General features: G+C 64.8%; 104 protein-coding genes and 1 pseudogene (2 of these 105 only partly in view). 51 read left to right on the top strand and 54 right to left on the bottom strand.

From position 1 onward, the window contains the following. Positions 1–602: the 5' portion of an SDR family NAD(P)-dependent oxidoreductase gene (locus tag N2603_RS03150; protein ID WP_018644135.1), read on the bottom strand. 184 nt of this gene lie to the left of the window's left edge; 602 of the gene's 786 nt are visible here — the first part of the coding sequence; it begins with the start codon at positions 600–602; its stop codon lies off the left edge, out of view. Between the two features lie 245 nt (positions 603–847). Here N2603_RS03150 and N2603_RS03145 point away from each other — a divergent pair, with 245 nt between their 5' ends. Genes N2603_RS03145 through N2603_RS03135 form a run of 3 tightly spaced genes read left to right on the top strand, consistent with a single transcriptional unit; the run spans position 848 to position 3,948 of the window. Next, complete coding sequence (locus tag N2603_RS03145) at positions 848–1,912, top strand: acyl-CoA dehydrogenase family protein (RefSeq protein ID WP_260387655.1); 1,065 nt, start codon at positions 848–850, stop codon at positions 1,910–1,912. 15 nt (positions 1,913–1,927) lie between these two features. After that, positions 1,928–3,088 carry an acyl-CoA dehydrogenase family protein gene (locus N2603_RS03140; protein WP_260387654.1) on the top strand — a complete coding sequence of 387 codons (1,161 nt, stop codon included), beginning with the start codon at positions 1,928–1,930 and terminating at the stop codon, positions 3,086–3,088. A gap of 41 nt (positions 3,089–3,129) precedes the next feature. Beyond that, positions 3,130–3,948, top strand: a complete 819-nt coding sequence (locus N2603_RS03135; protein WP_260387653.1) for an enoyl-CoA hydratase/isomerase family protein — start codon at positions 3,130–3,132, stop codon at positions 3,946–3,948. 201 nt (positions 3,949–4,149) lie between these two features. On the opposite strand, the gene N2603_RS03130 is transcribed toward N2603_RS03135, so the two are convergent. The 3 genes from N2603_RS03130 to N2603_RS03120 form a co-directional block, all read right to left on the bottom strand. Continuing rightward, positions 4,150–4,899 carry a VOC family protein gene (locus N2603_RS03130; RefSeq protein WP_260387652.1) on the bottom strand — a complete coding sequence of 250 codons (750 nt, stop codon included), beginning with the start codon at positions 4,897–4,899 and terminating at the stop codon, positions 4,150–4,152. 2 nt (positions 4,900–4,901) lie between these two features. Further along, a complete protein-coding gene (locus N2603_RS03125) occupies positions 4,902–5,693 on the bottom strand; it encodes an enoyl-CoA hydratase (protein WP_260387651.1) in 792 nt (263 codons plus the stop codon). Positions 5,694–5,829: 136 nt separating this feature from the next. Then, positions 5,830–7,035 (bottom strand): ABC transporter substrate-binding protein, encoded by a 1,206-nt coding sequence (locus N2603_RS03120; protein ID WP_260387650.1) that lies wholly within the window; start codon positions 7,033–7,035, stop codon positions 5,830–5,832. A 328-nt stretch (positions 7,036–7,363) separates the two neighbouring features. On the opposite strand from N2603_RS03120, the gene N2603_RS03115 reads away from it, so the two are divergent. Together N2603_RS03115 and N2603_RS03110 are read left to right on the top strand one after the other, a co-directional pair. After that, on the top strand, positions 7,364–8,134 hold the full coding sequence (locus N2603_RS03115; RefSeq protein WP_311741100.1) for a thermonuclease family protein: 771 nt from the start codon (positions 7,364–7,366) through the stop codon (positions 8,132–8,134). A 32-nt stretch (positions 8,135–8,166) separates the two neighbouring features. Continuing rightward, the gene (locus N2603_RS03110; RefSeq protein WP_482151233.1) at positions 8,167–9,657 is read left to right on the top strand and encodes a M48 family metalloprotease; all 1,491 of its coding nucleotides are present in this window, start codon (positions 8,167–8,169) and stop codon (positions 9,655–9,657) included. A 183-nt stretch (positions 9,658–9,840) separates the two neighbouring features. Here N2603_RS03110 and N2603_RS03105 read toward each other — a convergent pair whose 3' ends face one another. Next, positions 9,841–11,169: an MFS transporter gene (locus tag N2603_RS03105; RefSeq protein WP_260387649.1), complete on the bottom strand. Its 1,329-nt coding sequence runs from the start codon at positions 11,167–11,169 to the stop codon at positions 9,841–9,843. Between the two features lie 181 nt (positions 11,170–11,350). On the opposite strand from N2603_RS03105, the gene cyoA reads away from it, so the two are divergent. From cyoA to N2603_RS03070, 7 genes are read left to right on the top strand one after another with little or no spacing between them, the layout of a single operon-like run. Next, entirely contained in the window at positions 11,351–12,511 is a 1,161-nt protein-coding gene (cyoA, locus tag N2603_RS03100; protein WP_260387648.1) for a ubiquinol oxidase subunit II, read from the top strand. An 11-nt stretch (positions 12,512–12,522) separates the two neighbouring features. Further along, a complete protein-coding gene (gene cyoB, locus N2603_RS03095) occupies positions 12,523–14,520 on the top strand; it encodes a cytochrome o ubiquinol oxidase subunit I (protein ID WP_018644145.1) in 1,998 nt (665 codons plus the stop codon). After that, a complete protein-coding gene (gene cyoC, locus N2603_RS03090) occupies positions 14,521–15,150 on the top strand; it encodes a cytochrome o ubiquinol oxidase subunit III (RefSeq protein ID WP_260387647.1) in 630 nt (209 codons plus the stop codon). Continuing rightward, positions 15,147–15,527 carry a cytochrome o ubiquinol oxidase subunit IV gene (gene cyoD / locus N2603_RS03085; protein ID WP_260387646.1) on the top strand — a complete coding sequence of 127 codons (381 nt, stop codon included), beginning with the start codon at positions 15,147–15,149 and terminating at the stop codon, positions 15,525–15,527. Before cyoC ends, cyoD begins: the two co-directional genes overlap by 4 nt. A gap of 13 nt (positions 15,528–15,540) precedes the next feature. After that, complete coding sequence (locus N2603_RS03080) at positions 15,541–16,389, top strand: SURF1 family protein (RefSeq protein WP_260387645.1); 849 nt, start codon at positions 15,541–15,543, stop codon at positions 16,387–16,389. Beyond that, positions 16,361–17,761 (top strand): ATP-binding protein, encoded by a 1,401-nt coding sequence (locus N2603_RS03075; protein WP_260387644.1) that lies wholly within the window; start codon positions 16,361–16,363, stop codon positions 17,759–17,761. Before N2603_RS03080 ends, N2603_RS03075 begins: the two co-directional genes overlap by 29 nt. Continuing rightward, the gene (locus N2603_RS03070) at positions 17,751–18,284 is read left to right on the top strand and encodes a response regulator transcription factor (protein ID WP_018644151.1); all 534 of its coding nucleotides are present in this window, start codon (positions 17,751–17,753) and stop codon (positions 18,282–18,284) included. Before N2603_RS03075 ends, N2603_RS03070 begins: the two co-directional genes overlap by 11 nt. 298 nt (positions 18,285–18,582) lie before the next feature. Here the strand turns inward: N2603_RS03070 and N2603_RS03065 are convergent, their stop codons facing one another. The 4 genes from N2603_RS03065 to N2603_RS03050 form a co-directional block, all read right to left on the bottom strand. Further along, the gene (locus N2603_RS03065; RefSeq protein ID WP_080648072.1) at positions 18,583–19,368 is read right to left on the bottom strand and encodes a CarD family transcriptional regulator; all 786 of its coding nucleotides are present in this window, start codon (positions 19,366–19,368) and stop codon (positions 18,583–18,585) included. A gap of 344 nt (positions 19,369–19,712) precedes the next feature. Further along, positions 19,713–20,051 carry a ferredoxin FdxA gene (gene fdxA / locus N2603_RS03060; RefSeq protein ID WP_018643465.1) on the bottom strand — a complete coding sequence of 113 codons (339 nt, stop codon included), beginning with the start codon at positions 20,049–20,051 and terminating at the stop codon, positions 19,713–19,715. Between the two features lie 132 nt (positions 20,052–20,183). Further along, positions 20,184–20,414 (bottom strand): S4 domain-containing protein, encoded by a 231-nt coding sequence (locus N2603_RS03055; protein WP_260387643.1) that lies wholly within the window; start codon positions 20,412–20,414, stop codon positions 20,184–20,186. Positions 20,415–20,466: 52 nt separating this feature from the next. Beyond that, positions 20,467–23,844 carry a helicase-related protein gene (locus N2603_RS03050; protein ID WP_260387642.1) on the bottom strand — a complete coding sequence of 1,126 codons (3,378 nt, stop codon included), beginning with the start codon at positions 23,842–23,844 and terminating at the stop codon, positions 20,467–20,469. A gap of 261 nt (positions 23,845–24,105) precedes the next feature. Between N2603_RS03050 and N2603_RS03045 the strand changes: the two genes are divergently transcribed. After that, entirely contained in the window at positions 24,106–25,038 is a 933-nt protein-coding gene (locus N2603_RS03045; protein ID WP_260384990.1) for an IS110 family RNA-guided transposase, read from the top strand. A 724-nt stretch (positions 25,039–25,762) separates the two neighbouring features. Here the strand turns inward: N2603_RS03045 and N2603_RS03040 are convergent. Next, on the bottom strand, positions 25,763–26,578 hold the full coding sequence (locus tag N2603_RS03040) for a DUF3108 domain-containing protein (RefSeq protein WP_035666594.1): 816 nt from the start codon (positions 26,576–26,578) through the stop codon (positions 25,763–25,765). 539 nt (positions 26,579–27,117) lie between these two features. Here N2603_RS03040 and rpmB point away from each other — a divergent pair. Together rpmB and N2603_RS03030 are read left to right on the top strand one after the other, a co-directional pair. Next, positions 27,118–27,426 carry a 50S ribosomal protein L28 gene (gene rpmB, locus N2603_RS03035; protein ID WP_018643470.1) on the top strand — a complete coding sequence of 103 codons (309 nt, stop codon included), beginning with the start codon at positions 27,118–27,120 and terminating at the stop codon, positions 27,424–27,426. A gap of 154 nt (positions 27,427–27,580) precedes the next feature. Continuing rightward, positions 27,581–28,582 (top strand): DUF4917 family protein, encoded by a 1,002-nt coding sequence (locus tag N2603_RS03030; RefSeq protein WP_260387641.1) that lies wholly within the window; start codon positions 27,581–27,583, stop codon positions 28,580–28,582. 21 nt (positions 28,583–28,603) lie between these two features. On the opposite strand, the gene N2603_RS03025 is transcribed toward N2603_RS03030, so the two are convergent. Genes N2603_RS03025 through N2603_RS03010 form a run of 4 tightly spaced genes read right to left on the bottom strand, consistent with a single transcriptional unit; the run spans position 28,604 to position 32,319 of the window. Further along, positions 28,604–29,227: a PIN domain-containing protein gene (locus tag N2603_RS03025; protein WP_482151228.1), complete on the bottom strand. Its 624-nt coding sequence runs from the start codon at positions 29,225–29,227 to the stop codon at positions 28,604–28,606. Continuing rightward, complete coding sequence (locus N2603_RS03020; RefSeq protein ID WP_260387639.1) at positions 29,202–30,386, bottom strand: XRE family transcriptional regulator; 1,185 nt, start codon at positions 30,384–30,386, stop codon at positions 29,202–29,204. The genes N2603_RS03025 and N2603_RS03020 overlap by 26 nt, the downstream gene beginning before the upstream one ends. After that, positions 30,383–31,756: a 7-cyano-7-deazaguanine synthase gene (locus N2603_RS03015; RefSeq protein WP_260387638.1), complete on the bottom strand. Its 1,374-nt coding sequence runs from the start codon at positions 31,754–31,756 to the stop codon at positions 30,383–30,385. Before N2603_RS03015 ends, N2603_RS03020 begins: the two co-directional genes overlap by 4 nt. Further along, positions 31,753–32,319: a hypothetical protein gene (locus N2603_RS03010; protein WP_260387636.1), complete on the bottom strand. Its 567-nt coding sequence runs from the start codon at positions 32,317–32,319 to the stop codon at positions 31,753–31,755. Before N2603_RS03010 ends, N2603_RS03015 begins: the two co-directional genes overlap by 4 nt. Before the next feature lie 231 nt (positions 32,320–32,550). On the opposite strand from N2603_RS03010, the pseudogene N2603_RS03005 reads away from it, so the two are divergent. From N2603_RS03005 to ftsZ, 3 genes and pseudogenes are all read left to right on the top strand, one after another. Continuing rightward, positions 32,551–32,649 (top strand): annotated as a pseudogene (locus N2603_RS03005) (phospholipase effector Tle1 domain-containing protein); the annotation flags it as partial. 182 nt (positions 32,650–32,831) lie between these two features. After that, positions 32,832–33,347: a hypothetical protein gene (locus N2603_RS03000; protein ID WP_260387635.1), complete on the top strand. Its 516-nt coding sequence runs from the start codon at positions 32,832–32,834 to the stop codon at positions 33,345–33,347. 95 nt (positions 33,348–33,442) lie between these two features. Further along, on the top strand, positions 33,443–34,699 hold the full coding sequence (ftsZ, locus tag N2603_RS02995) for a cell division protein FtsZ (protein ID WP_260387634.1): 1,257 nt from the start codon (positions 33,443–33,445) through the stop codon (positions 34,697–34,699). A gap of 263 nt (positions 34,700–34,962) precedes the next feature. Here the strand turns inward: ftsZ and N2603_RS02990 are convergent, their stop codons facing one another. Together N2603_RS02990 and N2603_RS02985 are read right to left on the bottom strand one after the other, a co-directional pair. After that, the gene (locus N2603_RS02990) at positions 34,963–35,613 is read right to left on the bottom strand and encodes a hypothetical protein (protein ID WP_260387633.1); all 651 of its coding nucleotides are present in this window, start codon (positions 35,611–35,613) and stop codon (positions 34,963–34,965) included. Positions 35,614–35,765: 152 nt separating this feature from the next. Then, positions 35,766–36,044 (bottom strand): DUF1488 family protein, encoded by a 279-nt coding sequence (locus N2603_RS02985; protein ID WP_212347505.1) that lies wholly within the window; start codon positions 36,042–36,044, stop codon positions 35,766–35,768. Between the two features lie 300 nt (positions 36,045–36,344). On the opposite strand from N2603_RS02985, the gene N2603_RS02980 reads away from it, so the two are divergent. The 3 genes from N2603_RS02980 (at position 36,345) to N2603_RS02970 (ending at position 38,634) form a co-directional block, all read left to right on the top strand. Beyond that, the gene (locus N2603_RS02980) at positions 36,345–36,479 is read left to right on the top strand and encodes a hypothetical protein (protein ID WP_260387632.1); all 135 of its coding nucleotides are present in this window, start codon (positions 36,345–36,347) and stop codon (positions 36,477–36,479) included. 253 nt (positions 36,480–36,732) lie between these two features. Beyond that, on the top strand, positions 36,733–38,076 hold the full coding sequence (locus tag N2603_RS02975; protein WP_260387631.1) for a T6SS phospholipase effector Tle1-like catalytic domain-containing protein: 1,344 nt from the start codon (positions 36,733–36,735) through the stop codon (positions 38,074–38,076). Positions 38,077–38,388: 312 nt separating this feature from the next. After that, complete coding sequence (locus N2603_RS02970) at positions 38,389–38,634, top strand: PilZ domain-containing protein (protein ID WP_026312067.1); 246 nt, start codon at positions 38,389–38,391, stop codon at positions 38,632–38,634. 83 nt (positions 38,635–38,717) lie between these two features. Here N2603_RS02970 and N2603_RS02965 read toward each other — a convergent pair whose 3' ends face one another. The 6 genes from N2603_RS02965 to cobS form a co-directional block, all read right to left on the bottom strand. After that, positions 38,718–39,125 (bottom strand): hypothetical protein, encoded by a 408-nt coding sequence (locus N2603_RS02965; RefSeq protein WP_260387630.1) that lies wholly within the window; start codon positions 39,123–39,125, stop codon positions 38,718–38,720. 294 nt (positions 39,126–39,419) lie between these two features. Then, positions 39,420–40,532 carry an NADH:flavin oxidoreductase/NADH oxidase gene (locus tag N2603_RS02960; protein ID WP_260387629.1) on the bottom strand — a complete coding sequence of 371 codons (1,113 nt, stop codon included), beginning with the start codon at positions 40,530–40,532 and terminating at the stop codon, positions 39,420–39,422. Between the two features lie 313 nt (positions 40,533–40,845). Then, entirely contained in the window at positions 40,846–41,541 is a 696-nt protein-coding gene (locus N2603_RS02955) for a hypothetical protein (protein ID WP_260387628.1), read from the bottom strand. 185 nt (positions 41,542–41,726) lie between these two features. Beyond that, positions 41,727–42,797, bottom strand: a complete 1,071-nt coding sequence (locus N2603_RS02950) for an esterase-like activity of phytase family protein (RefSeq protein WP_260387627.1) — start codon at positions 42,795–42,797, stop codon at positions 41,727–41,729. Continuing rightward, positions 42,794–44,701, bottom strand: coding sequence for a cobaltochelatase subunit CobT (gene cobT / locus N2603_RS02945; RefSeq protein WP_026312068.1), 1,908 nt, complete (start codon positions 44,699–44,701; stop codon positions 42,794–42,796). The genes N2603_RS02950 and cobT overlap by 4 nt, the downstream gene beginning before the upstream one ends. A 163-nt stretch (positions 44,702–44,864) precedes the next feature. After that, positions 44,865–45,863 carry a cobaltochelatase subunit CobS gene (gene cobS, locus N2603_RS02940; RefSeq protein ID WP_018643488.1) on the bottom strand — a complete coding sequence of 333 codons (999 nt, stop codon included), beginning with the start codon at positions 45,861–45,863 and terminating at the stop codon, positions 44,865–44,867. 295 nt (positions 45,864–46,158) lie between these two features. On the opposite strand from cobS, the gene N2603_RS02935 reads away from it, so the two are divergent. Then, a complete protein-coding gene (locus N2603_RS02935) occupies positions 46,159–46,815 on the top strand; it encodes a DedA family protein (protein ID WP_260387626.1) in 657 nt (218 codons plus the stop codon). Between the two features lie 151 nt (positions 46,816–46,966). Here N2603_RS02935 and N2603_RS02930 read toward each other — a convergent pair whose 3' ends face one another. Further along, a complete protein-coding gene (locus tag N2603_RS02930; protein WP_260387625.1) occupies positions 46,967–48,184 on the bottom strand; it encodes a citrate synthase family protein in 1,218 nt (405 codons plus the stop codon). A gap of 82 nt (positions 48,185–48,266) precedes the next feature. Between N2603_RS02930 and N2603_RS02925 the strand changes: the two genes are divergently transcribed. Next, entirely contained in the window at positions 48,267–49,397 is a 1,131-nt protein-coding gene (locus N2603_RS02925) for a citrate synthase/methylcitrate synthase (protein WP_260387624.1), read from the top strand. A gap of 217 nt (positions 49,398–49,614) precedes the next feature. On the opposite strand, the gene N2603_RS02920 is transcribed toward N2603_RS02925, so the two are convergent. Then, positions 49,615–50,247 carry a J domain-containing protein gene (locus tag N2603_RS02920; protein WP_018643492.1) on the bottom strand — a complete coding sequence of 211 codons (633 nt, stop codon included), beginning with the start codon at positions 50,245–50,247 and terminating at the stop codon, positions 49,615–49,617. A gap of 105 nt (positions 50,248–50,352) precedes the next feature. On the opposite strand from N2603_RS02920, the gene N2603_RS02915 reads away from it, so the two are divergent. Then, the gene (locus tag N2603_RS02915) at positions 50,353–50,622 is read left to right on the top strand and encodes a BolA family protein (protein WP_026312069.1); all 270 of its coding nucleotides are present in this window, start codon (positions 50,353–50,355) and stop codon (positions 50,620–50,622) included. 35 nt (positions 50,623–50,657) lie between these two features. Here N2603_RS02915 and N2603_RS02910 read toward each other — a convergent pair whose 3' ends face one another. The 3 genes from N2603_RS02910 to N2603_RS02900 form a co-directional block, all read right to left on the bottom strand. Next, positions 50,658–51,962 (bottom strand): HlyC/CorC family transporter, encoded by a 1,305-nt coding sequence (locus tag N2603_RS02910; RefSeq protein ID WP_018643494.1) that lies wholly within the window; start codon positions 51,960–51,962, stop codon positions 50,658–50,660. A 90-nt stretch (positions 51,963–52,052) separates the two neighbouring features. Further along, positions 52,053–53,201 (bottom strand): 3-dehydroquinate synthase, encoded by a 1,149-nt coding sequence (gene aroB / locus N2603_RS02905; protein WP_260387623.1) that lies wholly within the window; start codon positions 53,199–53,201, stop codon positions 52,053–52,055. Continuing rightward, entirely contained in the window at positions 53,198–53,821 is a 624-nt protein-coding gene (locus tag N2603_RS02900; RefSeq protein ID WP_260387622.1) for a shikimate kinase, read from the bottom strand. Before N2603_RS02900 ends, aroB begins: the two co-directional genes overlap by 4 nt. Before the next feature lie 183 nt (positions 53,822–54,004). On the opposite strand from N2603_RS02900, the gene N2603_RS02895 reads away from it, so the two are divergent. The 4 genes from N2603_RS02895 (at position 54,005) to N2603_RS02880 (ending at position 58,397) form a co-directional block, all read left to right on the top strand. After that, entirely contained in the window at positions 54,005–54,151 is a 147-nt protein-coding gene (locus tag N2603_RS02895; protein WP_018643497.1) for a hypothetical protein, read from the top strand. A gap of 17 nt (positions 54,152–54,168) precedes the next feature. Continuing rightward, a complete protein-coding gene (gene xerD, locus N2603_RS02890; RefSeq protein ID WP_260387621.1) occupies positions 54,169–55,128 on the top strand; it encodes a site-specific tyrosine recombinase XerD in 960 nt (319 codons plus the stop codon). Positions 55,129–55,418: 290 nt separating this feature from the next. Next, positions 55,419–56,381: an acetyl-CoA carboxylase carboxyltransferase subunit alpha gene (locus tag N2603_RS02885; RefSeq protein WP_018643499.1), complete on the top strand. Its 963-nt coding sequence runs from the start codon at positions 55,419–55,421 to the stop codon at positions 56,379–56,381. Between the two features lie 501 nt (positions 56,382–56,882). Further along, positions 56,883–58,397 carry a L,D-transpeptidase family protein gene (locus tag N2603_RS02880; RefSeq protein ID WP_260387620.1) on the top strand — a complete coding sequence of 505 codons (1,515 nt, stop codon included), beginning with the start codon at positions 56,883–56,885 and terminating at the stop codon, positions 58,395–58,397. 294 nt (positions 58,398–58,691) lie between these two features. Here the strand turns inward: N2603_RS02880 and N2603_RS02875 are convergent, their stop codons facing one another. The 7 genes from N2603_RS02875 to N2603_RS02845 all read right to left on the bottom strand — a co-directional run bounded on the left by N2603_RS02875 (position 58,692) and on the right by N2603_RS02845 (position 66,173). Continuing rightward, the gene (locus N2603_RS02875; protein WP_018643501.1) at positions 58,692–59,387 is read right to left on the bottom strand and encodes a branched-chain amino acid ABC transporter ATP-binding protein; all 696 of its coding nucleotides are present in this window, start codon (positions 59,385–59,387) and stop codon (positions 58,692–58,694) included. Then, positions 59,380–60,111, bottom strand: a complete 732-nt coding sequence (locus N2603_RS02870) for an ABC transporter ATP-binding protein (RefSeq protein ID WP_026312070.1) — start codon at positions 60,109–60,111, stop codon at positions 59,380–59,382. The genes N2603_RS02875 and N2603_RS02870 overlap by 8 nt, the downstream gene beginning before the upstream one ends. After that, on the bottom strand, positions 60,101–61,192 hold the full coding sequence (locus tag N2603_RS02865; RefSeq protein WP_260387619.1) for a branched-chain amino acid ABC transporter permease: 1,092 nt from the start codon (positions 61,190–61,192) through the stop codon (positions 60,101–60,103). Before N2603_RS02865 ends, N2603_RS02870 begins: the two co-directional genes overlap by 11 nt. A 6-nt stretch (positions 61,193–61,198) precedes the next feature. Further along, on the bottom strand, positions 61,199–62,416 hold the full coding sequence (locus N2603_RS02860) for a substrate-binding protein (RefSeq protein ID WP_260387618.1): 1,218 nt from the start codon (positions 62,414–62,416) through the stop codon (positions 61,199–61,201). Positions 62,417–62,420: 4 nt separating this feature from the next. Then, on the bottom strand, positions 62,421–63,278 hold the full coding sequence (locus N2603_RS02855) for a branched-chain amino acid ABC transporter permease (RefSeq protein ID WP_018643505.1): 858 nt from the start codon (positions 63,276–63,278) through the stop codon (positions 62,421–62,423). A gap of 30 nt (positions 63,279–63,308) precedes the next feature. Further along, a complete protein-coding gene (locus N2603_RS02850) occupies positions 63,309–64,823 on the bottom strand; it encodes an amidase (protein ID WP_018643506.1) in 1,515 nt (504 codons plus the stop codon). A gap of 165 nt (positions 64,824–64,988) precedes the next feature. Continuing rightward, positions 64,989–66,173, bottom strand: coding sequence for a substrate-binding domain-containing protein (locus N2603_RS02845; protein ID WP_260387617.1), 1,185 nt, complete (start codon positions 66,171–66,173; stop codon positions 64,989–64,991). Positions 66,174–66,352: 179 nt separating this feature from the next. Here N2603_RS02845 and N2603_RS02840 point away from each other — a divergent pair, with 179 nt between their 5' ends. Further along, complete coding sequence (locus tag N2603_RS02840) at positions 66,353–66,796, top strand: MarR family winged helix-turn-helix transcriptional regulator (protein WP_018643508.1); 444 nt, start codon at positions 66,353–66,355, stop codon at positions 66,794–66,796. A 358-nt stretch (positions 66,797–67,154) separates the two neighbouring features. On the opposite strand, the gene secA is transcribed toward N2603_RS02840, so the two are convergent. After that, positions 67,155–69,995, bottom strand: coding sequence for a preprotein translocase subunit SecA (secA, locus tag N2603_RS02835; protein ID WP_260387616.1), 2,841 nt, complete (start codon positions 69,993–69,995; stop codon positions 67,155–67,157). A 352-nt stretch (positions 69,996–70,347) separates the two neighbouring features. On the opposite strand from secA, the gene N2603_RS02830 reads away from it, so the two are divergent. Beyond that, a complete protein-coding gene (locus N2603_RS02830) occupies positions 70,348–71,256 on the top strand; it encodes a peptidylprolyl isomerase (RefSeq protein WP_260387615.1) in 909 nt (302 codons plus the stop codon). A gap of 285 nt (positions 71,257–71,541) precedes the next feature. After that, entirely contained in the window at positions 71,542–72,783 is a 1,242-nt protein-coding gene (gene argJ / locus N2603_RS02825; protein ID WP_260387614.1) for a bifunctional glutamate N-acetyltransferase/amino-acid acetyltransferase ArgJ, read from the top strand. A gap of 210 nt (positions 72,784–72,993) precedes the next feature. Here argJ and N2603_RS02820 read toward each other — a convergent pair whose 3' ends face one another. Then, the gene (locus N2603_RS02820) at positions 72,994–74,325 is read right to left on the bottom strand and encodes a TadE/TadG family type IV pilus assembly protein (protein ID WP_260387613.1); all 1,332 of its coding nucleotides are present in this window, start codon (positions 74,323–74,325) and stop codon (positions 72,994–72,996) included. A gap of 139 nt (positions 74,326–74,464) precedes the next feature. On the opposite strand from N2603_RS02820, the gene N2603_RS02815 reads away from it, so the two are divergent. Beyond that, positions 74,465–74,875 carry a (deoxy)nucleoside triphosphate pyrophosphohydrolase gene (locus tag N2603_RS02815; RefSeq protein WP_260387612.1) on the top strand — a complete coding sequence of 137 codons (411 nt, stop codon included), beginning with the start codon at positions 74,465–74,467 and terminating at the stop codon, positions 74,873–74,875. A 130-nt stretch (positions 74,876–75,005) separates the two neighbouring features. Here the strand turns inward: N2603_RS02815 and N2603_RS02810 are convergent, their stop codons facing one another. Next, complete coding sequence (locus N2603_RS02810; RefSeq protein WP_026312073.1) at positions 75,006–75,875, bottom strand: methyltransferase domain-containing protein; 870 nt, start codon at positions 75,873–75,875, stop codon at positions 75,006–75,008. 228 nt (positions 75,876–76,103) lie between these two features. Here N2603_RS02810 and N2603_RS02805 point away from each other — a divergent pair, with 228 nt between their 5' ends. The 4 genes from N2603_RS02805 to N2603_RS02790 are packed head-to-tail and all read left to right on the top strand — an operon-like array spanning position 76,104 to position 78,578. Then, complete coding sequence (locus N2603_RS02805) at positions 76,104–76,901, top strand: ComF family protein (RefSeq protein ID WP_260387611.1); 798 nt, start codon at positions 76,104–76,106, stop codon at positions 76,899–76,901. A 47-nt stretch (positions 76,902–76,948) separates the two neighbouring features. Then, the gene (gene grxC, locus N2603_RS02800; RefSeq protein WP_026312074.1) at positions 76,949–77,224 is read left to right on the top strand and encodes a glutaredoxin 3; all 276 of its coding nucleotides are present in this window, start codon (positions 76,949–76,951) and stop codon (positions 77,222–77,224) included. Then, positions 77,221–78,099 carry a carbon-nitrogen hydrolase family protein gene (locus N2603_RS02795; protein ID WP_260387610.1) on the top strand — a complete coding sequence of 293 codons (879 nt, stop codon included), beginning with the start codon at positions 77,221–77,223 and terminating at the stop codon, positions 78,097–78,099. Before grxC ends, N2603_RS02795 begins: the two co-directional genes overlap by 4 nt. Continuing rightward, entirely contained in the window at positions 78,096–78,578 is a 483-nt protein-coding gene (locus N2603_RS02790) for a DUF1178 family protein (protein WP_018643519.1), read from the top strand. The genes N2603_RS02795 and N2603_RS02790 overlap by 4 nt, the downstream gene beginning before the upstream one ends. Here the strand turns inward: N2603_RS02790 and N2603_RS02785 are convergent. From N2603_RS02785 to N2603_RS02775, 3 genes are all read right to left on the bottom strand, one after another. Beyond that, positions 78,575–79,474: an EamA family transporter gene (locus tag N2603_RS02785; RefSeq protein WP_260387609.1), complete on the bottom strand. Its 900-nt coding sequence runs from the start codon at positions 79,472–79,474 to the stop codon at positions 78,575–78,577. The two genes, N2603_RS02790 and N2603_RS02785, sit on opposite strands and share 4 nt — an antisense overlap. A 259-nt stretch (positions 79,475–79,733) precedes the next feature. Next, entirely contained in the window at positions 79,734–80,507 is a 774-nt protein-coding gene (ubiG, locus tag N2603_RS02780; protein ID WP_260387608.1) for a bifunctional 2-polyprenyl-6-hydroxyphenol methylase/3-demethylubiquinol 3-O-methyltransferase UbiG, read from the bottom strand. Positions 80,508–80,521: 14 nt separating this feature from the next. Further along, complete coding sequence (locus N2603_RS02775; RefSeq protein ID WP_260387607.1) at positions 80,522–80,989, bottom strand: PH domain-containing protein; 468 nt, start codon at positions 80,987–80,989, stop codon at positions 80,522–80,524. 150 nt (positions 80,990–81,139) lie between these two features. Between N2603_RS02775 and N2603_RS02770 the strand changes: the two genes are divergently transcribed. The 5 genes from N2603_RS02770 to N2603_RS02750 all read left to right on the top strand — a co-directional run bounded on the left by N2603_RS02770 (position 81,140) and on the right by N2603_RS02750 (position 88,289). Beyond that, positions 81,140–82,396, top strand: coding sequence for an aspartate kinase (locus N2603_RS02770; RefSeq protein WP_018643524.1), 1,257 nt, complete (start codon positions 81,140–81,142; stop codon positions 82,394–82,396). A 353-nt stretch (positions 82,397–82,749) separates the two neighbouring features. Beyond that, positions 82,750–85,017: a phosphoenolpyruvate--protein phosphotransferase gene (gene ptsP, locus N2603_RS02765; protein WP_018643525.1), complete on the top strand. Its 2,268-nt coding sequence runs from the start codon at positions 82,750–82,752 to the stop codon at positions 85,015–85,017. Positions 85,018–85,076: 59 nt separating this feature from the next. Beyond that, positions 85,077–86,162: a peptide chain release factor 1 gene (prfA, locus tag N2603_RS02760; protein WP_260387606.1), complete on the top strand. Its 1,086-nt coding sequence runs from the start codon at positions 85,077–85,079 to the stop codon at positions 86,160–86,162. Further along, entirely contained in the window at positions 86,159–87,049 is an 891-nt protein-coding gene (gene prmC, locus N2603_RS02755) for a peptide chain release factor N(5)-glutamine methyltransferase (protein WP_260387605.1), read from the top strand. The genes prfA and prmC overlap by 4 nt, the downstream gene beginning before the upstream one ends. 457 nt (positions 87,050–87,506) lie before the next feature. Next, positions 87,507–88,289 carry a DUF4167 domain-containing protein gene (locus N2603_RS02750; RefSeq protein ID WP_145831661.1) on the top strand — a complete coding sequence of 261 codons (783 nt, stop codon included), beginning with the start codon at positions 87,507–87,509 and terminating at the stop codon, positions 88,287–88,289. A 240-nt stretch (positions 88,290–88,529) separates the two neighbouring features. Here the strand turns inward: N2603_RS02750 and N2603_RS02745 are convergent, their stop codons facing one another. Then, positions 88,530–89,276, bottom strand: coding sequence for a class I SAM-dependent methyltransferase (locus tag N2603_RS02745; RefSeq protein WP_260387604.1), 747 nt, complete (start codon positions 89,274–89,276; stop codon positions 88,530–88,532). Positions 89,277–89,384: 108 nt separating this feature from the next. Here N2603_RS02745 and gloB point away from each other — a divergent pair, with 108 nt between their 5' ends. Then, the gene (gene gloB / locus N2603_RS02740; protein WP_260387603.1) at positions 89,385–90,152 is read left to right on the top strand and encodes a hydroxyacylglutathione hydrolase; all 768 of its coding nucleotides are present in this window, start codon (positions 89,385–89,387) and stop codon (positions 90,150–90,152) included. A 23-nt stretch (positions 90,153–90,175) separates the two neighbouring features. Next, positions 90,176–90,598: a cupin domain-containing protein gene (locus tag N2603_RS02735; RefSeq protein ID WP_018643531.1), complete on the top strand. Its 423-nt coding sequence runs from the start codon at positions 90,176–90,178 to the stop codon at positions 90,596–90,598. Between the two features lie 157 nt (positions 90,599–90,755). Here N2603_RS02735 and yddG read toward each other — a convergent pair whose 3' ends face one another. The 3 genes from yddG to N2603_RS02720 form a co-directional block, all read right to left on the bottom strand. After that, positions 90,756–91,625 carry an aromatic amino acid exporter YddG gene (gene yddG, locus N2603_RS02730; RefSeq protein WP_260387602.1) on the bottom strand — a complete coding sequence of 290 codons (870 nt, stop codon included), beginning with the start codon at positions 91,623–91,625 and terminating at the stop codon, positions 90,756–90,758. 167 nt (positions 91,626–91,792) lie between these two features. After that, positions 91,793–92,518, bottom strand: a complete 726-nt coding sequence (gene phbB / locus N2603_RS02725) for an acetoacetyl-CoA reductase (protein WP_018643533.1) — start codon at positions 92,516–92,518, stop codon at positions 91,793–91,795. A gap of 250 nt (positions 92,519–92,768) precedes the next feature. Next, a complete protein-coding gene (locus N2603_RS02720; protein ID WP_145669344.1) occupies positions 92,769–93,947 on the bottom strand; it encodes an acetyl-CoA C-acetyltransferase in 1,179 nt (392 codons plus the stop codon). A 315-nt stretch (positions 93,948–94,262) separates the two neighbouring features. Here N2603_RS02720 and phaR point away from each other — a divergent pair, with 315 nt between their 5' ends. Further along, entirely contained in the window at positions 94,263–94,853 is a 591-nt protein-coding gene (gene phaR, locus N2603_RS02715; RefSeq protein ID WP_260387601.1) for a polyhydroxyalkanoate synthesis repressor PhaR, read from the top strand. Positions 94,854–94,963: 110 nt separating this feature from the next. Continuing rightward, positions 94,964–95,584 carry a class I SAM-dependent methyltransferase gene (locus tag N2603_RS02710; RefSeq protein ID WP_260387600.1) on the top strand — a complete coding sequence of 207 codons (621 nt, stop codon included), beginning with the start codon at positions 94,964–94,966 and terminating at the stop codon, positions 95,582–95,584. Between the two features lie 150 nt (positions 95,585–95,734). Here the strand turns inward: N2603_RS02710 and N2603_RS02705 are convergent, their stop codons facing one another. Continuing rightward, the gene (locus tag N2603_RS02705) at positions 95,735–96,622 is read right to left on the bottom strand and encodes a branched-chain amino acid aminotransferase (RefSeq protein WP_260387599.1); all 888 of its coding nucleotides are present in this window, start codon (positions 96,620–96,622) and stop codon (positions 95,735–95,737) included. 138 nt (positions 96,623–96,760) lie between these two features. On the opposite strand from N2603_RS02705, the gene N2603_RS02700 reads away from it, so the two are divergent. Continuing rightward, positions 96,761–97,696, top strand: a complete 936-nt coding sequence (locus tag N2603_RS02700; protein WP_260387598.1) for an alpha/beta hydrolase — start codon at positions 96,761–96,763, stop codon at positions 97,694–97,696. Between the two features lie 9 nt (positions 97,697–97,705). On the opposite strand, the gene N2603_RS02695 is transcribed toward N2603_RS02700, so the two are convergent. Continuing rightward, a complete protein-coding gene (locus N2603_RS02695; RefSeq protein WP_311741588.1) occupies positions 97,706–97,954 on the bottom strand; it encodes a hypothetical protein in 249 nt (82 codons plus the stop codon). Between the two features lie 214 nt (positions 97,955–98,168). Between N2603_RS02695 and N2603_RS02690 the strand changes: the two genes are divergently transcribed. Both N2603_RS02690 and N2603_RS02685 read left to right on the top strand, forming a co-directional pair. Then, entirely contained in the window at positions 98,169–99,041 is an 873-nt protein-coding gene (locus tag N2603_RS02690) for a hypothetical protein (RefSeq protein ID WP_260424440.1), read from the top strand. A 184-nt stretch (positions 99,042–99,225) separates the two neighbouring features. Continuing rightward, positions 99,226–100,806: a sensor domain-containing diguanylate cyclase gene (locus N2603_RS02685; protein WP_260387596.1), complete on the top strand. Its 1,581-nt coding sequence runs from the start codon at positions 99,226–99,228 to the stop codon at positions 100,804–100,806. 16 nt (positions 100,807–100,822) lie between these two features. Here the strand turns inward: N2603_RS02685 and N2603_RS02680 are convergent, their stop codons facing one another. The 3 genes from N2603_RS02680 to N2603_RS02670 form a co-directional block, all read right to left on the bottom strand. Beyond that, positions 100,823–101,383 carry a carboxymuconolactone decarboxylase family protein gene (locus N2603_RS02680; RefSeq protein ID WP_045001271.1) on the bottom strand — a complete coding sequence of 187 codons (561 nt, stop codon included), beginning with the start codon at positions 101,381–101,383 and terminating at the stop codon, positions 100,823–100,825. 110 nt (positions 101,384–101,493) lie between these two features. Further along, the gene (locus N2603_RS02675) at positions 101,494–102,657 is read right to left on the bottom strand and encodes a PLP-dependent cysteine synthase family protein (protein ID WP_260387595.1); all 1,164 of its coding nucleotides are present in this window, start codon (positions 102,655–102,657) and stop codon (positions 101,494–101,496) included. A 106-nt stretch (positions 102,658–102,763) separates the two neighbouring features. Continuing rightward, positions 102,764–103,228: an Lrp/AsnC family transcriptional regulator gene (locus tag N2603_RS02670; protein WP_018643544.1), complete on the bottom strand. Its 465-nt coding sequence runs from the start codon at positions 103,226–103,228 to the stop codon at positions 102,764–102,766. Between the two features lie 161 nt (positions 103,229–103,389). Between N2603_RS02670 and N2603_RS02665 the strand changes: the two genes are divergently transcribed. Next, positions 103,390–104,403 (top strand): 1-aminocyclopropane-1-carboxylate deaminase, encoded by a 1,014-nt coding sequence (locus N2603_RS02665; protein ID WP_260387594.1) that lies wholly within the window; start codon positions 103,390–103,392, stop codon positions 104,401–104,403. 179 nt (positions 104,404–104,582) lie between these two features. Here N2603_RS02665 and recQ read toward each other — a convergent pair whose 3' ends face one another. The 4 genes from recQ to N2603_RS02645 all read right to left on the bottom strand — a co-directional run bounded on the left by recQ (position 104,583) and on the right by N2603_RS02645 (position 109,854). Next, a complete protein-coding gene (gene recQ, locus N2603_RS02660; RefSeq protein WP_260387593.1) occupies positions 104,583–106,448 on the bottom strand; it encodes a DNA helicase RecQ in 1,866 nt (621 codons plus the stop codon). A gap of 240 nt (positions 106,449–106,688) precedes the next feature. Beyond that, a complete protein-coding gene (locus N2603_RS02655; protein WP_260387592.1) occupies positions 106,689–107,432 on the bottom strand; it encodes a polysaccharide deacetylase family protein in 744 nt (247 codons plus the stop codon). Between the two features lie 106 nt (positions 107,433–107,538). Then, a complete protein-coding gene (gene metA / locus N2603_RS02650; protein WP_260387591.1) occupies positions 107,539–108,540 on the bottom strand; it encodes a homoserine O-succinyltransferase MetA in 1,002 nt (333 codons plus the stop codon). A gap of 12 nt (positions 108,541–108,552) precedes the next feature. Continuing rightward, the gene (locus N2603_RS02645) at positions 108,553–109,854 is read right to left on the bottom strand and encodes an O-acetylhomoserine aminocarboxypropyltransferase/cysteine synthase family protein (RefSeq protein WP_260387590.1); all 1,302 of its coding nucleotides are present in this window, start codon (positions 109,852–109,854) and stop codon (positions 108,553–108,555) included. A 397-nt stretch (positions 109,855–110,251) separates the two neighbouring features. Between N2603_RS02645 and N2603_RS02640 the strand changes: the two genes are divergently transcribed. After that, complete coding sequence (locus N2603_RS02640; protein WP_018643550.1) at positions 110,252–111,550, top strand: TadE/TadG family type IV pilus assembly protein; 1,299 nt, start codon at positions 110,252–110,254, stop codon at positions 111,548–111,550. Positions 111,551–111,598: 48 nt separating this feature from the next. Here N2603_RS02640 and N2603_RS02635 read toward each other — a convergent pair whose 3' ends face one another. After that, positions 111,599–113,173: an amidase family protein gene (locus N2603_RS02635; protein WP_260387589.1), complete on the bottom strand. Its 1,575-nt coding sequence runs from the start codon at positions 113,171–113,173 to the stop codon at positions 111,599–111,601. Between the two features lie 238 nt (positions 113,174–113,411). Between N2603_RS02635 and N2603_RS02630 the strand changes: the two genes are divergently transcribed. After that, positions 113,412–113,432, top strand: partial view of a uracil-DNA glycosylase family protein gene (locus tag N2603_RS02630; RefSeq protein ID WP_018643552.1) — the 5' end (the start) only. The gene runs 798 nt beyond the window's last position; only the first 21 of its 819 coding nucleotides appear in the window; its start codon is at positions 113,412–113,414; the stop codon falls past the right edge of the window.

Here is a 113,432-nt window from a genome sequence, read left to right as displayed (position 1 = left end):
GTGAACCAGGGCGTGTCGATATAGCCGGGGCACACCGTGTTGACGCGGATCAGCGGCGCCAGCGCGCGCGACAGCGACAAGGTCATGGTGTTGAGCGCGCCCTTGCTCGCGGCATAGGCGATCGACGAGCCGACGCCGCTGATGCCGGCGACCGACGACACGTTGACGACCGCCGACGGGCGGCCCGATGCCTTCGCACCGGCCTCCAGCAGGCTGCGCGCGGCGCGCACCATCTGGAACGGGCCGATGGTGTTGACGCCATAGAGCCGCTGGAAATCCTCAGCCGACAAGCCGTCGAGATCGGCATGGGCGACATGCTTGGTGATGCCGGCATTGTTGACGAGCACGTCGAGGCGGCCCCAGCCGCTCGCTGCCGCGACGATCTTGCGGCAATCCTCATCCTTCGAGACGTCGCCCTGCGCAACCAGCACCTCCGCAGCGCCCGCCTTGCGGCAGACTTCCGCAGTGGCCTCGGCCTCCTTCTGGCTCGACGAATAGTTGATGACGAGCCGCGCCCCGCTCCGTGCGAGAATTTCCGCGGTCGCAGCTCCGAGGCCGGATGCGGACCCCGTCACGATTGCGCACAAGCCGTCCTTTGCCATCCGGTATTTCCTTCCTTTTGTAAGTTGCTGGCGCCCTGTTTAGCGAGTTTGCCGCGCCCTGCAAATCGAGCAAACTCCGCTAAGCGGAATTAGTCCAGGCCACTCTCGCCCCCATGTCCGCGCCGCAGATGGACCTGCGATCAACGCTTGTCAGGGCCATGGCTTTTTCCGATCATCGGGCGCAAGAAGAGACTGCACGCCAGCTCATCAGGCAGGCGCGCCAATGGCAAAACACGGGGAACGCTGTGGCGGAGAGTGACAATATCGTCGTCGAGACCGCGGAAAAAATCTTCGCCGATCTCGCCGATCCGCAGACCATCAACAACGACAAGAACAATTCGTGGCAGGCGCCGCTGTGGCAGGCGCTGAGCGAAGCCGGCTTGCCGCTGGCGTGGGTGCCTGACGATCTCGGCGGCTCCGGCGCGAGCCTTGCCGACGGTTTTGCCTTGCTGAACGCCGCCGGCCGCTTCGCCGTCGCGGTTCCCCTGGCCGAGACCATGCTGGCGGGCTGGCTGCTCGCACAGGCAAAGATCGCCTCGCCCGAGGGCGAGATGACGGTCGTGCCGGCGGGCCCGAAGGATCGCATCACCCTTGATGCCGATGGCGCGCTCTCCGGCCGTGCCCGCGGCGTGCCCTTCGCCAAGGCAGCGAAATATTTTGCGGTGCTGGCGCACGGCAAGGATGGCGCGGTCGTCGCGCTGGTCGATGCCAGCAAGGGGCGGATCGAATCCGGGCTCAATGTCGGCTACGACCACAGCGACACCGTGACGCTCGACAAGGCCCAGCCGATCACGATCAAGCCAGCACCAAAGGGGCTCGACCAGACGACCCTGATGCTGATGGGCGGCGTTGCGCGCAGCCTGCAGATCGCCGGCGCGCTGGAAGCGATGCTCGACATTTCCGTGCGCTACTCCAACGAGCGCGTCGCCTTCGAGAAGAAGATCTCGAAATTCCAGGCCGTGCAGCACAACCTCGCGCGCCTCGCCGGCGAGTCCGCTGCGGCGCTTGCGGCCGCAACATCTGCGGCCGACGCCATCGCGAATGCAAAATCGTTCAACGACGAGGTCTATCTCGAAGCCGCCTCGGCAAAGATCCGCTGCGCGGAAGCCGCCGAAAAGGGCGGCGGCATCGCGCATCAGGTCCACGGGGCGATCGGCTTCACCATGGAGCACATCCTGCACCGCTATTCGCTGCGGGCACTGGCCTGGCGTGACGATTTTGGTTCGGAAAGCCATTGGGCGGTCGAGCTCGGCAAGCTGGTCGCCACCAGAGGCGCCGATGAATTGTGGCCGCTCGTGGCGTCGCGCTGATCGGAGAGAGAACACATGACCGCAGCCCTCCGTTTCGATCCGATCCGCTTGCCCGAAAAATGCGAGCAACTGCGCAAGGAAGTACGCGCCTTCCTTGCCGAGGAAATCGCAGCCGGCACCTTCGATCCGAACAAGCCCAACCGCGAGGACACCGACGCGCCGGAATTCTCCCGCCGGGTCGGCGCCAAGGGCTGGCTGGGGATGACCTGGCCGAAAAAATATGGCGGCCAGGAGCGCTCATTCCTCGAACGCTATGTCGTGACCGAGGAGATGCGCGTCGCCAATGCGCCGACGCGGCGCTTCTTCGTCGCCGACCGCCAGAGCGGGCCGGTGCTGCTGAAATATGCGCCCGAGCACATCAAGATGGAGATCCTGCCGCGGATCTGCCGCGGCGAGATCTGCTTTGCCATCGGCATGAGCGAGCCGAACTCCGGCTCCGACCTGTTCGCCGCGAATACGCGCGCGACCAAGACCGACGGCGGCTATCTCATCAACGGCACAAAAATCTGGACCTCGTCGGCGCACATCGCCGACTACATGATCGCGATCTTCCGCACCTCGCCGCCGACCAAGGAAAACCGCCGTCACGGCCTGACCCAATTCCTGGTCAAGATGAAGCAGCCCGGCATCAAGGTGAACCCGATCGGCCAGATCACCGGACAGTACGAGTTCAACGAGGTCGTCTTCACCGATCACTTCATCCCCGACGATCACGTGCTCGGCGAAGTCGACGGCGCCTGGAAGCAGGCGACGAGCGAGCTCGCCTATGAGCGTTCGGGTCCCGAGCGTTTCCTCGAAACCTACTACGTGCTGACCGAGCTGGTCCGCGCGGTCGGTCCCAACCCGGACACGCGCAGCGCCGAAGGCATCGGCCGCCTCGTCGCGCAGCTCCACACCATGCGGCGCATGTCGGTTTCCGTTGCCGGCATGCTGCAGGCCGGCAAGGAGCCGGTGGTCGAGGCGTCCATCGTCAAGGACATCGGCACGGTCTGGGAGCAGCAGCTCCCGCACCGCGTGCGCGATCTCGCCGCCTTCGTCGAGGAGACCGCGACCAATCGCGAGACCTTGGAGCGCCAGCTCGACTTCGCGATCAAGACCGCACCGAAACTCACCATCCAGGGCGGCACCACCGAGGTGCTGCGCGGCATCATCGCCCGCGGGCTTGGCTTGCGCTAGTCGCGCGGACTTGGCTTACGCTCATTCAATCGAGGATCATCATGAGCACGTATAAAGACATCGGCGTCGAGAAGGTTGGGCACGTCGGCACCATCGAGATTCGCAAGCCCCCGCTCAACTTCTTCGACATCTCGCTGATCAACCAGATCGCGGATGCGCTCGACGAGTTCGACCGCGACATCGAAATCCGCGCTTCGGTCCTGTCGGCGCAGGGCAAGGCGTTCTGCGCCGGCGCCAATTTCGGCGACCCGGCCCGACAGGCGCAGGAAGTGCGCGAGGCCGAGCAGGCCAAGAAAGGCGATCCGGCCGACAATCTCGGCCAGATCAGCCATCTCTACATCCAGGCCGTGCGCATCTTCCGCGCCAAGAAGCCGATTGTTGCGGCCGTGCAAGGAGCAGCCATCGGCGGCGGCCTGGGCCTCGCAGTGTCCGCCGACTTCCGGGTCACCTGCCCGGAAGCGCGCTTCTCCGCGAATTTCACAAAGCTCGGTTTCCATCCCGGCTTCGGCCTCACGGTGACGCTGCCGGAGCTGATCGGCACGAACAACGCCGAGCTGATGTTCTACACCAGCCGCCGCGTCACCGGCGAAGAGGCCTACAAATGGGGCCTCGCCAACGAGCTGGTGCCGCAGGACCAGGTGAAGTCGACCGCGATGAAGCTCGCCGGCGAAATCGCCGAATGCTCCCCGCTCGGCCTGCTCTCGACCCGCGCCACGTTGCGCAACGGCCTCGCCGACCGCGTCATGGCCGCGACCAATCACGAACTCGCCGAGCAGACGCGCCTGCGCGCGACGGAGGATTTCAAGGAAGGTGTGAAAGCCACGGAAGAGCGCCGCGCGGCGAATTTCAGGGGAAGGTGATTGCGGCAGGGTCTCGCCGTGTCCCTCTAGCGCTTCCACAAACTCCCTGTCGTCCCCGCGAAAGCGGGGACCCATAACCACAGGGAGTGGTTGTAACGCGCGTTGACAACTCCGAGTCTTCGCCAAACCACTCCCTGTGGTTATGGATCCCGGATCTGCGCTTCGCTTGTCCGGGACGACAGCGGTGCGTGTGGCAACCGCTCAAGCACCAAGCCGGAACGTCACACCGCCGAGCAGAAACTCGTTCCCCGCGACCGCAAGGCCCCTCGCCTTGGCGGCATGCAGCACCTGGGCCACGTCAGCCACCCGAAACTCCAGCGCGCTCATGATCTCGCTGGCGCCCTTGACGAAGCGGAAAGTGGCATTGGGCAGCTCCAATTCGGCATCGCGTGGCGCAACGCCGATGATCTTGCCCCAATGCTCCGCCAGCCCCTGCGGATCCGGACTCTGCAACTCCACACTCGTCAGCGCCTGCGTCACGTCCTTGCGGATGAATTTTTGCCAGTCCGGCCCAGCGGGCGGATAAGCGCCCAGAATGTCATCGCTGCCTTCGGTATGGTTGAACTCGATGAAGGCGGCGCGGCAGTCGCGCGGGTGAAGCTGCACGCCGTGATAGGGCGCGTGATCGATCACGTTGGCGGTACGAACACCGATCGCATTTGCATTGCGGCCGCGCTCGTCGGGATCATCGCAGCAGAAGATCGCCATGTAGCCGCCGCGGCCGCCGGTCTTCTCGATGAAACGGCCCGCCGTGGTGCCGTCCTTGAACGGCGCGACCACTTCCAGCAGGATCGTATCCACCGGGAGCAGTGCGTTCTCCAGGCCGTATTTGGCGACGTTGCCGTCGCGATAGCAGACGGCGAGACCCATGATCCGGGCGATGTCGGTGATCACGGGCTCGAGATGCGGCGCGACCAGGCAGATCTGCCGCAAGCGCATATAGGACGCCATCGTCACTCGCCCCTGAAGGCGGGCTTGCGCTTCTCGACGAAGGCTTTTGCCGCCTCCTTGTGATCGGCGGTGTCGCCGCAGCGGGTGTGGTGGATGGCCTCGCCGTCGAAGCAATCCTCCAGCGCCAGATGCTCGGCATTGTTGATGTTGCGCTTGATGTAGCCGAGCGCGATCGAGGGCCCTTGCGCCAGCGACAACGCCAGCTCATGCGCGGCCGCATCGATCTCGGCGTCGGGCACGACCTTCGTCACCATGCCGATCGCGTACGCTTCCTTCGCGGTCAGCACCGGCGACATCAGATAGAGCTCGCGCGCCCGCGCGCTGCCGAGCAGCTGGGTCAGGAAATAGGTGCCGCCGTAATCGCCGGAGAAGCCGACTTTCGCGAAGGCGGTGGTGATCTTGCAGGATTCAGAGGCGATGCGCAGGTCGCAGGACAGCGCCATCGAGAGGCCCGCGCCGGCCGCCGCGCCGTCGAGCTGCGCCACCACGGGCTTCGGCATCTGGTGCAGGATGCGCGAGACCTCCATGCCCCGGCGCAAATTCGCAAGCTTCTGCTCGAACGGCAGCGGCGCCCGGCCCTCCGCCATCGACTTGACGTCACCGCCGACGCAGAACGAGCCGCCGGCGCCCTTGAACAGCACCGCGCGCACCTCCGGATCATCAGCGGCGCGGCGCGCCGCCTCGACCAGCCCGCGCACCATGTCGGGGTTGAGCGCGTTCTTCCGCTCCGGACGGTTCATCGTGATGGTGAGCAGCCCGCCTTCGAGCTTCTGCAGGACCATGTCGTTGCTCACAGGACGTCTCCCTTGTTGTTGTTTGACCGAGCTATCACCCCACCCGTCATTGCGAGCGAAGCGAAGCAATCCAGAGACGTTTCCGCGGAGACAGTCTGGATTGCTTCGTCGCAAGAGCTCCTCGCAATGACGAGGCTTATTTCTTCACCAGCGGGCAACGCGACTGCTCCAGCGACTGGAACGCTTCGCTGCCGGGCACGGTGGCGAGCAGCTTGTAGTCGTCCCAGCGGCCCTTGGACTCCGACGGCTTCTTCACCTCGAACAGGTACATGTCGTGGATCATGCGGCCGTCCTCGCGGATCTTGCCACCCTTGGCGAAGAAGTCGTTGATCGGCGTCTCCTTCATCACCTTCATGACCGCGGCGGCATCGGTCGTGCCGGCCGCCTTCACGGCCTTGAGGTAATGGGTCACGGACGAATAGACGCCGGCCTGCGCCGAGGTCGGCGGCCGCTTGACCCGCTCCATGAAGCGCTTCGAGAACGCGCGCGTCTCGTCGTTCATGTCCCAATAGAAGGCCTCGGCCAGCAGCAGGCCCTGCGCGGTCTCCAGCCCGATCGAGTCGATGTCGGTGACGAAGGCGAGCAGCGGCGAGACCTTCTGGCCGCCCTTGGTGATGCCGAACTCGGCCGCCTGCTTGATGGCGTTGACGGTATCGCCGCCGGCGTTGGCGAGGCCGATCACCTTGGCCTTGGACGCCTGGGCCTGGAGCAGGAACGACGAAAAGTCCGACGTGTTGAGCGGATGGCGGACGCTGCCGAGCACCTTGCCGCCGGTCTTGGTCACGACGTTGCTGGTGTCCTTCTCCAGATCCTGGCCGAAAGCATAGTCCGCGGTCAGGAAGAACCAGGTGTCGAGGCCCGACTTCACGGCGGCAAGGCCTGTCACGTTGGCCTGTCCGAACGTGTCGAACACGTAGTGGACGGTGTAGGGACCGCAGGCCTCGTTGGAGAGACGGATCGAGCCCGGTCCGTTGAACATGATGATCTTGTTGCGCGCTTTCGCGATCTCGCCGGCGGCGAGCGCAGTCGCGGACGCCGCGACGTCGTAGATCATCTCGACGCCCTGATTGTCGAGCATGTCGCGGGCGATGTTGCCGGAGAGATCGGCCTTGTTGAGATGGTCGGCCGCCAGCACCTGGATCTTGCGTCCCAGCACCTCGCCGCCGAAATCCTCAACGGCCATCTTCGCCGCGGTCTCGCTGCCGGGACCGGTGATGTCGGCATAGAGGCTCGACATGTCGAGGATGCCGCCGATCTTGAGTGGCGGCTTGTCCTGGGCCTGCGCGGCGCTCGCACTCAGGGCAAACGCGGCGGCAAAAATGCCGGACAGAATATTCTTCATCGAAAAAGACCTCCCTTATCGCGCCGTGCTCTGATGGCGGCTTGGTTATTGCTGTTGCCGCAATCATGCCGCATGCGCGAGAGCGCAGCAAGCACGGGGGTGCTGCAAGCGCACGATTGCCGCGCATGTTTTCCGCAAAACGGAATGGTGGCGTGCGGAAAGATGCTTCCACATCGTCATTGCGAGCGCAGCGAAGCAATCCAGAGTCTTTCCGCAGAGACAGTCTGGATTGCTTCGCTGCGCTCGCAATGACGGCGTTCGAGGAAGCCCCTTCGCGCCCCGCCACGCTTGAGTTAAGCTAACGCGCAACACAACCTCTCCGGGTCACGTGACGCGACTGCTTCTTCCCATCATCGCATTTTTCATTTTCGCGGGTCACACCGCGTTCGCGGCACCGTGCCAGTTCGAATCGCAAGGCGAAGGCCGCGTCGCCGCCATCGTCGATGCGCGCAGCGTGCGGCTCGACGACGGTCGCGAGATCCGTCTCGCCGGAATCGAGCCCACGGCGACGACGAAGCAGGCGCTGACATCCCTGCTCGCCGGCCGCGACGTGACGCTGCGAAGCGCCGACGACACGCCCGACCGCTACGGCCGCCAGGGCGCACTGGTCTTCCTCGATGGAAGCGACACGTCCGTCCAAGCCATGCTCCTGGCCCAGGGCGAGGCGATTGCCTCCGCCGAAATCACCGACAAGGACTGCGCGGCCACCCTGATGGCGTCGGAGGCGCAGGCAAGGCGCCAAAAAATGGGCAGCTGGGCTGACCCATCGGCCATAAAAAACCCGGAAAGTCCGGACGATATTTTGGCGGGGATCGGGCGCTTTATGGTGGTCGAGGGCAAAGTCCTGTCGGTCCGGCAAGCTGGGGCAACCACCTACCTCAACTTCGGACGGAACTGGACACGCGGCTTTGCCGTGACTATTTCAAAGCGCGCACTACCGGCGTTCGAAAGTGCCGGGATTTCCCCTAAGTCATTGGAGAACCGACGTATTCGGGTCCGGGGCTGGATTGAGGGGACGACGGGGCCGCGTATCGATGTGCGTCTCTTGGGACAGGTTGAATTGCTGGGCGCAACTGAGCCTACTGGGGTAAGGCCTTAACGGCCAGGCACGGGTTAAGCGACGTGAATGGGGTGCTAGAACGGCACGGACTGGGTGATTGCCGCCGCCTGCGGGCTGCGCCGGCCGCGCTTTGCCTTGCGCTGGGCGGGCTTCTCGCCGGCTGCGGCGACATGAACCGGTTCCAGACCGCCGCCGCCCCGCCCACCGTGGCGATGCCCAAGCCGAAGCCTGCGGTCGCGCAGACCCCGGCCACCGAGAAGGAGCACGAGCGCATCCTGGCGAGCTATGGCGGCGCCTATGACGACCCCAGGCTCGAATCGCTCGTCAGCAAGACCGTCGACCGGCTGGTCGCCGCGTCCGAGCGCCCCGACCAGGGCTACAAGGTCACCATTCTCAATTCCGGCGCGGTGAACGCCTTCGCGCTGCCGAACGGCCAGCTCTATGTGACGCGCGGCCTTCTTGCGCTGGCGAGCGACACCTCGGAATTGTCCTCCGTGCTCAGCCACGAGATGGCGCATGTGCTGTCCAAGCACGCCGCGATGCGCGAGGACCAGGCGCGCCAGGCCGCGATCGTCACCCGTGTAGTCACCGACATGAGCAACGACCCCGACCTCACTGCGCTCGCGCTCGCCAAGACCAAGCTCACCATGGCGAGCTTTTCGCGCAACCAGGAGTTCGAGGCAGACGGCATCGGCGTCGGCATCTCCGCGAAAGCGCATTTCGACCCTTATGGAGCCGCACGCTTCCTTTCGGCGATGGAGCGCAATGCCGAGCTCAAGGCCGGCAAGAGCTCGCTCGATCCGCGCGCGCAGGATTTCACCTCGTCGCATCCGGCAACGCCCGAGCGCGTGCAGAATGCGCAGAACATCGCGCGGCAATATGCGGCGCCTGAGGGCGCCGAGCGCGACCGCGAGAGCTACCTCGCCGCGATCGACAACCTCGTCTATGGCGAAGACCCCAGCGAAGGCTTCGTTCGCGGCCGCCGTTTCCTGCATCCGAAACTCGGCTTCACCTTCCAGGCGCCTGATAATTTCACGCTCGACAACACCGCGCAGGCGGTGATCGGCGTGCGCGATGGCGGTTCGCAGGCGATGCGCTTCGACGTCGTGCGCGTCCCGGCCGAGCAGTCGCTCGGCGACTACCTCAACTCGGGCTGGATGGAAGGCGTCGAGAAGGCCTCGACCGAGGATATCACCATCAACGGTTTCCCGGCCGCGTCCGCCACCGCCAAGGGCGACCAGTGGCAGTTCAAGGTCTATGCGCTGCGCTTCGGCAGCGACGTCTACCGCTTCATCTTCGCGGCCCGGCAGAAATCGACCGAGAGCGAGCGCAACGCGCGCGAGACCGTCAACTCATTTCGCCGCCTGACGCTCGACGAGATCCAGGCCGCGCGCCCGCTGCGCATCAAGGTCATCACCGTGCAGCCCGGCGACACCGTGGAATCGCTCTCCCATCGCATGGCCGGCGTCGACCACCCCGCCGAGCGCTTCCGCGTGCTCAACGGCCTCGACCGCACCGCGCAGGTAAAGGTGCGGGATCGCGTGAAGGTCGTCGCGGATTGAGGTTGCGCTAAGCGCACGTCATCCCGGGGCGCGCTTGAGCAGCGAACCCGGGATCTGGGGCTACAAATTCGCTGCCGTAGGGTGGGCAAAGCGAAGCGTGCCCACCATTCCCCACCACAATCGCTGAAAGGTGGTGGGCACGGCGCTATGCGCCTTTGCCCACCCTAGAGGCTCCGCGCTTGATTAACCGCCCGCGTCCATATCCCCGGCCTCGCGCTGGCCGCTGAGCCAGAGCGCGAGCAGGGTCCAGAACGCGCCGGAGAGCAGATAGGCGCCCGAGGCGATGACGCCGAGATTGGTCGCAAGCAGCAGCGCGACCAGCGGCGCGAAGCCGGCGCCGAAGAGCCAGGCCATGTCGGAGGTCAGCGCCGAGGCCGTGTAGCGATACGCCTGCTTGAAGTTCGAGGCGATCGCGCCCGAGGACTGGCCGAACGAGAGGCCGAGCAGGATGAAGCCGATCACCATGTAGATGGTCTCGCCGAACGCGCCGGCGTCGAGCAGCTGCGGGGCAAAGCCGCTGTAGATCGCGATCGCGATCGCCGAACCCATCAAGAGCGACTTGCGGCCGACGCGGTCGGCGATGACGCCGGAGGCCACGATCGCGGCGACGCCGAACACGGCGGCGACGATCTCGATGATCAGGAAGCGCACCGGGCTCTCGCGGGTGAACAGGAACACCCAGGACAGCGGAAACACCGTGACCATGTGGAACAGGGCGAAGCTCGCCAGCGGCGCGAACGCGCCGAGCATGATGTTGTGGCCTTCGCGCGCGACGGTGTCGGAGATGCGCGAGGGCTGCAGTTCGCGGGTCTCGAACAGCGAGGCGTATTCTTCCGTCGTCACCATGCGCAGGCGGGCGAACAGCGCCACGACGTTGATGGCGAAAGCAACGAAGAACGGATAGCGCCAGCCCCAATCGAAGAAGTCGTCGGCCGAGAGGTTGCCGGCGAAATAGGCGAACAGCGCGCTCGCCACGATCAGCCCGAGCGGAGCCCCGAGCTGCGGCACCATCGCGTACCAGCCGCGCTGGGAGGCCGGCGCATTCAGCGCCAGCAGCGAGGCCATGCCGTCCCAGGCGCCGCCCCAGGCCAGACCCTGCGCGATGCGCGCCAGCGCCAGCAGCCAGATCGCGGCAACACCGATCTCGTGATAGCCGGGCAGGAAGGCCAGCGCGACGGTGGCGGTGCCGAGCAGGAACAGCGCCGAGACCAGCTTGGCCGTCTTGCCGTACTCCCGGTCCACCGTCATGAAAATGACGGTGCCGATCGGCCGCGCCAGAAACGCCAGCGCGAAGATCATGAAGGAATAGAGCGTGCCGGTCAGTTCGCTGGTGAACGGGAACACCAGGCGCGGGAACACGATCACCGAGGCGATCGCGAACACGAAGAAGTCGAAGAATTCCGAGGTGCGCCCGATGATGACGCCGATGGCGATCTCGCCGGGACTGGCCTGGTCGTGGCCGTGCTCGCCCGAGTGGAGGTCTGCCATTGCGGGGGTCTGTGCCGTCGCCATTCGTGCGCCCTTAACGTCCTGAAAACCAAAGCCGACCGCCCGGCGGGGAGCCAGGCAATCCGGCCCTGTCTGGCCCAACATTCCGCAGTGCAACATTGGACAAATTGTCCAATGTCCGGATTGCTGCGTCGCAGCTACCCGTTGGCCCCGCAAAGGAAACTCATTCTCAAAGGCTCGGCCCGTGTCTCGTCTCAAGATCCTGGCGCTACTACCTCTGGCTGCCGCACTCAGCGGCTGCGACTACGTCGTGCTGGCGCCAGCCGGCGACATCGCTGCCCAGCAGCGCGACCTCGTCATCATCTCCACCGTCCTGATGCTCCTGATCGTCGTCCCCGTGATGGCGCTGACGGTGCTGTTCGCCTGGCGCTACCGCCAGTCCAACACCTCGGCCCGCTACGAGCCGGAATGGGACCACTCGACCAAGCTCGAGCTGGTGATCTGGTCGGCGCCGCTGCTGATCATCGTCTGCCTGGGCGCGCTGACCTGGATGGGCACGCATCTGCTCGACCCCTATCGCACCCTCGGCCGCATCAAGGCGGAGCAGGCCGTGGACCAGTCCAGGGCCCCCCTCGAAGTGGACGTCGTCGCGCTCGACTGGAAATGGCTCTTCATCTACCCGGACTACGGCATCGCCACCGTCAACGATCTCGCAGCTCCCGTCGATCGTCCGATCAAGTTCCGCATCACCGCCTCCTCGGTGATGAACTCGTTCTACATCCCCGCGCTCGCCGGCCAGATCTATGCGATGCCGGGCATGGAGACCAAGCTCCACGCCGTCGTGAACCACGCCGGCACCTACAAGGGTTTCTCGGCCAACTACAGCGGCGCCGGATTCTCCGGCATGCGCTTCAACTTCCAGGGCCTCGACGACAAGGGCTTTGACGCCTGGGTCGCGCAGGCCAAATCCGCCGGTGGCTCGCTCGGCCGCGCCGAATATCTCCAGCTCGAGAAGCCCAGCGAGAACGAGCCGGTGCGCCGCTACGGCACGGTCGATTCCGATCTCTACCGCCTGATCCTCAACATGTGCGTCGAGACCGGCAAGATGTGCCAGAGCGAGATGATGGCGATCGACGCCAAGGGCGGCCGCGGCCACGAGGGCCTGAACAACACCCTGCCGCTCACCTACGACAAGCACGCCCGCCGCGGCACCCCGCTCGGGCCGGAGCCGACCTTCGTCGCCGGCACCTGCACGCCGGATGCGCCGCAGGGTCAGACCACCGCGTCGATCAAGGCCCCCACCGACATTGCGCCGCTCACCGGCGCCGGCCTGAAGCGGCCGACCTTCGCGCCACTGAAGTCCTCGTCCTTCTTCCTCGGACAGCGTCCGAAGTCAGACTCCTAAAGAGAACGCGCATGTCTCCTGATCTTCTCAAGCTCATCTTCGGCCGGCTCGGCCTCGAATCGCTGCCGCTGCACGAGCCGATCGTCGTCGGCACCTTCGCGGTGGTCGCGCTCGGCGGCGCCACGCTGCTCGCCGGCCTCACCTATTTCCGCCTCTGGGGCTACCTCTGGCGCGAATGGTTCACCACGGTGGACCACAAGCGCATCGGCATCATGTACATGATCCTCGGCATCGTCATGCTGCTGCGCGGCTTTGCCGACGCGCTGATGATGCGCGGCCAGCAGATGCTGGCCTTTGGCGGCTCCGAAGGCTATCTCAACGCCCATCACTATGACCAGGTCTTCACCGCCCACGGCGTGATCATGATCTTCTTCGTGGCGATGCCGCTGGTCACGGGCCTGATGAACTACGTCGTGCCGCTGCAGATCGGCGCGCGCGACGTGTCGTTCCCGTTCCTGAACAATTTCAGCTTCTGGATGACCGTCGGCGGCGCGGTGCTGGTGATGGCCTCGCTGTTCATCGGCGAGTTCGCCCGCACCGGCTGGCTGGCTTATCCGCCGCTGTCGAACATCGGCTACAGTCCTGACGTCGGCGTCGACTATTACATCTGGGCGCTGCAGGTCGCCGGCGTCGGAACGACGTTATCCGGCATCAACCTGATCTGCACCATCGTCAAGCTGCGCTGCCCCGGCATGACCATGATGAAGATGCCGGTGTTCACCTGGACCTCGCTCTGCACCAACATCCTGATCGTCGCCTCCTTCCCCGTCCTGACCGTCGTGCTCGCGCTGCTTTCGCTCGATCGCTACGTCGGCACCAACTTCTTCACGAACGATTTCGGCGGCAGCCCGATGATGTACGTGAACCTGATCTGGATCTGGGGTCACCCCGAGGTCTACATCCTGGTTCTCCCGGCCTTCGGCATCTTCTCGGAAGTCACCTCGACCTTCTCCGGCAAGCGGCTGTTCGGCTACACCTCGATGGTCTACGCCACGGTGGTCATCACCATCCTGTCGTACCTGGTGTGGCTGCACCACTTCTTCACGATGGGCTCGGGCGCCAGCGTCAACTCGTTCTTCGGCATCACCACGATGATCATCTCGATCCCGACGGGCGCGAAGATGTTCAACTGGCTGTTCACGATGTATCGCGGCCGCATCCGCTACGAGCTGCCGATGATGTGGACGATCGCCTTCATGCTGACCTTCGTGCTCGGCGGCATGACCGGCGTGCTGCTGGCGGTGCCGCCGGCCGACTTCGTGCTGCACAACAGCCTGTTCCTGATCGCGCATTTCCACAACGTGATCATCGGCGGCGTGGTGTTCGGCGCGTTCGCCGGCATCAATTACTGGTTCCCCAAGGCGTTCGGCTTCAAGCTCGATGTGTTCTGGGGCAAGCTGTCGTTCTGGTTCTGGGTCGTCGGCTTCTACCTCGCCTTCATGCCGCTCTATGTGCTCGGCCTGATGGGCGTGACCCGCCGCCTGCGCGTGTTCGACGATCCGTCCCTGCAGATCTGGTTCGTCATCGCCGCGATCGGTGCCTTCCTGGTCTTCCTCGGCATCCTCTCGATGCTGATGCAGTTCGCAGTCAGCCTCCTCAAGCGCGAGCAGCTCAAGGACGTCACCGGCGATCCCTGGGATGCGCGCACGCTGGAATGGGCGACCTCCTCGCCCCCGCCGGACTACAACTTCGCCTTCACCCCCGTCGTTCACGACAATGACGCGTGGTGGGACATGAAGAAGCGCGGCTACCAGCGTCCCCTCACCGGGTTCAAGCCGATCCACATGCCCAGCAGCACCGGCACCGGCGTCATCCTCGCCGGCCTCGCCACCGCGATGGGATTCGGCCTGATCTGGTACATCTGGTGGCTGGCGGCTGCGAGCTTCCTCGCGATGCTCGTCGTCGGGATCGGCCACACCTTCAACTATCACCGCGACTTCGACATTCCGGCTGAAGACGTCATCCGGACCGAGGACGCGCGCACCAAACTGCTCGCCGGAGCCAAGTAAATGACTGTCGCTGTCAATCCCACGCAAACCGGCGAGCCGCTGTTCTATCTCGCCGACGAACACCCGCATCCGGAAGGCTACAGCACCTCGCTCGGCTTCTGGATCTACCTGATGAGCGATTGTCTCATCTTCGCGATGCTGTTCGCCACCTTCGGCGTGCTCGGCGCCAACTACGCCGCCGGCCCCGCGCCGAAGGACCTGTTCGACCTCGACCTGGTCGCGGTGAACACCTCGATGCTGCTGCTGTCGTCGATCACGTATGGTTTTGCCATGCTGACGATGCAGCAGAACAAGGTCGCCCAGACGCAAATGTGGCTGGCGATCACCGGCCTGTTCGGTCTCGCCTTCATCGGCATCGAGCTCACCGAGTTCGCCCACATGATCCATGAAGGCGCCACGCCCCAGCGCAGCGCCTTCCTGTCCGCCTTCTTCACCCTGGTCGGCACCCACGGTCTGCACGTCTCCTGCGGCATCATCTGGCTGGTGACGCTGATGGTGCAGGTGGGGAAATTCGGCCTGATCGAGGCCAACCGCCGCCGCCTGATGTGCCTGTCGATGTTCTGGCACTTCCTCGACGTGGTCTGGATCGGCGTCTTCACCTTCGTCTATCTCCTGGGAGTTCTGCGATGAACACCGATACTCACGCAGCCGGCGCGCACGACCATCACCACGACGACGGCCACGCCCACAGCACGTTCTCGGGCTACATGCTCGGCTTCGTGCTCTCGGTCGTGCTCACCGCGATCCCGTTCTGGCTGGTGATGAGCGGCGTGCTGCCGAGCAAGCAGATCACCGCGCTGGTCATCATGGCCTTCGCGGTCGTGCAGATCGTCGTGCACATGGTTTACTTCCTGCACATGAACGCCAAGTCCGAGAATGGCTGGACCATGATGGCGCTGATCTTCACCATCGTCATGGTGGTGATCGCGCTGTCCGGTTCGCTGTGGGTGATGAGCCACCTCAACAGCAACATGATGCCCATCCATCAGATGAGCGGAATGAAGTGAGCGATACCCTGACGTGAGCAAGACTCGGACCGTGACGAGCAAGGCAGACCGGACGGGCGGCAAGGCTGCGCGTCCGCGCCTGTGGCTCACGGTCCTCTCGCTCACGGCCTTTGCACTTCTGGTCGCCCTCGGCGTCTGGCAGATCGAGCGCCGCGCCTGGAAGCTGGCGCTGATCGACCGCGTCGAGCAGCGCGTCCATGCCCCGGCCCAGCCGATCCCCGCGCCGGCGGCCTGGTCCTCAGTCACCGCCGCAAGCGACGAATACAGGCATGTCAGCGCCACCGGCCGCTTCCTGCACGACCGCGAGACGCTGGTTCAGGCGGTGACCGAGGAAGGCCCCGGCTATTGGGTGCTGACGCCGCTTCAGCGCGCCGACGGCACGCTGGTTCTGGTCAACCGCGGCTTCGTGCCGACCGAGCGGCGCGACGCATCGACGCGCCAGGCCGGTAATCCCGAGGGCAAGGTCGAGATCACCGGCCTGTTGCGGATCACCGAGCCGAAGGGCGGCTTCCTCCGCAACAACGTTCCCCAGCACAACCGCTGGTACTCGCGGGACGTCGCCGCGATCGCGGCGGCGCGCGGCCTCCACGAGGTCGCCCCGTTTTTCGTCGATGCCGACGCCGGATCACAAAGCGCCGGCGGGCCCATCGGCGGATTGACCGTGATCCGCTTTCCCAATAACCACCTGGTCTATGCGCTGACGTGGTTTGCCCTGGCTTTCATGCTGGCCGGTAAACTTCTCGTCACATTCGGCGGCGGGCTGTTCCGCCGCAGGCGCTTCGTCCACGAACCGGCCGGCGGCCCTGATGCCGCTGCCCGCAGGACGGGATCAGATGCTGGAACGATCGTCGAACAGGCCTGACGACGGAAGAACGCAGACGCTCGCCCAAAGCGGGGGACTGGCCGTCACGCTGCAATCGCAGGCGGATACGCGCAGCGAGCTGATCGGCGCTGCGCCCACCGACGACGAGACCAACCGCAAGAACATGGCGCTGCTGATCCAGCTGCGCTGGACCGCGGTGGTCGGCCAGATCGTGACCATCGGCGGCGTGCATTTCTGGCTCGGAATCCCGCTGCCGCTGGAGCGGATGGGTGCGGTGATCGGCGCGCTGGTGCTGCTCAACGTCTCCAGTCTGGTCTGGGTCCGCCATCGCGCAGCGATCTCCAGCAACGAGCTGCTGGTTGCCTTGATGCTCGATGTCGCGGCGCTGACTGCGCAGCTTTACCTCAGCGGCGGCGCGACCAATCCCTTCACGTCACTCTTCCTGCTCCAGGTGACGCTGGCCGCCGTGCTGCTCGACGCGCGATCGACCTGGTCGCTGGTGGCGCTGACCTGCGCGTGCTTCGTCTGGCTGACGATGGCGTATCGACCGCTCGAGCTGCCGCCGAACCCGATCAGCGAGACCTACAGCCTCACCGTCACAGGCATGCTGCTGGGCTTCGCCCTCAATGCCGTGCTGCTGGTCGTGTTTGTGACCCGCATCAACAGGAACCTGCGCGAGCGCGACGCGCATCTGGCGGCGCTGCGCCAGCATGCAGCCGAGCAGGATCACATCGTCCGCATGGGTCTGCTTGCCTCCGGCGCCGCGCATGAGCTCGGTACGCCGCTGGCTTCGCTCTCGGTCATCCTCAGCGACTGGCGCCGCATGCCGGATCTTGCCGCCAAGCAGGAGCTCGCCGAGGACCTCGCGGAGATGGAGACTTCGCTGCAGCGCTGCAAGTCGATCGTGACAGGGATCCTGGTGTCGGCCGGCGAAGCCCGCGGCGAAGGCTCCTCGCCGACGACGGTGACGGCGTTCGTCACCGCTCTGGTCGACGAATGGCGCAACGCCCGTTCGGCGCGCACGCTCTATTTCGTCAACACGTTCGGCGAGGACGTCGCCATCGTCTCCGACGTCGCGCTGAAGCAGGTCATTTTCAACGTGCTCGACAACGCCTACGAGGTCTCGCGCGACTGGGTCGAGCTTGTGGCCGAGCGCGAGGGCGACAATCTCGTGCTGTCGATCTCCGATCGCGGCCCGGGCTTCGCGCCGGAGATGCTGGCGCAGCTCGGAAAGCCCTACCACTCGAGCAAGGGCCGCACCGGCGGCGGGCTCGGCCTGTTCCTGGTGGTGAACGTGGTGCGCAAGCTGGGCGGCAGCGTGACTGCCGAGAACCACAGGAAGCGCGGCGCCACGGTGCGCCTGACGCTGCCGCTCGCAACGCTCGCGATCGGAGGCAGCTTTGACGCCTGACCGTTCGCTCATCGTCGTCGAGGACGATTCCGGCTTTGCGCGCACGCTGAAGCGCTCGTTCGAGCGCCGCGGCTACGAGGTCGTGATCGCCGCCTCGATCGAGGAGGTGCGCAAGGTGCTGGAGGAACGCTCCTTCGGCCATGCCGTGGTCGACCTCAAGCTGGGCGGCGCCTCCGGGCTCGCCTGCGTCGAGCTGCTGCATACGCATGACGAGGACATGCTGATCGTGGTGCTGACCGGCTTTGCCAGCATCTCGACCGCCGTCGAAGCGATCAAGTTAGGGGCCTGCCATTACCTCGCAAAGCCGTCGAACACCGACGACATCGAGGCCGCCTTCCACAAGGCCGAAGGCAACGCCGAGGTCGCACTCGACAGCCGGCCGACCTCGATCAAGACGCTGGAATGGGAGCGCATCCACCAGACCCTGATCGAGACGGATTTCAATATCTCGGAAGCGGCGCGGAGGCTCGGGATGCACCGGCGCACATTGGCGAGAAAGCTCGAGAAGCGACCGGTGAAGTGAGACAAGGCGCGTCTCTCTCCTCTCGTCGTCCCCGGCCTAGTGCGCAATTGCGCACGGGGGGCCGGGACCCACCGCGGAATCTATCGTTGCGACCGGTAGAAGTACCGAACGACTAATCTTCGTCAAACTTCTCCCTGGGGGTATGGGTCCCGGCCCCCCGTGCGCAATTGCGCACTAGGCCGGGACGACACTGAGCTTGTTGAACCGTTATCGCGGACGACGCGTCATCACCCTGCCCCCCAAAACAAAAAGCCCGGCCGAGCGGCCGGGCTTTTGATCTCTTGCGGTCGACTTCGGCTTACGCAGCCTCGTCGGCGACCGTGGTGTCGTCGCCATCGGTATCGTCGGCATCGCCCTCGGCATCCGCCTCGCCCTCGGCGGCCTCAGCCTTGGCGTTGCGGCGCGGGCTCTTGGCGAGCTGGGCCTCGATCTCCTTGACCGCTTCGGTCTCGGTCGAGTGCTGCACCACCGCGATCTCGCGGGACAGACGGTCGAGCGCCGCTTCATAGAGCTGGCGTTCGGAGTAGGACTGCTCCGGCTGCGATTCCGAGCGGTAGAGGTCGCGCACGACTTCCGCGATCGCGACGATGTCGCCCGAATTGATCTTCGCTTCGTATTCCTGGGCGCGGCGCGACCACATGGTACGCTTGACGCGGGCGCGGCCCTTGAGGGTCTCCAGCGCCTTCTTGACCAGCGCCGGCTCGGACAGCTTGCGCATGCCGACATTGGCGACCTTGGCGGTCGGAACGCGCAGCGTCATCTTGTCCTTGATGAAGTTGATGACGAACAGCTCGAGCTTCGCGCCGGCGATCTCCTGCTCCTCGATGGCCAGGATCTGGCCGACGCCGTGGGCGGGATAGACGACGAATTCGTTGGCCTTGAAGCCCTGACGCTGGGTCACGACCTTCTTTTCCTCGACCTTCGGCGCAGCGGCGGGCTTGGCCGCCGGCTTGGCAGCAACGGGAGCCTTGGCAGGAGCAGCAGCAACAGGGGCCTTCGGCGCGGGCTTGGCAGCGGGAGCCTTGGCAGCAACAGGCTTGGAAACGGTCGCTTTCGCGGCCGGCTTGGCAGTCTTGTTAGGCATTGCGCTTCTTTTGTTCTTCGAGGACTTTGCAGCCGGCGCCTTCGTCGCGGTCCGACCTTTGGATGCGCTACGGCTGGCCGCGGCGACTTTTTTGGCCTCCTTATGGGAAGCCCTCGCTGAAGTACTCTTTTTACGCGTTTTCTGTGACACAGCCTGCGCGCGGAAACTGCCACGCCCCTGTTCGACATTTGGTTTCACGGGAACCCAGAGGGGCCAACGGGGCTGACGGGGTTCGGCTTAATGTGCCCAATATAGCACATTTCCCGCAAAAATCAATGATTTAGGGGTCTTGAGGGCTGGTTTTCGGCCGCAACGAAGGTATTAGGGTTAAGTTTGGGCCCGAATTAGTCTCCGGAACCCGGGTTCGGAGAAAAATATTTCTCGAACTTGCCTTCCATGCCGTCGAATTCCTTCGCGTCGGCGGGTGATTCTTTCTTCTGGGTGATGTTCGGCCAGCTTTTGGCGTAATCGGCGTTGACCTGGAGCCATTTTTCCAGCCCCGGTTCCGTGTCCGGCTTGATGGCGTCGGCGGGGCATTCCGGCTCGCACACGCCGCAATCGATGCACTCGTCGGGATGGATGACGAGCATGTTGTCACCCTCGTAGAAGCAGTCGACCGGGCAGACCTCGACGCAGTCGGTGTACTTGCACTTGATGCAGTTTTCAGTGACGACGTAAGTCATCCAACGCTCCGAAAAGCTCTTTTAGAAGTCGCGGCTTGCGTAGCGCGGATGGCCCGGCGCCGCAAGGTCGGGAAGGCCCGATCATGACGGCTTTGTGTGTTTGATCGACCAAGAAATGAATTTGAAGCGCAATTAATTGCGTTTCGCTTCACTCAGCTCCTCGTAGAGCGCGCGCGCCGAGGCAGCATCGCCGCGGCGCTCGTTGAAGCCGGTGACCTTCAACACGCGCACGGTACGGTCGAGGGCCACCGTGATCACGTCACCGATCTTGATCGCATGGCCGGGCGATTTCTCACGGCTGCCGTTGACGCGGACATGGCCGCTCTCGACGAGCTCAGCGGCCGAGGTGCGCGCCTTCACCACCCGCGCGTGCCACAGCCATTTGTCGAGACGCTGCCGCTCGGTGGTCGTGGGCTTACTCCTTCCGACCGGACAGCTGCTCTTTCAGCGCCGCGAGCTTGGCGAAGGGCGAGTTGGGATCGATCGGGCGATCGCGCTCGCGCGGGTTCGCGCTCGAGGCGTAGGGACGCAGCGAGGGACCGCCCTGGCGGTCGCGGCCCTTGTCGCGGTCGCGGCCACGATTGTCGCGATCTCCGCCGAACTTCTTGTCGCGGTTGCGATCGCGATCCTTGTCGCGGTCCTTGCCCTGGAAGCTGCGATTGCGATCGTCGCGGCGCTCACCGCCCTCGCCGCCTTCACGCGGCTTGCGGAAGTCTTTGCCTCCATCGCGACGATGACCGCCGCCATGACGATGACGCTCGCCGCGCTTCTCGCCATCGGCTGATTGCGCAGCCTCGCCCTCCGCGGGCGCGCTGCCGGCTTCAGCACCGGCCTGCGGGCGCGGCTGATGATGGTGACGCTGGTGGCGATGGCGCTCGTGGCGCGGCTTGCGATCCTCGTGACGGCCACCGGGACGCCAGACCTCGACCAGCTCGGGCTCGGCGGGCGTCGCCGCGGCCTCAACCGGCGCGGCAGCATCGGGCGATGCGGCGGCTTCCGTGGCCGCAATCTCGGCCGGAGCCGCGTCAACAGGCGCAGCGGCCTCATCGGCCGGCGGCGCGATGCCAGGCGCATCTTCCGGCGTGACGGGCGCTTCAGAAGCTTCGAGCGCCGGCTCCTCGGGAGCGGGCTCGTCGTGCTGCTCCATGCCGGGCGCGTCTTCGACGGTGACGGCTTCGGCGGACACAGCCGCCTCCTCCGGCAGACCGGCGACCGCTTCAGCGGCGGTCTCGATTGACGTCTCCGCGCTGCCCTCAGCGGGCGGCGTCTCGGGCGCGACCGTCTCGGCAACGGGCGCTGCGGGCTTCACCGGCAGCGGCGGACGCTTCTCCATGCGATAGCCGAGCGCGCGCAGTACGGAGGCAAAGTCCTCACCGGCCGAACCTGTGAGCGAGGTCATCGCCTGCGTCACCACAAAGCTGCGGCCGTCGAACGCGCCAGCGGGCTTTTCACCGGGCGAGTTCTCGCGCCAGGCCAGCGCCGGGCGGATCAGATCGGCAAGACGCTCCAGGATGTCGACGCGCACGGCGCGCTCGCCGGCCTGCTTGTAGCCGAGCACGCGATAGGCATCGCGCGGCAGCGCCTTGTCGACCGGGAACGAGGTGCGGCCCGACGAGGCCAGATGCTGCGCGCCAGACAGCGACGACAGATCGACATTGTCCTGCTTCAGCGCCCACAGCAGCGCTGCGAGCGCACGCGCGGCGGGCTTGAGCAGGCCGGGGAAATAGATGTGGTAGGCGCCGAAGCGGACGCCGTACTTGCGCAGCGTCGCACGCGAAGGCTGGTCGAGATCCTTCAGCTCGTTCGCGATTCTAGGACGCTCGAGCACACCGAGCGCCTCGACCAGCTGATAGGCGATGCCGCGGGCAATGCCGGTGACGTCCTCGGCCTTCGACAGCTCGAACATCGGCCCGAGCAGCTTCTCGATATGCGTCTTGACCCAGAGATCGAGCCGCGCCTGCACCTTCTCGCGGGGGCCACCGGTGAGGCGTTCATCGGAGATGATGCGAATGCGCGGATGCAGCGCGTCCTCTGCGGCGGACAGCCGCGCCACGGCGTCGCCGGTCCAGCGGATGATGCCTTCCGAGGTCAGCACGAACTGGTCGTCCGGCGCGTTGCCCAGTTTTTCGGCGCGCGTGTTGATCTCGCCGGCGAGCACCGCTTGCGCTGCAGCCTGCAAGGCTTTCGCATCGGAGCCGGCCTCCGCCGCATCCGGTGCAAAGGTGAAGCCGTCGAGGCGGCCGATGACATGGCCTTCGACGATGACTTCGCCGGTCTTGCCGATTTCAGTATTCAAGCTCGTGTTCTCCCGCAGGCGGCGCATCAATACACTGGTCCGGCGATCAACGAAACGCTCAGTCAAGCGTTCATGGAGCGCATCCGATAATTTATTTTCGACCTCCCGCGTAACCCCCTGCCAGCGTTCGGGGTCTTTCAGCCAGTCCGGGCGGTTGGCGACGAAGGTCCAGGTGCGGATCTGCGCGATCCGGGCCGACAGCGTGTCGATGTCGCCGTCGATGCGGTCGGCTTGCTCGACCTGGGCGGCGAACCAGGCGTCGGGAATGCATCCCTTGCGCATCAGGAAGCCGTACAGCGTGGTCACCAGCTCGGCATGGGCGGCCGGCGACAGCTTTCGGTAATCGGGGACCTGGCAGGCCTCCCAGAGGCGCTCCACGGCGGCCTTGCCATGCGCGATATCGCGCACCTCGACGTCGCGGGCGGCATGATCCAGCACGCGCATGTCCTCGGCGATCGGGGCGCGCGTCAGCGCCTCGTGCCCCGGAGGTAAATTCAAGGACACCTGGAGCGCGCCGAGCGAGGAGAAATCCAGCTTCGAATTGCGCCATTGCAGCATCTTCACGGCGTCGAAGGTGTGGTTCTGCAGCGCGTTGACGAGCTCGGGCTCGAACGGCGCGCAGCGGCCCGTGGTGCCGAAGGTGCCGTTGCGCGTGGCGCGGCCGGCGCGCCCGGCGATCTGCGCGAATTCGGACGGCGTCAGGCGGCGGAACTGGTAGCCGTCGAACTTGCGATCGGAGGCGAAGGCGACGTGGTCGACATCGAGATTGAGGCCCATGCCGACGGCGTCGGTGGCGACGAGATAATCGACATCGCCGTTCTGGAACATCGCCACCTGCGCATTGCGCGTGCGCGGCGAGAGCGAGCCCAGCACGACAGCGGCGCCGCCATGCTGGCGGCGGATCAGCTCGGCGATGGCGTAGACCTCGTCGGCCGAGAACGCGACGATGGCGGTGCGGCGCGGCTGGCGCGTGATCTTGCGGTCGCCGGCGAATTCGAGGGTGGACAGGCGCGGCCGCGTGATCATGGAGACGCCGGGCAACAGGCGCTCGATGATCGGGCGCATGGTGGCAGCGCCCAGCAGCAGCGTCTCGTCGCGGCCGCGGCGGTTGAGGATGCGGTCGGTGAAGACGTGGCCGCGCTCGAGATCGGAGGCGATCTGGACCTCGTCGACGGCGAGGAAGGAAACGTCGAGGTCGCGCGGCATCGCCTCGACGGTGGAGACCCAATAGCGCGGGTTCTTCGGCTTGATCTTCTCTTCGCCCGTGACCAGCGCGACGCTCTCCACACCCGCGCGATCGGCGATCTTGTTGTAGACCTCGCGCGCGAGCAGGCGCAGCGGCAGCCCGATCACGCCCGAGGGATGCGCCAGCATCCGCTCGATGGCGAGATGGGTCTTGCCGGTGTTGGTCGGCCCGAGCACCGCAGTGACGCCCGCGCCAGGAACTCGGTCGGCAAGCGCGCGCTCGGAGGCGAAGGGGGAGGGAGAGAAGGCCATGTCTGGGGGATTAGGTAGTGCCGATTTGGGCGAATGTCAGTGCCAGATGGGGCGTGTTGGAGGCTACCGCTGATCCGTCATCCTTGTAAGTCACGACTCACTGGATCGGATAGAGTGTCCGATGCGGTAACGGACGGGAGACCGCTTCATCCAAGGGCCTTGAAGCCCGTTCCTCAGCGCGGCGCCCCGTCCGTTGTTCCATTGAACCCGAACAGTCGCGGGGGCCGCCTGGCGAGCCCGGTTGCGCAAGGATGGGTGCAGATGGACGCGATCTATGTTGGCATTGATGTGTCGAAGGACCGGCTGGACGTGCATGTCCGTCCGATCGGAGAAGTGTTTGCCGTAGCGCGCGATGGCAAGGGCCTGGAAGAACTTGTTGCGCGCCTTCTGAGCTGTTCGCCGACGCTGGTTGGGGTGGAGGCGACGGGAGGCTTCGAGACCGTCGTCGCCGCGGCACTGGCCGGCGCCCAGCTGCCGCTGGTGGTGATCAATCCGGCCCAGATCCGGCATTTCGCACAGGCCATCGGTCAGCGCGCCAAATCGGATCCGATCGATGCGGCAGTGATCGCAAGGTTCGTCGAGGCGGTGAAGCCGGCCTTGCGCCCCGTCCCGGATCAGCAGGCGCGGCTGCTGGCCGAGTTGGTCGCTCGCCGACGGCAGATCATTGAGATGATCGTCGCCGAACGCCAGCGCGAGCAACGGGTTGAGAACGTCCGCATCCGCAAGGGCCTTGCTCGCCACATCAAGCTGCTCGAGAAGGAACTGCCGGATATCGACAACGACATCGACACACTGGTGCGCGGTTCGCCGGTCTGGCGGGACAAGGAGGATTTGCTGATCAGCTTTCCCGGTGTTGGCAACACACTCGCGCGCACCCTCCTTGCCGAAGTCCCCGAGCTTGGCGCGCTCAATCGGCGCCAGATCGCAAGCCTCGCCGGACTTGCCCCGTTCGTCCGCCAGTCCGGCCGATGGAAGGGCAGGAGCAAGATCGGCGGAGGCCGATCCGCCCTGCGGGCGGCCCTCTACATGGCCGCTCTTTCGGCGATCCGGTGCCATCCGCAGCTCAAGGTCTTCTATCGCCGCCTGGTCAGCGCCGGTAAGCCGAAAATGGTCGCCCTCATCGCCGTTGCCCGCAAGCTCCTGACCACCCTCAACGCCATGCTCAGGGACCGAAAACCATGGCAAACCGCTTGACGAAGAACACAGTCGCTGAGGCGCTCGGCTTGCGGCGCAACCGCGCCGTAGGGCGAGCCTCGAAGGATGCACGGCCCGGGTGCCAGCCGAGGGGCACCAGTGGGGCCCGTCGCCCTTCGAGGGCCGCTGAAGAAGCGGCCGCCTCAGGGTGACGGGGGCAACGGGCGGCGTCTGGACCCGCCCTCCCCAAACCTCGCGCAACTGTTTCACTTTGCGACGCTTTTTCCGTTCTCTTTAAGCTTCGGAACGACTCTAGAACGAATCGCGGCCGAATCGCTGACTCCCGTCAGAGTCCTGTTCCGTTCACGCAACATGTCGCGGGACTCGTGATAGTTGCGCACTAGATGGAGTTTTGCCCTGCCGCACAAGTGACGTTTCGATGGCGGGTTCCTTAAAATTGGGGACGGCGCGGAGTCGAATCAGAATCGGGGCGGAGTCAAATGGATTCCCGGATCGAGGCTGCCAAAACAAAAACTGCGAAAACAACCCCATGCACAGTAGAAACGGGGGTGCGGTGGTTGGTGGGGTGGTGGCCTGTAAGATGTTGAAGCGGAACGCTTTCTTACCCTCCCCTGGAGGGGGAGGGTCGGCGCACGTTGAGCGCAGCGAAATGTGCGACGGGGTGGGGTGATCTCTCCATTCGGGCAGTCCCCCGCGAGGAGAGATCACCCCACCCCGCTCGCGCTGCGCGCGATCGACCCTCCCCCTCCAGGGGAGGGTAAGATCATTGCGTCTTCGCCACGCGCGGCGGTTGGGGGGACGTGATGAAACTCGTCGCTTCCAGCATCGCCGGCCCCAGCGGGGTCGGCACTTTCAGCCAGAATGGAACCAGGATGCGCGTGCCCGCGACGGGGGCGAAGGCGATCTCGATGCTGCGCTGGGCGGCGAGGTATTTGATCACGGGGCGATCGGGGATGTAGCCGGCGACAGGGACGAAATAGAGCGCGCAGACCACGACCGGGCCCCGGTACCCCTTCTCCGCCTTCACCGTCTCCATGCGCTTGAAATCGAGTTTCAGGTCGTAGCGCATGCGGCCGTCGAACACGGGCGCGGCGTTGTGGCAGGCTTCCGGCGTAACAGGGTCGCCAGTGCCGGGCACGCGCAAGAGCGAGGCCGTCATCGGGTCCCAGACGCCGCGGCGATGCGCGTCGGTGACGACGATGCGATCAGGATCGACCGGCGGCTCCGGCTCGATGCCGAACTCCTTCACATTGCCCTTGTCGAGGGTGATGTGGATGTTTTCCGTCTTCTTCGAGGTGGTGGTGGAGGCCTGGTAGCCGGTCGCAACCAGCGCGCCGTTGACGACGCGCCCCTGCGAGGCGCCGGTGCCGGACCCGCCCGCGAACGATTTCAGCAGCCCCGTGGTGCCGCCGGAGGCCGCGGCCGCGAACACGTCGTCCTGGATGTCGATGTTCCAGGCGCCCTTGCCGACGGGAATGCCCGCCAACGTCGCCTCATATTGCGCCTCGAGCTTGCCCTGCGCGGCCACAGGCTCGGCCCCCCACGCCAGGACGAGCCCGCACAAGGCCGCGAAGGCCATCCGGCCGGTCGGGCGCAGCCGGGGCAGGAAAGGGGTCAGGGTATCCACGAAGCCATCCAATGGGGCCGTCAGGCGTTGTTAGTTAAGCCAAAAATCGCGGCAAACAATCCGTCCAGGTGCAAAACTCCGGGAACTCCACCGAATATCTCGGTCGGGAATGCGCCCTTTATGTGATGGTAAGGCGTTTCAATCATTGCCGTTTTGGTGATCGGGGTGCGTCGCGGGAGCGCACCTGCCCCCGCTACCTCCGCCTCTCCCGCCTGCGGGAGAGGCCGCGCGAAGCGCGGGTGAGGGCTTTCTCCTCTGAGGGGCACTCGCTATTGTCCCGCCGCGGAGACACCCTCTCCCACCCCTCCCCCGCGAGCGGGGAGGGAGCGCACCGCCGCCGGCGCGAGCATGAAACCCCGCCCAAATCCTTGACTACCCGCCCCTTCCCCCTATACGTCCGCCCGCTCCCTGCAAGGACAGAGAATTTGCCCCTGTGGCGCCCCGAATGGCGGCCGCAACTCGTTTGGGGCTCGAACTTAAGGATTTGTGACATGTCTCGCCGCTGCGAACTGACGGCCAAGGGCCCCCTCGTCGGCCACAAGGTCAGCCACTCCAACATCAAGACCAAGCGCCGCTTCCTGCCGAACCTCGTCAACGTGACGTTCATCTCGGAAGCCCTGGAGCGCAACGTGCGCCTGCGCGTCTCCACCAACGCGGTGAAGAGCGTCGACCACAATGGCGGCCTCGACGCCTTCCTGCTCAAGGCCAGCGCCGACGCCCTGTCGCCGCGCGCCCTCGAGCTGAAGCGCGCCATCCAGAAGAAGGTCGGCACCACCGCGCCGGTCAAGAAGGCCAGCTAAGACAATTTACCGTTAGGGCGGGGGCTAAGTCGCGTCGCGTGGCGTAAGCTTAGCCAGTAGAGTTTTGCGTGACGGCCGGATCGAAAGATCCGGCCGTTTTTGTTTGATTGCGCTACTCCTGATTGAAATTTAGAATCGTTGATCGGAGCCACTTATGCCAGCAACTAAGGTCATCACATTTGATGAAGCTATCGCGAGAGATCCCAACTCCGACCGCTGGAGTCTGCTGCTCGGAAATGGATTTTCATCACGTTATTTCAATTACCGCTCGCTGCTTGACAATGCCGAGCTGGAGGCCAACGACCCGGTACGCGTCCTGTTCGAGCGATTGAAGACCGTCGACTTCGAACGTGTGGTGAATGCACTTGAAGGCGCATCAGTGGTGGAGGCAGCCTACAACAACAAGGAGCGTGTGGAGCGATTGCTCGCCGACGCGGGGCGGGTTCGTGAAGCACTGGTGCATGCAATTCGCGCCATCCACCCAGCGCACCGGGAAGACATTGCAGACATCATACCCAGTTGTGTTGCGTTTCTCTCATGCTTCAGCAGAGTATTCACTCTCAACTACGACTTGCTCCTTAACTGGGTCAGCCTCGACGATGGAGCAAAACTTCCGGACGGGTTTGGTCTTGGTGAGCAGCGCGCCGGCTTTCAGGGCCCGTTCAAGATCGGGGCTTATTGCAGCATTTACAACTTGCACGGCGCGTTACACCTGTTTCGTTCCGGAGGAGACGTTGAAAAACGAATAGCCGGGTCGACCGGGGTGATCGATGCGATTGCTCAAACCATTACAGAGAAGAAACGACTCCCGATCTATATTGCTGAAGGCACCTCTCTAGCCAAGATGGCCCGCATTAGGTCAAATAACTATCTTAGTCACTGTTATGAGCAGCTTTGCGCTAGCAGCGGCCTATTCCTTGTATTCGGCCACTCGGCAGCTCCAAACGACGCACACATCTATAACGCCCTATTCCGATCGAATATCGAGCATCTATACTTCTGCGTTTATCAGCCCACCAAAGAGAAACTCCAAACGACGGCAGGCGAGTTGGCTCGTTATAAGCTGAGAGCGGGTTCGAAGATCGAGTACACGTTCGTAGACGCTGAATCAGCTCACGTCTGGGACAGGCCCCCCGCTATCAACTCCTCTGAGTGATTACACTTTTAATGCGATCGCCTAGTTTGATGAGACTGCCGTACGAATCCGCTTCGGCAAGCTCGCACACTGAGCTGCGCGCTCATCACCGATTAGCGCTCTGATATCCTCGACCAATTCCGCCGACACACGCATCCGGCCAATTTTCAAGGCGTTCACGATCAACTCGACTTGACGCGCGCGACCAACGCTTTCTGCGAATCGCCGATGGATGAGTAGTTCCGCCGAACTGAGCATCCTTACGTTCGGGAATTCGGCGGCACAGACTCGCCGGGCCTTTCTTTCATCGAGCACGGGAATGGCGGCGTTGCAGGAAACATACGCAATGGTCGCAGCCTCACCGTCGTCCAATGTCTGCGCGCTCGCGCCATCCACCAACCGCTCAAATATCGCTAGAGCACCACCTGCCAGAGGTACACGTGAAACGAATCCAGCACAGATCAATTTCATGAGTTGCGCATGGTCATCGTATCCTCGGCCAGCTCCAACCTCTAGCTCTGAGCAAGCATTTTCTGTCACTAGCAGTGGTCGTGGAAGTGCTGCAATTATTTCGCTAGCGGCTCCTGTCGCATTCAGATTTATTATTATGCTGGCGTCTGCTACCAACGGAATGTTTTGATCAAGTTGGAAGTTTAACGAGCTCATTGGCCTCGCCTTCCTCGAGTTCGGCACCGTCAAGCACCTCTCTTATCTCATGACGGTTGAGTCGAAGGAGCCGAGCCAGCTGACCTTCACTATACAATTCTCGTTTCCAGGCTTCGCGAGCAAGTAATGCGAGCCTTGGCGGCACAGCTCCATGGGCACGAACGGGATTCAGCGAGAGAGCCGCAACATCTCCAAGTACCTGTCGGGCCTGATCGTCGGTGATTCCTCCATTGGCCGTAAACCAATCCCACGTGCCCTGCTTAGCCAAAGAAAGCCCTTCTAGGCGGCGCACCATAGCTTGGCGCGAAACCCCAAAGGCATGCGCGATCAGAATGATGTGTCGTCTCGTGAGATGTGATTGCCCTGCCGTTATCGAGGAGAATCGTTGTCGAACTGCTCGAGAAGGCATTAAGAAGCAGCGGGCAAAGGCGTCCGCATATTTTTCCTCTCGCGAGGTTGGTCCAGCGTCATCAGCAAGAACATCCATTTCCCTTCGGGCCGAAACGAAATGACCAAATTCATGCGCGCCCGTGTAAGCCGTTCGCTCCAGTGGATGACTCTGATTGAGCAAAACGCAAGCGCCTGCTGCGTCGTCGTAGGCATAGAGCCCTGCAACTTTCGGATCAATGCGCCTGACATACACTCTTATGCCAAGCTGCATATCGAGGACTGAAACAATATCGATGATAGGCCCGGGGCCAAGCCCAAGCCAGTCTCGCAATTCTTGTGCGTCGAGTTCGGCCTGCTCCCGCACATTACCAGGTAAAATCGGACGTTCGGGCGGATAGTTGCGCACCCGCGTCACCCCGAGGACGTTCTCAAGTTCGAGTTCAGCCTGCACGAGATCGCTTAGGAGTCGACTAGCACTTTCGATCGCGGCATCACTCGTTTCCAAATTCTTGCGGAAGCGAGGAATCAGATCTAGATGGATCGCTTCTCGCCGAAGAATAGCATTGGCCGAAGAATTGTATGCCGCTGCAAGCTTTTGCAACTCTTCGATACGAATTCGACGCTTTCCCTGTTCGATTGCAACAATCGTCGTTCGGGCCGCAGAAATAATCGCCGCCGCATCCCCCTGAGTGAGTTTTGCACTCTCGCGCGCGAGACGAAGGCGATCGCCGATTTCTACATCAGAAAGTCTTTCTGCATTCCCCGTCATATAACTGCCCGAGTCCATTTCCTCACAAACGAGTTAGGCGATAGGTCGTTGAGATAGTTTTTCCATTCAGATGCGTGTCGCCTCAACAGGCGGCTTAGTTTCCTTCCAATCTCGTCGGCATTGCTTTCCATCGCGGGAGCGAGCAGGACAGCATGACGACGCACAGCCGCTTGCCCTTCTGAACCAGCCATTGCGGCCAGATCGTCCAAATGAAGCACACCGCCAAGCGCATACTGTTCGAAGGCAACATTGAATTGCTTGAATTGCGGGCTGATACCTTCTCGCACAGTCGCAGCATTGATTTCATTGCAGATGTAGACATCAGGTTCTTCGCGGAGACCCGCGGCATGAACGCTCAACCGTCGCAGCATACACGCTGCGCAGACCCCACATTGACGTCGTTTTCCATTGAGCGAGACCCACTGACTGCTGCGCCAACACGATCGCGTTGATTTCCACATACCTTCGGAATCGAGGGCCGCAAACTCTCGCAAAGTGTCACCTTTGGTATCCCAAATTCTGGGAAACGCAAATCTAACAGGTTGCTTCAGCAAGGCATCCAAGAACCGCTCCATTCTCCTCGCGAATAAGGGATGATTGCGGTAGTCTGGATAGGCATGACCAACAGTGACGAGAGCCGGACCAATCGAGCCCTGGCCACTTTCGGGAACAAATATCGTCCTTGCCTCTGCAAGATGCGCGGCTATGCCGCTGATCATGGAGAACTTGAAGCCTCGACTCCTCGCGCTGGTTTCGCGATTCGCGGCATGAGATCTGACTTTGTACGGAACAGTTGCAAAAGGTTCTTTCTTGCCAAGATGACACGGGTGGTCGATTGCGTTCGAACCAACTCGTACTCGGACTAGCCTTTCTCCTAAAGAAGCGCCCAGAAGTCCGGCGACCGCGCGCGAGTCCATACCTTCGCTGTAGGCAATAACCGCTTCGGCGGGAATGCTGAGATCGAGAGGTTCTTGTGCTGGCGGTGAAGCCCTATTGTGCCTCTTGATGAAGGTTATGGTCCAAAAATCGCCCGTCAAAAAGCCTAGTGCGTCGTGCAGTGCTTCGGCAGTTTCGGGTGCTGACCAACGTCTCGGGTCGTGCACCGGGATTCGGAGATTCAGTCGACGGGCCCAACCATGAGGCGGACGCTTGACCGCTTTATCCGCAAATTCAACGGCGGCCGCGACCACCATTGCGTCGAATAGGACGGGCCGCCAGCGCGAGAAGGTGAACGACTCAAGTCCGCGCGTAGAAAACTCTAGATCGTCTTTGAGATCGAATCGAATGTGATTCTCGCGGCTTCTACGTCCAGCGTCGACACCGTCGATAGACCGTTCTGGAACATAAGGTTCATACGCTTGAGTAATCATGGGCGTTCGGGACCATCATCGAGACCGGTATGCCGCGGCAGCTGCAATGAGCGCGCCGAAGGCGGCGTCGAATGAGAAAGAATCTCGCTTGCCAGTGCGCCGCCATCGAGTTGGCGACGGACAGCATCAAGCCGCGTACGGAGATTTAGAACTTCACGCGGTTTTGCCTCCCGCTGATAATGCTCATTCATCTGGCGATAGGCGCTTAGCACCACGTCATTGATGGCGTTCTGAAGTGTTGACTGAACGGCGGATCGCCCCCTCAAGCCATTTCGGGCCGCCTCGACAGCGCAATCGATCAATACGTTGGCCATCGCCGAGCCCCGGCAAGTCCCCCTGAGATCTTCGAGTTGTTCAACTTGATGCGTCTGGAAAAGATCTGGCCTCCGAGCATCCAGGATTTCACCCACGGCACTTATTGGCGCCCCAAGGATTTCACGTTTGATTGCGAGTTCTAATGCTTCGCGACAATCGCCCTCGGAATAGACAAACTTCGCAGCCCGTTCGGCCGTGTCTTTCCAGTGACGTCGCATTGGCAGAGTTCGGTGTGGACCGTCGCTCATTGAGAGCCTCCCAATGTCAGATAAATAAACAAATTTAGCTGACATTGTCAGCTGTATTTTAATACCGTTTCCCTCCGGAAAGGATTGAAAGAGTTCCTAGGCAGTCGGAACCGCAGCCAGAACGACTCGCATGCTAGCGTAACATTGTCCGCGATACTCGCCCCGGTAGCATCACCCGGAGGCACATCCCGTGGAGCACCGACCGCAGCCCCCTCACCGAAAAACCTCGTCATCTGCTGTGACGGGACCGGCAACGAGATCTCGGAGAACATCTCCAACGTCCTGAAGCTCTATCGCTGCCTGCGCAAGACCGACAAGACGCAGCCGCGGTAGATGGTGCGCTGCGATCCCGGGGTCGGCACTCCGATCCCAAGGCCGGCACGGCGACGCCACCCGTAAACATCACCGCGCGCGCGTTAACCCTCCGTTAACCAACGCACCCTAGCCTGCGGTAATCGTCCAGCCATCATTAGCTCGAAATGCCTTCCCGGTTCGCTCCAGGAGAAGCGCCGATGTGCGTTGAGTTGTTGACGTATGCCGATCTCAGTGCCCGCCTCGATATCTCGCGCGAGGCCGCGCGGTCGCTGGCGAGACGTCGCCGCCTGCCGCGCTCGCGCTCGGAGGACGGCAAAGCCGTGGTGAGCGTTGATCTCTCCGCGCTCCGCTACACGCCCCGCCCACGAAAGGGCCGTCGGGCAGACCCCGTCGATGCCTCCATGGCAAAGATCGAGGCCATCAAGATCGGGGCCTTCAAGGCGGAGATCGCGCGGCTCGAAGAGGTCGCAACCGCCTACAGGGCCGTGTTCGAGCGCGAGCGCGAGCGTGCCGATCGCCTCGCCGTCGAGCTGGCGCAGGCGGCCGCCGAGACGACGGCCGCCAATGCGTGGGCGGCACGACTGGAAGACGAAGTGACGGCGCTGCGGAGCGATCGCCGCCCTGTCGGGGGGATCGCGGGATACGCCGCGCGCCGATTGGGACATCTGGCCGCTTCCATCGTGCAAGCAGACCGCGCGGCCAATACGCGATGAGATCATCGATGAATCGTCATCGCGCTTCAGGTTGTCGTTTGCGCACTCGAGACCTTCTTTAATCGCCGGCTTGCCGGACCAATCGCGAGGGAAAAATGGCAGGCAACACCGATATCCATGAAATGAAGGCCCGCATCGTCGTGTTCGGCGTCGGCGGCGCCGGCGGCAACGCCGTCAACAACATGATCACGGCCGGGCTGCAGGGGGTCGAGTTCGTCGTCGCCAACACCGACGCGCAGGCGCTGGCGATGTCGAAGGCGCAGCGCCTCATCCAGCTCGGCACAAGGGTGACCGCAGGCCTCGGCGCCGGCTCGCAGCCGGAACTGGGACGCGCCGCAGCCGAAGAGGCGATCGACACCATCCGCGATCACCTGACCGGCGCGCACATGGTGTTCGTGACTTCAGGCATGGGCGGCGGCACCGGCACCGGGGCTGCACCCATCGTCGCCAGGATCGCGCGCGAGCTCGGCATTCTCACCATCGGCGTCGTCACCAAGCCGTTCTACTTCGAGGGCCAGCGCCGCATGCGCTTTGCCGAAGCCGGCATCGAGGAGCTGCTGAAGACGGTCGACACCCTCTTGATCATCCCGAACCAGAACCTGTTCCGGGTGGCCAGCGAGAAGACCACGTTCGCCGATGCCTTCGCCCTTGCCGACCAGGTGCTTTATTCGGGCGTGGCCTGCATCAGCGATCTCATCGTCAAGGAAGGCCTGATCAATCTCGATTTTGCCGACGTCCTCTCCGTCATGAAGGAGAAGGGCAAGGCCATGATGGGACGGGGCGAGGCTTCCGGCGAGAAGCGCGTGCTCGCCGCCGCCGTGGCCGCGATCTCCAATCCGCTGATCGAGAATCCCTCGATCAAGCGTGCCAGTGGCCTCATCATCTCCATCACCGGCGGCAAGGATCTCATGCTGTACGAGGTCGACGAAGCCGCGACCCGCATTCGCGACGAGGCCGACCCGGACGCCAACATCATCGTCGGCGCGTCGTTCGACGAAAGCCTCGAAGGCATCGTCCGCGTCTCGGTGGTGGCGACCGGAATCGATAATCTCGATCCGGCGCAGGCGCACCCGGTGGAAACCGCCCTCACCCAGCTCGCCGGCAGGCTGCGCAACGACGGCCGTCGCATCGCCGATCGCATCGAGCGCAGTGCCCCACTTCCGCAGGCGGGAAGTCCGCCGCTGCGCCCGCAGCCGCACCACCCCGTGGGGCCGCCGGCAAGGCCGGGTCTGGACTATGCGCCGCAGGCGGCGCTTCAGCCGCTCGATCCTTACGGCCGCGCCCCTGCGCGCAACGCGCCCGACGAGGCCGCTCTCGATATCCCGGCCTTCCTGCGCCGCGCCGCCAACTGAGCGGTGGCGAGCGGGGGAGTTACCTGCTCGGCGCCCAACAACAGCTCGTCATCCCGGGGCGCGACGAAGTCGCGAGCTATGATGCGCAATTGCGCATCTGAGGATCCATAACCACCATCGTGAGTATGGATTCTCAGGTGCGCAATCGCGCACCGTAGCTCGCGCCAAGAGGCGCGCCCCGGAATGACGGCGCAAAGCAGTAACTCTCCCGCTTTGGCGGGCGTCTCGAAGGATGCGCCGCAACGAAACCAGCCGCCGATGCTTCACGCCGCCGTGCTGCGCGGGCTCTCGGCGGTGTCCTTCCTGTCCGTCTCCTTGTCGCGGGACAGCCACGCCGGAAAACGAAGCAGGCGCTCGCCCGTGTCCTTTGGCAGCTCGACGGGCGGCGCTTCAACGGCCGAACTCGGCAGGTCCAGCGCCGCCTGTCCGGTTCGCACCGCATCCGCGCGCTGATCCAGTTCGCGCAGCAGGGGATCGAGCACGCTGTCGATCTCGGTCGCCACCGACACCAGGAAACTATTGAGCTCGCGCGCCTCGGGCACGACCGCCGCAGCCTGCTCGACCGCCCTCGAGAGACCATCGACGACAGGCGCAAACGCGCCGGCGGCTTGCTTGATTCGCGTCTTGATCGCTTCGACCTCGCTCAAGACGCGCTCACGCTCACGCCTTTTCTTTTCCTCCGAAAGACGGGCTTCAATTTCGGCGATCTGGGCCGCCAGGGTCGTGGCTTCGGATGCGAGCGCATCCCGTCTTCCGCGCGCGCGATCGAGATCGCGGCTGAGATTGTCCACTAAGTCGTCCTTTCCGAACATGGCTTTGCTCCGTAGGACAGGCGCTTTGCCCTGTAGGACGGCCCTGGCGCGAACCGCCAGCCTCGCCACCGACCGGATGGCCGGATCGGCCGAAACAGGCATCAACCTCGGTCGCGTCACATGGGCCGACATGGTGATCCCCCCATCGTCAGCATTAGGCAACCGCATGGTTAACAGACGGTTAATGTCAACAGACGATGCCCATGGGGCTGGGTGCCGGCGATGAGATGTTCGTGGCTTCGTAAGGCACTCCCCTACCCTCGAAAATCAATGCTCCGCAGCACGATGCCGGGCGGGGTGCCTTCGAACTCGCAGGCGCGGTATTTGCCGGCGGCGCAGGCTTCGATGCGGTCGCGCAGGCGGGTGAACTGGGCTTCGCGCTCGGCGGGTCTGGCGCGCGGGCCGCGCTCGAGGTCGTCCATCGCGGAGGTCGAGATCGCGCAGGGGATCTCCTTCGCGCCGTCCTGCATCGAGAACTGGACGATCCCCCGGTCCTGTTCGTGGCCGATGTAGCGGCCGCTGGTGAGGGTCACGGGTTGCTCCTTGGCGCGATGGCCGCTTGAGGCGCGCGAACACGCCCCAACGTCGTCCCGGTCAGTGTTGTCGAAGCACGCTGTGGCACATGCATCCGCAACAACTCAGTTCGGTGATTATGGGTCCTGGCTTTCGCCAGGACGACAGCTTTTTTCCATGCGAGCACCGTCGCTGCCGCAGACGGCCGCGGCCGCCCCTCAGGCCTCCCCGCGCAGGCGTCCGCTTTAGCGCTCGCTATCGCCGGACCGCAGGCGTACGCTCACATTATCGCGCGTTCAATGGCAGAGGAGACGGACGTCATGGCCAAGGGACAGCAACGCAGCAACCGCGAAGCCAAGAAACCGAAGAAGGACAAAGCCAAGGTGATCGCCGCGGCGCCGAGCCGCAAGGAGGCGGCGTGGCAGCCGGATTTCGGGCCGGCGAAGAAGAAGTAGGCGGCGGCGCTGCGCGCTCACCCTCCCTGGCGGGGGAGGGTCGATCGCGCGGAGCGCGAGCGGGGTGGGGTGATCTCTCCACTCGGACACTGTTGGATGGGGAGAGACCGTCACCCCACCCCGTCTCCATTTTCGCTGCGCTCAATGCGAGCCGACCCTCCCCCTCCAGGGGAGGGTAAGAGCACCATCGTCTCTTCTCCGTCGCGCTTTTCCGCTATACTCGTCCCGGTAGCATCACCCGGAGGCACATCCCGTGGAGCACGCGCGCGACATCGACCGCAAGCCAGAGCCGAAAAACCTCGTCATCTGCTGTGACGGGACCGGCAACGAGATCTCGGAGAACATCTCCAACGTCCTGAAGCTCTATCGCTGCCTGCGCAAGACCGACAAGACGCATCCGCGGCAGATGGTGTTCTACGATCCCGGGGTCGGCACGGTGACGGAGCCGACGACGTGGCACCGGATCAAGGCCAATATCAACCTGGTGCTGGGGCTCGCCACCGGCTACGGGTTAGACGCCAACGTGCTGTCGGCCTATTGCTTCCTGGTCGAGCATTATGCGCCGGGCGATAAGATCTATCTGTTCGGTTTTTCGCGCGGCGCTTACACGGTGCGGGTGCTGGCGGGGCTGATCCACAAGATCGGGCTGATCTCGCCGGAGCAGGTGAACCTCGCAGGTTCCGGCATGGTCGCCTACAAGCAATATTCCGGCACCGGGCGCGGCAACGATGTCGAGGACCTCAGCGACGTCGCCGTCGACGACCAGGGGCCACTGCCGAAAGACGCGTTCGACCTCGCCGCACAGTTCGCGCGCATCACCTCGACGCGCTGGCCGACCATCCACTTCATCGGCGTCTGGGACACGGTGGCGAGCGTGATCGTGCCGCGGCGCGACAATTTCTTCTTCGTGTTCAGCCTGGAGGAGCTCGCCTTCACGCGGCGCAATCCGAGCATCAACATCTTCCGGCAGGCGATCGCGATCGACGAGCGGCGCCGCATGTTCCGCCTCAACAAGTACTGGGAGCCGCAGGACTATTGGAGCAACCGCTACGTGCCGGACGAGAAGAAGGTGCCGCAGGACATCCTGCAGGTGTGGTTCGCCGGCGTGCATTGCGACGTCGGCGGCGGCTATGCGGAGGCGGAAAGCGGGGAATCGAAATATCCGCTGATCTGGATGATCGAGGAGGCCGAGAAGGCCGGGCTGAAGTTCAACCCGCGCACCGTGAACCAGCTCGCCTGGGGCGTCCAGCGCAAGAACTCGCCCTTCAGATATGTGCCGCCCGCCTACGAGGGGAAGACGGGCGAATTGCACGATTCGATGAATGCGGCCTGGCGCGTGCTGGAGTATTTGCCGAAGCGCGCGAAGTACAGGGAATGGCCGGAGTGGAAGGTCTATTTCGGCTTCTACATCCCCGATTGCGAGCCGCGCCTCATTCCCGAAGGCGCGCATGTACATGAGAGCGTGTTCAAGCGCATGGCGGTGGAGCCGGGCTACCGGCCGGTGAACCTGCCGAAGGATTATGTGACGGTGCCGATGCCGGTGCCGCCGGGGGTGGATGTGGCGGTGGCTGGGGTGGAGGAGGGGGTGACGGGATGAGATGATGGGCTCGCGCCACATCGTCGTCATTGCGAGCGCAGCGAAGCAATCCAGCATCTTTCCGCGGAGGCAGCCTGGATTGCTTCGCTGCGCTCGCAATGACGGTGGTGGGCAGAGTCGCGCAACACCATCGGTGTCGTCCCGGCGAAGGAGTTTGAGGTGACTTCCCCGCACCCCGCTACCGCCGCTTTCTCCGTTCGCCGCAGCTTTTCATTAAAATTCTCCCGCCGACCTTAGCTGGATCGCATCATCTCCTTTGCATCATCCTGCACAGAGCCCGCCGCGAGCCGCGGAGTTGGAGGAGATGTGCCAATGCATCCGCGTAAATATGCCCGCGTGAAACCCGCAGGCCTCGTATCCCGCCAGGCCAAGATCATCACCGACCCGCGCGCGCCGGTGATTCCCTGCACGCTGATCGACTATTCGCCGGGCGGGGCCTGCGTCGATCTCGGCGGCCAGGTGCAGATCCCCGACCGCTTCGAGCTGCTGCATGTGAACACCAAGAAGCGCTGCCGCATCGCGTGGAAGCGCGGCACGCGGGTGGGCGTGGTGTTTTGATTTCGTCGTCGTAGCTGAAGGCGCTGCCGCATCCTTCGCCGGGACGACGGCGGAATGCTGGGCGCGCTCCGTCCCCAACCTCCCTACTTCCGCATCCGCGCCTTGGCGCCGGCGACGATCTGCATGGCGACGCCGCCGGTCCAGCCGAACAAAGCGAGCCAGGTCCAGGCCAAATGCGGGTCGAGGCGGAGCACGATGACGGCGACGGAGGCGAGCGCGGTGAGCGTGGCGCAGAGCGTGCCGGCCGAGCTCAGCAATTCGGCGGCGTCGATGCTGCTGTGCTCTTCATCGAAGGGCATCTGCGGCGTATCGATGCCGAGATAGAAGCCGACCGCGCCGAGCAGCATCATCAGCAGCAGGAACCCTTGCGTCGTCAGCGGCGCGATCGCCGATCCGACATAGGCGCCGACGAACAGCCCGCACGCGGCCCCCGCCATCGCGAGCCCCACGCGCTCGAACACGTGGGCAGCTTTACGAACACGAAACCGCATGGCCGGCCTCCGCGAGGCATTGACTGCGCGCAAGGTTAGGCCAGTTTCGGGGTGCGTGGAAGGTGAGGAGAGTTACGGATGCGTGAGGGGATGAGGGACGTGCACGAACCACAAGTTCGGTGTCGTCCCGGCGAAAGCCGGGACCCATAACCCCAGGAAGCAGTTTGGCGAAGACTCAAAGTTACGTTGTCAACGCGCACCGCGCGCCATCGTGAGATCACGCGGTATCAGTCCCGGCCTTCGCCGGGACGACACTGGTGACTATAGCACCACCATCGCGCCTCACGCGCCCTCTCACCGCGCCCCGAACGTGGTCTTGCCGAACAGCGCCTTTTGCGTCGAGGGCTGCGAGCGCCAGTATTGCGGCGGGGCCTCGACTTCGCCGCCGAGCTCGGCAGCGGCGTGCCAGCCCCAGCGCGGGTCGTAGAGCATGCCGCGGGCGAGCGCGACCATGTCGGCCTTGCCGCTAGCGACGATCTCCTCGGCGTGCTTTGCCTCGGAGATCAGGCCGACGGCGATGGTGGTCGCTCCCGTCTCGCGGCGGATCGCTTCTGCAAACGGCACCTGATAGCCGGGGCCGAGCGGAATCTTCTGCAGCGGCGAGACGCCGCCGGAGGAGGCATCGATCCAATCGATGCCGCGCGCCTTCAACGCTTTGGCGAATTCGATGGTCTGCGCCAGATCCCAACCGCCCTCGACCCAGTCGGTCGACGACACCCGCATGCCGATCGGCTTGTCGTGCGGGAACACGGCGCGCACGGCGTCGTAGATTTCGAGCGGGAAGCGCATGCGGTTCTCGAGCGAGCCGCCATATTCGTCCGTGCGCTTGTTCGAGATCGGCGACAGGAACTGATGCATGAGATAGCCGTGCGCGCCGTGCAGCTCGATGGCGTCGATGCCGAGCCGGTCGGCGCGCTTGGCGCAGTCGACGAAGGCATCGCGGATGCGTTTCAAGCCCGCGCTATCCAGCGCGAGCGGGGCGGCCTCGCCCTCCTTGTGCGGCAGCGCGCTTGGCGCCACCGTCTGCCAGCCGCCCTCACTGATCGGAATCAGCTGGCCGCCGTCCCAGGGCCGCGCACTGCTGGCTTTGCGGCCGGCATGAGCGAGCTGCATCCCGATTGCGGTGGAGGAATGCTTACGCACCGAAGTGAGGATCTGCTTCAGCGCGGCCTCGCAGGCATCGCTGTAGAGCCCGAGGCAGCCCGGCGTGATGCGGCCGATGGCCTCGACATGGGTCGCCTCGATGCAGAACATCGACGCGCCCGACAGGCTGAGATTGTTGATGTGGGTGAAGTGCCAGTCGGTGGCGACGCCGTCGTCGGCCGAATACTGGCACATCGGCGACACCACGACGCGGTTCTTCAACGTCAGGCCGCGCAGCTTGATCGGGGAAAACAGGGCGCTCATGCGGGGAGTTCCTGCAGGATGGAGGGATGAAAGCGATTGCATGAAGTTTAGTCAGCCGATGGCGAATTGCCAGCCGCGCGGAAGGCATGCCCGCTGCTGAGGCTATGCATGCGGGCCACTGCTAACTCAACTGTCATCCCGGGGCACGCGAAGCGTGAGCCCGGGATCCATAGCCACAGAATCGGGTTTGGCGAAGATTGGCAACCACCAGTCTCCGTCAAACCTCTCCCTCTGGTTATGGGTGCCGGGCTCGCGCTTTGCGCGCCCCGGGACGACGGGGGAGATCGAGGCACGACCTAACGGGAACGGCCCGTTACCGCTGGAAAACCCCGCGCCGCAGCATGCCGATGCGACTCTTGTCCCTACGCCCGAGCGTGATCGTGGCGTGGGCGGCGAACTCGATCGAATAGCGGCCGTCCTCCATTTTGGTCGGGCTGCAGAGTTCGCCGAGCTTGTCGGCCAGCACCTTGTCGTCCTCGACGAAAAGACGGTAGTCGTTGAAATCGAAGCGGCGCGGCCCCCGCCACTTCACAGTGGGGAAATAGCTGCGCATGTCGCCGTCGGTCTTGACCACGACGGTGCGGCCCGCCGCCTTGTGAAACAGGTCCGGCGTCTCGATCAGCCGCGCGCGATGGCCTTCGATCGCATAGATGTTCAGCGTCATGATGTGACGCTCGGTGCGGAAGGAGACCGCGACATAGCGGGAGTCGGGCGACCACTCCGCGTAATAGGCATCGGAAGCTGTGTCGAGATTGTTCTCGTGGCTGATGTTATCAAGCACGGCCAGCGGGCGATGCTTCGGCTCCGACATCAGATAGGCGTGAAACTTGTCATGCGCGCCCTCGCCCTCGCCATGAACGGCGATGGCGAGCCGCTTGTTCGGCGCCCACCCGCCCGCGATGATGCCGTACTCGCCCCTCGCATAGGTGTGCTCGGCCGTGGCGCGCGCCTGCGGCGTCGCGGCGAGCAGGACGAAGAGCGCGGCAGCGATGGCGCGGCGAAGTTGCATGACGGTTTGTCGCGGCACAGCGCTCGGGCGTTCACGTCATTGTCGTCCTGGCGAAAGCCAGGACCCATTACCCCAGGGAGGAGTTTGACGAAGACTCGTCGTTGGTACTTCGACCTGTCGCACTCGATAGATCACGCGGTATCGGTCCTGGCTTTCGCCAGGACGACGGCGGAGGTTAGCGCGCCCTACTCCACCAGCGTGAACTGCAGCAGCAGGGTGCGCTGGAGCATCGAAAAATTGTCGTCGGAGACGAGGGTCAGCACGGTCTCGCCTTCCGCCGTGACGTGGGCGTCGATGCCTTCCATGTTGTCGATCTCCTGGCCGAGGTCGGCCTTGAACAGCGCGGGGCCGTCGACCAGCGCGCCAGGGGCGATCGATTTCAGGGGGATCGAGCGGATGCGGATGTCGACGCCGGTGAACCAGGAGAATTTGCGTTCGAGGATCAGCAGCTCGCCGGAGGGCAAGAGCACCGCATCGCTGATGTCGAATTTCTCGGTGCGGCGGACGCTGAACTGGCCGGGCGTCGGACCGCCGATCAGGAACGCGACCAGATTGCCGTCGGCGTCGAGCCCGCGCTCGGAGAACGCGATCAGGCTGCCGGCGAGAGGCTGGCCCTTCGGGACGAAGACCAGTGCTTCCAGCCCCTTGTTGTGCGGCAGCTTGCGAACGCCTGATGGCACCGGGATCGGCTCGCCTCGGGCGCGGACGCCGCCTTTGGCGAAATCGTAGCGCAGGATCTGGTTGACGCGCTCGAGCCCGACATAGACCACATTGCCGTCGCGCGTCAGCGATTCCGAATCCCACCACATGCGCTTCTCGGTGATCGGCCGCCCCTCCGCGCCCAGTAGCGGCGCGGCCTCGACGTCGTCGAGCCCGGCCATGGCCTTGCCGGAATAACGGATGCGGCCCGTGAACCAGCCGCCCTGGTCGGAGATCGCGAGGAAGCGCTCGCCCTTGGCGTCGAGCCGGATGCCGGAGAGGCCGCCGAAACCGCGAAAGGGCGAGGTCAGCACCAGGCCGCTGCGATAGTCCAGCGAGCCGAAGCGCGTGCGCGAGCGGTCGCGCGGCTCGAAACTCGGAATGGGGCGCGCATTGACCTCGAGACTCGCTGGCTCGGCAACAGCATGCTCGACCTGGAGCGGGCGCGGTGGCGGCTCGGTCGCCGCTTGCGCCTGCGCCAATCGGGAGAGTGCAAGAGTGGAAAATCCCGCCGCCGCGTGGCCAAGGAAGCTGCGGCGGGATGATTGCGTGCTCACGAATGCAGTTTGCGTCGCGGGCGACCGGCCGGCTGGGTTGGTGCGGTGTTGGTCTCGCTGAAGAGCTCGGCGAGCTTCTCGGTGATGGCGCCGCCGAGTTCTTCCGCGTCCACGATTGTCACCGCGCGGCGATAATAGCGCGTCACGTCATGGCCGATGCCGATCGCGATCAGCTCGACCGGCGAGCGTGTCTCGATCTCTTCGATGATGTGGCGCAGGTGACGCTCGAGATAGTTGCCGGGATTGACCGACAGCGTGGAATCGTCGACCGGCGCGCCGTCCGAGATCATCATCAGGATCTTGCGCTGCTCGGCCCTCGCCAGCAGGCGCTTGTGCGCCCAGTCCAGCGCCTCGCCGTCGATGTTCTCCTTCAGCAGACCCTCGCGCATCATCAGGCCGAGATTTTTCCGCGCACGGCGCCAGGGGGCGTCGGCGGACTTGTAGATGATGTGGCGGAGATCGTTGAGACGGCCGGGATTGGCCGGCTTGCCGGCGGCAAGCCACGCCTCGCGCGATTGCCCGCCCTTCCAGGCGCGCGTGGTGAAGCCGAGGATTTCGACCTTGACGCCGCAACGCTCCAGCGTGCGCGCCAGAATGTCGGCGCAGGTCGCGGCGACCGTGATCGGCCGTCCGCGCATCGAGCCGGAATTGTCGAGCAGCAGCGTCACCACGGTGTCGCGGAACGTCGCCTCCTTCTCGTGCATGAAGGACAGCGGATGATAGGGATCGGTGACGACGCGCGACAGGCGCGCGGGATCGAGGATACCCTCTTCGAGATCGAACTCCCAGGCGCGGTTCTGCTGCGCCATCAGGCGGCGCTGCAGCCGGTTGGCGAGGCGGGCGACGATGCCTTGCAGATGCGCGAGCTGCTTGTCGAGATAGGCGCGCAGGCGCTCCAGCTCGTCATGGTCGCAGAGGTCCTCGGCCGCGATGACCTCGTCGAACTTGGGCGCGAAGGCGTGATATTCCGGCCCGCGCGGCTCGTTCCTGCCATGCGCGTTCGGACGCGTTGCCTCGCCCGGCGTCTCGTCGTCGCCGAGCTCGCCGTCGTCGAAGGTGTCGGAGGTCGAGGCCTGCGCGCTTTCCATCGCGCTCTCGCTCATCTCCTCCGAGCTCGCCTGCGCCTGGTCGGCGCTCATTTCCTGCGCGGCATCGGAATCCGGCGAGCCTTCGGCGCCGGACTGATCGTTGTCGCCGTCCTGGTTCTCGTCGTTGTCCTCATCGTCCTCGCTGTCGGCGTTGCGCTCGTCGCCGAGCTCGAGCGCCGACAACAGATCATGCACGGCATCGCCGAACCTGGCCTGGTCCTCGACCACGCCATCGAGCCGGTCGAGCCGCCTGCCGATCTTGTCTTCGAGGATGGGCCGCCAGAGATCGACCATCTTCTTCGCCGCCGTCGGCGGCGCCATGCCGGTGAGGCGCTCGCGCACCAGCATCGCCAGCGCGTCCGCGAGCGGCGCATCGGCGCGGTCGGTGATCTCGTCGAACTTGCCGCGATGGAAATGGTCGTCGAGCATCGCGGTGAGGTTCTTCGCAACGCCCGCCATGCGGCGCGCGCCGATCGCCTCGACCCTCGCCTGCTCCACCGCCTCGAACACGCCGCGCGCCTGCGGATTGCCGGGCATCAGCTTGCGATGAACTTTCGGATCATGACAGGCGATCTTGAGCGCGATGGAATCGGCGTGGCCGCGCACGATGGCGGCGTCACGCTTGGTCATCTTGCGCGCCGGCTCGGGCAGCCGCGCCTTGCCCGGTGCAAGTCCAGGACGCTCGGCCGCGAAGGAGACGTCGAGCTCGGGCGATTTCGCGATCGCCTTGAGGCAGGAGGCGACCGAGCGCTTGAACGGCTCGGTCGGCGCTTCCTTGCTGCTACGGAATTTGGAGTTTGATGATGATGTGCTCATCTCGATCTCACCGTCGTCCCGGCGAAGGCCGGGACCCATAACCACAGGGAGCGGTCGTTGAGCACACAGCCGACTCCGATCTTCGCAAAACCACGGCCTGTGGTTATGGGTCCCGGATCTGCGCTCCGCTTCGCTGCGCTTGTCCGGGACGACATCTCAAACCTCAGCTGAGCGCCACGTTGACCGCCGATTCCGGCAGCTCCGCGTTGAAGCAGCGCTGGTAGAACTCGGCGACCAGGGGACGCTCGAGCTCGTCGCACTTGTTGAGGAAGGTGACGCGGAAGGCGAAGCCGATGTCGCCGAAGATGTCGGAGTTTTCCGCCCAGGTGATCACCGTGCGCGGGCTCATCACCGTCGACAGATCGCCATTGGCGAAGGCGTTACGGGTGAGATCGGCAAGGCGGACCATCTTGTTGACGATGTCGCGGCCTTCCTGGGTACGATAGTGCTTGGCCTTGGCCAGCACGATCTCGACTTCCTCGTCATGGCTGAGATAGTTCAGCGTGGTGACGATCGACCAGCGGTCCATCTGGCCCTGGTTGATCTGCTGGGTGCCGTGATAGAGACCCGAGGTGTCGCCGAGGCCAACCGTATTCGCCGTGGCAAAAAGCCGGAAGGCCGGATGCGGCTTGATGACCTTGTTCTGATCGAGCAGCGTGAGGCGTCCCGAGACTTCCAGCACGCGCTGGATCACGAACATCACGTCCGGGCGGCCCGCGTCGTATTCGTCGAACACCAACGCGACGTTGTTCTGCAGCGCCCAGGGCAAAATGCCGTCACGGAATTCGGTGACCTGCTTGCCGTCGCGGACCACGATGGAGTCCTTGCCGACGAGGTCGATACGGCTGATGTGGCTGTCGAGGTTGACGCGCACGCAGGGCCAGTTCAGGCGCGCGGCGACCTGCTCGATATGGGTGGATTTGCCGGTGCCGTGATAGCCGGTCACCATCACGCGGCGGTTGCGGGCGAAGCCGGCGAGAATGGCGAGCGTGGTGGCGCGGTCGAAGCGATAGTCGGAATCGACTTCGGGCACATGAGGATCGACTTCGGAATAGGCCGGCACTTCGAGATCGCTGTCGATCCCGAACACCTGGCGGACCGACACCTTCATGTCGGGCAGACCGGAAACTTCCTCAACTTTTGACATGGCGGCGGTCGTCATCAATCCTCCGAGGCCCCGGGCGATCCCGAGACCAGTTATTGCACGTTGGCTGCGGCTGGGTGCGCTTTCGAACCTATCAGAGACAACGTGCTGGCAGAAGCCCGCCCCTCAATCAAAGTTCCGTTGTCTTTTCATTTAGATAGGTGAGGAACGCAGTTTTTGGAGGGCTGCCTTGCGAATCACGCTCGAATTTCGGGCGGGGTAACGGGGCTGCCCACGCAAATGGCACTTTCGCCGCCTCTCCCTACATATGTAGGGTCCAAACCGAAAAGCCCCAGCCCGCCACAGAGACGACGTGACGTCCTTCCTCGATCCCCTCATCGCCTTCGTCTCGGCCCATGCGTGGCTGGCCTATCTGACCCTGTTCCTGGCGGCCCTTCTGGAGGCCGTGCCGGTGGTGGGGTCGGTGATCCCCGGTTCGACCATCATCCTGGCGCTGAGCGCCCTTGTTCCGGGCGGCGAGCTGAAGCTGCCATGGGTGCTGCTGGCAGCCGCCCTCGGCGCGATGCTCGGCGACGGCTCGGCCTATTGGATCGGGCACCGGCAGCAGCGCGAGATCCTCAACGCCTGGCCGCTGACCAACTATCCCCGCGTGGTCGAGGAGAGCGAGACCTTCTTCCACCGCTTCGGCACCTGGGCGGTGTTCTTCGCCCGCTTCGTGCCGCCGATCCGCGCCTTCGTGCCGGTGACCGCCGGCGCGCTGGGGATGACGCCAGCCAGATTCTATACGGTGAACATCCCGGCGATCCTGGTCTGGGCCCCCGCCCACGTGCTGCCGGGCGTGCTGGCGGTGACGGCGCTGCACGAATATGCCGGGCTGCATCATCATGAGCATGTCGGCAAGCATATCTGGATGCTGACCGTGGTTGGGGTTGCGATCGTGGGGGGCGTGGCGGTGTGGATTTATCGCCGGCGGAATAGTGGTGTCGCGACGGTGAAGCCGCGGGGCTAATTAGCTTTGGCTGCTACGGCGACGGAGGTGCGCTCCCTCCCCCGCTTGCGGGGGAGGGTTGGGGAGAGGGTGCTTCCCCAATCGAGAACCCCCAAGAGGAGAGAGCCCTCACCCGCGCCTTCGGCGCGACCTCTCCCGCAAGCGGGAGAGGTTAAGACCCACCCACCCTTCGCCCAGGCGCTGGCCCCACATACCTTGCCCGTGGCCGGATCAGCTTGCCGAACTGCAACTGCTCGCTGGCGTGCGCAATCCAGCCGACGCTGCGGGCCATCGCGAACAAAGCGAGCTCGCTGCCTGCAGGCAGGCGCAACGCATGCACCAGCACGGCGAGGGCGTAGTCGATGTTGACGAGTTCGCCGGTCGCCTCGACGATCCGCTCGGGCACTTCCTTGGTGAATTTGCGCGGCGCGCCGGCGCGGGAGAGCGCGTTCAGCAGCGATTGCGCGCGGGGATCACCGCGCTTGTAGACACCATGGCCGAAGCCGGCAAAGCGCTCACCGAGCGCAACGCGCTCGCGCACCACGGGCGCGACATCGCGGTCGACCAGCGTCTTGACGAGCTGCGAGGCCAGCACGCCGGCGCCGCCATGCTTCGGCCCCTTCAGCGCGGCGAGGCCGGCGATGACGGAGTCATAGAGGTTGAGGCCGGTCGAGGCGGCGCAGCGCGCCGTGAAGGTCGAGGCGTTCAGTTCATGGTCGGCGAGCAGAACGAGCGCGCGGCGGATCAGGTCGGGCGCGTGCTTGTTATCGGGTGCCCAGACGCGCGCGACCTGCTGATGCAGCGGTTCGGCCGACGGCTCGGCATTGAGCATGGTCGCGACCAGCAGGCGGACGATGCGCGCGCCGACCATGGCGCGGCCGTCGGGGGCGCGGGTGAAGGCGCGGGGATCGGCGCTGGTGGCGAGCGCGAGCACGGCGATGGCGCGGTCGATCGGCGCCGCCCTGTGCGCGGCTTCCGCGATCGCGCACATCTCATCGGACATCACGGGCTGATTGTCGGGCGCGAAGGGATCGACGTCGGCGACGTCCCACAGCAGCGTCGCGGTGTGCTCCAGCGTGTCGTTTTCGGCGAGATCGACGCAATTGACGCCGCGATAGATCGCACCCTCCTCGGTGATGGTCGATATCTCGGTGTCCATCACCGGCAGGTCGGCATCAAAACTGCGCAGTCCGCGCGGCTCCGGCGAGGGCACCCGGCGCTCCTTGAGCGCTCGGACGTCCTCGGCGCGGTAGCGGTTTTTCCGCGAGTCCGGCGTCGGCTCGGAGCGGATCAGGCCGCGACTGACATAGGCGTAGAGCGTGGCCGGCGAGATCGCGAGCTCGCCGGCGGCTTCCCGGGCGGAGAGGTAGAGCTCACCAGAATTTTTCATATTGATTTATGTAATCAAGATTGATCAATCTGTCGAGAGGACCGACCTTCCCCCTGCGTGCAATGCAAAAGGGAGATTGGCCATGAACATCCACCTCACCAAAAGCCAGATCGGACTGGACGGCGTTCCCGCGGCCGAGACCGTGCTGAGCCATGTCGACGGCGAGCGCGGTGAGCTGATCATCGCCGGCGAGCATGTCGGCCGCCTCGCCGCCAAATCGAGCTTCGAGGGCGTCACCGCCCGGCTCTGGAACGGCGCCAGCAAGACGACCTTAAGCGAAGCCAATGTGCGGGCGAGCCTGGGCGCGGCGCGCGAGCGCGCCTTCGCGCGGCTGGACGAGTTGCTGCCGGCGACCCGCGGCATGGGCATCGTCGACGGGTTTCGCGCGGCGGTCGCCGGACTTCGCGCCGAGCACGGGCTCGAACATGAGGCAACCATCGTCGGCGCATTTCCAGTGATCGCGGGTGCGCTGGTCCGGCGCGCCAAGGGGCTCGAGCCGATCGCGCCCGATCCAAACGTGAGCCATGCCGCCGACACGCTGCGCATGCTGCACGGGCGCTCGCCCGCGGCGCGCGAGGTCACCGCGCTCGATGCCTATCTCGTCACCGCCAGCGACCACGGCATGAACGCCTCGACCTTCACCGCGCGCGTGGTGGCTTCGACCCAAGCCGACCTGTTTGCCGCGGTGACCGCGGGCTATTGCGCGCTCACGGGTCCGCTGCATGGCGGCGCGCCGGAGCCGGTGCTGGAAATGCTGGACGCGATCGGCTCGCGCGAGCGCATCCAGCCCTGGGTGGATGCAGCGCTGGCGCGTGGCGAGCGGATGATGGGCTTTGGTCACCGCATCTACCGCGTGCGCGATCCGCGCGCGGACGTGCTCAAGACCGCCGTCGAGGCGCTGGCGTCCAACGGTACCGATCTGCCGTTTGCCGGCGAGGTCGAGGCCTATATCCGCGCGGCCTTGCGGAAGAAAAATCCGGAGCGCCCGCTGGAGACCAACGTCGAGTTCTTCACCGCGATCCTGCTCGATGCGCTGGCGATCCCACGGCAGGCGTTCACGCCGATCTTCGCGGTGGCCCGTTCAGCGGGATGGACCGCGCATGCGCGCGAGCAGCAGCGCACGGGGCGGTTGATCCGGCCGAGCTCGTCCTATGTGGGGGCGATGCCGGAGGCGCGAGATTTCGCGGACGTCTCCGCGAGACTGCACTCGTAGGGTGGGCAAAGGCGCACTTGCGCCGTGCCCACCACCTATCTGAAATTGCCAGGGAAGTCGTGGGCACGCTTCGCTTTGCCCACCCTACGATACGGTCGTCCCGGCGAAGGCCGGGACCCATACCGCGTGATCTATCGATGAATTGCACACTAGGCCGGGACGACACCGAGAGTGTGGCTGCGACTTCCGCTCCTCCGAGAGAACGCTAGGCGAGGCCTCAGGCCTCCCGCACCACCGTCTTCAGATAATTATACGCCTTGATGATCTCGATCAGGCGATCCTCGGTGGAGCGGTCGCCGCCATTGGCGTCGGGGTGGTGCTGCTTGACCAGCGCCTTGTACTTGCTCTTGACGTCGGCGAGCGTGGCGTCGGGACCGAGGCCCATGACCTGGAGCGCCTTGCGCTCGGCGTTCATCACCTTGCGCGTCTCGGCCTTGGGCTGGGCGTCCGGACCCTTGCGCCAGTTGGCGCGGCCGTTGATCTCGCTGAACATGCTGAACGGATCGGACGCCATGTCGATTTCGGCTTCCGCACCCTTCTTGCCGCCATTGGCGCCCATCTTCCAGGTCGGGCGGTGGCCGGTCAGCGCGTCCTTCTGGTAGCGCGCGACGGCGTCGGCATTCATGCCGGAGAAGAAATTGTAGTTCTGGTTGTACTCGCGCACATGGTCGAGGCAGAAGTGCCAGTACTCGCGCTGGTTCTCGCGCCCCTTCGGCGCGCGATGCGCGCCCTTGTTCGCGCAGCCCGCCCACTCGCAGTTGACCACGGTGTCGCGCGGCTTCACTTCCGGCTGCTTGCCTCGCGGCTTCACGCGGATGGAGTCGAAGAACTTTGATGAATCGATCGGCATGGCTGACTTTGACTACGCAATGCAAAAACCTTCAAGTCTTGACATTGCAATTAGCATGACACCCCGGAGATTGACGGGGCACGATGACGCGCTTTAATGGCGCTCATGGTTATGAAAGATACTATCAGCAACAAGTTGCAGGAAGCTTTCACCCCGGAAAGCCTGCAAGTCGTCGACGAGTCACATTTGCATGAGGGTCACGCCGGTCATCGGCCGAGCGGCGAGACGCACTTTCGCGTTTATATCGTGTCTGATGCCTTCAAAGGGAAGACCCGGGTCGAGCGCCATCGCATGATAAATTCGGCGCTGGCCGCGGAACTTTCCGGCAGCGTGCACGCACTGGCGATCCACGCACAGGCGCCGGGGGAAGGCTGATCGCTTACCCTCCCCTGGAGGGGGAGGGTGGGAAATCAAAACGACGTTCCGGCCCTTCTCGGCCTGGGTTCTTCCATCTCGGCCTCGCGCGGCACCGGTGAAATACGGAGCGCGGTGATGCGGTTGCGTTCGCGGCGGAGGACGCGGAAGCGGAAGCCGTGGAAGGTGAAGCTCTGGCCGCGGTCGGGGATCGAGCGCGCCTCGTGGATGACGAGACCGGCGACCGTGGTTGCCTCCTCATCGGGCAGATGCCAGTCCATGGCGCGGTTGAGATCGCGGATCGGCACCGAGCCGTCGACCACGACCGAGCCGTCCGGCTGGGCGCGCACGCCGGCGACCACGACGTCGTGCTCGTCGGAGATGTCGCCGACGATTTCTTCCAAAATGTCTTCCAGCGTCACGAGACCTTCAACTTCGCCGTACTCGTCGACGACGAGCGCGAAATGGGTCTTGCGGCGGCGGAACGCCTTGAGCTGCTCGGCGAGCGGGCGCATCTCAGGCACGAACCAGGGCGGCAGCGCGATGGTGGAGACGTCGATGCGCGAGGTGTCGCCGTCGGAGGCGCGGATCGCGCGCAACAGATCCTTGGCGTGAAGCACGCCGATGATGTTTTCCGGCTTCTCGCGCCAGAGCGGAATGCGGGTGTATTCGGTCGCCAGCACCTCGCGCACCAGATCGTCCGGCGGCATGTCGGCGTTGATCATCATCATCTCGGTGCGATGGATCATGACGTCGGAGACCTGTAGCTCGCGCAAGTCCAGCAGGCCGCCGAGCATGTCGCGGTCCTGCTTCTCGACCTTGCCCTCGTGGTGCAGGAGGTCGACCGCGCCGCGCAGGCGCTCGGTCGGCGACAGGATCGCCTGGTGCTCGCCGGCGAGGCCGAACAGCCGCATCAGCAGGCGCACGATGACTTCGACCACCGTCAACAACGGCCCGAGCACATACATCGTCAGCCGCATCGGCCGCGCCACGGCGAGCGCGACGCGGTCGGGCGCGTTGATGGCGATGGTTTTTGGCAGGACTTCCGCGAAGATCACGACCAACGCGGTCATCACGCCGGTCGCATAGAGCACGCCGACATCGCCGAACCAGGACGTGAAGATGCCGGTGGCAAGCGCGGACGCTCCGATATTGGCGATGTTGTTACCGAGCAGCAGCGCGCCGATCAGCCGCTCGCGCATGTCGAGCAGCTGGGAGACGACATCGGCCTCGTGATGCCCTTGTTTCGACAGCCGCAGCATGCTGGCGCGCGAGGCGCCGGTCAGCGCGGTCTCGCTCGCGGCGAAGAACGCCGAGACCAGCAGGCAGAGGACGACGATGGTGAATCCGAGCCAGTCCATGCACCACTCTATTCTGACGCGTTTTCCTGGCGCGAACCGGTATCCACTTCGCTGGAAAACGCTTTGGCGAAATTCAGCTCAGCCCGCGCATCAGGCCGTTTGCGCCAGCTTCTCTTTCAGGAAGTCGCGCACCGGCGCCGGCTCGACGTCCTTCGCGATCACCGCGCGGCCGACAGCCTCGAGCAGGATGAAGGTGAGCTTGCCGCGCTTGACCTTCTTGTCCTGCGCCATCAGCGCCATCAACGCGTCGGCGTCGGCAAGCCCTTCCTGGGCAAAGCCGGCGATGTCCTGCAAACGGGTCGGCAGGCCGGCCTCGATCAGGTGCCGCTCGACGCGCGCGGCATCAGCCTCGCCGATCATGCCGAGCTTCGCCGAAAACTGCGCCGCCAGCGTCATGCCGATCGCAACGCCTTCGCCATGGAACAGGCGATCGGAGAAGCCGGTCGCGGCTTCCAGCGCGTGACCGAAAGTGTGGCCGAGATTGAGCAGCGCGCGCTCGCCGGTCTCGCGCTCATCGCGGGAGACGACACCCGCTTTGGCGCGGCAGGAGGTCGCGATCGCATGCTCGCGCGCGGAGCCGCCCTTGAAGATGTCGGAATGATTCTTCTCCAGCCAGGTGAAGAAGGCCTCGTCGCCGAGCACGCCGTATTTGGCGACCTCGGCATAGCCGGCGCGGAACTGGCGCGGCGACAGCGTGTCGAGCACGGCGGTGTCAGCGATCACCAGCACCGGCTGGTGGAAGGCGCCGAGCAAATTCTTGCCCTGAGGCGAGTTGATGCCGGTCTTGCCGCCGACGCTGGAATCGACCTGTGCCAGCAGCGAGGTCGGCACCTGCACGAAATCGACGCCGCGGCGCAGGATCGCCGCGGCAAAGCCGGCGAGATCGCCGACCACGCCGCCGCCGAGTGCGATGACGAGATCGTTGCGCTCGATCTTCGCGGCGATCAGGGCCTCGCTGACCTTTTCGAGGCCGGCATAGGTTTTCGAGATCTCGCCTTCCTCGACCACGATGCGCGAGGTCGGGATGCCGCTGACTGCGAGCGAGGCTTCGGCCGGCTCGAGCCAGTGTTTCGCGACGGTGCGGTCGGTGACGATCGCCGTGCGCACGCCCGGCCGCAAAGCCGCGATCCGTTCGCCGAGCGACGACAGCACGCCGCGGCCGATGACGATGTCATAGGCGCGATCGCCGAGCGCGACGTCGACGTTGACGGGATCGGAATGTTTCAACGGCGCAGTCATCGTGCGGCACTCGCAACATCGGCAGGTGGTGGGGCGGACTGTTCGCCGCAGAGATGGGCGTGCAGCGTCTCGATGCACTCCTCGACGATCTTGTCGTGCGGCACCTCGCGCGAGGCGATGGTGAGGTCGGCCTTGCCGTAGATCGGCTCGCGCTCGGTGAGCAGGCGCGTGACGGTTCCCTCGGGGTCGGCGGTCTGAAGCAGCGGGCGATCGGCGCGCCGGCGGACGCGGCGCATGATGACGTCGTGGTCCGCCCGGAGCCAGATCGAGATCGCCTTGGCGGCGATGCGCGTCCGCGTCTCCTCGCGCATGAAGGCGCCGCCCCCGGTCGCCAGCACCACCGGACCGCCCTCGAGGAGACGGGCAATCACGCGGGCCTCGCCATCGCGAAAGTGCTGCTCGCCGTGGCGCTCGAAAATCTCCGGTATGGTCATGCCGGCCGCCGCCTCGATCTCGGTGTCGGCGTCGACGAAGGGCAGCTTGAGCCTGACAGCCATGCGGCGGCCGATGGTGGATTTGCCCACCCCCATCATGCCGACGAGCACGATCGAGCGCGCACCCAGGGCCGACAGGATGTCGGCCTCAGGCGAAGCGGGAATCGGCAACGCGGCGTGGGACATAGATATTGCTCTGGATCTCGCTCGATCTGCCGCCAAAGGCGGCATGGTTTGGCCACCTATACGACCCCGCAGGGGGCCTCGCCAGAGGACTCTTGCCACGAAACGGCGAACATGTTGGATGATTTCATTGGTTAATTTGGCTGCCAAGCCCACTATCGAGTCCCCGACAGAGACCCCAGACCGATGCCCAGCCTGTTCCGCTTCCTGACGGTCGTCGCCGTGATCGCCGGCATCGTCTATGGCGTGATCTTCGCGCTGGCGAACTTCGTCAACCCGAAGCCGCGGGAAATGACGGTGACGATCCCGCCGGATAAGTTTCTCAAGAAATAGCAGCTAGGCTCCGGGGCATGCGCGCAAAGCCCTCAGACAGCAAGCTCACCGGCCTGTTCCTCGACATGCTCGCGGCGGAACAGGGCGCCGGCCCCAATACGCTCGATGCCTACCGCCGCGACCTCACCGATTTCTCGGAATTTCTGGGCCGCGTCGGCCATAGTTTCGCGGACGCGGAGACGCAAGTCCTGCGCGATTACCTTGCTGACCTCGACACGCGCGGCTTCAAGTCCACCAGCGTCGCGCGGCGGCTGTCGGCGATGCGGCATCTCTACCGCTTCCTGCTGAACGAGCGGATCCGCGGCGACGATCCCGCCGCGATCCTGTCCGGTCCCAAGCGCGGCCGCGGCCTGCCAAAGGTGCTGTCGATCGCGGATGTCGATCGCATGCTCCGCCGCGCCAAGGAATTGAGCGAGGCGGAAGATGCCTCACCGTCGAAACGGCTGCGGAGCTTGCGGCTCTACTGCCTGCTCGAGGTGCTCTACGCCACGGGCCTGCGCGTCTCAGAGCTGGTGGCGCTGCCGCGCACGGCGGCCAAGCGCGACGCGCGCATGATCGTGGTGCGCGGCAAGGGCAACAAGGAGCGCCTGGTGCCGCTCAACGACGCCTCGCGGCAGGCGATGGCGGATTATCTCAGCGCGACGGAGGCCGCGAAGACGGAAAAGAAGAAGGACAGCCTCGCCGCTTCGAAATGGCTGTTCCCTTCCTTCGGCGAGAGCGGGCATCTGACGCGGCAGCACTTTGCCCGCGATTTGAAGGAGCTCGCGGTCGCCTCGGGCCTGCAGGCCCGGCTGGTCTCCCCGCACGTGCTGCGCCATGCCTTCGCCAGCCACCTGCTGCACAACGGCGCCGATTTGCGCATCGTGCAGACCCTGCTGGGACACACCGACATCTCCACGACCCAGATCTACACCCATGTGGTCGAGGAGCGGCTGAAGAGCCTGGTGCGCGACCTGCATCCGCTGGCGGAGAAGTAAACAGGTCCCGCGCCCCGGACGCGGCTTTCGTAGCCCGGATGAGCGCAGCGACATCCGGGATTGGAGCCTGAGGCACGACCTGCCCCGGATATCGCTTCGCTCATCCGGGCTACGGGCAACCCATGAAACCGCCTTGACTTCGGCCACATCTCCGCAGAAAGAGCCGTGGCCTCACGACTGATTTGGCTCCCTGCCACGAGCGCACAAGCCAACTCGTTGAAGAAGCTACACTTCTTTCCGCGCCCCAACCTCGCTTCGCTTCTTTCGCCCCGTCCCCCTATACTGAGTTGATGCAAGACCAGATGCGCAGCTATCTCGACTTCGAAAAGCCCGTCGCCGAGCTCGACTCCAAGGTCGACGAATTGCGCGCGCTCGCCGCCACCGGCACCGACATCAGCGACGAGGTCGGCCGGATCGAGGACAAGGCGGCGCAGGCGCTGGCGGACCTCTATACGAACCTGACGCCGTGGCAGAAGACGCTGGTGGCGCGGCATCCGCAGCGGCCGCATTTCAACGATTTCATCAAGGGCCTGATCACCGAATTCACCCCGCTCGCCGGCGACCGCAAGTTCGGCGAGGACGAGGCACTGGTCGCCGGCTTCGGCCGTTTCCGCGGCGAGCCGATCTGCGTGATGGGCCAGGAGAAGGGCGATTCCACCGAGAGCCGGATCCGGCACAATTTCGGCATGGCGCGGCCCGAGGGCTATCGCAAATGCGTGCGGCTGATGGAGATGGCCGAGCGGTTCGGACTGCCGGTGCTGTCGCTCGCCGATTCCGCCGGCGCCTATCCCGGCATCGGCGCCGAGGAGCGCGGCCAGGCCGAAGCGATCGCGCGCTCGACCGATGCCTGCATGGCGCTGACCGTGCCGAACGTCGCCATCATCACCGGCGAGGGCATGTCGGGCGGCGCCATCGCCATCACCACCGCCAACAAGGTGCTGATGCTGGAGCACGCCATCTACAGCGTGATCTCGCCGGAGGCCGCCTCCTCCATCCTCTGGCGCGACGGCACCAAGGCGCAGGAAGCCGCCAACAACATGAAGATCACCGCCCAGGACATGCTCCGGTTCGGGGTGATCGACCAGATCCTGAAGGAGCCGGTCGGCGGCGCCCACCGCGACCCCGCCGCCATGATCGCCACCACCGGGGACGCCATCGCCAAGGCCTTCGACGAGCTCCGGGGCCTCGACGGCGACGCCATCCGCAAGCAGCGGCGGCAGAAGTTCCTCGATATCGGCCGCAAACTGGGCTGATTCGCCTCGATTCCGGTCTCGTAGGGTGGGCAACGCGAAGCGTGCCCACCATTCCGAGCGGTGCAGGTGGCTCTAGATGGTGGGCACGGCGCTTCGCGCCTTTGCCCACCCTACGAGACCTTTCGAGCCCCCCGGTAACCCCGCGTTAACCCTTTTTTTGCCCAAATCGGCGATCTCAGTGGCGGTTTGGCCGCAAGGCCCAAGTTCCGGCCCAGTTCCAGGTTACGCCTGATTTAAGTCTCTGTTGACCACACCTTTGGGCCAACGCCCTCGTGATCCCCGCTCGGGTTGCGACCACATGACCCAGAGGTTAGAATTTTAATCAATGGCTTCAGGGCATAAGCGCTGGAGCGTGGTCTGAACGAGCCCGCCGCGGCGGGTGGTTTTCCGGTCGGATCACGCGCCAAAGAATTGGGGTTCGCGCTCCTTGCCCGGCACGGTGTGGGGTCCATCTTGATTTCTCGTTCGCTTGCTCGCGCGCTCTTGGTTTCGGTTGCGCTGATGACGGCCGGCGGTCTGCTCGCCGGCTGCGACACCGACCAGGTCTCGCTCGCGACCAACGCCAAGGCCAACCAGCCGGTGCCGCCAAAACTTCTCGCCGCGATGGTCGAGAAGGACATGGACCTGCAATCGCCGATCCTGGTGCGCCTGTTCAAGCAGGAGGCCGAACTCGAGGTCTGGAAGCAGGCCCGCAACGGCCAGTTCGCGCTGCTCAAGACCTATCCGATCTGCCGCTGGTCCGGTGACCTCGGCCCCAAGGTGCGCGAAGGCGACCGCCAGGCGCCGGAAGGATTCTACTCGATCAATCCGAGCCAGATGAATCCGCAATCGGCTTATTACCTCTCCTTCAACACGGGCTATCCGAACGCGTTCGACAAGGCGCTGGGCCGCACCGGCTCGCAGCTGATGGTGCACGGCGACTGTTCTTCGCGCGGCTGCTACGCGATGACGGACGAGCAGATCGCGGAGATCTATTCGCTCGGCCGCGAGTCCTTCTTCGGCGGACAGAAGGCGTTCCAGCTGCAGGCCTATCCGTTCAAGATGACGCCGGTGAACATGGCCAAGCACCGGAACAATCCGAACATGGCCTTCTGGAAGATGATCAAGGAAGGCTATGATCATTTCGAGGTGACGCGGCAGGAGCCGAGGGTCGATTTCTGCGAGAAGAAGTATGTCTTCGACGCCGCGAAGCCGGCCGACGCCAAGCGCGATCCGGTGTTCGACGCCTCCGCAAAATGCCCGGCCTATGTGATCCCCGAAGACGTCGCCAGCGCCGTGCGCGAGAAGCAGGCGAAGGACGAGGCCGAATACGCCAAGCTGGTCGCCAAGGGCACGCCGGTGGCGCGCATGAACACCGGCATCGACGGCGGCATGAACAAGATCTTCGCCGCGAAGATTCCGGAAGGCTCGACCGGCCTGTCGGAAGGCGCCGAAGGCACCACGCTGCAGATGCTGGCGATGGCGAAGGCGCCGGGCACGATCCCCGGAAACGTCAATCCGCCCAAGCCGAATCTCGAGGCGGCCGCGGCCGCGCCTGCGCCGCAGGAAGAGCCGGTCGTCGCCGTCAGCGCGCCCGCCGCGGGCGCCCGCGTCGCGACAGCCGCACCAGCCGAGAAATCGCAAGGCGGCGGCTTCTTCTCCAACCTCGGCCGCAAGATGGGCATGGGCACCGCCGATACGACGGCGACCACGCCTCCGCCGCAAGCGACCGCATCCGTGGCACCTGCCACGACATCCACCACGCCACCCACCGCTGCGTCGAGGCTGAAGGCCGCCGTCACCCGATTCGTGCCGGGCCACGACAAGTCCAAGGATGCAGCGAAGGACGCGCCGAAGCCGGCGGTGACCGCCACCAAGCCGGCAGAGCCGCCGAAGCCCGACACCCGCCTCGCCCAGACGCGCCCGGCGCTGAAGCCGTCGGTATCGGATGGCGCGGCTGACAGCGGCCAGATGGCCGGCGCCGCGCCGGTGGTGTCGTCGAACTCGTTCGACAGCCGCTTTGGGGCGATGAAGTAGGACGGACCGCGCGCAGCGCTCGGGTCTTTCACAATCGAAGATGTCTTCCCGTCACCCTGAGGTGGCCGCTTCTTAGCGGCCCTCGAAGGGCGGCGGCCCGGCTGCATCCCGGCCGTTCATCCTTCGAGGCTCCCCGCGCGCCGCGTTGCGTCGCGCGGCTCGCACCTCAGGATGACGGGACTGGCTGCGCGAAGCGACATCCGGGAATGTCGCAGACGGCCCCGCATGTCGCTGCGCTCATGCGGGCTACGGCAGTGGAAATGGGGGTGAGAGCGCCGCGCTTCAGCGAGCCCGCTACGGCGCCAGATACCGCATCAGCTCCGGATTGCCCCTCACCTCGCCCGCCTGCCCCTGCAGCGCGACCCTGCCGCGATCCAGCACATACGCATAGTCCGCGACGCGCAGCGCCAGATCGAGATGCTGCTCGACGATGATCACCGCGATGCTCTTCGCGAGCTCGATCAGGCGCTCGGTGATCTCCTCGATGACGCCGATCCAGACGCCCTCCGTCGGCTCGTCCAGCAGCAACAATTTTGGATCACCTAACATCGCACGGCCGATGGCGAGCATCTTGCGCTCGCCGCCGGACAGGGTGCCGGCGGGCTGGTCGAGGCGCTGGCCGAGCTTTGGGAAGATGGTCAGCACGCGGTCGACGGCGGAGGCATCCTTGTTCGCAAGCGAGCCGACCGCGAGATTGTCGCGCACCGACAGGCGCGCGAACACCGAATGCTCCTGCGGCACGTAGCCGATGCCGGCGCGGACGCGCTCCTGGGTGGCGCGGCGGCTGATGTCGCGGCCGTCGAAGGCGACCTCGCCCTTCCAGGCCGGCAGCTCGCCGACGATGGTCTTCATCAGCGTGGTCTTGCCGGCGCCGTTGCGCCCGAGCACGGCGACGCCGCCGCGCCAGGGAATGCCGAGCGTGACGTCGAACAGGACCTGGCTGCGGCCATAGCCGGCGTCGAGATGCTTGATGTCCAAAAATTCAGGCACGGCGCAGATAGATCTCCTGGACGGATTTGTTGGCCTGGATCTCCGACACCGTGCCCGATGCCAGCACCTTGCCCTGGTCGAGCACGGTGAGGCGATCGCAGATGTCGCGGATGAAATCGAGATCGTGCTCGACGATGACGAGCGAGCAGTGCTTTTTTATGGGCTGCAGCAGTTCGCCGGTGACGCGGCGCTCCTCGAGGCTCATGCCGCCCGTGGGCTCGTCGAGCAGCAGGAGCTTTGGCTTGCCGGCGAGCGCCATCGCGATCTCCAGCCATTGCTGCTGGCCGTGCGACAGCGCCGCCGCCGCATCGAAGGCGCGGTCGGCGAGCCGGAACTGCGTCAGCATGGTCATGACCTGATCGTGCAGCGCGCCGCGGGTGCGCGAGAACACGAGATCGAACAGCGAGGATTGCGCCTGCAGCGCGAGCAGGATGTTGTCGTAGAGCGTCAGCGTCGGCAGCACGCTGGTGATCTGGAATTTCAGGCTCATGCCGGCGCGGGCCCGCTCGGTCGGCGTAAACGCGGTGATGTCGGTGTTGACGAAGCTCACCTTGCCCTGCGTCGGCACTTCGGCGCCGGCGATGCACTTCATCAATGTGCTCTTGCCCGAGCCATTCGGCCCTATCAGGCCGTGAAACTCGTTCTCGCCGACGGTGAGCGCGGCGCCGTCCAGCGCAGTGAGCTTGCCGAAGACCTTCTTGATGCCGGCGGCCTCAAGGAGCATTGCGCGTCTCCTTGATCTTGACGCCGAAGCTGCCGACCCGTTCACGCTCGCCCAGCACAAAACTAATCAGGCCAAGGGGCCGGAACAGGATCACGAGCAGCAGCAACAATCCCAAAATGATCGGCCAGATGTCGCGGTAATTGTCCGACAGCCAGAAGCTGACGCCCTCGACGATGACAGCACCGATGACGGCACCAATCAGCGTGCCGGAGCCGCCGAACAGCACATAGAGCACGACCTGCGTCGAGACCACGACGCCGACCATGTTGGGCCAGACGAAACCTTCGTGAAAGGCGTAGAGGCTGCCGGCAAGACCGGCGATGGCACCGCCGATGGCGAAGATGATCGCTTTCAGATGCTGCGCCTTGTAGCCAAAGAAGGCGATGCGCTGCTCGTTTTCGCGGAGCCCTGCGAGCGCGAGACCAAATTGCGAGCGCACCAGGAAGCGGCAGAGCAGGTAGACCACGGCGAGGATACCCAGCACGAGATAATAGAAGGCCGGCCCTTCCGAGAATTCGTAACCACCGAGCGACATCGGCGCGATCGAGGGGATGCCGTTCTGGCCGCCGAGATAGTACCAGCCGCGCGCGAGGCGATCGGCAGCGTAGGAGCCGGTGAGCGTGCCCAGCGAGACGAAGATCACGCTGGAGGGATGCCGTCCCAGCAGCAGGAAGCCGCCGAGCAGGAGCGCGAAGGTGAGGCCGATCAGCGTGCCCGCGGGCAGCACCAGGAAGATATTGGTGATGTCGAGGTCGCGCGCGAGCAGCGCGACCCCGTAGCCGGCCGAGCCGAAGAACAGGGCCTGGCCGAAGCTCATGATGCCGGCATAGCCCCAGACAAGGTCGAACGACAGCGCGAACAGCGCGAGGATGATCACACGCGTCGCGAAAACGGTGAGATAGTCCTGCAGCACCAGCGGCGCGAGCAGCGCCGCGACCAGCACGACGCCCTCGACGATCGGCAGGACTTTTCGACCCGCGGCAGCTTTGGCCGCCGTTCCACTGCTGCCCACCGCGGCATCCATACCCCCGCCGATCTCGGCGGGGATCGTCTGCTTCACTGCGCCCATCGCTTTCGGCATTCTACGTCAGCATTCCTTGGGATCGACGAGGCCGCTGCTGCGCGCGACGATCTCGTAGTTCCCGCCCTTGGCGACTGCGGTGTACATCTTCATCTTGCAGTGCCGCTTGCCGGGCACCATCTCGGCTGGGCCACCCGGACCTTCGGCGATCTTGGCATGGTCCAGCGCGGCTGCGACCGAGTCGCGGTCGATCTTGCCGGCTTCCTTGACGGCGGCTTCCCACAGCTTCAGGCCGCGATAGGTGCCGGTGGCGGCGCTGCCGGCGGCGAACAGGAAGTTGCCCGGAAAATCCTTCTCGTAGGCCGCCTGGATCTTGGCGTCGAACGGGTTCTCCTTGGTCAGCACCTTGAAATAGTCGAGGCAGCTTGCGAGGCCCTCGATCTCGCTGGCCTGGTTGATGTTGAGCGTGTTCTCGTCATAGTAGACGCAGGCCAGACGCCCGCCGTTCTTGAGGAAGCCCGCTTCATAGAGCTGCTTGAAGAACGGGCCGACACCGGGGGGAATGACGGTGTTGAAGACGACGTCGACCTTGTTGGAGATGATGCGGTTGACGGTCGCGGAGAAGTCGACCTGGTCGAGCGGGTAGTATTCCTCGAACACGACCTCACCGCCATTGGATTCGATCACCTTGCGGGCATAGACGTTGAGCGTGTGCGGCCAGACGTAGTTGGCGCTCGGCAGCGCGAACTTCTTGCCGCCGTTCTTGATCAGCCAGGGAATGAACTCGTCGCACTGCTGCGCCGGCGTCGGCCCGGTGCAGAACAGATAGGGCGTGCACTCCTTGCCTTCATAGAGCTGCGGATAGATGTAGAGCGTCTTGCCGCGCGCCACGATCGGGTCCTTGATCGCGTTGCGCATCGACGAGGTGATGCCGCCCAGCACCATGTCGACCTTGTCGCGCTGGATCAGCTTGCGGACGTTGCCGACGGCGACGGATTCGTTGGAGGCGGTGTCCTCGATGTAGAGCTCGAGCGGACGGCCGAGCAGGCCGCCGGAATTGTTGATCTCCTTGATCACCATCTTGGCGACATTGGCATCGGCATTGCCGGCATAGGCGATCGGGCCGGTGAGGTCGGTGGCGATGCCGACCTTGATCGGGCCTTCCGCCGCGTTGGCCCAGTCGGCCGGAATCACCCAGCTGCCGACGCCGGTCGCGACCGCGCCGGTGGCAAAGGCGAAATTGGAGAGGAAACGGCGGCGTGTGAGCTGAGTGCGATTGAACATGTGACTAAACCCCTTTTCCAGCGATGAGGCCCTGCGGGCGGAATTTGATGAAGACAATGGCGAGCACGAAGACGAGGACGTCGGCGACGACAGGCGCCATCACCCATGGCAGTGCGGCACTCAGCGTGCCGATGACGCCGGCGCCCGCGACCGGCCCGATGAAGGAGCCGACGCCGCCGACCATGACCGCGACAAAACCCTGGATCAGGAAGCGCAGGCCGAGATCGGCAAACAGGCTGAACACCGGCACGATCAGCGCGCCGGCAAGACCGGCGAGCGCGGCACCGAACGCGAAGGTGGCGCCGTAGATCAGCGGCGTGGAGATGCCGGACGCACGCGCCAGCGACGGGTTCTCCAGCGTGGCACGCACGCGCAGACCAAAACTCGTGCGCGACAGCAGCAGGTAGCAACCGCCCATCACCAGCAGCGTGATGACGATGATGGTGAAGCGCCAGGCCGAGATATGCATGGCGCCGATGTCGATCGAGCCGCCGATCGGCTCGGGCACGGTGAGATAGAAGCCGCCGATCAATCCGCGCACGGATTCGCGAATGATGAGGCCGAGTGCATAGGTGCCGAGCATGGCGACGATGGGCGCGGCATAGAAGCGGCGGATGATCAGCGCCTCCAGCACGAAGCCGAGCGCGCCGACCAGAAAGGGCGCCGCAACCATGCCGGCCCAGATCGGCAGGCCCTTGGCATGGGCGAGATAGGTGATGTAGGCCCCGAGCAGGACGAACTCTCCTTGCGCGAAGTTGAAGATGCCCATCATGCTGGCGATGATCCCGAGCCCCAGCACGATCAGGACGATGATCGCGCCGAAGCTCAGGATCTCGAACGCCGCGACGAACGCATTAGCCATGCGGTAGAACCGTCTGCATGAATTCGCTTCTCACATCTTCTTCCAGTCGCCGATCTGCTCGAAGGCATGGGCGGCGCGGTAGATGGTGGATTCCTCGAACATGCGGCCGACCAGCATCAGGCCGACCGGCAGGCCGTCGACCATGCCGCAGGGCAGCGACATCGCGGGATGATGGGTGATGTCGAACGGGGCGGTGTTCGAGATCATCTCGAGCGCGCGCGCAACGTATTCCTCGCGGCTGGCATTGGGCTCCGGCAGCTTGGTCGCCTTCATCGGCGTCGTCGGCAGCAAGAGCAGATCGTAATCCCCAAACGCCTTGTCGTAGGCGGCGGTCAGCCGGCGGGAGATGTTGAGCGCCTTGCCGTAGAAGCGTGGGCCGAAATTGTTGTTGATGTAGGTGCCGAGCATCATGAACAGCTTCGTGGTCTCGGACAGCGAGTCGGCCTGCCGGCGCCAGCCGCGATGAAAATCCATCAGCGAGGTCGAATAGAGATCGCCGCGGCTGAGGCCGTAGCCGTCGCCGAACATCATGGTCTGGGTCAGACCTTCGGTGCCGATCGGGGTCCAGATCGCGCCGCCCAGGAGATGCATCGGGATCGAGACGGTCTCAACGGTGGCGCCGAGATCCTTGAAGCGTTTTGCCGCCTCGCGCACGCTTTCATTCACCGCGGCCTCTGCGACCGGCTGCTCAAAGCCTTCCTTGAGGATGCCGATCTTCATGCCCTTGACGCCCTGGCCGAGCGCCTTGGTGTATTCCTCGACCTTCGGAGCCTTGATGCGCGGATCGTAGCCGTCGTCGCCGGCGAGCACTTCGAGCAGCAGCGCGTTGTCGGCGACCGTCGCCGTCATCGGACCGGTATGATCGACATAGATCTCGATCGGCATGATCCCGGTGTAGGGCACGAGGCCCCAGGTCGGCTTCATCCCGTAGATGCCGCAGAACGAGGACGGCATGCGGATCGAGCCGCCCTGATCGCCGCCGATCGCCATGTCGACCTCGCCGAGCGCGACCACGACGCCCGAGCCTGACGACGAGCCGCCGGCCGAGTAACCCATCTTGTGCGGATTATGCACGGGGCCGTAGGAGCCGGTGTGGCTGCCGCCGGACAGGCAAAAGTGCTCGCAATGCACCTTGCCCTTGATCTCGGCACCGGCATCCAGCATGCGCGTGACGATGGTGGCGTCGAAATCGGGCACATAGCCTTCCAGCGTCGACGAGCCGTTGGTCATGGGCACGCCGGCCAGCATGATGTTGTCCTTCAGCGCAATGGTCTTGCCCTTGAGCTTGCCGCTGGCAGCGCCCTTGACCGTCGACTTGCGATACCAGGCATTGCGCGGGTTCTCTTCGGCCGAGGGCCGATAGCCCGGCGTGCGCGGATATTTCACCTCCGGCAATTCGTCCGGCATCGCGGCAACGAGATTGTAGGCTTCGATCGAGCCCTGCATCAGGCCGCGGAACGAGGCGACGTCGTCATCGGTGAGCGAAAGGCCGCACTGCTCGGCGACACTGCGAAGTTGGGCGGGCGTGGGAAGGACAACTGTCACGGCGCTCTCCTCTGAGGCTTCTTGATCCCTGGCGTTGGACGGAAGCCGCTCGCTCGCGCCTGCACGGCGCGGGCCAACCGGCTCCGCGGCGATATTACAGACGGAAATATTTTCCTTTTCAAGTATTATTTCGCAAGTCCGCTGCGGCGTATCAGCGACCGCCTGTTAAAGCGTCTTGATGATCCTGAAGTCGAGACCGTCGGCTTCAGCGAGGTACATCGGCATCTCGGCGCGGCCGTCGCGAAGCGTCACGGGGCCGCGGCCAGCCGTATAGACGGTGTTGCGCGCGGCCTTGAGCAGCGGACGAAAGGCCAGCGAGCCGGCGCGGTTGGCGACGGATTCCAGGAAGCGCAGCCCCTCATAGTTCGACTGACCGACGGAGCCGACCGGCGGCGCGTTGGCACCGAACATGGAATGATAGGCACTGAGGAACTCGTCATTGGCGCGCGAGGCCATGCCATTGAAATAGCCGGAGGCGCAGAACAAATTCTCGGTGTTGTCGGCGCCGATACCGAGCAGCACGGTCTCGTCCATGGCACCGGCAAGCCGCAGCGTCGAGGCGGCAAGTCCGGCTTCGGCGAAGGCGCGGTTGAAGGTGATGCTGTCGGTGCCGATCAGCGAGATCAGCACCACGTCGGGCTTGGCGGCGCGGATGCGCGCCAGATGCGGCTCGTGATTGTCCTCGCCGACGGGCACGAACTCCTCGCCGACCACCTGTCCGCCAGCTTCCTTGATGTAGCGCTTCACCGATCGATGCGACTGCCACGGCCAGACGTAATCGCTGCCGATCAGGTACCAGCGCGCGCCCTTCTTGACGTCCGCCAGCCAATGGATCGCCGGCCGACTCTGCCAGCGCGGCGTCTCACCGATCGCCATCACGCCCGGCGTGCGCTCGCCGCCTTCATAGACCGGGGTGTAGATGTAGGGGATGCGGTTGCCGGTGACCTTGCGCAGCGCGACGCGGACCGCGCTGATATGCGAGCCCATGATGAGGTCGACCTCATCGAAGGCGATCGCCTGCTCGGCGCGGCGCACCACCTCGTCGATCGGACCGCCGGAATCGTAGATCGACAGCTCGAGCTCGCGGCCCAGAATGCCGCCGCGCTTGTTGATCTCGGCGACCGCCAGCATCGCGCTGTTGGTGGAGGTCGGGCCCCAGATTCCGGGCGAGCCGGTGAAGGTGAGGAAATTGCCGATGCGCAGCTTGTTGCGCGCGCCGCGGCGCTTCATGAAATGCGCGTCGACCGGAGACAGGTCGAAGTCAGCCGCCGACGACGACAGATTCCTGAACAGCAGGGACGGCGGCAACGCCGGACCGCCGTGAGCCGGGAAGTTTACCGTCGCGCGCACGCCAACTCCTGTCTGGCACCAGACCTGAAAGCACATTGAGCAGGCGGCCGCGGCTTCCGCCCTTTTGTTGGGCAATGATCCTATTTTGAAAATATTGAATATTCAAGAATTGAAGTGCATATAGATGCAGCATTGATTGCAAGACATTCACTCATTTGGGTCAAGACGAAGTCTTAGCCGTGGCAAAACCGTCGAAAGAAAACACCCCGATCACCGAACATCTCGCTTATCTGCTCGCGCAAGCCAACCGGGAGATCAACCGGCAGCTGGAACTGCGCTTGAGCAAGGAAGGCGTTCCCGTCGAGCAATGGCGCATCCTGAAAGTTCTCTCCGATGGCAACGGCCATTCGATGGGCGAGCTTGCGGACGCGGTGCTGCTCAACCATCCGACGCTGACCAAGATGATCGACCGCATGGTCTCCGACACGCTGGTCTATCGCGTGCAGGATCCGAACGACCGCCGCAAGGTGCTGATGTTCATCTCCGACCGCGGCAAGGTGCTGTGCAAGAAGCTCAACTCGCTCGCGGTGGATCAGGAGGAGCACATCCTGGAGAGCTACGGCGACAAGTCGACGAGTGAGCTGAAGCGGCTGCTGGAGAGCTTGATCGACAGCTCGAATTGAGCTGCGCGAATATCAATTCCATCGTCGTCCTGGACAAGCGAAGCCCGCGACTACGCGTAGCGAAGACTCGCGGTTGCCGGCGTCGCGCCGCAACTTCCCCGCTGGGGTAATGGGTCCTGGCTTTCGCCAGGACGACGATGGAATGAGCGCGACGCCGCCTCCCCAACAAGGCTGTCGTCCCGGCGAAGGCCGGGACCCATAGTCACGGGATCAAGTTTGGTGAAGACTGTTAGTTGCGCCGGGTCGCGCGGTACGACGACCGCACGCTATCGATAGATTCCGCGGTATGGGTCCCGGCCTTCGCCGGGACGACGGCGGAAGTTGAAGCGCGAGCTTCGCGCCTCAGGCGTACTGCGCCTTAGGCATACCGCCCGTGGCAGTGCTTGTACTTCTTGCCCGAGCCGCACGGGCAGTCCTCGTTGCGGCCGACCTTGCCCCAGCTCGCGGGGTTCTTGGGATCGCGCAGCGCGGCGTCGGTGGCCTGCGCGCCGAGCGTGACGCTGGCGAGCGCCATCTCGTCCTCGCCGGTATTCGGATCGAACTTGTGCGCTTCCATCGCCGGCAGCACCGGGGCTTCCTGCTCCGGCGGGACGATCTCGACCCGCATCAGCTGCGCCGTGACGGCCTCACGCAGATGCGCGCTCATCTCCTGGAAGAGGTTGAAGGCCTCGGTCTTGTACTCCTGCAACGGATCGCGCTGGCCGTAGCCGCGCAGGCCGATGACCTGGCGCAGATGGTCGAGCATGATCAGGTGCTCGCGCCAGAGATGGTCGAGCGTCTGCAGCAGGATGGTCTTCTCGACGTAACGCATCACGTCGGGACCCCACTGCGCGACCTTGGCCGCCATGTGCTCGTCGGCCTTGGTCTCGATGCGCGTGAGCAGCTCCTCGTCGGCGATGCCCTCTTCCTTGGCCCATTCGTCGACCGGGAGGTCGAGATCGAGCACGCGCTTCAATTCCTCCTTCAGACCGGCGACGTCCCACTGCTCGGCATAGGCATGCTCGGGCACGTGCTTGGCGACGAGGTCGTCGATGAAGGCGTGGCGCATGTCGGTGACGGTCTCGGCGACGCTGTCGTCCTTCATCAGGTCGACGCGCTGGTCGAAGATCACCTTGCGCTGGTCGTTCTGGACGTTGTCGAACTTGAGCAGGTTCTTGCGGATGTCGAAGTTGCGGGCTTCGACCTTCTGCTGCGCCTTTTCGAGCGCCTTGTTGATCCAGGGATGGATGATCGCCTCGCCCTCTTGCAGGCCGAGACGCTGGAGCATGCTGTCGAGGCGATCCGAGCCGAAGATGCGCATCAGATCGTCTTCCAGCGACAGGAAGAATTTTGACCGGCCGGGGTCGCCCTGACGGCCGGAACGGCCGCGTAGCTGGTTGTCGATGCGGCGGGATTCGTGGCGCTCGGAGCCGATGATGTAGAGGCCGCCGGGCTTCTTCACGGTCTTGGCGGCTTTGCTACCCTTCGCCGGCTCGATCTCGACGGTTTCTTCCGCCTTCAGCACGATGTCGCGGAAATGCGCGATGTCGGCCTTGATCTGCTCGATCTTCTTCGCCTTCTCGGCCTCGTCGGTGATGGCGGAGGTCTCCTGCTGGATGCGCATCTCCAGCGAGCCGCCGAGCTTGATGTCGGTACCGCGGCCGGCCATGTTGGTCGCGATCGTGATCGCACCGGGCACGCCGGCTTCGGCGACGATATAGGCTTCCTGCTCGTGGAAGCGCGCGTTCAGCACCGCGAACAGCTTTGACGGCTTGCCGGCACGGGCGGCGGCATAGAGCTTGTCGAGCGCATTCTCCTTGCCGAAATCGATCTGCTTGTAGCCGTTCTGCTTCAAGAATTCGGCGAGCACTTCCGACTTCTCGATCGAGGCGGTGCCGACCAGCACCGGCTGCAGCCGCGCATTGGCGCGCTCGATCTCGGCGAGGATGGCGGCGTATTTTTCCTTCTGAGTGCGATAGACCTCGTCGTCCTCGTCGAGGCGCGCGATCGACAGGTTGGTCGGGATCTCCACGACCTCGAGCTTGTAGATGTCGAACAGTTCGTCCGCTTCGGTCGCGGCCGTACCGGTCATGCCCGCGAGCTTTTCATACATGCGGAAGTAGTTCTGGAACGTGATCGAGGCCAGCGTCTGGTTCTCGGGCTGGACCTGGACGTGCTCCTTGGCTTCCAGCGCCTGGTGCAGGCCTTCCGAATAGCGCCGGCCCGGCATCATGCGTCCGGTGAACTCGTCGATGATGACGACCTCGTCGTCGCGGACGATGTAATCCTTGTCACGAGTGAACAGCGTGTGGGCGCGCAGCGCCTGGTTGATGTGGTGCACGACGGAGACGTTCTCGACGTCGTAGAGCGACTCGCCCTTGAGCTGGCCGGCATCGCGCAGCAGGGTCTCGATCTTCTCCATGCCGGCCTCGGTGAGCGTCACCGTGCGCTGCTTCTCGTCGACCTCGAAATCGGTCTTGTCGAGCTTGGGCAGGAAGCCGTCGATGGTGTTGTAGAAATCCGAGCGGTCGTCGAGCGGGCCGGAGATGATCAGCGGCGTGCGCGCTTCGTCGATCAGGATGGAGTCGACTTCGTCGACGATGGCGAAGAAGTGCGGCCGCTGGACCATGTCCTCGAGCCGGTACTTCATGTTGTCGCGCAAGTAGTCGAAGCCGTATTCGTTGTTGGTGCCGTAGGTGATGTCGCAGGCATAGGCCGCCTTGCGCTCGGCATCGTCGAGGCCGTGCACGATCACGCCGGTGGTCATGCCGAGGAAGCCGTAGATCTGGCCCATCCAGCCGGAGTCGCGGCGGGCGAGGTAGTCGTTGACGGTGACGACGTGGACGCCCTTGCCGGCGAGCGCGTTGAGGTAGACCGCGAGCGTTGCCACCAGCGTCTTGCCTTCGCCGGTCTTCATCTCGGCGATGTCGCCCTCGTGCAGCACGATGCCGCCGATCAGCTGGACGTCGAAATGCCGCTGGCCGAGCGTGCGCTTGGCCGCCTCGCGCACCGTGGCGAAGGCGGGCACCAGAAGATCGTCGAGCGTCTTGCCCTCGGCGAGCTGCTTCCTGAACTCGGCGGTGCGGGCCTTGAGCGCCTCGTCGGAGAGTTTCGAGACCTCGGGCTCCAGCGCGTTGATCGCGTTGACGCGGGACTGGTATCCCTTCACCCGCCGGTCGTTGGCGGAGCCGAAAAACTTGCGGGCGAGCGCGCCGATCATGCCTAGTTCCTGTGTTCGCGATTCAACCGCGTTGCAGCCAAGAAGTTGTCACCCGCCTGCCTATCAACTCACCGTGACGCCTGATGGCGTCAGAGCCCGGACTGCGGGGGTCATCCGCCATATGGGTGGGAATTGGGCAAGTCTGGGTTCAACGGCCAAAAACGCAGCAAAATAAACGCCATCGCCATGGACGCGACCGGGCAGAGATATGGCCCGGTCATGGCCTTGTCAACGGCGGGCGCATTGCGGCTAATTCATCATTTTGACAGACTTTTCGCGTTGCCAAGCCCCCTTGATTGGGCGAGTGTCCGCCCCGCTCGAGCAGCCCCCTGCTTCAACAAAAGGATTTTCCATGACCACCTCGTTCCCGGTAACCAAAACCGGCCTGCGCTTCGGCCTCGCCACCGCCCTCGTGGGCTGCCTTGCGCTGGCGCTGATCGCGGGTCCCGGCCGGGCTGCCGACGATCCGGTCCTGGCGAAGGTCAATGGCGCTGAAATCAAGAAGAGCGACGTCGCCATGGCCGAGGAGGAACTCGGGCCGAGCCTCGCCCAGATGGACCCGGCGACCAAGGACGAGAACGTCCTGTCCTTCCTGATCGACATGAAGATCGTCAGCAAGGCTGCCGAAGATAAGAAGGTCGCCGACAGCGAGGAGTTCAAGAAGCGCCTGGCGTTCGCCCGCAACCGCCTGCTGATGGACAGCCTGCTCGCCAATGAGGGCAAGGCCGCCACCACGCCGGACGCCATGAAGAAGGTCTACGAGGAAGCCTCCAAGCAGATCACCGGCGAGCAGGAGGTGCGCGCCCGCCACATCCTGGTCGAGACCGAGGACGAGGCCAAGGCGGTGAAGGCCGAGCTCGACAAGGGCGCCGATTTCGCCGAGCTCGCCAAGAAGAAGTCCAAGGATCCGGGCTCCGCCGACGGCGGCGACCTCGGCTTCTTCACCAAGGAGCAGATGGTGCCGGAATTCTCGGCCGTCGCCTTCGCACTCGAGCCGGGCAAGATCTCCGACCCCGTGAAGTCCCAGTTCGGCTGGCACATCATCAAGGTCGAGGAAAAGCGCGCCCGCAAGGCGCCGGATTTCGAGCAGGTCAAGGCCCAGATCGAGAACTACGTCACCCGCAAGGCCCAGGCCGACTACGTCGCCAAGCTGCGCGCCGAGGCCAAGGTCGAGCGGCTGGACCAGCCGGCGGCGGACGCCAAGCCGGCCGACGCGGGCAAGCCCTCCGACAGCAAGATGGCGCCGCCGGCGAAGAAGTAAGCCGCGAAGACATTTCGACGTCGCGATGGCCGGGCATGTCCCGGCCATTTGCTTTTGGGGCGTAGTGTGGACGGGCGCGCAACTACAACTGTCGTCCTGGCGAAAACCAGGACCCATACGCCGCAGCAAGTGTTGGTTTGCACCAGCGGTCGTGGCCTTCGTGAACAATTGATGACGGTGGTAATGGGTCCTGGCTTTCGCCAGGACGACGATGAAGCGCGCCTCTCCCAATCCGCCGAGTGAGATGATAGGAAGCGCCTCCCTCCCCGTTACCGGAAGCCCACGATGTCCACCTCCGTCTCCCCGCTCGCCCCGAAAACCGTTCCCGACATGCCCGTGATCGCGGGCATCCGCCTTGCGACGGCCGAGGCCGGCATCCGCTACAAGAACCGCACCGACGTGCTGCTGGCGGTGATGGACAAGGGCACGGCGGTCGCCGGCGTCTTCACCAAGTCGAAATGCCCCTCCGCGCCGGTCGAATGGTGCCGCGCAAAACTGAAGGGCGGCAAGGCGCGCGCGCTGGTGGTCAATTCCGGCAATGCCAATGCCTTCACCGGCAAGACCGGCCGCGCCTCCACCGCGCTGACCGCGAAGATCGCGGCCAAGGCGGTAGGATGCAGCGAGAGCGAGATCTTCCTGGCCTCGACCGGCGTGATCGGCGAGCCGCTGGACGCCACCAAGTTCGACGGCGTGCTCGGCCGCCTCGCCGAGACCGCCGAACCCGGCGACTATCTCGCCGCGGCCAAGGCGATCATGACCACCGACACCTTCCCGAAGGTCGCGACCGCCACCGTCAAGCTCGGCAAGGCCAAGGTCACCATCAACGGCATGGCCAAGGGCGCCGGCATGATCGCCCCCGATATGGCGACGATGCTGTCCTTCATCTTCACCGACGCGCCGATCGCGCCCGCCGCGCTGCAGGCCCTGCTCAAGAGCGGCGTCGAGGACACGTTCAATGCCGTGACGATCGACGGTGACACCTCGACCTCGGACACGCTGCTGGCATTCGCCACCGGCGCCGCCGCCGAACATGGCGCGCCAAAGATCAGCCGCGCCAGCGACCCGCGCCTGAAGGCCTTCGTCAAGGCCTTCAACCAGGTGCTCGCCAACCTCGCCGAGCAGGTCGCCCGTGACGGCGAAGGCGCGCGCAAGCTGGTCGAGATCACCGTCGAGGGCGCCAAGACCAAGGCCTCGGCGCGCAAGATCGCGATGTCGATCGCGAACTCGCCGCTGGTCAAGACCGCGATCGCCGGCGAGGACGCCAATTGGGGCCGCGTGGTGATGGCCGTCGGCAAGGCCGGTGAGCCCGCCGATCGCGACAAGCTCTCGATCTCCTTCAACGGCATCCGCGTCGCCAAGAGCGGCGCGCGCGATCCCGACTACGACGAGGCGCAGGTGTCGGAAGCGATGAAGGCGCCGGAGATCGCAATCAAGGTCTCGCTCGGCCTCGGCAAGGGCCGCGACCGCGTCATGACCTGTGACCTCACCAAGGAATATGTGGCGATCAACGGGGATTACAGGTCGTAAGCCGACCACTCCCTCCCCGTCATCCCCGCGCAATGGCGAAGCCATTGTCGCTGGAGGTGCGAGCCGCGCGGCGTAACGCGCCGCGTGGGGAGCCTCGAAGGATGAAACGGCCACCGCTGCATCCCTGCGGAGAAGGCCGGGCCGTCGCCCTTCGAGGGCCGCTGAAGAAGCGGCCACCTCAGGGTGACGGGGATAGGGCTTTGCTTCAGATCACCCCGAAATCCTTGCGTCCGCGACCGCCTTCTTGAACAGCGCGTTCATGGCGTCCGAGATGCCTTGCGTCGGGCTCACCTCGAAATACAGCCCCGGCGAGGCACAGCTCTGCATGTTCTGCGCGATCTCGCTGTTCGGCGACGGCCCGAACGGTCCCTTGTTGAAGGGGTCGACGTAGGTCATGTACCAGGAGTTGGTCGGCAGCTGCAGATAGGTGGTGTAGAGCACCGCGATCTTGATGCCGCGGTTCTTGATGGTGGTGCAGAGCGAAACGTCGATCGGCGACTGGCAGCGTCCGCCGCTCACGGTCGGCTTGGAGCAGCCGGTGTTGTACTCGTCGGCGACGCCGTCGGAGACGAAGAACAGATATTTCATCGGCGCCGCCGACGTGCCGGCGCCCGGCGCGCTGATCGCGCTGTTGATCGCCGGGAACACCGTGCTGAACTGCGTATCCTTGTCGGCGGTGTAGGAATCGTTGTTGCCGTAGACGCCCATCAGGTCGATGGAGCCTGCCGCCGTCTTCGCGCTCGAGAGGCTCGCCGACAGCGAGAACAGCGCGCGCAGGCCGATGGTCTTCGACGAGGCGCCGAAATCGTAGATCGCCATGCGGAACTGGTTCGAATAGGTCTCGGTGGCACCCGCCGTGTCCATCAGCGACTGGGTCGCGCTGCGCAGCACGTCGATCCGCGTCGTCACCCCGAGCGTCTTGGCGAGGTTGTAGTAGTTGTTCGCGTCATTGTAGTCGTGACAGGCGAAGGCGCATTTGTCGGACGTGTTGTTGACCATCTTGCTGACGTCCGCCGGCGTCGCCGCCACACCCATCGATGGCGAATTGTCCAGCAGGAGGTAGAAGTCGACATAGAGCGGCATGGTCGCCGTCGCGGTCGACGTCCCGCTCATGGTCATCGCACTCCTGCCGATGACGCCGAGGAACATGGTGTTGATGGTTCCGGTGAACGAGACTGTCGAGGTGACAGTCGAGCCGGACTTGACCACCGTCGGCGTGACGCTGTTCAGCGTATAGCCGGTCAGGTTGGCGACGTTGGCATTGAAGATGTTCGTGGCGTCGGTGACGCCGGCCGGAATCGCGCCGTCCGAGGTCATCGAGCCTGCGGCGGCAAAGGCCGGCGAGGTCTTGGCGACCGAGCCGACGCTGGCCGCATCGGCCGCGGCCTGGAGCTTGGAGCGGACCTGCGTCGCACGGGAGTAATCGACCGCACAGCCGACCACCGTGATCAGCGGGACGCAGCACAATGCGAAGATCACCGCGACATTGCCGCGCCGGTCGCGGACAAGACGGCGCATCATCGAGCAGATCGCAGCGCGCATGGGTCGGGCCCCGGAATGGTTCAATCGTTTCCACTCTAGGAACCCTCGATTAAATATGACTTATGGGAGCGGTAGAAACGCGGACCGCGACGGAGTTAACGAACCGTTACGGCCCCATCCTCAGCGAGCGACTTCAGGCATGGCCGATCTCAAACTGACACTGGTGGTGGCCTGCGCGCTGGTGGACGCCGACAAGCGCGTCCTGATCGCGCAGCGCCCCGAAGGCAAGACACTGGCCGGCCTGTGGGAATTCCCCGGCGGCAAGCTCGAGCCGGGCGAGCGGCCGGAGCAGAGCCTGATCCGAGAACTGCACGAGGAGCTCGGCATCACCGTCGCCGAGCCGTGCCTGGCGCCACTGACCTTCGCCAGCTACGGCTACGAGGCGTTTCATCTGTTGATGCCGCTCTACATCTGCCGGCGCTGGGAAGGGATGGTGACTGCACGCGAGGGCCAGAACCTCGCCTGGGTCCGCGCCAACAAGCTGCGCGACTACCCGATGCCGCCCGCGGACATTCCGCTGATCCCGCATCTGATTGATTTGCTGATGTGAGCCCGCTGTGCCCCGGACGCAGCGCAGCGCTCTTGCGGTGCGCTGCTGAGCCGGGGCCCATGCTAGCGGCAGGCTGGGTCCCGGCTCTGCGCAGCAGCGTAAGAACGCTGCAGCGCGTCCGGGACACGCGTCACTCCTTCCCCGCCTTCCTCACCGCCTCCGCCAGGCTCGCTTTCGCCGACCCCGGCTTGAGCGGCTGCTGCTGGCTCGCATGCGGCGCCCAGCCGGAGAGCCAGATGATGTCGAACGTCGCGCGGATGCGTCCGTCGGCATCGGCAAAGCGCTCGGCATAGATCTCGGCCATCCGCAGCAACGTCGCGCGGCGGCTCGGTGTGCGGCGGCGTTCGATCAGCACGTTGGCCGCGCCCATGCGGCGGAGATCCTGCATCAGCGCGAACGCATTGCCATAGCGCACCACGACGCGGTCGACGTCGGTCACCGGCAACGCGAAGCCCGCCCGCTGCAACAGCGCGCCGACGTCGCGAAGGTCAGCGAAGGGCGCGACACGCGGCGACACACCGCCCTCACATTCAGCTTCCGCCGCGGCAAAGGCCTGCCGCAGCTCGGACAGGCTGTCGCCGCCGATCATCGCGGCAAGCAGCAGCCCATCCGGCTTCAGCGCGCGACGGATTTGCGCGAAAACGCCCGGCAGGTCGTTGACGAATTGCAGCGCCAGCGCCGAGACGACGAGATCGAGGCTTTCCGGCGCGAAAGGCAGTTTTTCGGCGCCGGCCGCATCGAGCGCGAGCCGTTCGATTGACGGAAGGTGCGCGCGCAGCGAGGCCAGACCCTCGCCGGGGCTCCAGAGATCGACCGGCGCATGAAACTCCCGCATCACTGCGGCCAACCGGTCGGACATGTCCTCGCCGACCCGATCGAGCAGGAAGCTCACGGCACCTTGTGCCTGCGCGCGCTGCTGCCGCGCATGCAGCAAGGCACGATCAAACAGGGCGGGCGGGGTTTGGGGGTTCTGGACCATGCCGCTGGTTACGCCGATCATGCTGGTCATTGCAATCTCCTCTCTCGTGTCCCGGACGCGCTGCAGCGCTCTTGGCGCTGCTGCGCAGAGCCGGGACCCAGAAGGCAACGCTATATGATGCGGTGAGATGGGCCCCGGCTCTGCAGCGCACCGCACCGGACGATGCTTCGCATCGCCGGGGGCGCTGCGCTGCGTCCGGGCACGAGAGAGCGGCTTGAGGCGCGGCAAGCAGAACGCTAGCCTTCCCGCATGGAAACCGACGCCGCCCCAGCCCGTTCTATCGCCGCACCGCTGCGTGCCGCATGGACGGTTGGCCGCCACGTGCTGTCACGCGCGGCGCGGCTCGCCCTCGACATTGCGCTGCCGACGCTGTGCGTGTCCTGCCGCGAGCCGGTGGACGGCGAGGGCGTGTGTGCGGCGTGCTGGGCGCGCCTGTCGTTCATCGAGCGGCCCTATTGTCCGCGGCTCGGCATTCCCTTCGTCTATGATCCCGGCCCCGACATGCTGTCGATGGAGGCGATTGCGAGCCCGCCGGCCTACCAGCGTGCCCGCGCGGCGGTGCGCTATGATGACGTCGCGCGTACGCTGGTGCATGCGCTGAAATACCAGGACCGCACCGACCTAGCACCGGCCATGGGCCGCTGGATGGCGCGCGCGGGCGGCGAGCTGCTGACGGGCGCCGACATGCTGGTGCCGGTGCCCCTGCATTGGCGGCGGGCCTGGCGCCGCCGCTACAACCAGTCCGGAGCGCTGGCGCGCGTGATCGAGCGGCAGAGCGGCGTCAAGGTGCATGGCGACGTGCTGCGGCGGGTGCGCGCCACCGAGCAGCAGATCGGCCTGTCACGGGCCCAGCGCGCCACCAATGTGCAGGGCGCATTCCAGGTATCTCCGGACCGTCAGGCCGAAATCCAGGGCCGCCGCGTCGTCTTGATCGACGATGTCCTGACCTCAGGTGCGACATTGGATGCCTGCGCGCGCGCCCTGCTCCGCGCCAAGGCGGCCCAGGTTGACGTGCTGGTGTTCGCCCGGGTTGTGGAGGTCAGGTGAAGTCCCATATAATTCAATGAATTCATGACATGAAAGCGCCAGACGAGATGACTGCTGCTGTCGAGATCTACACCCGGCCGGGCTGCGGCTATTGTTCCGCCGCGAGGTCCCTGCTGACCCGCAAGAAGGCGACCTTCGCCGAGTTCGACGTCGCCAAGAACCCAACCTGGCGCCAGGAGATGTACGACCGCGCCGGCGACGGCTCGACTTTCCCGCAGATCTGGATCGGCGGCACCCATGTCGGCGGCTGCGATGACCTCTACGCGCTGGACCGCGAGGGCAAGCTCGACGGCCTGCTCGAAAGCGTGAAGGCGGTATCATGAGCGATAACAGGACCTTCATCGCCGCGATGGTGCAGATGCGCACCGGCCTGTTGCCGGAGCCCAGCCTCGCGCAGGCCACCAGGCTGATCCGGCAGGCTGCGGCGGGCGGCGCCGACTACGTGCAGACGCCCGAAGTCAGCAACATGATGCAGCTGAACCGCAAGGCGCTGTTCGAGCATCTCCAGAGCGAAGAGGACGACACCTCGCTGAAGGCCTACCGGGCGCTCGCGGCTGAACTGAAGATCCACATCCACGTCGGCTCGCTTGCGCTGCGCTTCTCGGAGGAGAAAGCGGTCAACCGTTCCTTCCTGATCGGGCCCGAGGGCAATGTGCTCGCGAGCTACGACAAGATCCACATGTTCGACATCGAGCTGCCGGACGGCGAGAGCTATCGCGAATCCGCCAACTACCAGCCGGGCGAGACCGCCGTGATCTCCGACCTGCCCTGGGGCCGGGTCGGACTGACGATCTGCTACGACGTGCGCTTCCCCGCGCTGTACCGCGCGCTGGCCGAGAGCGGCGCCTACTTCATCACGGTGCCGTCCGCCTTCACCCGCAAGACCGGTGAAGCGCATTGGCACGTGCTGCTGCGTTCCCGTGCAATCGAGACCGGCTGCTTCATCTTTGCCGCGGCGCAGGCAGGCCTGCATGAGAACAAGCGCGAGACCTATGGTCACTCGCTGATCATCGATCCCTGGGGCGAGATCCTCGCCGAGGGCGATGTCGAGCCCGGCATCATCATGGCGAAGATCGACCCGGCCAAGGTCGAGACCGCGCGCCGCGCAATTCCCTCGCTCCAGCATGGCCGCCGCTTCGGCGTCGCCGACCCCAAGGCCGGGCCGGACCATCTGCACCTCGTACGGGGATCGGCATGATCCGCTATGCGCTCCATTGCGACCGTAACCACGCCTTCGAGAGCTGGTTCCAGAGCTCGTCGGCCTATGAGTCGCAGGTAAAGCGCAAGCTCGTGACCTGCCCGATCTGCGGCTCGGCCAAGGTCGACAAGGCGATCATGGCTCCGCGCATCGTCGGCAAGAAGGGCCGCGGGCGCGCGACACCGCCGCCGGAACCCGTGGCTGCGACCACGCCCGAGGCTGCGCCGTCAGGGCCGACCTCGCTGCTGATGTCGCAGGAGCGCGAGCTGCGCGCCAAGCTCAAGGAGCTGCGCGATCACATCGTCAAGAACGCCGACAATGTCGGCGAGCGCTTTGCCAACGAAGCCCGCGCGATGCATTACGGCGACAAGGAGCACCGCCCGATCTACGGCGAGGCCTCGCCGGAAGAGGCGAAGTCGCTGATCGACGAAGGCATCGAGGTCTCGCCCCTGCCGACGCTGCCGGAAGACCGGAATTAGGCCCCCACCAGCACCGCAACGCCAATCACGATCAGCGCGATGCCGATAAGCTCGCGCGGCGCGATCGGCTGCTTGAACGAGTAGTAGGCGACGCCTTGCGCGAACAGCACCTCGATCAATGCGAGCGTGCGGACGTTGGCGGCGGCCGTCAGCGCGAAGGCCAGGAACCAGAATTGCGAGGCGAAGGCGCCCGTGAAGCCAGCCAGCATCGAGGGCCGCCACATGCCGAGGATGCCGCGCAGCACGTCCGGCGCGCGCCAGAGCAGGTAGATCGTCAGCACCAGCGTCTGCACGAACAGGCCGAGCACCAGCGTGAGCGACGAGGCCGTCACGAACGACACGTTCGGCACCGTGATGATCGCGCCGCGAAAACCAACCGCTGAGAGCGCGAACGCCGCCGCGGCGACGAGGCCGGTGATGGTCGGCTTCAATTCCGCAAAACTCTTCTCTCCGCCGGGGCGCAGCGCGGTGATGACTACACCGACGGTCGCGATCACGATCGCCAGCACCTTGAGCCAGGTCAGATGATCGCCGAGGAAGACGAAGCCGAAGATCGCGGTCTGGATCGCCTCGGTCTTGAGGTAGGCCGTCGTCACCACGAAGGAGCGGTCGTTCATCGCGAGCAGCATCAGCCCGGTGGCAACGATCTGGCTGAGTGCGCCGAGCAGCAGCCACGGCCAGAATACGGCCGGCGGCATACCGATATGATCGCCGGTCGCGACCAGCACCACGCCGAGAAACAGCAGCGAGAACGGGAAGCCGAACAGGAAGCGGATATTGGTCGCGCCCCAGGTCCCCAGCGGCTTCGTCAACGACCGCTGCATCGCATTGCGCGCGACCTGGCCGAGCGCAGCAATGACGGTGAAGGGAATCCAGAGGCTGGTGACGGTGAGCATGGGGGGGAGTGGCTACGAGGGACTTGATGCAAACTGCCGAGGACGCGGCAACAGGTCAATCATGACCGCGTCATAGGAGCGATGCTTTCGCAACAAGCACGGTGTCGTCCCGGCGAAGGCCGGAACCCTTACCCACAGGAATTGGTTTGGCGAAGACTCGCGGTTGCCTGTGCCGCGCTACAACTGCTCCCTGGGGGTCCCGGCCTTCGCCGGGACGACACCGGAGTTGTGGATGCAGCGCACTCCTTACGAGCAGCCCTCACACCATCCCTTCCGCGACCACCATGTAGTTCACGTCCATATCCGACGAGAGGCTCCATTTGTCGGCGAAGGGTGAGTAGACGACGCCGGTCTGCTCGGTGATGACGAGGCGGTTGTCGAGCAGATATTTCGTCAGTTCGTCGGGCGTGACGAACTTGTTCCATTCATGCGTGCCGCGCGGCAGCCAGCGCAGGACGTATTCGGCGCCGACGATGGCGAGCGCAAAGCTCTTCCAGTTCCGGTTCAGCGTCGAGACCACCATCAGCCCGTTCGGCTTCAGCATCGAGGCGCAGCGCTTCAGGAACATGCCGACGTCGGTGACGTGCTCGACCACCTCCATCGCCAGCACGATGTCGAAGCGCTCGCGCGGATCGATCTCCTCCACCGTGGTGCAGCGATAGTCGATCGACAGATGGCTCTTGTCGGCGTGAAGCTTCGCCGCTGCGATGTTGCTCACCGAGGGATCGACGCCGATGACCTGCGCGCCCAGCCGCGACAGCGGCTCGCAGAGCAGGCCGGCGCCGCAGCCGATGTCCAGCACGCGCAGTCCGCCGAGGCAGTTCAGGCTGCGCACGTTGCGCTCGAACTTGCGGCAGGCGGCGTCGCGGATATAGCCGAGCCGCAGCGGGTTGATCCGGTGCAGCGGCGCCATCTTGCCCTTGGGGTCCCACCACTCCGCCGAGAGTTTTGAGAATTTCGCGATTTCGGCGGCGTCGACGGTCGAGCCCGGCTGGGCCGCGGCGGAGAGGGAAGTATTTTGCTGCATGCTCATGGTTACGCGCGGTCCTACCGCGTGGTGATCGAACTACGGAAGGCGAGCGGCGAGGCGATGGTCCTGATCGTCTCGATCCCCTCGCCGACGCCGCGAATCGTCACGTCGCCGTAGTTGAGAATACGTCCAAGAATGCTCTGATCGACGTCGACGCTCTCGACCTTGTCCAGCGCCATCTCGAAGGTGCGGCGCTTGATGAATCCGGTCTTGTGCACGACCCGCAGATTGGTGACGTCGGTCTCGGTGCTGAAGCGATGGAACCAGCCCTTCACGGTCCAGAACAGGGCCGGCAGAGCCGCCACGCCCGCGGCGATGAGACACAGAATCACGAGGCCGTCGGCCGCGACCTGCCGCGACAGGATCAGCAGGGCCAGCGCCACGATCCAGGCCACAATCGCCGGGAAATAGAAGATCCAGTGCGCATTGGTCGAATACAGCACCCGCTCGCCAGGCTGCAGGATCTCGTCGATATAGCGCGCCATGATCTCGGTTAACCCACTCCCCCGACCTGCCCCCGCAGGAACCCGCTTGCCCCCGGCCCCGCCGCTCTGTATACGCGCGGTCGGTGTCCGCAGGCACCCGTCCGGTGCGGGTCACCATACTGATCCTTATGAGGGAATGCACGCGTCGTCATGAGCCGCCTCGTGATGAAATTCGGCGGCACATCCGTCGCCAACATCGAACGCATCCGCAACGTCGCACGCCATGTGAAGCGTGAGGTGGACGCCGGCCATGAAGTGGCCGTGGTCGTCTCGGCAATGTCGGGCAAGACCAACGAGCTGGTGGCCTGGTGCACCGAGGCCTCGCCGATGCACGACGCGCGCGAATACGACGCCGTCGTCGCCTCAGGCGAGCAGGTCACGTCCGGCCTGCTTGCCATCGTGCTGCAGAGCATGGGCATCCAGGCCCGCTCCTGGCAGGGCTGGCAGATCCCGATCAAGACCAGCGACGCCCATGCCTCGGCCCGGATCGAGGACATCGACGGCAGCGAGATCATCAAGCGCTTCCAGGAGCGCAAGGAGGTCGCCGTCATCGCGGGCTTCCAGGGCATCAACGCCGAAACGGGCCGCATCACCACCCTCGGCCGCGGCGGCTCCGACACCTCGGCCGTGGCGATCGCCGCAGCCGTCAAGGCAGACCGCTGCGACATCTACACCGATGTCGATGGCGTCTATACTACTGACCCGCGAATCGTGCCGAAGGCCAAGAGGCTCGACAAGATCGCATTCGAGGACATGCTGGAACTGGCCTCGCAGGGCGCAAAAGTGCTCCAGGTCCGCTCGGTGGAACTCGGCATGGTCCACAACATGCCGATCTTCGTCCGATCGAGCTTCGACAAGCCCGAGGATATCGACCCGCATGCCAACCAGCCGCCCGGCACGCTGATCTGCGGCGAGGAGGAGATCATGGAAAACCACGTCGTTACCGGTATCGCCTTTTCGAAGGACGAGGCCCAGATCTCGGTGCGCCAGATCCAGGACAAGCCGGGCGTTGCGGCCTCGATCTTCGGCCCGCTGGCCGAGGCCAACATCAACGTCGACATGATCGTGCAGAACGTCTCCGAGGACGGCAAGACCACCGATCTCACCTTCACGGTCCCGGCGGCCGACTACACCCGCGCCAAGGACACGATTACCGCCGCCAAGGCCAAGATCGGCTATGCCCGGCTTGATACCGCCACCGACGTTGCAAAAATCTCGGTGATCGGCAGCGGCATGCGCAGCCATGCCGGCGTCGCCGCCCAGGCGTTCTCGGCCCTCGCGGGGCGGAATATCAACATCCGGGCCATTACAACCTCCGAGATCAAATTCTCGGTTTTGATCGACACCGCCTATACCGAGCTGGCGGTGCGCACCCTGCATACGCTCTACGGCCTCGATCAGGCCTAAAGCGCGACCCGTGGTCGTGCTTTAGATTGTCGTTTGAGCATGGTCTTTCCGGAAAACCGCTTCGCACTTTTCCGGACCATGCCTGGGCTAATTTTCTCTTAGCGGTCGCAGCAAACGCGAAGGTGTACACACCTTCGCGTTTGGCAGGCGTTTTGCTTGGCAAAACAAGCCCCAATTCGCTATACGCGGACAGGGTGGGCTGCCGGAAACTGTGCCCCAGTTCAGGCGGTGCTGATTCGGCTCCGGCAACCGCCGGGGCCGGCGCCGGACGAGCAAATTTGTTGTTTCTCTGGATTTCGGGCGAGCCGCCGCGGGCCCTTTCGGCCCCGGCAGACGGAGGAGATTGACGGTACATGCGGAGCGCGTCGGGAGGTCCCCGCGTCTTGTTGAGACGGCTCCGCGAAACCATGGCGGAGCAGGTCTCGGCCCAGGAGCGGCTGGACAAGATTGTGGTGCTGATCGCCGCCAACATGGTGGCCGAGGTGTGCTCGGTCTACGTGCTGCGCGTCGACAACACGCTCGAGCTCTACGCCACCGAAGGCCTCAACCGCGAGGCTGTGCACCATACCGTGCTCAGCGCCCATGAGGGCCTCGTCGGTCTCGTCGCCAGCGAGGCGACGCCGCTCAACCTCAGCGATGCTCAGAGCCATCCGGCCTTCTCGTTCCGTCCCGAGACCGGCGAAGAAATCTACCACTCCTTCCTCGGCGTGCCGATCCTGCGCGCCGGCAACACGCTCGGCGTGCTGGTGGTGCAGAACCGCGCCAAGCGCAACTATGTCGAGGAGGAGCTCGAGGCGCTGCAGACCACCGCGATGGTGCTGGCGGAATTGATCGCCTCCGGCGAGCTGTCGGCGCTGGCGCAGCCCGGCCTCGAGCCTGCCGCGCGCCATTCGGCGCAGAAGGTCGGCGCGATCCTGTCGGAAGGCATCGCGCTCGGCCATGTCGTGCTGCACGAGCCGCGCGTCGTCATCAAGGACTACATCGCCGAAGACCTGCCCAAGGAAATCAAGCGGCTCGACACCGCGCTCGCTAAGCTGCGCGCCGATCTCGACCGCATGCTGGAGCGCGGCGACGTCGCCGAGGGCGGCGAGCACCGCGAGGTGCTGGAAGCCTACCGCATGTTCGCCAACGACCAGGGCTGGTCGCACAAGCTGCACGAGGCGGTCGCCACCGGCCTCACCGCGGAAGCCGCAGTCGAGCGCGTGCAGTCCGACACCCGCGCGCGCATGCTGCGCTCGACCGATCCTTATTTGCGCGACCGCCTGCACGATCTCGAGGATCTCGGCTACCGCCTGATGCGGCAGCTGGTCGGCCAGGATCACGCGCCGTCACGCGAGCAATTGCCCGACAACGCCATCGTCATCGCTCGCGCGATGGGCCCCGCGGCGCTGCTCGACTACGACCGCAAGCGCCTGCGCGGCATCGTGCTGGAGGAAGGCACCGCCAACTCCCACGTCTCCATCGTGGCGCGCGCGCTCGGCATCCCCGCGGTCGGCGAGGTGCCGAACGCGCCCGGCATCGCCGATCCCGGCGATGCCATCATCGTCGACGGCACGTCCGGCTCGATCTATGTGCGTCCGTCGCAGGAGATCGAGGCCGCCTTCGCCGAGCGCGTGCGCTTCCGCGCCCGCCGCCAGGCGCAGTATCTGGCGCTGCGCGACCGGCCCTGCGTCACCAGGGACGGCCAGAAGGTCGAGCTGATGATCAACGCAGGGTTAGCGATCGACCTGCCGCATATCGAAGACACCGGCAGCGCCGGCATCGGCCTGTTCCGCACCGAGCTGCAATTCATGGTCGGCCAGAGCCTGCCGCGCACCAGCGACCAGCTCGCGCTCTATCGCACCGTGCTGGATGCCGCCGGACCTAAGCCCGTCACCTTCCGCACCCTCGACATCGGCGGCGACAAGGCGCTGCCCTACATGGAAGCGGTGATCGAGGAAAATCCCGCGCTCGGCTGGCGCGCGATCCGGCTCGGGCTCGATCGCCCCGGCCTTCTGCGCGGCCAGATCCGCGCGCTCTTGCGCGCCGGCGGCGGCCGCGCGCTGCGCATCATGTTCCCGATGATCTCGGAGGTCGCCGAATTCGACTCGGCGAAGGCGCTGGTCGAGCGCGAGCTGACATATCTGCGCCAGCACGGCCACACGCTGCCCGAAAGAATCGACATCGGCACCATGGTCGAGGTGCCCGCGCTGCTCTACCAGCTCGATGAGCTCCTGAAGAAGGTCGACTTCATCTCGGTCGGCTCCAACGATCTGTTCCAGTTCCTGTTCGCGGTCGACCGCGGCAACGCAAAAGTCTCCGAGCGCTTCGACACGATGTCGGCGCCGATCCTGCGCGCGCTACGCGACATCGCGCGGAAGGCGCAAGGCGCGCAGAAATCGCTCTCGCTCTGCGGCGAGATGGCGTCGAAGCCGATCGGCGCACTGGCGCTGATCGCGCTGGGCTATCGCTCGCTGTCGCTCTCGGCGACCGCGCTCGGCCCGGTCAAGGCGATGGTGCTCGATGTCGACGCGAAGAAGGCCGAAGCGATGCTCAACCCTCTGCTGGATGCGCCCGCGGGCAGCGTCTCGATCCGGCAGAAGCTGACGGAGTTTGCCGAGGCCGAGGGCCTTGCGTTGTAGCGGGCCTGTCGCCCGCTCCCCGCCGCCCTCGCCTCCTTCCGCCCTTTGAGACTGAACCGATGTCGTCACTCCCCGAAGCCAAACTGGACGTCCTGCTCGCGCATCACGCTTCGCTCGAGGCCGAATCGCTCGGACAGCTCGCCTCCGAGCGCTACGTGCAGATCACGCGCGAGCTGGCCGAGATCACCCCGCTGATCGAGGCGGTCAAGACCTATCGGTCCGCCGTCAAGGAGCTCGCCGACACCGAGGCGCTGATCGCCGATCCCGCGACGGATGCGGAGATGCGCGGCATGGCGGAAGCCGAGCGCGACGAGCTGACGCCAAGGATCGATGAGCTGGTCCAGAAGATCCGCGTCGCGCTGTTGCCCAAGGACGCCATGGACGACCGCAACGTGATGCTGGAAATCCGCGCCGGCACCGGCGGCGACGAGGCCTCGCTGTTCGCCGGCGACCTGTTCCGGATGTACGAGCGTTTCGCCGGCTTGCAGGGCTGGAAGGTCGAGGTGATCTCGGCCAGCGAAGGCACCGTCGGCGGCTACAAGGAAATCATCGCGGAGGTGCAGGGCCGCGGCGCGTTCTCGAAGCTGAAATTCGAATCCGGCGTGCACCGCGTGCAGCGCGTGCCCGACACCGAGACGCAAGGGCGCATTCATACGTCCGCGGCGACGGTGGCCGTGCTGCCGGAGGTCGAGGAGGTCGACGTCGACATCAAGAACGACGACCTGCGCATCGAGACCATGCGCGCGCAAGGAGCCGGCGGCCAGCACGTCAACAAGACCGAATCGGCGATCCGCATCACCCACATCCCGACCGGCATCGTGGTGATGATGCAGGACAGCCGCTCGCAGCACAAGAATCGCGCCTCGGCCATGAACATCCTGCGCTCGCGGATCTACGACGCCGAGCGCCAGCGCGTCGACGCCGCGCGCTCGGCCGAACGCAAGGAGAAGGTCGGCTCCGGCGATCGCTCCGAGCGCATCCGCACCTACAACTTCCCGCAAGGGCGCGTCACCGACCACCGCATCAACCTGACGCTCTACAAGCTGCCGCAGGTGATCGCCGGCGAAGCGCTGGGCGAATTGATCGACGCGCTGACCACCGAGCACCAGGCCGCGCAGCTCGCCGCGCAAGGCGCGGCGGCGTGACGCGCCGCGTGAGCAACGCCTTCACAGGACAATCGATCGAGAGCGCACGCCGCGCGCTGGCGGCGCAGCTGCGATCCGCACAGCTCGACGAAGCCGAGCTCGACGCCCGCATCCTGATCGGTGCAGCCCTCGGCCTCGATCTCACCGGCCTGATTGCGCAGGCCGCCCGCCTCCTCACGAGCGCCGAGGCGTTGCAGCTCGCGCAATATGCGGAGCGCCGGATCGCGGGCGAACCGGTGGCGCGCATTCTCGGCGTGCGCGAATTCTGGGGCTTGCCGTTTCGCCTCTCGGAGGCGACCCTGGTCCCGCGTCCTGACACCGAGACCGTGGTCGAGCGCGCGCTCGAGCTTTTTCGCGAGCAGAAGATCCGCCGGCCCCGCATCGCCGATATCGGCACCGGCTCAGGCGCGATCCTGCTGGCGCTGCTGCACGAGATTCCCGATGCCTTCGGTGTCGGCACCGATCTCAGCCTCACCGCTCTCGGCACCGCGCGGGGCAATGCCGCCGCCCTCGGCCTCGGCAACCGTTCTGCCTTCGTCGCCTGCTCCTATCTGGCGGCGCTCTCGGGTCCATTCGATCTCATCGTGTCGAACCCGCCCTATATTCCCTCGGCCGAAATTCCGAAATTGAGCATCGAAGTGCGTGAGCACGATCCGCATCTGGCCCTCGACGGCGGCAATGACGGATATGACGCCTACCGGGTCCTGACGCCGCAGGCGGCCGAGCGCCTCGCCCCCGGCGGGGCCCTGATCGTCGAGGCCGGACAGGGCCAGGCCCGAAATATTGAAACCTTGATGGCCGCTGCCGCGTTAGTGGTGGACAGGTCACCCAAGGCCGATTTGGCGGGTATCCCACGGGCCGTTTCGGCCCGAAAAATGCCCCCATAAAAGCCGGATTGGTCTGTAAAAAGCTCTTGGAATATCCCTTGGGAACGACTACGTTCCGATCAACACATCGGTGCCGGCCCCGTAGACCTACGGGTGAAAGCCGGGCTCTCGGGCGAGAGCTTTACTGATTAAAGGTTCCAAGCCGCAGGGTTGAGCGCGATGGCCAGCGAGCTGCGCTGCTCTCCGACCGCAACGTGAACGAAAGCCTGATATTGCGCTTGAAGACTTACGCAAGAAAGCTGGGCTTGTTTCGGCAGGCGATATGAATGGGTTCGCTGGCAATGAATGCTGGCGGGTGGGGAACGCGTCTTTGTTGAACGCGACGGTCGACGAACATTGGCAGGGTTCAATCCGCTCTCGTGCGCGGTGCGTACGAGCGATGTGAACCGCTGTCACCAGGTCAGTCTCAGCAATCAGTAATGCGTGCAACCTTTAGGGCTGGAATTAAAGGCAGGACATGAGAAACGGTCAGAACAAGCAGCGGATGCGCAACCGCAACAACAATAACAACAACAACAACCGGCGCGGCCAGAACCCGATGACCCGGGTCTACGAGTCCAACGGGCCCGACATCAAAATCCGCGGCACGGCTTCGCATATCGCCGAAAAGTATCTGCAGCTCGCGCGCGATGCGCGCTCCTCCGGCGACCCCGTTGCGGCCGAGAACTACTACCAGCACGCCGAGCACTATTTCCGCCTGATCGCGGCCGCCCAGGAGCAGTTCCGCCAGAACCAGCAGCCGCGTGGCGACGAGCCGATCAGCAACACCAGCGGCGACGACAGCGAGGACGACGGCGAGAATTTCTCGGCGTTCGGCCAAGAGCCGGGCTTCGTTCCGCAGCCGCCGCAGCAGCAGCCCTTCATGCGCGACCGCGACGGCCAGCGCGATCATCACCAGCGTGATCACCAGCAGCGCGACAATCAGCAGCCCTATCAGCGCGACAACCAGCAACCGCGCGAGCACCGCGAACGCGATCATCGCCCGCAGCCGCAATATCAGCCGCAGCCGCAACCCGCGAACCAGCCGCAGCCCGTCATCGCCGATGCCGGCAGCGTGGACCGCCTGCCCTCCTTCATCACCGGCGCACAGCCGCAGGTGAATGGCGCCCAGGGCGGCTTTGAAGGCGGCGGTGGCGGCGGCGAACGCTTTCCGCGCCGTCGGCGCCGGCCGCATGGGCCGCGTCCCGATCGTGAAGCGGCTCCGGCCGCATCCAGCGACGAGGTCGCCTCCGGCGAGTAAGCCTCTTCTGATTTTCTGACTTGAATCGTCCCGGCCTCGCCGGGACGATTTGTTTTTGGTGATAGTCGGTGGCGGTGTTGCACCTCTCCCGCTTGCGGGAGAGGTCGGCGCAGAGCGCCGGGTGAGGGCTCTCTCCTCTTGGGGAATCTCTCTGCGGAGGCACCCTCTCCCCAACCCTCTCCCCAACCCTCTCCCGCAAGCGGGAGAGGGAGCGCACCGTCGTCCCGCAACGCTTGTATCTTAGCTGCGCGTCACTGTCGTCGAGGACGGCACCAGCACCGGCTTGCCCAACGAGGGAATCAGCCGCGCCCGCTCGCGCTTGGCGGGGATCGCGCGATAGACCTGCTTGGTCGCCTCGACGATGTGCACACCCGCAAACGGCAGCGACAGCGCCGCGCCGGCACGCTCCCACATCTGCGCGGATTTCAGCACCCAGCCGCCGGCATAGGGCGGCATGAACAGCGCCTCACCCCAGGCCGTGGGCGTGAACCAGGTCTGGCGCAACAGATCAGTGATCTGCGAGCGCGAATAGGGCCGGCCGTGACCGAACGGCGTACTGTCGGTGCGGGTCCATACGCCGCGCCGGTTCGGGATCACCGCGATGACGCGGCCCGAGCCCGACAGCACCCGCCACACCTCGCGCAGCAGCGCGGCCGGATCGTCCGACATCTCCAACGCATGGACCAGCAGGATGCGGTCGACCGCGGCATCGGGAAGCGGCAGCGAGAACTCATCGACCAGCGAGGCCAGCGCCGGCCGGCCCGTCGGCCATTTCAGGACACCCTGGGCCGCCGGCATGAAGGCGAGGCAGCGCTCGGCGTCTTCGCGGAACAACCCCAGATAGGGCGTCGGATAGCCGATACCGAGCACCCGCTGACCCTCGGCGCCCGGCCAGCGCTCCCGGATGCCGCGATTGATCATTTGCCGCGCCACGATGCCGAGGCGGCGGGAATAGAACTCGCGGAGGTCGACGACATCGATTGTCATGACGGCAATGTAACATGCGCGAGGGCACGCCTGCGCGCGGAATATTGCATTGCCTGCGCAACGTTAACGCCATATTTGTCTGGCGGGGCTGAGCGCGATGGAGAGGTCATGGCCGCCGAAATTCGTACTTTCACCTGTTTAAACGACAATTTCGGTTATCTGATCCACGATGTGGAAACCAAGGCGACGGCGTCGATCGACGCGCCCGAGGCCGGCCCGATCCTGACGGCGCTGGAGCGCGAGGGCTGGCAGCTCACCGACATCCTGATCACCCATCATCATGGCGATCACGTCGGCGGGGTCGCCGAACTCAAGCAGAAATACAATTGCCGCGTCGTCGCGCCGCATGACAAGACGACCAAGATCGCCAACGTCGACCTGCGCGTCGCCAATGCCGACGTCGTCAAGATCGGCAATCTGCTGGCGCGCGTCGTGGAGACGCCCGGCCACACGCTCGACCACATCTCCTACGTGTTCGACAATGAGAAGACGGTGTTCGCCGCCGACACGTTGTTCTCGATCGGCTGCGGCCGCGTGTTCGAGGGCACCTATCCGATGATGTGGGATTCGCTTTTGAAGCTGCGCGCGCTGCCCGACGACTTCAAGCTCTATTGCGGCCACGAATACACCGCGTCCAACGTCAAGTTCGCCCTCACCATCGACCCCGACAATGCGGCGCTGCAGGCGCGCGCGGCGGAGGTGGCCAAGCTCCGCGCCGAGAACAAGCCGACCATTCCCTCGCTGCTCGGTGACGAGAAGCGCGCCAACGTGTTCCTCCGCGCCGATGAGCCGTCGGTTGCAGCCAGGCTCCACATGAAGGGCGCAGATGGCGCCACGGTGTTCGGCGAGCTCCGCGAGCGCAAGAACAAGTCCTGAAGAACAAGTCCTGACGGGGATCGATGCCGACCGCAGCCGAGATCATCGCACGCCTCGAACTCCGCCCGCATCCCGAAGGCGGGCACTATCGCGAGACGTTCCGCGACCAGACCACGGACGCCAATGGCCGTTCGCGCTCGACCCTGATTTACTTCCTGCTCGCACGCGGCGAGCGCTCGCACTGGCATCGCATCGACGCGGTCGAGACCTGGCACTACTACGCCGGCAGCCCCTTGACGCTGCGCATCGCCCATGATGGTTGCTCGCAGCACGAGGTGCGGCTCGGCACCGATCTCGTCGGCGGTGAGCGGCCACAGGGAATCGTGCCGGCCAATGCCTGGCAGATGGCGGAGACCACGGGCGAGTGGACACTGGTCGGCTGCACCGTGGCGCCGGCGTTCGAGTTCGCAAAGTTCGAGCTGGCGCCGAAGGGCTGGGAGCCGTAGCTCCACGCCGTCATTCAGGGGCGACGCGCAAGCGGCGAACTATGATGCGCAATTGCGCATCTGCGAATCTATCTCGCCACCATTGACGCGGATAAATGGATTCTCAGATGCGCAATTGCGCATCATAGTTCGCACTTCGTGCGCCCCGGAATGACATTCAGCGCTTCCTCAGCACCATGTCCTTCGCCGCGATCAGGCCGCCGCCGGCGATCAGGACCGCGGCAATGGCGATGTTGGCGCTGGCTTTGGCAAAGCCGGCGGCGATGAGGAAGCCGGTCGAAAGCAACGGCGTCGCGTAGGAGGCGGCGCCGAGCACGCGGATGTCGCCACGCTTCATGCCGATGTCCCAGGCGTAGAAGGCGGCGCCCACCGGACCGATGCCGAGCGCGATCACGGAAAGCCATTGCAGCGTGGTCTCCGGCCACACCGTGGTCTCCAGCACACCATGCATCACTGCCGCGAGCGTAGCGGTGGCAAGGCAGAAGCCCGCGACCGCGTCGGTCGGCACCGCTTTCAACCGGCGCGACAGCACCGAATAGGTCGCCCAGACAAAGGCGGCGATGAAGGCCGCGACCAGCCCCGGCACTGCGCCCGGCGCAAACCCGCTGGTGTTGCCGGCGAACAGCAGCACCGTGCCGATCAGCCCAAGCACGGCGCCGATGACATGATGCACGGCGAGCCGCTCGCCCGGCAGGAACGACGAAAACAGCACGATCAGGAGCGGCCAGAGATAATTCAGGAGACCGGCCTCGGCCGGCGGCGCGAAGCGCAGCGCGAGGAAATACAGCGCGTGATAGCCGAACAATCCGCCGACGCCGACGGCCCACACCACCGGCGGCTGGCGCAGGCTTTTGGCGGCATCGCCGCGGCCGATCCAGGTCAGCAGGCCGACGAGACCGCCGATCGCAAACGTCATCGCGGCGAGTTGGAACGCCGGAATCCTTCCGGTCGCCACCGTCATCACAGAGAGCAGCGACCACATCAGGATCGCCGTCAATCCGATCAGCGTCGCGGTGCGGGGAGTCATTGCAGAAAGCCTCGTCATTCCGGGATGGCGCGGCAGCACCAGACCCGGAACCTCGAGATTCCGGGTTCGCCGCTGTCGCGGCGCCCCGGAATGACAGGACGTGATGACCGGGGCAAGCCCGGGCATCACGAGACGTTGGCTTTATAATCGAACGTGACGCCTAAGCATCACACCATGTACTGGCCGCCATTGACGGAGAGCGTCGAGCCGGTGATGGCGCCGGCCTCATCGGCGGCGAGGAACACGACCGCGCGCGCGATCTCCTCGGGCTCGCCGAGCCGGCCGATCGGGATCAGCGGCAGGATGGACTTTTCCAGCACGTCCTTCGGCACCGCCTGCACCATCTCGGTGTTGATGTAGCCCGGACAGATCGCGTTCACGGTAACGCCGCCCTTGGCGTTCTCGATTGCCAGAGCCTTTGTGAAGCCGATCTCACCGGCCTTGGCCGCGGAATAGTTCACCTGGCCGAATTGGCCCTTCTGGCCGTTGATCGAGGAGATGTTGATGATGCGGCCGAACTTGCGCCCGCGCATGCCTTCGATCACCTGGCGCGACATGTTGAACAGCGAACCGAGATTGGTGCCAATCACGGCGTTCCATTGCTCGAGGCTCATCTTGTGGAAGGCGCCGTCCTTGGTGATGCCGGCATTGTTGACGAGCACGTCGACCGGGCCGACCTCGGCCTCGACCTTCTTCACGCCTTCGGCGCAGGCGTCGAAATTGCTGACGTCCCATTTGTAGACGGCGATGCCGGTCTCGGCCTTGAACTTCTCCGCCGCCGCATCGTTGCCGGCATAGCTTGCCGCGACCTTGTAGCCGGCCGCCTTCAGCGCCTTGCTGATCGCAGCTCCGATGCCCCGCGTACCACCCGTCACCAGTGCAACACGTGCCATATCGTATTCCTTCCCTTGGACTCTTCCTTGGACTCTTCGGACGCTTTTGAGTGATCGTTTTTAGCTACGGATTATGCGGGACGTTTGACGGACATCAAGAACAAAACGCCCGGCGGAGCCGGGCGTTTCTCTTTAGTCGAGGCCTGCGCGGTTGCGAAGAATATTTGATTTGCAACCGCCGCCTTTTTAGTCGCGTGCAACGCACTCAATCAGGTGTGCGGCGCACGCGTCAGCTTGACGTCAGCGACCTTCAGTCGCGCGCCAGACACATCGCGATACCCATGCCGCCGCCGATGCACAGCGTGGCAAGGCCCTTCTTCGAATCGCGCTTCTGCATCTCGTGCAGCAGCGTCACCAGCACGCGCGCGCCGGAGGCGCCGACCGGATGGCCGATCGCGATCGCGCCGCCGTTGACGTTGACCTTCGAGGTGTCCCAGCCGAGGTCCTTGTTGACGGCGCAGGCCTGCGCCGCGAAGGCCTCGTTGGCCTCGATCAGATCGAGATCGCCGACGTTCCAGCCGGCCTTCTTCAGCGCGGCACGCGAGGCCGGGATCGGGCCCGAGCCCATGATCTTCGGATCGACGCCGGCCTGCGCCCAGGACACGATGCGCGCGAGCGGCTTCTTGCCTTCCTTGGCGGCCTGCTTCGCCGTCATCAGCACCACGGCGGCAGCGCCGTCGTTGATGCCCGAGGCCGAGCCCGCGGTGACCGTGCCGTCCTTCTCGAAGGCGGGACGGAGCTTGGCCATCGCGTCGAGCGTGGCGCCATGCCGCGGATATTCGTCGGCGCTGACGACCACGTCGCCCTTGCGGGTCTTGATGGTGACGGGGACGATCTCGTCGTTGAACTTGCCGGCCTTCTGCGCGGCCTCGGCCTTCTGCTGCGAGGCGACCGCGAACTCGTCCTGCTGGGCGCGGGTGATCTGCCACTGCCGCGCGACGTTCTCGGCGGTGTTGCCCATGTGGTAGCCGTTGAAGGCATCCCACAAGCCGTCCTTGATCATGGTATCGACGAATTCGAGCGCGCCCATCTTGACGCCGCCACGCAGGTATTGGGCGTGCGGGGCCATGCTCATGGATTCCTGGCCGCCGGCGACCACGATCTCGGAATCGCCGTTGAGTAGCGCCTGGTAGCCGAGCGCGACCGTGCGCAGGCCCGAGCCGCAGAGCTGGTTCACGCCCCAGGCCGGGCTTTCCACCGGAATGCCGGCGGCGATCGAGGCCTGGCGGGCCGGGTTCTGACCCTGGGCGGCGGTCAGGATCTGACCCATGATGACTTCCGAAACGCGGCCGGGCTCGATGCCACCGCGCTCCAGCGCGGCCTTGATGGCGACGGCGCCGAGGTCATGGGCAGGAAGGGTCGCGAAGGCTCCGTTGAAGCTTCCGACCGGGGTGCGGGCGGCGCTGACGATGACGACATCGTCTGACATGGGGCATCTCCTGGGGCTTGAGGTTCTTGTAAGGGGGCAGGCGGGGCTGGAAAAGCGCTCGCCAGTCTCGTCAGCCATCCTGTTAACGTCGTTGAGGCATGTCAATCGGCGGGGGGCCGAATTCATGCCGCAGCGCATTCAAAATAGCGTTCTTGGCGCTTTCGCAAGCACGTTTTTGCTGCCCGATTAACCGTGGCGCACAAAACGGTAGCGTGACCCCTTTGAAAATGCTTATTTTGTTGCGTTGCGTACTCTTCCCGCCCTGCGGCATAGCCGCCGGGTTCCCGTTCTCAGCGTTTTTGCAAGTGAGAGCCCATGGCGAAATCAGACCAACCCACCACGATCAAGAAATACGCGAACCGCCGGCTCTATAACACCGGAACGAGTACTTACGTGACGTTGGAAGACCTCGCCGCCATGGTCAAGGACGGCGAAGATTTCCTGGTCTACGACGCCAAGACCGGCGACGACATCACCCGCTCCGTGCTGGCCCAGATCATCTTCGAGCAGGAGAACAAGGCCGGCCAGAACCTCTTGCCAACTACCTTCCTGCGCCAGTTGATCCGCTTCTACGGCGACAGCATGCAGATGGTGGTGCCGAAATATCTGGAGCAGTCGATCGCGACGCTGACCCAGGAGCAGGAGAAGTTCCGCAAGCAGATCGCCAACACGCTGTCCGGCACGCCGTTTGCGCCGCTGGAGGAGCAGGTCCGCCGCAACATGGAGCTGTTCCAGCAGACCTTCTCGATGTTCAAGCCGTTCGCCGCGCCCCGCCCGGCGGCGAGCCCCGAGCCGGAGCCCGATGCAAGCGCCGAGGCACCGAAGGACAGCAACATCGACGACCTGCGCCAGCAGATGAAGGAAATGCAGGAGCGTCTCGAGCGGATGTCGAAGAAGGACGAGTAGGTCCTTCGTTCGTGCCGGCGCGTCCGCATGCGGCGGACGCGCGAATTGCCAGTTGATCCCGGCAGCGCCGCTTACGCGCTGCCGTCCCCCGGCCAAGGCCGAAGCACGCCATGTCCGACCGCACCACGCACTGGGACAACGTCTACGCCACCAAGGGCGAGGCCGAGGTCAGCTGGTATCAGGACAGCCCGGCGACCTCGCTCGCGATGATTCGCGCAGCCAATTCCGATCATGACGCGGCCATCATCGATATCGGCGGCGGCGCATCGCGGCTAGTCGATGCGCTGCTGCAGGATGGATATCGCCGTCTCTCCGTGCTGGACCTGTCCGCCAACGCGCTCGACGTGGCGAAGAAGCGAATCGGCAAGGCCGCTACAACGGTCGACTGGATCGTCGCCGACGCCACGACATGGCAGCCAACCAGGACCTACGATGTCTGGCACGATCGTGCGGCGTTTCACTTCCTGACCGATCCCGATGACAGAGCGGCGTACGCCGAGAGCCTGCGATCGGCGGTCAGCCCTGGCGGCCAGGTCATCATCGCCACGTTTGCACCCGACGGACCGGAGAAATGCAGCGGCCTGCCGGTGCAGCGCCATGACAGCGCCAGCCTCGCGGCCGAGCTCGGACCGGAGTTTGAATTGGTCGAGGCGCGGAGCGAGACGCACCACACGCCGTGGAATTCGACGCAGGCGTTTCAGTTCAGCCGGTTTCGGAGACGGGGCTCATAAGGCGCGGCGCGGCTTGACGTTGTGGATTGTCGATGCTCCCACACGCTCGTCATTGCGAGCGCAGCGAAGCAATCCAGACTGCCACCGCGGAACGATTCTGGATTGCTTCGCTGCGCTCGCAATGACGGAGTACGCGGGAAGCAACGAGACCTACGCCGCCAACTTCACCGCATGCGCAAAGTCCCAATAGAGCTTTCGCGCCTTGGTGTAGAACGGTCCCGGCTTCAGCTCGCGCTCGTCAATGCGGATCACCGGCGCGACCTTGGCGAAATTTCCGGATGAAAAAATCTCGTCGGCGGCGAGGAAGTCGGCATAGCGCAGCGTCTTCTCGACCACGGTGACGCCGTCGCCGCGAAGCAGGCTGATGACACGCTGGCGCGTGATGCCGTTGAGGAAGGTGCCGTTCGGCACCGGCGTGAACACCACGCCGTCCTTGGCCATGAACACGTTGGAATTGCCGAACTCGGCGACATTGCCGAGCATGTCGAGCATCAGCGCGTTCTGGAAGCCGCGCGAGGCCGCTTCGGCGAGTGCGCGCGAATTGTTCGGATAGAGGCAGGCCGCCTTCGCTTCGACCGGCGCGCATTCGGTGGTCGGCCTGCGGAACGGCGACAGCGTGATTGCGTTGCCGACGGGTTTCGGTATCGGCGCCTCGTAGATGCTCAGACACCAGTTGGTGGACTCAGGATCGAACAGCACGCCGCCGCCGAGCCCGCTCTGCGCCCAGTACATCGGACGGATATAGAGCTCGGCATTCGCGGCGAAACGCGCGATGCCTTCGTTTGCGAGCGCGAGCCAGGTGCCGGCATCGACCACCGGCTTCAGGCCGAAGCTGATTGCGGATTGATTGGTGCGGGCCATGTGAAGGTCGAGATCGGGCGCGACGCCTTCGAACGCACGGGCGCCGTCGAACACGACCGAGCCGAGCCAGGCCGCATGCGTTCGCGGCCCCATGATCGGCACATTGCCGTCATGCCATTTGCCTTCAAAGAAGGTCCAGCTCGGTGAATATTCGATGGGCTTCTTGATCTCGGCCATAACCGGCCTCCCTTGGCACGATGCCGCACTATAGCGCCACTATTGGTGGAACTTCTAAATGATTCCCTGCGCAGAAGAGGTAGGTTACCCTTTCCCATGAGGTAGGCCACGCTTTCCCGTAAGGGAGAAGGAAGCAGAATGCCGCTCGACCCGCTCGCAAAGCGTTTGTTGACCATGATGGCTGCGGCCGGGCCGCAGGCGCGGAGCCGGCCGAGTGTGGAGGCACGGCGGCAATCGCTGGCAAAGCTGATGCAGTTCGCACGCACCGAAGCGCCTGACGTGACCGCGGCCGACGGCATACTGCCCGGCCCCGGCGGAGAGCTTCCCTACCGGCTCTATTCGCCCGCTTCTGCCGGCGAGCGCGCACCGGGCTTCGTGTTCTTCCACGGTGGCGGTCTCGTTGCCGGCAGCATCGCCACGCATGACCGCATCGCCGCGGCGCTGGCGCATGCGACCGGCTGCCGCCTGGTCTCGGTCGACTACCGGCTTGCGCCCGAGCACAAATTTCCCGCGGCCGTTAACGATGCGATCGCCGCGACCGAGTGGGTCGCGCGCGAGGCGTCCTCGCTCGGCATCGATGCCGAGCGGCTGGTGGTCGGCGGCGATTCCGCCGGCGCCACGTTGGCGGCGATCGTGTGCCAGGAGGCCTTGCAAAACGCCGGCCTCTCCATCGTGGCGCAATGCCTGATCTGCCCGGTGCTGGATTTCGAGGAGACCTCGCCGTCGCGCGAGGAATTTGCTGAGGGACACCTGATCGACCGCATCACGATCGAAGCTGACCTTGCCGACTATCTGCCCGGCGACGTCGATGCCGCCGATCCGCGCATTTCGCCGCTGCGCGCGACACGCCTCGCCGGCCTGCCGACCGCGATCATCCACACCGCCGAGTTCGACCCGATGCGCGACGAGGGCAATGCCTATGCGCGCAAGCTTCTCACCGCGGGCGTGGCCGTCGAGCACGTCTGCCATGACGGCATGGTCCACAATTTCCACGCCATGGGCGCGATCCTGCCACAGGCGCAGCTCGTGCTGTCGCAGATCGGCGAGCAGGTCAGGCGGGCGGTGGAGAAGTAAACGCGCGAATCACACACGCGCGCCAATCACAGCCCTGGCTGCCACGACATACTCCGGCCAGTGCGCATCCGCGTAGCGTTCAGCCTGGCGCGCGCAGCTGATATCGGGCGCATGCGCGGCTGCGATCGTACGCGCGAAACGCTCTTCGGCGACCGTCACGTCGGCGGGTTCGGCCGACGGGACAGCGGCGGCAACGGCGGTCGGAGCAACAGCGAGCCCCGCCAGACCGGTGAGCAGGATACGGCGTGACGTGTTCATTTCTGTCATTCTCCTTTGTCCGGCCTGCACTGTGGCCGGCGGGTCTGTCAGTGCGATCACGGCAGGGTACCCGCGCACATCCGCGTCGTCCATCGTCTGCGGATACCGCTTGACCACGAAAGCGATCACGTTCCATCTAACAACGGTTTTGCCATCAAATCGCCACGCGTCGGATCGTCACGTGCTCCATCACAGCCACTCCCGTCATCCGGCTTTGCGCGCTGCCGCGACGGGACTGCTTTGTCTGGCGATCCCGGCGGGCGCCGCGGTCGCGGCCGACGACGAGGAGGACAAGCCCGCAAAGCCGGCCGCGCCGAACATCTATCTCGACCTGCGCACCAGCTACGCGGCGATCCCGGCGGGCACGCTCGGACTCGGCTTCGGCACCACCTCGCTGTCGGCCGCATTCGAATCGCTGGCGATACGACGGGGCACCACGCTGCCGAACGGCTTGCCGGCCGCGAAAGCCATCGCCGTCGACCTGCCCCTGACCGTCGACGTCAGCGACCGCGTCTCGCTCTATGGCGGCGTGTCGGGCTCGACCGTGGACATCGGCAGCGGCTGGTCATCCCTGGACATCACCAGCTGGAACATCGGCGTGCAAGCCGACCTCTACCAGCAGAATGGCGGCAAGATCCCGACCATCACGCTGCAATCGACACTGACGCAGTCGGTGCCGAACGAGCAGGGCATGACGAACTCCTTCAACAACATCCTGGAATTCGACTACGCGCTCGACGAGGACGAGACACGTGGCTGGCTGGCCGGCCTGCAATATACCTACACCACCATCGCCAGCCCGTTCGCCAGTATCCGGCCGAACACCATCCTCTATGCCGGCGGCTACTACCAATGGCCGAGCAACTGGAAGTTCACCGGGCGGCTCGGCATCCAGTCGTTCGGCGGCGCGCAGTTCGCCGGCCGGACGCTGGCGGAGCCCTTCACGCAGCCGACCCTGCGGCTCGACCTCGACCGCATGGACGACAACGACAACCGCCTGTTCGGCATCACCGCGCAGATCGCGTGGACGCCGAAGCCCGCCTACCAGCTGACGTTACGCACACCGCTCTACGCGGTGCGCAATTGACGGGGGTCGTATCGGATTCGATAAAGCGCGACGATCGCGATCGACCGGCCGGAACAGCATTCCCGTATTGCGCGTCAACGAATCGTTAATCCTCATCCCAAAACATCAATTGCGTTACACCGGCGCAAGGAACCTTGCGCGACACTACGCCAGCTTTCACGTCGTTAGGTGTCGGAGACTGCGAATGTCCCGCTTGGTTTCGGAACGGACGTTCCTTGCTGGGAAGATCTTCTTCAATTTCGGCCAGTCGTCGATCGATTGCATCGTACGGCGGCTGACCGAGGAGGCGGCCACGCTCGAGATGGAGAGCGGCCTCGGCGTGCCCGAGCGGTTCCAGCTCAGGCCTGCGGGGCGCGAGGTTCTGGCCTGCCGCGTGGTCTGGCGATCCGATCGCCAGGTCGGGGTCGCCTTCGAGCAGGCGGGCAGCGAGCGGGCGGCGGGCGAGGAGCGGGAACGCTCGTCCGACGCGTTGATGCGCGGCCAGATGCTGGCGCTGCGCGCCGCGCTCGATCACGTACCGACCGGCATCGTGCTGCTCGACGCCCACCTCAGGGCGCGCCTGATCAACCGGTCGTTTCGCCAGATGTGGCGCCTGCCCGACGAGGTTGCCGACAGCAACCCATCCATTCTCACGCTGCTTCACCACGGACGCGACACCGGCGCCTATGAGGTGCCGGACCCCGAGCTCGATGCCCTGGTCGCGGAGCGCGTCCGCGTGATCGAGGCGGGTGATCCGACCCCGATCGATCTGCGCCGGACCAATGGCGACGTCGTGCGCGTCCAGGTCACCCCGCTGCCCGACGGCGGCCGCATGCTGACCTATACCCCCGTCACCGACATCGTGCGTGCCTCCGACGAGCTGAGGCTGCTGCGGGATGCGCTGGAGAATGTTCAGGACGGCGTCCTGCTGCTCGATTCCGACCTGCACGCCACCTTCATGAACCGGCGGATGCGGCGGTTCTGGGAGGTCAGCGAAGACGAAGCTGCAGGCCGGCCGGCCTATTCATCGCTGGTGCGGCGCCTGCATCGCGCCAGCGCGCCCAATCTTCCAAACAGCGAGCTCGCGAAGTTTCCGGCGCGGCGCGTCGAGGAGGTCAAGGCTGGCGATCACGTGCGCGACCTGCAGACGCCGGACGGCCGCCGCATCAGGGCTCATTGCACTACGATGTCGAATGGCGGGCGCATGCTGACCTATGTCGACATCACCGATCTGACGCAAAAAGCCGCGATGCTGGAGACGCTCGCCACCACCGATCCGCTCACCGGCCTCTACAATCGCCGCCACTTCCTCGAGAGCCTCGAGGCGGAATGGAGCCGCTTCCAGCGCTACTACCGCTCCGTCTCGGTGCTGATGCTCGACATCGACCACTTCAAGTCGGTCAACGATCGCTACGGCCATGCCGTGGGCGACGCCGCGATCAAGGCGGTCGCGGCCGCCTGTCTCGACGGCAAGCGCAAATCGGACATCGTCGGCCGTCTCGGCGGCGAGGAATTCGCCGTGCTCCTGCCCGAGACCAGCCTGTCCCGGGCGAGGACGGTCGCCGAGCGCATCCGCAAGCGCGTGATGAGCACACAGGTCCTTGCCGAGAAGATCCAGTTCGGCCTCACCGTAAGCATCGGCATCGCCGAGGCCACCGCCAGCATGTCCGGCATCGACGCGCTCATGGGCGCGGCCGATCATGCGCTCTACCGGGCCAAGGCCGAAGGCCGCAATCGCTGCATCGCCTTCGCGCCTCCGCCGCCTGCAAGCAAGGCGGCGGAGTGATCGACGGACGCTGCGTCTACTCCGGCACCGGCACGTCGAACGTGTTGAGCGTGACCGAGACCATGCAATAGACGCCGACGAGATAGGACAGCTCGGCCGCGCCATGCTCGCCGAACTCCTTCACCGCCGCCCGATAGGTCAGCTCCGGCAGCACGCCGCCGCTCACCAGGGCCGAGGCCATGTCATAAGCGACCGCCTCCTGCTTGGTGAGATCGACCGGCCGCTGGCCAGCGACGATGGTCGCGAGCTTCTCGTCGGAAAGGCCGCGCTGCTCGGCCACCAGCACATGGGCATAGAGCTCGTAGCCGGAACGGAAATGCGAGCCGGTGACGAGGATCGCGACCTCGCGCACGGGCGCGGGCAGCAGCGGATTCGACGCGATCGCCTTGACCAGCTCCCATACCGGCTTGCCGAAGCGCGGCTCGCGGATCCAGGGATTCCAGGGTCCGAGCAGCGCGCCGTCGTCGCGCATGTTCACAAAGCCCTTGAAGTGGTCCTTGATGCCGGCCTGCATGTCGTCATAGAGCGGCTTCTGTTCAGCACTCAGGTCTTTCGGATCGAGAATGGGGAGGCGCACGGCGGGATCTCCTCGTTGAGAAGGGGTAACCGTCACCTGCATGCCTGCGCAAGGCAAGTGAAGTTGCCGTGACGGGCCGTGCCATTTCGCAAATTGCAGGGAAATATCAGCTACGAGGCCTTTGGGCCCTGTGCGCCCTGCGGATTGACGACGTCGTCGACGTCAAGTGTCAGCGGCTCGCCTGTCGCAAGGAACGACGACAACGCCGCCTCGACCGGCGCCGGATCGAGGCCGCGCGCTTTCAGCCATTCCGGCTCGTAATAGGTCTGCCGGTAGCGCTCGCCGGAATCGCAGATCAGCGTCACCAGCGATCCCGTGACGTTTGCCTTGCGCATCTCCGCGGCGAGCCGGCACAGCGCCAAAAAATTGGTGCCGGTGGAGCCGCCGACCACGCGGCGCAGCCGGCGCGACAGCACGTTCATCGCCGCGATCGTCGCCGCATCCGGGATCTTCATCATGCGGTCGACCACGCCGGGCACGAAGGACGGCTCGCAGCGGGGACGGCCGACGCCCTCGATCAGCGACGGACGGTCGCAAACGCGGGAGCGATCCTGCGAGCGGAAGCAGTCGAAGAAAGCGGAATGCTCGACATCGGCGACGCACAGCCGCGTCGGATACTGGCGATAGCGCAGGTAACGTCCGATGGTGGCCGAGGTGCCGCCGGTGCCGGCCCCCATCACGATCCAGTCCGGGATCGGCCGCGGCTCGCCCGCCAATTGCGTGAAGATCGATTCGGCGATGTTGTTGTTGCCGCGCCAGTCGGTAGCGCGCTCGGCGAAGGTGAACTGGTCCATGTAATGGCCGTTCAGGCGGGCGGCGAGCGCAGCAGCCTCCGCATAGAGCGCGCGGCCGTCGTCGATCAGATGGCAGTTGCCGCCATAATGCTCGATCGCGGCGATCTTCTCCGCCGAGGTCGTGCGCGGCATCACGGCATAGAAGGGCACGCCGATCATCTGCGCGAAATAGGCCTCCGACACCGCGGTCGACCCCGACGAGGCCTCGACCACGGGCGTGCCTTCGCGGACGTGACCGTTGCAGAGCGCATAAAGGAACAGCGAGCGCGCCAGGCGATGCTTCAGGCTGCCGGTCGGATGCGTGGATTCATCCTTGAGATAGATGTCGATGCCTGACAGCGCCGGCACTATCAAACGGATCAGATGCGTGTCCGCGGTGCGGCACTGGTCGGCCTCGATCGCGGCCACGGCCTCGTCGACCCAGCCGCGCCGATAAGATGGCCCGGCCGGATTGTGCTGACGGAAGGGGAATGTCTGCATCTCGTGAATCTCTCATGATGCGGATCGCGCATCAAGTGCGCTGGATTTTGTTTTGACGCGTTTTCTGACGCGAACCGGTTTTCACTTCGCTGGAAAACGCTCTGCTTCAAAACTCCAGCGGCGCGTTGTCGACGACCTCCTTCATCACGAAGAAGGTGCGGGTCTGGCGCACGCCGGGCAGCGCGATGAGCTGCTCGCCATGGATGCGGTTGAAGTCCTCCATGTCGCCGACGCGGATCTTCAGGAAGTAGTCGAAGTCGCCGGCGACGAGGTGGCAGTCCAGCACGAATTTCAGCTTGGCGATGGCCTGCTCGAAGATGGCAAAGCTCTCCGGCGTCGAGCGGTCGAGCACCACGCCGACCATGACCAACGTGCCCTTCGCCACCTTCTTCGGGGCGACCATGGCGCGGACAGCGGCGATGAACCCGTCCTCGAACAGGCGCTGGGTGCGGCGGTGGCAGGTAGCGGGGCTGATCGCGACCGTTTCGGCCAACTCGGCATTGCTGAGCCGGCCGTTATTTTGCAGCAATCTCAATATCTTAAGGTCAGTGCGATCAAGCCGAGCGGACATGGAAGAATCTTCCACAAGTTTGGGATATTCTGGAAGAAATATTACCTATAGGCGCAATCAACGCAAGAAGACGTGCAATATCGACGCAATATTTGAGAGCACATTTTCCTACGGCAATGCTAGCCACATCCCAGATCAACGCCAATCGGGATGACCTGACCATGCTGGAAAAATTCGCGCGCTACCCGCTGACCTTCGGACCGACGCCGATCGAGAAGCTGGAGCGGCTGTCAAAACATCTCGGCGGCAATGTCGAGATCTATGCCAAGCGCGAGGACTGCAATTCCGGCCTCGCCTATGGCGGCAACAAGCTGCGCAAGCTCGAATACATCATTCCGGATGCGATCGCCTCCAACGCCGACACGCTGGTGTCGATCGGCGGCGTGCAGTCCAACCACACCCGCATGATCGCCGCCGTCGCCGCCAAGATCGGCATGAAGTGCCGCCTTGTGCAGGAAGCCTGGGTGCCGCATGAGGATGCCGTCTATGACCGCGTCGGCAACATCATGCTCTCTCGCATCATGGGCGCCGACGTGCGGCTGGTCGATGACGGCTTCGACATCGGCATCCGCAAGAGCTGGGAGCAGGCGATCGAGGAAGTGAAGGCGGCGGGCGGCAAACCCTACGCGATTCCAGCCGGTGCCTCCGTGCACAAATTCGGCGGCCTCGGCTATGTCGGCTTCGCCGAGGAGGTGCGCAAGCAGGAAGCGGAGCTCGGCTTCAAGTTCGACTACATCATCGTCTGCACCGTCACCGGTTCGACCCACGCCGGCATGCTGGTCGGCTTCGCCGCGGACGGCCGCGCGCGAAAAGTGATCGGCATTGACGGGTCGTTCACCCCGGCGCAGACCAAGGCGCAGGTGCTCTCGATCGCGCAGAACACGGCGAAGCTGGTTGAGCTCGGCAAGGAGATCGTCGCCGACGACGTCGTGCTGATCGAGGACTACGCCTATCCCGCCTATGGCGTACCGTCGGAAGAGACCAAGGAGGCCATCCGCCTCACCGCGCGTCTCGAAGCCATGATCACCGACCCTGTCTATGAAGGCAAATCGATGCAGGGCCTGATCGACCTGACCAAGAAGGGCTATTTCGAGAAGGGCGCGAAGGTCCTCTACGCCCATCTCGGCGGCGCGCCTGCGCTGAACGGCTACGGGTATGCGTTCCGGAACGGCTAGCTCCTCTGTCGTCCCGGGGTGCGACGAAGTCGCGAGCCCGGGACCCATAACCCCAGGGAGCCGTTTGGCGAAGACTCGTGGTGACCAGCTTGCCGTAACCACATCCGCTTGTGGTTATGGATCCCGGGCTCGCGACTTCGTCGCGCCCCGGGATGACGGCGGAGTTTTCGTCGCGCGCCCTACCGCGTCCTGATGATCTGCAGCAGCTCGTCGCCGTAGTGCTCGAGCTTCTTGTCGCCGATGCCGGGGACGTTGCGCAGCTCGTCCAGCGTGGTCGGCCAGGCCCGCACGATGCCGTCGATGGTGGCATCGTGCAGCACCACATAGGCCGGGACGCCGCGCTCGCGTGCGACGTCCGAACGCCAGGACCGCAGGCGCGCGCGCAATTCGGGATCGACGTCGCCCTGCGGCGCGCTCGCCGCGGGCGCGAGATCGCCGCGCCGGGATTTTGCGCGGCTGGAGCGGATGCGGCTGCCAGGCGTCTCCTCGCGCAGCCAGACTTCCGTTTCTCCGCGCAACACGCCGCGCGCGGACTCCGTCAGCTTCAGCGCGCCATAAGCCTCGCTGTCGCTCTGCAAATGACCCATCGCCACCAGCTGCCGCAGCACCGTGCGCCACTGTTTTTCGTTCAGCTCGCGCCCGATGCCGAACACCGACAGCTTGTCGTGGCCGAACTGCGTCACCTTCTCGGTCAGGCGCCCGATCAGCACGTCGATCAGGTGCATCGCGCCGAAACGCTGTCCGGTGCGGTAGACGCAAGACAACAGCTTCTGCGCCAGCACCTTGCCGTCGCGCATCTTTGGCGGCGTCAGGCAGTTGTCGCAATTGCCGCAGGTCTCGGCCGTCACGTCCTCACCGAAATAGCCGAGCAGCCGCTTGCGTCGGCAATGCGCAGTCTCTGCGAGGCCGACCAGCGCATCGAGCTTGCGAATCGAGACGCGCTTGAAATCCTCTGACCCGGCCGACTCGTCGATCATACGGCGCTGCTGCACGATGTCGGAGAGGCCGTAGGCCATCCAGGCTGCCGACGGCTTGCCGTCGCGGCCGGCGCGCCCGGTCTCCTGGTAATAGGCCTCGATGCTCTTGGGCAGGTCGAGATGGGCGACGAAGCGCACGTCGGGCTTGTCGATGCCCATGCCGAAGGCAATGGTCGCGACGATGACGATGCCGTCCTCGTTGAGGAAACGATCCTGGTTGCGCGAGCGCACACTGCTGTCGAGACCGGCGTGATAGGGCAGCGCGGCAATGCCGGCCTCCTCGAGCGCGGCGGCGACCTCCTCGACCCGGTTGCGCGACAGGCAATAGACCACGCCGGCGTCGCCCGCATGGCGCTCCCGGATGAATTCTTTCAGTTGCGACACCGCATTGCGCTTATCGACGATCTCGTAGCGGATGTTCGGACGGTCGAAGCTCGAGACGAATTGGGGACTGTCGGCAAGCTTCAAACGCTCGACGATCTCCTTCCGCGTCAGTTCGTCGGCCGTCGCGGTCAATGCGATACGGGGCACGTCCGGAAAGCGCTCGGCGATGACGGACAGGCCGACATATTCGGGCCGGAAGTCGTGGCCCCATTGCGAGACGCAATGCGCTTCGTCGATCGCGAACAGCGCCACCTTGGCCTGGGCCAGCATCGACAGGCAGCGCGGCGTGACCAGCCGCTCCGGCGCGACATAGAGCAGGTCGAGATCGCCCGCGATCAGGCGCCGCTCGATGTCGGAGGCCTCCTGAAATGTCAGCGACGAGTTCAGCGCGGCGGCGTTGACGCCGGCCTCCAGCAGGCCCGCAACCTGATCACGCATCAGCGCGATCAGCGGCGAGACCACGATGCCGCAGCCTTCGCGCAGCAGCGATGGAAGCTGATAACACAGCGACTTGCCGCCGCCGGTCGGCATCAGCACGAGGCAATTGCCGCCGTCGGTGACGTGCCGGATGATGTCGCCCTGCGCGCCGCGGAATCCCGGCAGGCCGAACACCGAATGCAGCACCGACAGCGCATCGCGGCCGTTGGCCGGCGCGGGCAGCGGAGCGGTGGAAGGGGCGTTCATGGGTGTGTCGGAGCGCGGCCGTGGGATTCGTCACAAGGCCAGTCGCATGCTGGCGCGGCCGTGGCAAGCTGTTTGGGGGGCTTGCACCGCTGCTTCTTCTCCCTCTCCCCGTTCTTACGGGGAGAGGGTTGGGGTGAGGGGCATCTATCCGCAGATGAGATGCACGTGAGACCTGTACCCCCTCACCCGGATCGCAAGAGCGATCCGACCTCTCCCCGCAAGCGGGGAGAGGTAAAGTAGCTACGCCCCGATTCGCCGCAGCGCCTCGGCGACCGTCACGATCGGCATGTTGCGCTTGCCCGCCGCCTCCAGCGCGTGGCGCATCAGGCGCGGCGTGCAGCCATAGGGGCTCGGCGCGTTGACGACGTCGTGGCTGTAGAAGATGAGCCAGCCGCCGCTTGCGACCGCCTCGTCGAAATAGCGATCGACGCCTGCCGGATCGATTTCGCAGTCGACCAGCGGCGAGGCGCGCAGGAACTGAAGATCGATGACGTCACGATTGACGCCGGGAAGAATGCCGCGCGCCGAGCGGAAGGCTTTTGCCAGCTGCGGCTTGCGCCAGACCGAGGCGATCCCATAGGGATAGGCGAAATTCTCCAGCGTGATCGAGGAATCGATGCCGCGGAAATGGCTGCGGTTCCGCTCGATCTCGCGGGCCATGGCGGCCTCGTCGAGATTGGCCGAACTCTGATGCGAGAAGGTGTGGCAGGCAATCTCGTGCCCGGTCTGGTGAAGCCGCACGATCGCGTCGTTCGACAGCCCATGCCAGTGATCTGACGGCTGATCGATCAGGCTGCCGGCGATGTAGTACGTGCCACGGCCGCCATGCGCCTCGAGCAGCGAGGCGCCCTCGCCGGCGGCGCTATCGGGAGCATCGTCGAAGGTAAAGCTCACCATCGGCGCATGCGCAGGCAGCCGGTGGGGCGCGGCGCGGAAATGCCGGGCCAGCCGATTGCTCACGCGTCCCTGGAGTGCCGACCACACGACAGCGTTTCCTGTGATTCCGTATTTCTCTACTGAAACATTCGTGCGCTGGCTGAGGCAAGCCTAACGCTTTGGTAATCCTAACGCGGAATCAACGCCCTTTGGCCTAGCGCGACAGAACCGAGGTATCGGCCTCCGCGCCGAGATAGTGCAGCCAGTTGCGGAAGAGCGCCGCCGCCGCGCTGCCCGCGGCGATATCGGCGCGCAAATTCAGCGCCGGCAGGTCGTTGGTCAGCGCCGGATGACGCTCCTGTCTCGCCCGCTTCTCGAACCGCGCCAGCTTCTCTTCGGTGACTGCGTCAAAATAGCTCACGGGCACGTGCGGGTAATTCTCGCGCTCGCGCGCAAGGTAGCGGCCGATGTCGCGCAGATATTCGCGCTGGAGCGACAGGGCATCATATTCCGGATGGCCCTGGAAGAACACGAAGCGGCTGGCATATTGGCGGACGAAGACGTCGACGCCGGCGAGGGCCGAGCGGGTCAGCACCTGATAGCCGGCCCGCGCGAGGTCGCTCTCGACGATCTCGTTCAGGCGCGAATGCGACACCTTGAGCGGTGCAGGCGCCGCCTGCGTGAGGGAATCATCCACCACCGCTTCGCAGTCGAAGACGCCGTGACATTTGGCCGGCAGACGGCGCCGTTCAATGCCGTCGAGATGCAGCACCGCGGCGTGCGCGGCGAGGCACGACCAGATCGTCGAGCGCGTGTTGGCCTTGGCCCAATCGATGAGATCGGTGAGGTCGCGCCAATACGGCTCCTGATGTACCTCGGGCGCGACCGGCTCGGCGCCAGTCACGATCAGTCCGTCGAAGCGACCGCGCTTGAGATCGGCGAGATCGGAATATTCGCTCTCGACATGCCATTTCGCTTCCGGCGAACGCTTCACGCTAGGAAGCGAGAAGCAGTGAAAGCGGATGCGGCGCGGGCCCGCGGCGGCCTGCAACAGCTTCATGAACTGCCGCTCGGTCGCCTTCAGCGCCGGGTCCGGCATGTTGTTGATCAGTCCGATGGTAAGCTCGGCGCCGGCATGATCGCGCGCCAGATCGCCCTCGGCCGGCACCAGCGCCGGGCTCGATATGCCTTGATCCCTGTCGATCAAGATCGTCATCGGGCCGTCCGCCTACTCCGCGGCCTGAAGACGCGACGACGGACAGGCTTTCTCCAGCGCCTGGTCGATGTCCTCGATGATATCTGAGGAATGCTCGATACCGATCGACAGGCGGATCGTTTCCGGCAGCACGCCGGCGGCGCGCTGCTGCTCCGCCGACATCTGCCGATGCGTGGTCGAGGCCGGATGGCAGGCCAGCGACTTGGCATCGCCGATATTGACGAGGCGCGTGACCAGCTTCAGCGCATCATAGAAGGTCTTGCCGGCTTCCATGCCGCCCTTGATGCCGAAGGTAAACAGCGACGAGGCGTTGCCGTCGAGATACTTTTGGACGAGCGGATAGTAGGGGCTGTCGGAGAAGCCCGTGTAGTTGACCCACGCCACACGCGGATCTCCGCGCAAAAATTCGGCGACCTTGCGGGCGTTCTCGACATGGCGCTCCATGCGCAGCGCCACGGTCTCGATGCCCTGGAGCAGCAGGAAGGCGTTGAACGGCGACAGCACCGAACCCATGGTACGCTGATAGACGCTGCGCGCGCGCTCGATATAGGCGGTCTTGCCGAAGCGCTCGGCATAGACGAGGCCGTGATAGGAGGCGTCCGGCTTGTTATAGGCCGGGAAGCGATCGGCGTATTTCGCCCACGGAAAATTTCCGGAATCGACGATGGCGCCGCCGAGCGTGGTGCCGTGGCCGCCCAGGAACTTGGTCAGCGAGTGCACGGCGATATCGGCGCCGTAGTCGAACGGCTTGAGCAGGATCGGCGTTGCGACCGTGTTGTCGACGATCAGCGGCACGCCATGCGCATGCGCGATCTTCGCCAGCGCCTCGATGTCGCAGACATTGCCGGCGGGATTGCCGATGGTCTCGGCGAACACGGCGCGGGTGTTCTCGTCGATCAGCTTTGCGATCGCCTCCGGCTTGTCGCTCTCGGCGAAGCGGCCGGTGATGCCCTGGCGCGGCAGGATGTGCGAGAGCAGCGTGTGCGTGGTGCCGTAGAGCTGCGGCACGGAAACGATGTTGCCGCCGTGGTCGGCGACATTGACGAAGGCGAAATGCAGTGCAGCCTGGCCGGTCGCGACGGCGAGCGCGCCTACACCGCCTTCGAGCTGGGCGATGCGCTTCTCCAGCACCGCGCTGGTCGGATTGGCGATGCGGCTGTAGCGGAAGCCATCGGCCTCGAGATTGAACAGGGCCGCGCCATGATCGGCGCTGTCGAAAGCGTAGGCCGCGGTCTGGTAGATCGGCACGGCGACCGCGTGCGTGGTGGCTTCGGGTTCGTAGCCGGCGTGAATAGCGATCGTCTCGTTGCGCATCGTGCCACCTCCGCGTGGAGCGGGCCGCACTTATTGGCCTGTATGAGGCGCGTGCGTTGTCCGCCGTCCCTCTGTTAGAGGCGGGTGGTAAAGCGGACAATAATTCGCTTAGAGATCGAGGAAGTAACCCTAACGCTTGTTGGTGAATTGGCTCAAATTCGAGTTAAATTGGATTAATAGGTTGGCGCACCATGGCGACCCCTGCCGGAGGTGACATCCGCCTCCGTTCCGCAACGGCGCGGCATGAGCCCCCGCCCCAATCGTTTCGCAACATCTCTCAAAGCTCCGGCGACACGATCCGCAATCAGCGGACATGGACGATCACGCTGCGGTCAATCGTTGCGTAAGTTCGTCGATTTTACGCTGGCGCATCACTTCTTGCTTTGGGATATGCCGCTTGACGAACGCCAACAGAGGTCACCTGCTCTCGCGCTTCGTCTCCGATCGACGCGGCAACATCGCCGTCATCTTCGCGCTGGCGCTGGTGCCGCTGCTGTCCTTCGTCGGCGCCGCCGTCGACTACTCCCTCGCCGCGCGGGCGAGAACAAAGCTGATCGCTGCGCTCGACACCGCCGTGCTGGTCGCGACCGCGAAGAGCGAGATCACCAAGAGCGCATCGGCCGCGCAGAGCGATGCGCTGAACACCTTTACCGGGCAGATGTCCGCGTACGGCCTGGCGACGGGCTCGGTGACCATCACCGTGACCGACAGCGTCACCACGCGCACCGCCACGGGAACGGCGGCGTCGTCGGTGACGACCTATTTCATGGGAATCCTGGGCTACAAGACGCTGGACTTCTCCGCCACATCGAGCGCGGCGGCCTCGCTGCCGTCCTACATCGACTTCTACGTGCTGCTGGACAACTCGCCGTCGCAGGGGCTCGGCGCCACCACGGCCGACATGACCGCGCTGCAGAACGCGACATCCGACAGCTGCGCCTTCGCCTGCCATGACACCTACACGTCGAGCTCGAAGAAGACCAAGCAGACCAACAGCTATTATTCGATCGCAAAGAAGCTCGGGATCAAGATGCGGATCGACCTGGTGCGGGACGCAACGCAGTCGCTGACGGACACGGCGACCGCGAGCCAGCTCGTCAGCAACCAGTACCGGATGGCGGTCTACACCATGGGCAGCGATTGCGGCTCGATCGGCCTCACCACGATCTCGGCCCTGACCTCGAGCCTCTCTTCGGTGAAGACAGCGGTTTCCGCCGTCGACCTGATGACGATTCCCTACACCAACTACAACAATGACATGTGCACGGATTTCGACGGCATCCTGTCGTCGATGAACGGCGCGATCCCGACACCCGGAGACGGCTCCTCGTCCTCGCCGCAGAAATGGCTGTTCTTCGTCGCGGATGGCGTTGCCGACTACTACTACCCTTCGAGCTGCACTCAGACCGTGATCAGCTCGTCGGGCCGATGCCAGGAGCCGCTGACGACGACGATCTGCGACACCATCAAGGCGCGCGGCGTCAAGATCGCCGTGCTTTACACCACCTATCTCGCGATCACCAACAACAGCTGGTACAACACCTACATCGCGCCATGGCGCAGCTCGATCGCCACCAAGATGCAGGCCTGCGCGACGTCGGGCTATTATTACGAGGTCTCGAGCGATTCGAGCATCACCGACGCGTTGAACGCACTGTTCCAGAAGGCGATCGCCTCCGCGCATCTGACCAACTGATCGGCCCCCGCGGGCTCCGCGCGTGACGCGGAGCCCTTGCGCATGGCATCAAGCCATCGTCTCCCAGAGGCGATGGGCGATGACGCCGGCACGCTTCTCGATCGCGGCTGCGGCATCGAGCGCGAGATCCTCGCGATAGCGGCCGGCAATGAGCTGCACGCCGATCGGCTTGCCCTCGTTGACGGCCACCGGCACCACCGCGCCGGGCAGGCCCAGCACGTTGATCGCGGAGATGAAGCGAATCTCGCCCCAGAAGATCTCCTGCACCCGCTCGGCGCTGACCGTGTCGTCGCGCGGGCCCGGCGTTGGCTTCACCGTGGTCGGTGCCAGCACGACCGGATACTCCTCGAAGAAAAGCTGCCAGGCGCGGATGTGACCGTTGCGCGCGGCCGTCGCCTGCATCCAGGCCTTGAGATCGAGCCCATTGGCCTTGGCCCTCATGCCGCGCCAGGCCTTGTGGAAGTCCTCGGTCGTGACCTTCAGCATGCTCGCTTCCTGCATCACCACCGTCTCGTTGGTGATGATGTCGCACCAGGTCTGCCAGACGCCGTTGATGTCGGGCACCTCGACCTCGCTGACGCGATAGCCGGAGCGTTCGAGGTGATCGGCGGCCTTGCGCAGCGCCGCGGCGACGGACGGATCAACATCCATGTCCTCTGGAATCTTTGCGAGTGCGACCTTGATGCGACCTTTCGGCTTCGGCCCGACCAGCGGTGCCGGCACCCACCAGGGATCGCGCGGGTCGCGCTGGCTCATCGCCTCCAGCGCAAGGCGAACGTCGGCGACATGGCGGGCGAGCGGCCCCTGCGCCGACATCAGATGCGCCAGCATCGGCCGCTCGGCCGTTGCGCTGCCGTTGAAGGCGGGGATGCGGCCCTGCGTCGGCTTGATGGTGGCAACGCCGTTGCAATGCGCCGGCCAGCGCAGCGAGCCGCCGATGTCGTTGCCATGGGCGATGGTTCCGATGCCGGCCGCGACCGCCGACCCCGCACCGCCCGAAGAACCGCCGCAGGTGATGTCAGGGTCCCAGGGATTGAGCGTCAGCCCGTGCAGGGGATTGTCGGTGAAGCCGCGAAAGGAGAATTCCGGCGTGTTGGTGAGACCGATGACGATGGCGCCGGCCTTCTTCAGGTTGCGGACGACAGGCGAATTCGATGGCGCGATGAGATCCTTGTTCGCCGGCACGCCGTTGAAGTTCGGCCGTCCCTCGTAGTCGACGTTCTCCTTGATGGTGATGGGCACGCCATGCAGAAGGCCGAGCTCGCCGCCCTTGGCGCGCTGCTTGTCGGCCGCATGCGCCGCCTTCAGCGCCTCCTCGCCGAGATCGACGACCACCGCATTCAGCCTCGGATTGACGGCGCGCATCCGATCCAGATGCGCCTCGACGGTCTCGACGGCAGTGATTGCGCCGGAGCGGATCGCGGCCGCGGTCTCGACCGCAGACCATTGCCAGACCGGACCCTTGGGGCGACGTGCCGCGCCTGGCTTGCGCGATGCCGCCGTCTTGACTGTCTTCTTCGCGGCTTTCGCGACGGTGCCCTTTCGGGCGGAGCTCGTCTTGCTCGAGGTCTTCGTTACCTTCTTTGCGGTACTTTTCTTCTTGGCTGCCGCCTTCTTCGCCACGTCGCATCTCCCAAAAATTGCGCCGCGGAGGTTATGGAGGTCACGCGACCGTGTACAGGTGCGTTTCTGCATGGCGCATTGTCGCGACGCTCTGTCACGCCCAGACGATCGTGAACCTTTGGGCGATCAGGCTCGACCTATATACTGGTTGAGTGTTTTAGGACATGACCGCCAAGATTGCCGCATAAACAGGTTCAGTAACGCAGCTATTTTGACCTCGACAGATTGGAGCATTGCCATGCTCACAGAGTTCGACGCC

This window comes from Bradyrhizobium huanghuaihaiense, from assembly GCF_025200885.1.
Classification (GTDB): Bacteria; Pseudomonadota; Alphaproteobacteria; order Rhizobiales; family Xanthobacteraceae; genus Bradyrhizobium; species Bradyrhizobium huanghuaihaiense.
This window is presented reverse-complemented; position numbering and strand designations above follow the sequence as displayed.

What these genes read in the sequence shown, in the direction of transcription:
- N2603_RS02970 (WP_026312067.1), top strand. Translation starts at nt 38,389, where the DNA reads ATGCATCCGCGTAAATATGCCCGCGTGAAACCCGCAGGCCTCGTATCC.
- ftsZ (WP_260387634.1), top strand. Translation starts at nt 33,443, where the DNA reads ATGGCAGGCAACACCGATATCCATGAAATGAAGGCCCGCATCGTCGTG.
- N2603_RS03045 (WP_260384990.1), top strand. Translation starts at nt 24,106, where the DNA reads ATGGACGCGATCTATGTTGGCATTGATGTGTCGAAGGACCGGCTGGAC.
- ptsP (WP_018643525.1), top strand. Translation starts at nt 82,750, where the DNA reads ATGCGGAGCGCGTCGGGAGGTCCCCGCGTCTTGTTGAGACGGCTCCGC.
- N2603_RS02955 (WP_260387628.1), bottom strand. Translation starts at nt 41,541, where the DNA reads ATGCAACTTCGCCGCGCCATCGCTGCCGCGCTCTTCGTCCTGCTCGCC.
- N2603_RS02790 (WP_018643519.1), top strand. Translation starts at nt 78,096, where the DNA reads ATGATCCGCTATGCGCTCCATTGCGACCGTAACCACGCCTTCGAGAGC.
- N2603_RS02775 (WP_260387607.1), bottom strand. Translation starts at nt 80,989, where the DNA reads ATGGCGCGCTATATCGACGAGATCCTGCAGCCTGGCGAGCGGGTGCTG.
- N2603_RS02880 (WP_260387620.1), top strand. Translation starts at nt 56,883, where the DNA reads ATGACGGCCGGCGGTCTGCTCGCCGGCTGCGACACCGACCAGGTCTCG.
- phbB (WP_018643533.1), bottom strand. Translation starts at nt 92,518, where the DNA reads ATGGCACGTGTTGCACTGGTGACGGGTGGTACGCGGGGCATCGGAGCT.
- metA (WP_260387591.1), bottom strand. Translation starts at nt 108,540, where the DNA reads ATGACGATCTTGATCGACAGGGATCAAGGCATATCGAGCCCGGCGCTG.
- recQ (WP_260387593.1), bottom strand. Translation starts at nt 106,448, where the DNA reads ATGAACGCCCCTTCCACCGCTCCGCTGCCCGCGCCGGCCAACGGCCGC.
- N2603_RS03010 (WP_260387636.1), bottom strand. Translation starts at nt 32,319, where the DNA reads ATGAGCGACGGTCCACACCGAACTCTGCCAATGCGACGTCACTGGAAA.
- N2603_RS02805 (WP_260387611.1), top strand. Translation starts at nt 76,104, where the DNA reads ATGGAAACCGACGCCGCCCCAGCCCGTTCTATCGCCGCACCGCTGCGT.
- N2603_RS03040 (WP_035666594.1), bottom strand. Translation starts at nt 26,578, where the DNA reads ATGGCCTTCGCGGCCTTGTGCGGGCTCGTCCTGGCGTGGGGGGCCGAG.
- N2603_RS02870 (WP_026312070.1), bottom strand. Translation starts at nt 60,111, where the DNA reads ATGCTCCTTGAGGCCGCCGGCATCAAGAAGGTCTTCGGCAAGCTCACT.
- aroB (WP_260387623.1), bottom strand. Translation starts at nt 53,201, where the DNA reads ATGACTGCGCCGTTGAAACATTCCGATCCCGTCAACGTCGACGTCGCG.
- prfA (WP_260387606.1), top strand. Translation starts at nt 85,077, where the DNA reads ATGTCGTCACTCCCCGAAGCCAAACTGGACGTCCTGCTCGCGCATCAC.
- xerD (WP_260387621.1), top strand. Translation starts at nt 54,169, where the DNA reads ATGCGCGCAAAGCCCTCAGACAGCAAGCTCACCGGCCTGTTCCTCGAC.
- N2603_RS02830 (WP_260387615.1), top strand. Translation starts at nt 70,348, where the DNA reads ATGACCACCTCGTTCCCGGTAACCAAAACCGGCCTGCGCTTCGGCCTC.
- cobS (WP_018643488.1), bottom strand. Translation starts at nt 45,863, where the DNA reads ATGACGACCGCCGCCATGTCAAAAGTTGAGGAAGTTTCCGGTCTGCCC.
- N2603_RS02695 (WP_311741588.1), bottom strand. Translation starts at nt 97,954, where the DNA reads ATGAACACGTCACGCCGTATCCTGCTCACCGGTCTGGCGGGGCTCGCT.
- N2603_RS03075 (WP_260387644.1), top strand. Translation starts at nt 16,361, where the DNA reads ATGCTGGAACGATCGTCGAACAGGCCTGACGACGGAAGAACGCAGACG.
- cyoB (WP_018644145.1), top strand. Translation starts at nt 12,523, where the DNA reads ATGTCTCCTGATCTTCTCAAGCTCATCTTCGGCCGGCTCGGCCTCGAA.
- N2603_RS02920 (WP_018643492.1), bottom strand. Translation starts at nt 50,247, where the DNA reads ATGCCGATCGATTCATCAAAGTTCTTCGACTCCATCCGCGTGAAGCCG.
- N2603_RS02795 (WP_260387610.1), top strand. Translation starts at nt 77,221, where the DNA reads ATGAGCGATAACAGGACCTTCATCGCCGCGATGGTGCAGATGCGCACC.
- rpmB (WP_018643470.1), top strand. Translation starts at nt 27,118, where the DNA reads ATGTCTCGCCGCTGCGAACTGACGGCCAAGGGCCCCCTCGTCGGCCAC.
- N2603_RS02745 (WP_260387604.1), bottom strand. Translation starts at nt 89,276, where the DNA reads ATGACAATCGATGTCGTCGACCTCCGCGAGTTCTATTCCCGCCGCCTC.
- N2603_RS03050 (WP_260387642.1), bottom strand. Translation starts at nt 23,844, where the DNA reads ATGGCCTTCTCTCCCTCCCCCTTCGCCTCCGAGCGCGCGCTTGCCGAC.
- N2603_RS02895 (WP_018643497.1), top strand. Translation starts at nt 54,005, where the DNA reads ATGCCCAGCCTGTTCCGCTTCCTGACGGTCGTCGCCGTGATCGCCGGC.
- N2603_RS02885 (WP_018643499.1), top strand. Translation starts at nt 55,419, where the DNA reads ATGCAAGACCAGATGCGCAGCTATCTCGACTTCGAAAAGCCCGTCGCC.
- N2603_RS02670 (WP_018643544.1), bottom strand. Translation starts at nt 103,228, where the DNA reads ATGTCCGCTCGGCTTGATCGCACTGACCTTAAGATATTGAGATTGCTG.
- ubiG (WP_260387608.1), bottom strand. Translation starts at nt 80,507, where the DNA reads ATGAGCATGCAGCAAAATACTTCCCTCTCCGCCGCGGCCCAGCCGGGC.
- N2603_RS02990 (WP_260387633.1), bottom strand. Translation starts at nt 35,613, where the DNA reads ATGCCTGTTTCGGCCGATCCGGCCATCCGGTCGGTGGCGAGGCTGGCG.
- yddG (WP_260387602.1), bottom strand. Translation starts at nt 91,625, where the DNA reads ATGACTCCCCGCACCGCGACGCTGATCGGATTGACGGCGATCCTGATG.
- N2603_RS02930 (WP_260387625.1), bottom strand. Translation starts at nt 48,184, where the DNA reads ATGAAAAATTCTGGTGAGCTCTACCTCTCCGCCCGGGAAGCCGCCGGC.
- N2603_RS02645 (WP_260387590.1), bottom strand. Translation starts at nt 109,854, where the DNA reads ATGCGCAACGAGACGATCGCTATTCACGCCGGCTACGAACCCGAAGCC.
- N2603_RS02770 (WP_018643524.1), top strand. Translation starts at nt 81,140, where the DNA reads ATGAGCCGCCTCGTGATGAAATTCGGCGGCACATCCGTCGCCAACATC.
- grxC (WP_026312074.1), top strand. Translation starts at nt 76,949, where the DNA reads ATGACTGCTGCTGTCGAGATCTACACCCGGCCGGGCTGCGGCTATTGT.
- N2603_RS02665 (WP_260387594.1), top strand. Translation starts at nt 103,390, where the DNA reads ATGCTGGAAAAATTCGCGCGCTACCCGCTGACCTTCGGACCGACGCCG.
- N2603_RS03065 (WP_080648072.1), bottom strand. Translation starts at nt 19,368, where the DNA reads ATGCCTAACAAGACTGCCAAGCCGGCCGCGAAAGCGACCGTTTCCAAG.
- N2603_RS02685 (WP_260387596.1), top strand. Translation starts at nt 99,226, where the DNA reads ATGTCCCGCTTGGTTTCGGAACGGACGTTCCTTGCTGGGAAGATCTTC.
- N2603_RS03015 (WP_260387638.1), bottom strand. Translation starts at nt 31,756, where the DNA reads ATGATTACTCAAGCGTATGAACCTTATGTTCCAGAACGGTCTATCGAC.
- N2603_RS02710 (WP_260387600.1), top strand. Translation starts at nt 94,964, where the DNA reads ATGTCCGACCGCACCACGCACTGGGACAACGTCTACGCCACCAAGGGC.
- N2603_RS02925 (WP_260387624.1), top strand. Translation starts at nt 48,267, where the DNA reads ATGAACATCCACCTCACCAAAAGCCAGATCGGACTGGACGGCGTTCCC.
- N2603_RS02735 (WP_018643531.1), top strand. Translation starts at nt 90,176, where the DNA reads ATGCCGACCGCAGCCGAGATCATCGCACGCCTCGAACTCCGCCCGCAT.
- phaR (WP_260387601.1), top strand. Translation starts at nt 94,263, where the DNA reads ATGGCGAAATCAGACCAACCCACCACGATCAAGAAATACGCGAACCGC.
- N2603_RS03130 (WP_260387652.1), bottom strand. Translation starts at nt 4,899, where the DNA reads ATGGCGTCCTATATGCGCTTGCGGCAGATCTGCCTGGTCGCGCCGCAT.
- N2603_RS03020 (WP_260387639.1), bottom strand. Translation starts at nt 30,386, where the DNA reads ATGACGGGGAATGCAGAAAGACTTTCTGATGTAGAAATCGGCGATCGC.
- N2603_RS02720 (WP_145669344.1), bottom strand. Translation starts at nt 93,947, where the DNA reads ATGTCAGACGATGTCGTCATCGTCAGCGCCGCCCGCACCCCGGTCGGA.
- N2603_RS02980 (WP_260387632.1), top strand. Translation starts at nt 36,345, where the DNA reads ATGGCCAAGGGACAGCAACGCAGCAACCGCGAAGCCAAGAAACCGAAG.
- N2603_RS02700 (WP_260387598.1), top strand. Translation starts at nt 96,761, where the DNA reads ATGCCGCTCGACCCGCTCGCAAAGCGTTTGTTGACCATGATGGCTGCG.
- N2603_RS03000 (WP_260387635.1), top strand. Translation starts at nt 32,832, where the DNA reads ATGTGCGTTGAGTTGTTGACGTATGCCGATCTCAGTGCCCGCCTCGAT.
- N2603_RS02960 (WP_260387629.1), bottom strand. Translation starts at nt 40,532, where the DNA reads ATGAGCGCCCTGTTTTCCCCGATCAAGCTGCGCGGCCTGACGTTGAAG.
- cobT (WP_026312068.1), bottom strand. Translation starts at nt 44,701, where the DNA reads ATGAGCACATCATCATCAAACTCCAAATTCCGTAGCAGCAAGGAAGCG.
- N2603_RS02855 (WP_018643505.1), bottom strand. Translation starts at nt 63,278, where the DNA reads ATGGCTAATGCGTTCGTCGCGGCGTTCGAGATCCTGAGCTTCGGCGCG.
- N2603_RS03120 (WP_260387650.1), bottom strand. Translation starts at nt 7,035, where the DNA reads ATGAAGAATATTCTGTCCGGCATTTTTGCCGCCGCGTTTGCCCTGAGT.
- N2603_RS02815 (WP_260387612.1), top strand. Translation starts at nt 74,465, where the DNA reads ATGGCCGATCTCAAACTGACACTGGTGGTGGCCTGCGCGCTGGTGGAC.
- N2603_RS03140 (WP_260387654.1), top strand. Translation starts at nt 1,928, where the DNA reads ATGACCGCAGCCCTCCGTTTCGATCCGATCCGCTTGCCCGAAAAATGC.
- N2603_RS03030 (WP_260387641.1), top strand. Translation starts at nt 27,581, where the DNA reads ATGCCAGCAACTAAGGTCATCACATTTGATGAAGCTATCGCGAGAGAT.
- cyoC (WP_260387647.1), top strand. Translation starts at nt 14,521, where the DNA reads ATGACTGTCGCTGTCAATCCCACGCAAACCGGCGAGCCGCTGTTCTAT.
- N2603_RS02820 (WP_260387613.1), bottom strand. Translation starts at nt 74,325, where the DNA reads ATGCGCGCTGCGATCTGCTCGATGATGCGCCGTCTTGTCCGCGACCGG.
- argJ (WP_260387614.1), top strand. Translation starts at nt 71,542, where the DNA reads ATGTCCACCTCCGTCTCCCCGCTCGCCCCGAAAACCGTTCCCGACATG.
- N2603_RS02965 (WP_260387630.1), bottom strand. Translation starts at nt 39,125, where the DNA reads ATGCGGTTTCGTGTTCGTAAAGCTGCCCACGTGTTCGAGCGCGTGGGG.
- N2603_RS03105 (WP_260387649.1), bottom strand. Translation starts at nt 11,169, where the DNA reads ATGGCGACGGCACAGACCCCCGCAATGGCAGACCTCCACTCGGGCGAG.
- N2603_RS02910 (WP_018643494.1), bottom strand. Translation starts at nt 51,962, where the DNA reads ATGGACTGGCTCGGATTCACCATCGTCGTCCTCTGCCTGCTGGTCTCG.
- N2603_RS03135 (WP_260387653.1), top strand. Translation starts at nt 3,130, where the DNA reads ATGAGCACGTATAAAGACATCGGCGTCGAGAAGGTTGGGCACGTCGGC.
- fdxA (WP_018643465.1), bottom strand. Translation starts at nt 20,051, where the DNA reads ATGACTTACGTCGTCACTGAAAACTGCATCAAGTGCAAGTACACCGAC.
- secA (WP_260387616.1), bottom strand. Translation starts at nt 69,995, where the DNA reads ATGATCGGCGCGCTCGCCCGCAAGTTTTTCGGCTCCGCCAACGACCGG.
- cyoD (WP_260387646.1), top strand. Translation starts at nt 15,147, where the DNA reads ATGAACACCGATACTCACGCAGCCGGCGCGCACGACCATCACCACGAC.
- N2603_RS02675 (WP_260387595.1), bottom strand. Translation starts at nt 102,657, where the DNA reads ATGCAGACATTCCCCTTCCGTCAGCACAATCCGGCCGGGCCATCTTAT.
- N2603_RS02865 (WP_260387619.1), bottom strand. Translation starts at nt 61,192, where the DNA reads ATGCCGAAAGCGATGGGCGCAGTGAAGCAGACGATCCCCGCCGAGATC.
- N2603_RS02810 (WP_026312073.1), bottom strand. Translation starts at nt 75,875, where the DNA reads ATGATCGGCGTAACCAGCGGCATGGTCCAGAACCCCCAAACCCCGCCC.
- N2603_RS02705 (WP_260387599.1), bottom strand. Translation starts at nt 96,622, where the DNA reads ATGGCCGAGATCAAGAAGCCCATCGAATATTCACCGAGCTGGACCTTC.
- N2603_RS02750 (WP_145831661.1), top strand. Translation starts at nt 87,507, where the DNA reads ATGAGAAACGGTCAGAACAAGCAGCGGATGCGCAACCGCAACAACAAT.
- gloB (WP_260387603.1), top strand. Translation starts at nt 89,385, where the DNA reads ATGGCCGCCGAAATTCGTACTTTCACCTGTTTAAACGACAATTTCGGT.
- N2603_RS03025 (WP_482151228.1), bottom strand. Translation starts at nt 29,227, where the DNA reads ATGAGCTCGTTAAACTTCCAACTTGATCAAAACATTCCGTTGGTAGCA.
- N2603_RS02915 (WP_026312069.1), top strand. Translation starts at nt 50,353, where the DNA reads ATGGTTATGAAAGATACTATCAGCAACAAGTTGCAGGAAGCTTTCACC.
- N2603_RS02785 (WP_260387609.1), bottom strand. Translation starts at nt 79,474, where the DNA reads ATGCTCACCGTCACCAGCCTCTGGATTCCCTTCACCGTCATTGCTGCG.
- N2603_RS02900 (WP_260387622.1), bottom strand. Translation starts at nt 53,821, where the DNA reads ATGTCCCACGCCGCGTTGCCGATTCCCGCTTCGCCTGAGGCCGACATC.
- N2603_RS02860 (WP_260387618.1), bottom strand. Translation starts at nt 62,416, where the DNA reads ATGTTCAATCGCACTCAGCTCACACGCCGCCGTTTCCTCTCCAATTTC.